General features: G+C 59.1%; 80 protein-coding genes and 7 tRNA genes. 36 read left to right on the top strand and 51 right to left on the bottom strand.

Going from position 1 to position 106,601, the window contains the following annotated elements; translation table 11 throughout:
* Positions 1-519: 519 nt before the first annotated feature.
* From AAAX59_RS01775 to AAAX59_RS01785, 3 genes are read right to left on the bottom strand one after another with little or no spacing between them, the layout of a single operon-like run.
* Positions 520-1,233: a DUF6580 family putative transport protein gene (locus AAAX59_RS01775; RefSeq protein ID WP_349070253.1), complete on the bottom strand. Its 714-nt coding sequence runs from the start codon at positions 1,231-1,233 to the stop codon at positions 520-522.
* 4 nt (positions 1,234-1,237) lie between these two features.
* Positions 1,238-2,881: an ATP-binding cassette domain-containing protein gene (locus AAAX59_RS01780; protein ID WP_349070255.1), complete on the bottom strand. Its 1,644-nt coding sequence runs from the start codon at positions 2,879-2,881 to the stop codon at positions 1,238-1,240.
* The gene (locus AAAX59_RS01785; RefSeq protein WP_349070256.1) at positions 2,881-3,768 is read right to left on the bottom strand and encodes an energy-coupling factor transporter transmembrane component T; all 888 of its coding nucleotides are present in this window, start codon (positions 3,766-3,768) and stop codon (positions 2,881-2,883) included. The genes AAAX59_RS01780 and AAAX59_RS01785 overlap by 1 nt, the downstream gene beginning before the upstream one ends.
* A 198-nt stretch (positions 3,769-3,966) precedes the next feature.
* Here AAAX59_RS01785 and glmU point away from each other — a divergent pair, with 198 nt between their 5' ends.
* The 6 genes from glmU (at position 3,967) to gltA (ending at position 11,731) form a co-directional block, all read left to right on the top strand.
* On the top strand, positions 3,967-5,379 hold the full coding sequence (glmU, locus tag AAAX59_RS01790; RefSeq protein WP_349070257.1) for a bifunctional UDP-N-acetylglucosamine diphosphorylase/glucosamine-1-phosphate N-acetyltransferase GlmU: 1,413 nt from the start codon (positions 3,967-3,969) through the stop codon (positions 5,377-5,379).
* Between the two features lie 190 nt (positions 5,380-5,569).
* Positions 5,570-6,556, top strand: coding sequence for a ribose-phosphate pyrophosphokinase (locus AAAX59_RS01795; protein ID WP_089573682.1), 987 nt, complete (start codon positions 5,570-5,572; stop codon positions 6,554-6,556).
* 451 nt (positions 6,557-7,007) lie between these two features.
* Positions 7,008-8,135 (top strand): hypothetical protein, encoded by a 1,128-nt coding sequence (locus AAAX59_RS01800; RefSeq protein ID WP_349070258.1) that lies wholly within the window; start codon positions 7,008-7,010, stop codon positions 8,133-8,135.
* A gap of 351 nt (positions 8,136-8,486) precedes the next feature.
* A complete protein-coding gene (gene pth, locus AAAX59_RS01805; protein ID WP_187364989.1) occupies positions 8,487-9,116 on the top strand; it encodes an aminoacyl-tRNA hydrolase in 630 nt (209 codons plus the stop codon).
* 375 nt (positions 9,117-9,491) lie between these two features.
* A complete protein-coding gene (locus AAAX59_RS01810) occupies positions 9,492-10,331 on the top strand; it encodes a sulfide/dihydroorotate dehydrogenase-like FAD/NAD-binding protein (protein WP_006235793.1) in 840 nt (279 codons plus the stop codon).
* Complete coding sequence (gene gltA / locus AAAX59_RS01815) at positions 10,322-11,731, top strand: NADPH-dependent glutamate synthase (protein WP_022094914.1); 1,410 nt, start codon at positions 10,322-10,324, stop codon at positions 11,729-11,731. Before AAAX59_RS01810 ends, gltA begins: the two co-directional genes overlap by 10 nt.
* Before the next feature lie 401 nt (positions 11,732-12,132).
* On the opposite strand, the gene AAAX59_RS01820 is transcribed toward gltA, so the two are convergent.
* The gene (locus tag AAAX59_RS01820) at positions 12,133-18,708 is read right to left on the bottom strand and encodes a leucine-rich repeat protein (RefSeq protein WP_349070259.1); all 6,576 of its coding nucleotides are present in this window, start codon (positions 18,706-18,708) and stop codon (positions 12,133-12,135) included.
* Between the two features lie 427 nt (positions 18,709-19,135).
* A complete protein-coding gene (locus AAAX59_RS01825; RefSeq protein WP_349070260.1) occupies positions 19,136-21,127 on the bottom strand; it encodes an LPXTG cell wall anchor domain-containing protein in 1,992 nt (663 codons plus the stop codon).
* Between the two features lie 186 nt (positions 21,128-21,313).
* Between AAAX59_RS01825 and AAAX59_RS01830 the strand changes: the two genes are divergently transcribed.
* Complete coding sequence (locus tag AAAX59_RS01830; protein WP_215673699.1) at positions 21,314-22,717, top strand: LuxR C-terminal-related transcriptional regulator; 1,404 nt, start codon at positions 21,314-21,316, stop codon at positions 22,715-22,717.
* 50 nt (positions 22,718-22,767) lie between these two features.
* Here the strand turns inward: AAAX59_RS01830 and AAAX59_RS01835 are convergent, their stop codons facing one another.
* The 11 genes from AAAX59_RS01835 to AAAX59_RS01885 all read right to left on the bottom strand — a co-directional run bounded on the left by AAAX59_RS01835 (position 22,768) and on the right by AAAX59_RS01885 (position 32,971).
* On the bottom strand, positions 22,768-23,391 hold the full coding sequence (locus AAAX59_RS01835) for a cytidylate kinase-like family protein (protein WP_349070261.1): 624 nt from the start codon (positions 23,389-23,391) through the stop codon (positions 22,768-22,770).
* A 171-nt stretch (positions 23,392-23,562) separates the two neighbouring features.
* The gene (locus AAAX59_RS01840) at positions 23,563-24,201 is read right to left on the bottom strand and encodes an amino acid ABC transporter permease (protein WP_055285379.1); all 639 of its coding nucleotides are present in this window, start codon (positions 24,199-24,201) and stop codon (positions 23,563-23,565) included.
* Between the two features lie 3 nt (positions 24,202-24,204).
* Positions 24,205-24,951: an amino acid ABC transporter permease gene (locus tag AAAX59_RS01845; RefSeq protein WP_035136546.1), complete on the bottom strand. Its 747-nt coding sequence runs from the start codon at positions 24,949-24,951 to the stop codon at positions 24,205-24,207.
* Positions 24,952-24,976: 25 nt separating this feature from the next.
* Positions 24,977-25,852, bottom strand: a complete 876-nt coding sequence (locus AAAX59_RS01850; RefSeq protein WP_349070263.1) for a transporter substrate-binding domain-containing protein — start codon at positions 25,850-25,852, stop codon at positions 24,977-24,979.
* Between the two features lie 8 nt (positions 25,853-25,860).
* Positions 25,861-26,592, bottom strand: coding sequence for an amino acid ABC transporter ATP-binding protein (locus tag AAAX59_RS01855; RefSeq protein WP_022094215.1), 732 nt, complete (start codon positions 26,590-26,592; stop codon positions 25,861-25,863).
* Between the two features lie 250 nt (positions 26,593-26,842).
* Positions 26,843-27,286, bottom strand: coding sequence for a GatB/YqeY domain-containing protein (locus AAAX59_RS01860; protein WP_006235801.1), 444 nt, complete (start codon positions 27,284-27,286; stop codon positions 26,843-26,845).
* Between the two features lie 54 nt (positions 27,287-27,340).
* Positions 27,341-28,561: a peptidylprolyl isomerase gene (locus AAAX59_RS01865; protein WP_349070265.1), complete on the bottom strand. Its 1,221-nt coding sequence runs from the start codon at positions 28,559-28,561 to the stop codon at positions 27,341-27,343.
* A gap of 170 nt (positions 28,562-28,731) precedes the next feature.
* Entirely contained in the window at positions 28,732-29,196 is a 465-nt protein-coding gene (locus AAAX59_RS01870) for a PTS sugar transporter subunit IIA (RefSeq protein WP_195444024.1), read from the bottom strand.
* Positions 29,197-29,348: 152 nt separating this feature from the next.
* Complete coding sequence (gene purN / locus AAAX59_RS01875; protein WP_055285383.1) at positions 29,349-30,050, bottom strand: phosphoribosylglycinamide formyltransferase; 702 nt, start codon at positions 30,048-30,050, stop codon at positions 29,349-29,351.
* On the bottom strand, positions 30,040-31,143 hold the full coding sequence (purM, locus tag AAAX59_RS01880) for a phosphoribosylformylglycinamidine cyclo-ligase (protein ID WP_227790612.1): 1,104 nt from the start codon (positions 31,141-31,143) through the stop codon (positions 30,040-30,042). The genes purN and purM overlap by 11 nt, the downstream gene beginning before the upstream one ends.
* Positions 31,144-31,300: 157 nt before the next feature.
* Entirely contained in the window at positions 31,301-32,971 is a 1,671-nt protein-coding gene (locus tag AAAX59_RS01885) for an amidophosphoribosyltransferase (protein ID WP_349070266.1), read from the bottom strand.
* Positions 32,972-33,267: 296 nt separating this feature from the next.
* Between AAAX59_RS01885 and AAAX59_RS01890 the strand changes: the two genes are divergently transcribed.
* Positions 33,268-34,497: a putative ABC transporter permease gene (locus tag AAAX59_RS01890; protein ID WP_349070268.1), complete on the top strand. Its 1,230-nt coding sequence runs from the start codon at positions 33,268-33,270 to the stop codon at positions 34,495-34,497.
* Positions 34,498-34,603: 106 nt separating this feature from the next.
* Here the strand turns inward: AAAX59_RS01890 and AAAX59_RS01895 are convergent, their stop codons facing one another.
* From AAAX59_RS01895 to rpsF, 15 genes are all read right to left on the bottom strand, one after another.
* Positions 34,604-35,023 carry a molybdenum cofactor biosynthesis protein MoaE gene (locus AAAX59_RS01895; protein ID WP_349070270.1) on the bottom strand — a complete coding sequence of 140 codons (420 nt, stop codon included), beginning with the start codon at positions 35,021-35,023 and terminating at the stop codon, positions 34,604-34,606.
* A 50-nt stretch (positions 35,024-35,073) separates the two neighbouring features.
* Positions 35,074-36,078 carry a class B sortase gene (locus AAAX59_RS01900; protein WP_349070271.1) on the bottom strand — a complete coding sequence of 335 codons (1,005 nt, stop codon included), beginning with the start codon at positions 36,076-36,078 and terminating at the stop codon, positions 35,074-35,076.
* A gap of 35 nt (positions 36,079-36,113) precedes the next feature.
* Entirely contained in the window at positions 36,114-36,578 is a 465-nt protein-coding gene (gene purE / locus AAAX59_RS01905; RefSeq protein ID WP_006235810.1) for a 5-(carboxyamino)imidazole ribonucleotide mutase, read from the bottom strand.
* A gap of 422 nt (positions 36,579-37,000) precedes the next feature.
* A complete protein-coding gene (gene carB / locus AAAX59_RS01910; RefSeq protein ID WP_349070273.1) occupies positions 37,001-40,315 on the bottom strand; it encodes a carbamoyl-phosphate synthase large subunit in 3,315 nt (1,104 codons plus the stop codon).
* Between the two features lies 1 nt (position 40,316).
* A complete protein-coding gene (gene carA / locus AAAX59_RS01915; RefSeq protein WP_089572589.1) occupies positions 40,317-41,756 on the bottom strand; it encodes a glutamine-hydrolyzing carbamoyl-phosphate synthase small subunit in 1,440 nt (479 codons plus the stop codon).
* A gap of 206 nt (positions 41,757-41,962) precedes the next feature.
* On the bottom strand, positions 41,963-42,928 hold the full coding sequence (locus AAAX59_RS01920; protein WP_055251358.1) for a hypothetical protein: 966 nt from the start codon (positions 42,926-42,928) through the stop codon (positions 41,963-41,965).
* Positions 42,929-42,947: 19 nt separating this feature from the next.
* The gene (locus tag AAAX59_RS01925) at positions 42,948-44,720 is read right to left on the bottom strand and encodes an ABC transporter ATP-binding protein (RefSeq protein ID WP_349070275.1); all 1,773 of its coding nucleotides are present in this window, start codon (positions 44,718-44,720) and stop codon (positions 42,948-42,950) included.
* Between the two features lie 247 nt (positions 44,721-44,967).
* A complete protein-coding gene (locus AAAX59_RS01930) occupies positions 44,968-45,663 on the bottom strand; it encodes an NUDIX hydrolase (protein WP_349070277.1) in 696 nt (231 codons plus the stop codon).
* Positions 45,664-45,684: 21 nt separating this feature from the next.
* A complete protein-coding gene (gene purD, locus AAAX59_RS01935; protein WP_349070278.1) occupies positions 45,685-46,989 on the bottom strand; it encodes a phosphoribosylamine--glycine ligase in 1,305 nt (434 codons plus the stop codon).
* A gap of 118 nt (positions 46,990-47,107) precedes the next feature.
* Positions 47,108-48,394: an adenylosuccinate synthase gene (locus AAAX59_RS01940; protein WP_349070280.1), complete on the bottom strand. Its 1,287-nt coding sequence runs from the start codon at positions 48,392-48,394 to the stop codon at positions 47,108-47,110.
* Positions 48,395-48,487: 93 nt separating this feature from the next.
* Entirely contained in the window at positions 48,488-49,885 is a 1,398-nt protein-coding gene (gene dnaB, locus AAAX59_RS01945; protein WP_271744362.1) for a replicative DNA helicase, read from the bottom strand.
* Positions 49,886-50,103: 218 nt separating this feature from the next.
* Complete coding sequence (gene rplI, locus AAAX59_RS01950; RefSeq protein ID WP_022094073.1) at positions 50,104-50,643, bottom strand: 50S ribosomal protein L9; 540 nt, start codon at positions 50,641-50,643, stop codon at positions 50,104-50,106.
* A gap of 15 nt (positions 50,644-50,658) precedes the next feature.
* Positions 50,659-50,925 carry a 30S ribosomal protein S18 gene (gene rpsR, locus AAAX59_RS01955; protein WP_006235829.1) on the bottom strand — a complete coding sequence of 89 codons (267 nt, stop codon included), beginning with the start codon at positions 50,923-50,925 and terminating at the stop codon, positions 50,659-50,661.
* Positions 50,926-50,997: 72 nt separating this feature from the next.
* On the bottom strand, positions 50,998-51,450 hold the full coding sequence (ssb, locus tag AAAX59_RS01960; protein ID WP_006235830.1) for a single-stranded DNA-binding protein: 453 nt from the start codon (positions 51,448-51,450) through the stop codon (positions 50,998-51,000).
* A 48-nt stretch (positions 51,451-51,498) separates the two neighbouring features.
* Positions 51,499-51,792, bottom strand: coding sequence for a 30S ribosomal protein S6 (rpsF, locus tag AAAX59_RS01965; protein ID WP_006235831.1), 294 nt, complete (start codon positions 51,790-51,792; stop codon positions 51,499-51,501).
* Positions 51,793-52,296: 504 nt separating this feature from the next.
* Here rpsF and AAAX59_RS01970 point away from each other — a divergent pair.
* From AAAX59_RS01970 to AAAX59_RS01985, 4 genes are all read left to right on the top strand, one after another.
* Positions 52,297-52,387 (top strand) — tRNA-Ser (locus AAAX59_RS01970).
* A 48-nt stretch (positions 52,388-52,435) separates the two neighbouring features.
* Positions 52,436-52,526: transfer RNA gene (locus AAAX59_RS01975), tRNA-Ser, on the top strand.
* A 369-nt stretch (positions 52,527-52,895) separates the two neighbouring features.
* Positions 52,896-53,585: a TRIC cation channel family protein gene (locus AAAX59_RS01980; RefSeq protein ID WP_349070281.1), complete on the top strand. Its 690-nt coding sequence runs from the start codon at positions 52,896-52,898 to the stop codon at positions 53,583-53,585.
* A 106-nt stretch (positions 53,586-53,691) separates the two neighbouring features.
* On the top strand, positions 53,692-54,837 hold the full coding sequence (locus AAAX59_RS01985; protein ID WP_349070283.1) for a hypothetical protein: 1,146 nt from the start codon (positions 53,692-53,694) through the stop codon (positions 54,835-54,837).
* A gap of 192 nt (positions 54,838-55,029) precedes the next feature.
* Here the strand turns inward: AAAX59_RS01985 and AAAX59_RS01990 are convergent, their stop codons facing one another.
* The 16 genes from AAAX59_RS01990 to AAAX59_RS02065 all read right to left on the bottom strand — a co-directional run bounded on the left by AAAX59_RS01990 (position 55,030) and on the right by AAAX59_RS02065 (position 76,126).
* The gene (locus AAAX59_RS01990; protein ID WP_349070285.1) at positions 55,030-56,718 is read right to left on the bottom strand and encodes a SpaA isopeptide-forming pilin-related protein; all 1,689 of its coding nucleotides are present in this window, start codon (positions 56,716-56,718) and stop codon (positions 55,030-55,032) included.
* Entirely contained in the window at positions 56,672-60,412 is a 3,741-nt protein-coding gene (locus AAAX59_RS01995) for an FctA domain-containing protein (protein ID WP_349070287.1), read from the bottom strand. Before AAAX59_RS01995 ends, AAAX59_RS01990 begins: the two co-directional genes overlap by 47 nt.
* A gap of 422 nt (positions 60,413-60,834) precedes the next feature.
* Positions 60,835-62,673, bottom strand: coding sequence for a translational GTPase TypA (gene typA / locus AAAX59_RS02000; protein ID WP_349070288.1), 1,839 nt, complete (start codon positions 62,671-62,673; stop codon positions 60,835-60,837).
* Positions 62,674-62,790: 117 nt separating this feature from the next.
* A complete protein-coding gene (locus tag AAAX59_RS02005) occupies positions 62,791-63,240 on the bottom strand; it encodes a hypothetical protein (protein WP_035136509.1) in 450 nt (149 codons plus the stop codon).
* 30 nt (positions 63,241-63,270) lie between these two features.
* On the bottom strand, positions 63,271-63,642 hold the full coding sequence (locus AAAX59_RS02010) for a hypothetical protein (protein WP_349070289.1): 372 nt from the start codon (positions 63,640-63,642) through the stop codon (positions 63,271-63,273).
* A gap of 18 nt (positions 63,643-63,660) precedes the next feature.
* Positions 63,661-64,161 carry a bifunctional nuclease family protein gene (locus AAAX59_RS02015; RefSeq protein ID WP_271740446.1) on the bottom strand — a complete coding sequence of 167 codons (501 nt, stop codon included), beginning with the start codon at positions 64,159-64,161 and terminating at the stop codon, positions 63,661-63,663.
* 159 nt (positions 64,162-64,320) lie between these two features.
* Positions 64,321-64,397 (bottom strand) — tRNA-Ile (locus AAAX59_RS02020).
* A 4-nt stretch (positions 64,398-64,401) separates the two neighbouring features.
* Positions 64,402-64,477, bottom strand: a tRNA-Ala gene (locus tag AAAX59_RS02025).
* A gap of 67 nt (positions 64,478-64,544) precedes the next feature.
* Positions 64,545-64,621, bottom strand: a tRNA-Ile gene (locus AAAX59_RS02030).
* A gap of 300 nt (positions 64,622-64,921) precedes the next feature.
* On the bottom strand, positions 64,922-67,630 hold the full coding sequence (gyrA, locus tag AAAX59_RS02035; RefSeq protein WP_349070333.1) for a DNA gyrase subunit A: 2,709 nt from the start codon (positions 67,628-67,630) through the stop codon (positions 64,922-64,924).
* 186 nt (positions 67,631-67,816) lie between these two features.
* Positions 67,817-69,847, bottom strand: a complete 2,031-nt coding sequence (gene gyrB, locus AAAX59_RS02040) for a DNA topoisomerase (ATP-hydrolyzing) subunit B (protein ID WP_349070290.1) — start codon at positions 69,845-69,847, stop codon at positions 67,817-67,819.
* Between the two features lie 105 nt (positions 69,848-69,952).
* The gene (locus AAAX59_RS02045; protein WP_349070291.1) at positions 69,953-70,516 is read right to left on the bottom strand and encodes a DciA family protein; all 564 of its coding nucleotides are present in this window, start codon (positions 70,514-70,516) and stop codon (positions 69,953-69,955) included.
* Positions 70,503-71,609 carry a DNA replication and repair protein RecF gene (recF, locus tag AAAX59_RS02050; protein ID WP_349070292.1) on the bottom strand — a complete coding sequence of 369 codons (1,107 nt, stop codon included), beginning with the start codon at positions 71,607-71,609 and terminating at the stop codon, positions 70,503-70,505. The genes AAAX59_RS02045 and recF overlap by 14 nt, the downstream gene beginning before the upstream one ends.
* A gap of 10 nt (positions 71,610-71,619) precedes the next feature.
* Entirely contained in the window at positions 71,620-72,723 is a 1,104-nt protein-coding gene (gene dnaN / locus AAAX59_RS02055; RefSeq protein ID WP_022094338.1) for a DNA polymerase III subunit beta, read from the bottom strand.
* Positions 72,724-72,961: 238 nt separating this feature from the next.
* Positions 72,962-74,686, bottom strand: coding sequence for a DnaA/Hda family protein (locus tag AAAX59_RS02060; protein ID WP_349070293.1), 1,725 nt, complete (start codon positions 74,684-74,686; stop codon positions 72,962-72,964).
* Between the two features lie 15 nt (positions 74,687-74,701).
* Positions 74,702-76,126 carry an ATP-binding protein gene (locus AAAX59_RS02065; RefSeq protein WP_349070295.1) on the bottom strand — a complete coding sequence of 475 codons (1,425 nt, stop codon included), beginning with the start codon at positions 76,124-76,126 and terminating at the stop codon, positions 74,702-74,704.
* A 273-nt stretch (positions 76,127-76,399) separates the two neighbouring features.
* Here AAAX59_RS02065 and rpmH point away from each other — a divergent pair, with 273 nt between their 5' ends.
* From rpmH to AAAX59_RS02110, 9 genes are all read left to right on the top strand, one after another.
* Positions 76,400-76,534: a 50S ribosomal protein L34 gene (gene rpmH / locus AAAX59_RS02070; protein WP_019127408.1), complete on the top strand. Its 135-nt coding sequence runs from the start codon at positions 76,400-76,402 to the stop codon at positions 76,532-76,534.
* A gap of 20 nt (positions 76,535-76,554) precedes the next feature.
* Positions 76,555-76,893: a ribonuclease P protein component gene (gene rnpA, locus AAAX59_RS02075; protein ID WP_006236191.1), complete on the top strand. Its 339-nt coding sequence runs from the start codon at positions 76,555-76,557 to the stop codon at positions 76,891-76,893.
* A complete protein-coding gene (gene yidD, locus AAAX59_RS02080) occupies positions 76,890-77,114 on the top strand; it encodes a membrane protein insertion efficiency factor YidD (protein ID WP_082222962.1) in 225 nt (74 codons plus the stop codon). The genes rnpA and yidD overlap by 4 nt, the downstream gene beginning before the upstream one ends.
* 29 nt (positions 77,115-77,143) lie before the next feature.
* Positions 77,144-77,914 (top strand): YidC/Oxa1 family membrane protein insertase, encoded by a 771-nt coding sequence (locus AAAX59_RS02085; RefSeq protein WP_349070296.1) that lies wholly within the window; start codon positions 77,144-77,146, stop codon positions 77,912-77,914.
* A gap of 44 nt (positions 77,915-77,958) precedes the next feature.
* Positions 77,959-78,528, top strand: a complete 570-nt coding sequence (locus tag AAAX59_RS02090; RefSeq protein ID WP_349070298.1) for a R3H domain-containing nucleic acid-binding protein — start codon at positions 77,959-77,961, stop codon at positions 78,526-78,528.
* Positions 78,529-78,624: 96 nt separating this feature from the next.
* Positions 78,625-79,362 (top strand): 16S rRNA (guanine(527)-N(7))-methyltransferase RsmG, encoded by a 738-nt coding sequence (rsmG, locus tag AAAX59_RS02095; protein ID WP_349070299.1) that lies wholly within the window; start codon positions 78,625-78,627, stop codon positions 79,360-79,362.
* 134 nt (positions 79,363-79,496) lie between these two features.
* A complete protein-coding gene (locus AAAX59_RS02100; RefSeq protein WP_022093800.1) occupies positions 79,497-80,297 on the top strand; it encodes a ParA family protein in 801 nt (266 codons plus the stop codon).
* Positions 80,290-81,195: a ParB/RepB/Spo0J family partition protein gene (locus tag AAAX59_RS02105; protein WP_349070301.1), complete on the top strand. Its 906-nt coding sequence runs from the start codon at positions 80,290-80,292 to the stop codon at positions 81,193-81,195. Before AAAX59_RS02100 ends, AAAX59_RS02105 begins: the two co-directional genes overlap by 8 nt.
* The gene (locus AAAX59_RS02110; RefSeq protein WP_349070304.1) at positions 81,185-81,439 is read left to right on the top strand and encodes a hypothetical protein; all 255 of its coding nucleotides are present in this window, start codon (positions 81,185-81,187) and stop codon (positions 81,437-81,439) included. The genes AAAX59_RS02105 and AAAX59_RS02110 overlap by 11 nt, the downstream gene beginning before the upstream one ends.
* Positions 81,440-81,637: 198 nt before the next feature.
* Here the strand turns inward: AAAX59_RS02110 and rlmN are convergent, their stop codons facing one another.
* On the bottom strand, positions 81,638-82,690 hold the full coding sequence (gene rlmN / locus AAAX59_RS02115; RefSeq protein WP_349070306.1) for a 23S rRNA (adenine(2503)-C(2))-methyltransferase RlmN: 1,053 nt from the start codon (positions 82,688-82,690) through the stop codon (positions 81,638-81,640).
* Positions 82,691-82,775: 85 nt separating this feature from the next.
* Between rlmN and AAAX59_RS02120 the strand changes: the two genes are divergently transcribed.
* Both AAAX59_RS02120 and AAAX59_RS02125 read left to right on the top strand, forming a co-directional pair.
* Complete coding sequence (locus AAAX59_RS02120; protein ID WP_349070307.1) at positions 82,776-83,741, top strand: D-alanine--D-alanine ligase; 966 nt, start codon at positions 82,776-82,778, stop codon at positions 83,739-83,741.
* Positions 83,735-86,629 (top strand): helicase C-terminal domain-containing protein, encoded by a 2,895-nt coding sequence (locus AAAX59_RS02125; RefSeq protein WP_349070308.1) that lies wholly within the window; start codon positions 83,735-83,737, stop codon positions 86,627-86,629. The genes AAAX59_RS02120 and AAAX59_RS02125 overlap by 7 nt, the downstream gene beginning before the upstream one ends.
* Here AAAX59_RS02125 and AAAX59_RS02130 read toward each other — a convergent pair.
* Positions 86,626-87,543, bottom strand: a complete 918-nt coding sequence (locus tag AAAX59_RS02130; protein ID WP_349070311.1) for a WYL domain-containing protein — start codon at positions 87,541-87,543, stop codon at positions 86,626-86,628. The genes AAAX59_RS02125 and AAAX59_RS02130 overlap by 4 nt on opposite strands.
* On the bottom strand, positions 87,530-88,552 hold the full coding sequence (locus tag AAAX59_RS02135) for a WYL domain-containing protein (protein ID WP_349070313.1): 1,023 nt from the start codon (positions 88,550-88,552) through the stop codon (positions 87,530-87,532). Before AAAX59_RS02135 ends, AAAX59_RS02130 begins: the two co-directional genes overlap by 14 nt.
* 198 nt (positions 88,553-88,750) lie before the next feature.
* Between AAAX59_RS02135 and AAAX59_RS02140 the strand changes: the two genes are divergently transcribed.
* Both AAAX59_RS02140 and AAAX59_RS02145 read left to right on the top strand, forming a co-directional pair.
* Entirely contained in the window at positions 88,751-91,942 is a 3,192-nt protein-coding gene (locus AAAX59_RS02140) for a hypothetical protein (RefSeq protein WP_349070315.1), read from the top strand.
* A gap of 21 nt (positions 91,943-91,963) precedes the next feature.
* On the top strand, positions 91,964-92,182 hold the full coding sequence (locus tag AAAX59_RS02145; RefSeq protein ID WP_022094153.1) for a hypothetical protein: 219 nt from the start codon (positions 91,964-91,966) through the stop codon (positions 92,180-92,182).
* Between the two features lie 66 nt (positions 92,183-92,248).
* Here AAAX59_RS02145 and AAAX59_RS02150 read toward each other — a convergent pair whose 3' ends face one another.
* On the bottom strand, positions 92,249-95,680 hold the full coding sequence (locus tag AAAX59_RS02150) for a SpaA isopeptide-forming pilin-related protein (protein WP_349070318.1): 3,432 nt from the start codon (positions 95,678-95,680) through the stop codon (positions 92,249-92,251).
* Positions 95,681-95,977: 297 nt separating this feature from the next.
* Here AAAX59_RS02150 and AAAX59_RS02155 point away from each other — a divergent pair.
* The 11 genes from AAAX59_RS02155 to AAAX59_RS02205 all read left to right on the top strand — a co-directional run bounded on the left by AAAX59_RS02155 (position 95,978) and on the right by AAAX59_RS02205 (position 105,867).
* Positions 95,978-96,052 (top strand) — tRNA-Gly (locus tag AAAX59_RS02155).
* Positions 96,053-96,475: 423 nt separating this feature from the next.
* On the top strand, positions 96,476-97,822 hold the full coding sequence (gene purB / locus AAAX59_RS02160; RefSeq protein WP_349070319.1) for an adenylosuccinate lyase: 1,347 nt from the start codon (positions 96,476-96,478) through the stop codon (positions 97,820-97,822).
* A gap of 128 nt (positions 97,823-97,950) precedes the next feature.
* Complete coding sequence (locus AAAX59_RS02165; protein WP_349070322.1) at positions 97,951-98,214, top strand: TIGR03905 family TSCPD domain-containing protein; 264 nt, start codon at positions 97,951-97,953, stop codon at positions 98,212-98,214.
* Complete coding sequence (locus AAAX59_RS02170) at positions 98,214-99,425, top strand: hypothetical protein (protein ID WP_349070324.1); 1,212 nt, start codon at positions 98,214-98,216, stop codon at positions 99,423-99,425. Before AAAX59_RS02165 ends, AAAX59_RS02170 begins: the two co-directional genes overlap by 1 nt.
* A gap of 153 nt (positions 99,426-99,578) precedes the next feature.
* Positions 99,579-100,301 (top strand): response regulator transcription factor, encoded by a 723-nt coding sequence (locus tag AAAX59_RS02175; RefSeq protein WP_006236208.1) that lies wholly within the window; start codon positions 99,579-99,581, stop codon positions 100,299-100,301.
* An 11-nt stretch (positions 100,302-100,312) separates the two neighbouring features.
* Positions 100,313-101,878 carry an ATP-binding protein gene (locus tag AAAX59_RS02180; RefSeq protein ID WP_349070327.1) on the top strand — a complete coding sequence of 522 codons (1,566 nt, stop codon included), beginning with the start codon at positions 100,313-100,315 and terminating at the stop codon, positions 101,876-101,878.
* A gap of 118 nt (positions 101,879-101,996) precedes the next feature.
* The gene (locus AAAX59_RS02185; RefSeq protein WP_035136481.1) at positions 101,997-102,875 is read left to right on the top strand and encodes a phosphoribosylaminoimidazolesuccinocarboxamide synthase; all 879 of its coding nucleotides are present in this window, start codon (positions 101,997-101,999) and stop codon (positions 102,873-102,875) included.
* The gene (locus tag AAAX59_RS02190) at positions 102,876-103,451 is read left to right on the top strand and encodes a hypothetical protein (protein WP_349070330.1); all 576 of its coding nucleotides are present in this window, start codon (positions 102,876-102,878) and stop codon (positions 103,449-103,451) included.
* Positions 103,452-103,540: 89 nt separating this feature from the next.
* The gene (locus AAAX59_RS02195) at positions 103,541-104,821 is read left to right on the top strand and encodes an aminopeptidase (RefSeq protein WP_238022919.1); all 1,281 of its coding nucleotides are present in this window, start codon (positions 103,541-103,543) and stop codon (positions 104,819-104,821) included.
* 28 nt (positions 104,822-104,849) lie between these two features.
* Positions 104,850-104,925, top strand: a tRNA-Lys gene (locus tag AAAX59_RS02200).
* A 144-nt stretch (positions 104,926-105,069) separates the two neighbouring features.
* Positions 105,070-105,867 (top strand): TraX family protein, encoded by a 798-nt coding sequence (locus AAAX59_RS02205; protein WP_148331780.1) that lies wholly within the window; start codon positions 105,070-105,072, stop codon positions 105,865-105,867.
* Positions 105,868-106,601 lie beyond the last annotated feature (734 nt).

Here is a 106,601-nt window from a genome sequence, read left to right on the forward strand (position 1 = left end):
CGAAGAGGCGTCAGCAGGTCAGTGGGTCATCGTCCCGGCATTCAGCATCAGGGTAGCGCTGCGACGCGGAAATCGCGCGCCGTTGCCGCGCCCCGCAGTGCCCGCTTCCCCCGAGAACAATTATCAGTGCAGGTAAAAAGCCTGCGGTTTTTCATAAAACGCGGTTGCGTTTGGGGGTGTCGAGCCAAACGTAGTAGATAGGCCGATTTCGTGGCGGGCGGATTCAGCTGATTCCCCGGGGACGTCTGGGGGCGGGAAGAAATACGGATCAATTTGGCTCTCTGAGGGCCACGTTGCCCGTCATATAAGCCGGCCATTCCAAAACTATGCCGGTTTACGGGGCTGAATCGCGAACCCCCAACCATACGCAATTTCGAAATAACAAAACCGCAGGTAAACGGCTTGTTCTATTTCGGAAAAAGCCGGTATGGTCTGCCTGCGCCAATCTAGCCCCGTAAACCGGCATAGTTTTAAAATGGCACTTTGGCAGTATTGATTCCTGCGTCGGCGCAACCAGCCTTACAGCCCGTATTTCACGACGACTCGGTTGATGCGGCGACACCAGGGCTTGTACAGGGCGGCCAAGAACACGCAGGTCGCGAGGCCGTGTGTGATATCGAACGGCACTGCCGTGGCAAGACGCGCCACGGCACCCGCCCAAGTAAGCGGCTGTACAAATCCAATGATGTCATACGCGTTAATCACGACACCATAGAGCAAGCCCGACGCAAAGCCGTAGGTCAGCAGCGCCGGCATACGCACGGTGCCATCGGCGCGATCAAAAGCGCCGGCATGCGCCAGCGCACCGCCAACGTATCCCACGAGCCCCCAGGCATACATCTGCCACGGCGTCCACATGCCCTGCCCAAAAAAGAAATTGCTGGTCAGCGCCGCCAGCGCGCCAACCATAAAACCATTGCGGCGACCAAGCGTCGCCCCCGCGATAATGGCGATAGCGCTCACCGGTTTAAAGTCGGGAATGGGCCCAAACAGGATGCGCCCCGCCGCCGCCAGCGCCGCTAGCACCAGCGTGGGCATAATCTGGCGCAGGCCTGGACGCGATGCCTCATAGCCCGCAAAGAACAGCGCAAGCACCAACGCCACCACAACCAGCATGGCCAACGCTGCCTGCTCAACACCCGCCAGCAACGCGGCAGCCATCACCGCCGGCACCGCCAACAACAGCGGGATCTCCAGTTTTGCAAGCAGGCGCAAGCCGCGATAATCCGCCATTCCATCACGCCCTATAGAACACGTTGTCGGCAAAGAAGTCGGCCGGCGGCTCCATGCAGGCAATCTCGCCGTCAAACATCATGGCGACGTCGTCGGCTACCTGCTCGGCAAAGTCCAAATCGTGCGTAGCCATGATGACGGTGCCGCCAGCCTTCGCATGGTCACGCAGGGCGCGGGCGATAATGCGGCGGCTGAACAGGTCTAGACCCTTGGTGGGCTCATCGAGCAATAGCAGTTCGGGGCCGATTAGCAGCAGTTTTGCCAATGCAAGCAGTTGACGCTGCCCGCCCGAGAGATCGTACGGATGGCGTCCATCCAGACCCGACAACCCCAAGCTCGCCGCGCGCTCCCGCGCCAAGTTCTCGTCATATCCGCAGGTCGAGGCCCATTCCATCAGCTCATCGCGAACCGTCTCGGCAACCAGCAATGCTTTGGGATTCTGAGACAGCAGCGCCGCCGAGGCCGCTCCGCGCACCATGCGGCCGCGCTGCAGCTTGGCGGTCTTCGCCAGCACCGAAAGCATTGTCGACTTGCCGCAGCCGTTACCGCCAACAACCGCATGCACCGCACCGGCCGAAAACGCCACGTCGAGCCCACGCAGCGCCCAACCGCCCGCGCGATTGTAGCGAAACCAGCCTTCCGACAGGGTGGTAGCCGACCCGCCGTGCATTTTTTGGAGTATTCTGCTTCCATCCGTGCGCGGAAAGGCTTCCGAGCCGTTCTCGAGCGACGTTTGCGCCACAAAATTGGACGATTTGTCCAATTCCGAACTTTTTTTCGCGCTCGATACGTCCCCGGGCGGCTCCAGAGAGCCCAAATTGTCCTCACGCCTGCTGAATACTCCGTTTTTTGCACATCGGATGGCACCCCACCCCAACATGTCGTCGGAAAACAGCGATTCTCGGCGTCCCAAAGAAGCCATATCCGCCACCTCGCGCACGCGGCCGCCCTCAATCCGGTACGCGCACGTCGCATACTCGAGCATCGGGCGCGGCTGGTGCGTCGCCACAACAACCGTACAGCCCAGCTCGCGGTTCACGCGAAACAGCGCATGCAGAAAATTTTTCTCGGCAACAGGATCCAGCTGAGACGTGGGCTCGTCGAGCAGCAGCACGCGAGGGCGCAGCGCCAAAACGGCCGCTAACGACAGCAGCTGCTTGCGTCCGCCCGAAAGCGTATCGGTATCGCGGTGGAGCCAATCCTCCATTCCAAAGAAATAGCTGGTCTCAGCTACGCGACGGCGCATTTCGTCGCGCGACATGCCCAGGTTTTCCAAGCCAAACGACATCTCGTGCCACACGCTTTCGCATACGATCTGGTTCTCGGGGTCTTGAAACACATAGCCCACGCGCTCCGCAGACGCCCGAACGTCCATGTCGGCAACGTTCTCGCCCAGCACGCGCAACTCGCCAGTGCATTCGCCCGTCGGCGCGATCTCGGGTTTGAGCAGCGAGAGCAGCGTCGACTTACCCGCCCCGGTACCACCAACAAGCAGTGCAAATGCTCCTTGGGGAACGCGCCAATCGAGTGCCTCGAGCACCGGTGCGCCAGCCCCGGGATAGGCAAAACGCAGACCCTGCGCTTCAATCGCCGGCGCATCCGAGCCGCACACCGTGCCCGCCATCTTGCTCCCGTCCAACCGAGCCATCAGCCAAACCTCTTCTCGTCAATCGCGTGCAGTGCGCAGGGCAGCGCCATCCAGACCGCGTACACAACATAACCCGGCCACGGCGCCGGCACCGAAAGCTGCGGGTAAAACGAATACTGCGTCGTCGCAATCCACGCCACCACCACCGCAGTAGCGCCAAACATCGCAAGCCCAACCAGCGCGGCAACGTCGCCGCGCCCCAGCCGATACCGCGCGTACGTCGTGCGGCGCGCCGCGGCGCCCCACCCGCGAGAGCGCATGGCGTCCGCGCGCTCAAGCGAATCTTCCATGCCCCAGCCCATCAGCACACTCGAGGCCCGCAAGCGCGAGCGCACGGGGTCGGCCGGAGCGCGCCCCGGAACGTCGATCGCATCCTGTACCGCCAGGACCGTGCGGCCGCGGCGCAAAAACTGCGGGATAAGCCGCATGCACATCGAGATCATGAGCGCGAGCACCGGCGCGGCGTTGCCCAGCAGCGCGAGCACCTTGTCGTATTCGAGCATCGACGCCGCAGCCTCAAACCACAGCACGCTCGCCACAAACAGCCCACCCATACACAGGCCGTATACCATGCTCTCCAAATACACCACGCGCATGCCAATATGGAAAAGTTCGGTCGAGCCCGATGCACTAAACAGCGGGTTGACCAGCGCAATGATCAAAATCACCGGCAGCTGCCAGCGAAGCGAGCCCAACGTGCGGGCAGCCCCGCGGGTCGCAAAGCCGTATGCCAACCCGCCCGCGAGCGACAGCGCGATCAGCACCGGTTGCATCGAGAACATGGTGAGCCCCAGCGTCAGCGCCATGTAGAGCGCAGGCACCGCCGGGTGCGACATCGAGAATGCCGCGACGGGCTCGGCGCCCAAGCCCTCTCGCATGTTGTCCATAGGCATCCCCGCTCTCCCGCCAAATCACCGACGCCGAAGCGCTGCCGGCACCGCTCGTAACCAGCGCAACCGCCGCGCCGGAACCACAAACCCAGCCGCCGCGGCCCAAACGTTACGCGCTCATCATATGCCTGCGGTATCATATTGCGCCGTGTATCGTTTCCAAACACACGTCTCTATAACGTAACAGGAGATCACATGGACGCAACCGCAATTATCCTCGCTGCCGGCGAGGGCACCCGCATGAAGTCGAACCACTGCAAGGTTTCGCACAAGATCCTGGGTAAGCCCATGGTTCAGTGGATCGTCGACGCCACTATCAAGGCCGGCTGCAGCCGCGTCGTGGTCGTCATTGGCAGCCATGCCGACGAGATGCGTGCCCTTATCGGCGGCGCCTACGCCAGCAGCGCCACCAAGGTCGAGTGCGTCGAGCAGACCGAGCGCCTGGGCACCGGTCACGCCGTAAAGGTTGCGCTCGAAGCCTGCGGCATCACGCAAGGCCCCGTCGTCGTGCTCAACGGCGACCTGCCGCTCATCACCGCCGACACCGTCGCCAAGTTCGCGCAGACCGTCGCCACCGGCGAGCTCGCCTGCACCGTTATGACCATGACCCCGCGCGATCCCTTTGGCTACGGCCGCATCAAGCTGGGCGCCGACGGCCAGATCGAGCGCATCATCGAGCAGAAGGACTGCACGCCCGAGCAGGCCGACACGCTGCTGGAGTGCAACGCCGGCTGCTACGCCTTCGACGGTGCGCAGCTCGCTGCCCACATTGACGAGATCGGCAACGACAACGCGCAGTCCGAGTACTACCTGCCCGACATGCTCGAGATCCTTAAACGCCACGGTCAGGCGGTCTCCATCTTCCACTGCGATGACTACCGCGACGGCCTGGGCGTCAACAGCCGCATCCAGCTTGCGCAGCTCACCGCCATCGCGCGCGACCGTATCAACGAGCATTGGATGGCCGAAGGCGTCACCTTCATCGACCCCACACAGGCTTGGATCGGCCCCGACGCCGTCATCGGCCGCGACACTATCGTGTGGCCGCAGACGCATCTGATCGGTCACGTCACCGTGGGCGAAGAGTGCCAGCTCGGCCCCAACAGCCGCCTCACCGACACCACCGTCGGCAGCGGCTGCGTCATCGACGAGACCATCGCCATCGAGGCCGCCATCGAGAACGGCGTCGACTGCGGCCCGCGCGCCTACCTGCGCCCGGGCACCCACATGCTCGACGGCTCCAAGGCCGGCACGCACGTGGAGATCAAGAAGTCCACGATCGGCGAGGGCTCCAAGGTGCCGCACCTGTCCTACATCGGCGACACCACCATGGGCTCTGGCGTCAACGTGGGCGCTGGCTCCATCACCTGCAACTACGACGGCGTCCACAAGCACAAGACCGTCATCGGCAAGGATGCCTTCATCGGTTCCGACACCATGATGGTCGCGCCCGCCCAGATTGGCGACGGTGCACTCGTGGCCGCCGGCTCCGTCATCACCGAGCCGGTCCCGGCCGACGCACTCGGTCTGGGCCGCGCCCGTCAGGTAAATATTGAGGGCTGGGCCGCCGATTATCGCCGCCGTCTGCACGAGGACGACGAGGCATAACGTTTCACCAAGCACAAAAGGAGCTGTTCCATGGGGACGGCTCCTTTTTCTATCGTGACCTGCGCGACCGGATGAGTGGTCGGTTCGTGTCCGTTGACGGTAAAGACGTTATCAAGACCCGATTAACCCCGCCGCGCGGTTACAATGCAACAAGGCATCTATATGGCATTCGATATAAAGGAGAAGGGTAATGCCGATTAATGATCCCGAGAAGTCGGAGAATATGCGCAAGTCCATCCGCGTGTATTCCGGTTCCTCCAACCGTCCCCTCGCTCAGAAGATCGCTGAGTACCTTGGGGTCGAGCTTTCGGGCCTTACGCTAAAGCAGTTCGCCAACGGTGAGATTTACGCCCGCTACGACGAGACCGTCCGCGGCGCCGACGTCTTCCTGATTCAGTCCGTGGCCGGCGGCAACGTCAACGACATGCTCATGGAGCTGCTCATCGCCACCGACGCTGCCAAGCGCGCATCCGCCCGCTCCATCACCGCCGTCATCACCCACTACGGCTATGCCCGCCAGGACCGCAAGGCCGGCCCGCGTGAGCCCATCACCGCCCGCCTCGTCGCCAACCTACTCGAGCGCGCCGGCGTCAACCGCATCATTACCCTCGACCTGCACCAGGGTCAGATCCAGGGCTTCTTTGATATCCCGGTTAACCACCTGTCCGCGCTGCCGCTGTTTGGCCAGTACTACAACGACATGCACTTCGACACCGACAACCTGGTTGTCGTCTCCCCCGATGTGGGCCGCGCCAAGGCCGCCAAGAAGCTGTCCGACATGCTCGGCTGCGACCTGGCCATCGCCCACAAGGGCCGTCCGCGCCACAACGCCGCCGAGGTCATGGGCATCATCGGTGACATCAAGGGCAAGACCTGCATCATCAACGACGACATGATCGACACCGCTGGCACCCTGTGCGCCAACGTCAAGGAGCTCAAGGCTATGGGCGCTGGCGACATCTACGTCTGCGCCACCCACGGCATCTTCTCCGGTCCGGCCATCGAGCGTCTGAACGACGCCCCCATCGTCGAGTGCGTCGTCACCGATGCCATTCCCGTCGAGGTCGGCGGCAAGATTAAGACCATCTCGGTCGCCGAGGAGTTCGCTCAGGCCATCTCCGCCGTTTACCACGAGGAGCCCGTCTCCACGCTCGTCGGCGGCGACTTCGCGCTGTAGTCCAACGCGCATCGCATCATCTTTGATGCTTTTAAAGGGTCGGAAGCTCGCTTCCGGCCCTTTTTCTATCCCTCGCCAACCTTCCCTGGACAATTGGTTCAGATACGTATTTTTTAAAGCCCCAAAGGGCCGTTCGGAGCCTTCTGAGCTCCCCGGCGGATGCCATGCCGCCCAAAGCTCATCGTTTTCGAGTACAACCGCCGCATATTTACCCTCAAATCACCCTCGAAGGCCCTTAGAAACGCCTCGAATGCCCGTCGCCTTATACGTATCTGAACTAACTGTCCAGTAGCTATCGTCAACCTTCGCGGCAGAGCTCAATTTCCTGCAATCCCCTCAACCGATTCCACCGATTTCATAACACCCAGCCGTTCATGGCGCACAGCGCCCCGCTGAGCGAAAAGAACGGTATGGCGGTCGCATTCTGCCGCCAACTTAGTACGTTATAGCTATGACGACCGTGATTTCACATTTCTCCGCCCTCCGCGCAATTCGTCGCGCACGACGGGCGTACTCTGCCCTACCCTGGGACTCCGTTGATAGTGAACAGCAAGCACAGGCCTTGGCTAGCTGCATTCCCAATAATGACGCGATAGACTTTGGCGCACTTTCGATACTCGACGCCTGGAATGAAGATAATTCCGAACTACTCGATCTTCTCGTTTCAAACGAAGACAACAGACGCCCCGACAAGCGACTTCTTCAGCATATTCTCTCCGCTCCGCTTCCTGAAGGTGCAATTATGCACGTCGAGGCCGACATCTACGCAACGTCTCCTGCCATGACAGCCATGCTTTGTTCTAAAAATGAATCGGTCGCCAAAACCTTGATGCTCCTTATGGAGCTGCTCGGAACCTACTCCCTTCCGCCCGAGGCAACCTACCCCATCGCCTATGACGACATCTGGCCCAAGGGCGATAGCTGCGCAGCGACGGGCGATCTTGATTGCCTTGGCGGCCAGTCGGCAGCCAAACAGCAGAACGAAACCCGCTACGAACAGGCGCACTACAAATGCGAGCCCGCCACGACCATCGAAGATCTCGAGGCGGTCGCGCGCTTCGCCAAAAGTAGCTCATACACCTCGTTTCGCACGGCAGTCAAGCTTGCCCGACCCGGATCTGCATCCCCAGCCGAATCCCTAATGTTAGCCGTTCTCGGAGCGCCCATGCGCTTTGGCGGATTCGGATGTTGCAGCCTGCCCATGGGAGGCCTGCTACTCAACTATCGAATCGACTTCGACACTCTTGCGGTTAACATGTCCTCCGGCATCCCTTACGCCATCTGCGACCTATATTGCCCGGCTGCCGGAGTCGACAACGAATACAACGGAATTGGGCATGAGCTTCAAAACGCTCGCATCCACGATGGCAATCGAAATAATGGCCTCAAGGCAATGGGCATCCACGTCCTGGTTATCAATCGCGACCAAATGAAAGACCTTGTTGCACTCGAAGCCTTCGCCCAAACGATGCATCGACTCGCAGGAGTCCGATTCCGATATCGCATCAAGGGCTATCGCAAGCGTCAGGCCGCTTGGCTCAACGCTCTGCGGGCCGGAATCGGCCTTGCGCCGGTCTAAACGGCGAATCACCCGTGCGCCGTCGAACAGGGCTGGACAGTTAGTTCAAATACGTATAAATAGACACATTGAATTAGGCTGTTTTGCAGCTATCTCTATACCATTCGCCCTATTTGAAAGCGGGGTAGACTTCAAAACAGCGTCATATGGACTAACTAAAGTTCCAAAACAACGTATCGGCATTGAATTGAGCAATTCGAGTCCTCAGAACTTATACGTATCTGAACTAACTGTCCACCTCGGATTTTGACGGCCGTCCAAACGCCCCCAAACAACCTCAATTGCCCTCCATTTGACAGCGGCAACAGGGTCGCTCACCATAGCAGGCGACAAATCAACGAAAGGATGAACATGGCAGCTGCACAGCCGCTTAAGATTCGCATGGTTGCCGGACTTGGCAACCCTGGCGAGGAATATGCCGAGACCCGCCACAACGCCGGCTTTAAGGCGATTGACGAGCTGGCCCGTCAGGCCGGCGTCACGTACTGGAAAAACCAGGCCGGCGCCGAGGTCGCGCTCATCAACATCAACGATCCCGAGGAAGAGGGCGGTAAGCGCCAGATTGTACTGGTCAAGCCGCAGTCGTACATGAACACCTCGGGCGGACCCATCTCCAAGCTCTGCCGCGAGTACAAAATCAAGGCCGAGGAGCTGCTCGTCATCCACGATGAGCTCGACATTCCCGCCGGTGACGTGCGCGTCAAGGTGGGCGGAGGCCATGCCGGTCACAACGGCCTGCGCTCCATCATCGACAAGATGGGCAGCCGCGACTTTAGCCGTATCCGCACCGGCATCGGCAACCCTCCCGGCAAGATGGCCGTGGCAGACTATGTGCTCAAACAGCTGCGTGCCCGCGAGGCCGATGACTTCCAGGACACCTGCGCCCGCGCCGCCGACGCCGCCGGCCTGGCCATCGTGCACGGCGTGATCTATGCCCGCGACCACGTCAACGGCGCCGCCTCCGCCAACGGCAAGCACTAAAACCTACCGTTTAGGGACAGGTTTATTTTGGCAGGTTTTATCTGCGGAAACTCCACGGTGGCCGCATCGCAATAAACCCCGCACTGCCATACACGCATAACACCCCAAAAGGGGGCCGGCCTCATCACAACCCGAGGCCGGCCCCCTTTGTCGTTTTGCCTGATAAAACCGACCAAAATCAACCTGTCCCTATTTGGTAGGTCGATGTGGATAAGCCCTTTTCCCAACCGCCGAAGACACACGTAAACAGCATGTCCATGAGGGTATAATTTGCACCGTATGTCTGCACAACGCCTGTGCGCGTACGGTTTTACTCGGGCTACCGTCCATTTCCGTGGAGGCACGGTTCGGCGGCCCTAACAAGAGAGGGGTTCTATGTATAAGATCCTGGAGAAGACGCAGTTCTCGGAGAAGGTGTTCAAGTTCCGCATCGAGGCGCCCGCGATCGCCAAGCATGCGCACGCTGGACAGTTCCTCATGGTTCGCGCCAACGAGACGGGCGAGCGCGTCCCGTTTACCCTAGCTGGTTGGAACGGTGACGAGGGCTGGGTCGAGTTCATCTTCATGGTGATCGGCAAGACCACCGAGATGCTTTCCACCTACGAGGCCGGCGAGTCGCTGCGCGACGTCGTGGGCCCGCTGGGCGTTCCCACCGAGATGGCCGAGGGCCCCTGCGCCGTCATTGGCGGCGGCGTCGGCCTGGCAATTGCCTTCCCGGTCGCCAAACACCTGGTCGAGACCGGTCACGAGGTTCACGCCATCATGGGCGCCCGCACCAAGGACCTCCTGCTCATGGAGGACCAGTTCCGCGAGCTCCTCGACGAGGACCACATCCACATCACCACCGACGACGGTTCCTACGGCGAGCAGGGCGTTGTCACCGCTCCGCTGGAGCGTCTGCTGCAGGACAAGGCCGTGAGCCAGGTCTTCTGCGTCGGCCCCGTTCCGATGATGAAGTTCTCGACCCTCACCGCCCAGAAGTACGACACCCCCATCACCGCGTCCCTCAACCCCATCATGGTTGACGGCACCGGCATGTGCGGCTGCTGCCGCGTCGAGGTGGGCGGCGTGACCAAGTTCGCTTGCGTCGACGGCCCCGACTTCGATGCCACCCTGGTCGACTGGGATGACCTTCGTGCCCGCCAGGCCGCTTACCGTTCCGAAGAGGGCGAGTCCCTCAAGGCCTATGAGGAAAAGAGCTGCGCATGCCACTAGTTAACGGTCGTTTCGTTGCCGATATGAAGTCGCCCCGCACCCCCGATAACGAGGAGCCGGCTGCCGAGCGCGCCTGCGACTTCCGCCCCGTCGACAAGGGCTTCACCGAAGAGATGGCGCTGGCCGAGGCCGAGCGCTGCCTCAACTGCAAGAAGCCGTTCTGTGTTGAGGGCTGCCCCGTCAACATCAACATTCCCCGCTTTATCGAGCAGATCCGCGCGAAGGACTTCGGCGGCGCTCTCGATACCATTCGCGAGGACTCCATGCTTCCCGCCATCTGCGGCCGCGTCTGCCCGCAGGAGAACCAGTGCGAGGGCAAGTGCATCCGTGGTAAGAAGTCCGAGCCCGTGGCCATCGGCCAGCTCGAGCGCTTCCTGGGTGACCGCCCCGAGCTCGCCTCCACGCCCAAGATGGCCCCCAAGAACGGCAAGAAGGTCGCCGTCGTCGGCTCCGGCCCGTCCGGCATCACCTGCGCCGGCGAGCTCGCCCGCAACGGCTTTGACGTTACCGTCTTCGAGGCCTTCTTCACCGGCGGCGGCGTGCTGGTCTACGGCATCCCCGAGTTCCGTCTGCCCAAGGCTGTCGTCAAGCGCGAGATTGACGGCCTGGAGGACATGGGCGTCAAGTTTGAGTACAACTCCGTCGTTGGCAACATGGCCACGGCCGAGGAGCTGTTCGAGCAGGGCTTCGACGCCATCTACGTGGCGACCGGCGCTGGCCTGCCCAAGTTCCTCAACGTCCCCGGCGAGAACCTGCCCAACGTCTTCTTCGCGAACGAGTACCTCACCCGCGTGAACCTGATGAAGGCTAACAAGTTCCCCGAGTACGATACCCCCACCAAGCACGGCAAGAACGTCGTCGTCTTTGGTGGCGGCAACGTGGCTATGGACGCCGTCCGCACCGCCAAGCGTCTGGGCGCCGAGCACGCCATCATCGCCTACCGTCGTACCGAGGACGAAATGCCCTGTCGTCGCGCCGAGCTGCACCATGCCAAGGCCGAGGGCGTCGAGGTTCTGCCGCTCGTCTCCCCGCTCGAGTTTGTCGCCGGCGAGGACGGCTCCGTGTGCGCCGTCAAGGTCCAGAAGATGGAGCTCGGCGAGCCCGACGAGTCCGGCCGTCGTCGCCCGGTGCCCATCGAGGGCGCCATCGAGGAGATTCCTTGCGACGTCGCGATCTCGGCTATCGGTACCAACGCCAACCCCTTCGCAAAGAAGATCGGCGGCAAGATGGAGCTCAACAAGTGGGGCTACATCGTTGCCGATGAGGAGACTGGCCAGACCACCGATCCCCGCATCTGGGCCGGCGGCGACATCGTCACCGGTGCCGCTACGGTCATTCTGGCGATGGGCGCCGGCAAGAAGGCCGCTGCCTCCATCACCAAGAGCCTGTTGGGCGAGTAATCACCTACAGCACTAGCCACCAAACGGCAAAGTCCCCGTCGAGCACACGCCCGGCGGGGACTTTTTTCTATGCCGGCCGACTACCACAAAGGGGACAGGCACCTTTGTGGTGGTTGGGGACTGGTCGGCAAACCAATTCCGGCGTTTGTCTCAATCTGTAACAGTTAGACCCTGTTGAGCCTTGTAGTTGTTACAGATCAAGATATTGTGCGAACATCCACCTGTTCATCTCAATCTGTAACAGTTAGAGGTCAAATTCCCCGCCTGGTGTTACAGATCGAGACATTAGATTGGCGGCCATTCGGTTCATCTCAATCTGTAACATCTAGAGCCGTTTTGGGCAGTTTGGTGTTACAGATCGAGATTTTACTGAGGCCGAGAACGAGAGCCGTCACCCAGCTCTAATGCTTGCGGCGCTTGGTCGCGGCGATGCCGGCTGCGGCAACGGTTGCACCGGCGATGCCCAGGGCAGCGACCGTCATCGCGGCGGAGTCACCCGTGCCGGCAAGCTCCGTGCCACCGGACTTCTTGCCGTTCTTGCCCTTACCCTTGGACTTGTTCGTCGTCACCGTGGTCGTCGTCGAAGTCGAACTGCCCGCAGGGACCCCGGCGCCACCAGAGCCATCCGTACCGCCACCCTGCTCGCCGCCGTCAGGCGTCGGCTCAGGCTCCGGCTCATCGGTCACCGTAATCGTAATGTTCAGACGCTCGGAATACTCGCTGTACGACATGCCAGGGCGCTGTGCCGCAATGCGCACATACATGTTGCTATCGAGCGCAATAGGCTCGGTGTACTTTACGCGGCCTTCGTCACGGCAGGGGCAGGTGTCGTTGGTGGTGTACCAAATCGTCGTGCCATCCTCGGCAGAAAGCTCCAGCTTCGTGCCCTTGGGCACCGTAATGTAGTTCTCCTTGGGCGACCATGCACCAAACGTCGTCGCACCAATCGTCGCCACCGGTCGCGCCGGTCGCACTGCCTCGGCAGACACGCGAACGTCGACCTGCTTGGACAGCGCCGTGCCGTCCACCGCCGCCGTCAACGTCGTCAAACCGGGCAGAGCACCATGCAGCACAAACGTCGCCGCGCCGTCCTCGCCCGTCACGGCCTGGTTGGCATCGACAGAGCAGATAGCCGAGGACTCCAGCCCAACACTAACCTTGGCGCCCGCAAACGGCTTGCCCGCCTTATCGGTCACGTGCGCCACCAGCTCAAAGTCACTGCCCTCAAGCATGGTCACGGCCTGCTCCACGTTGAGCTTGAGTTTGTCGGCACGAACGCCCACGACAAGCTCGCCGCTTGCCCAGCGCGCCATGGCCGTGCCGGCGTAGTTGCGAGCACCGTCGAGCTCAAACGACACCGTCGAGCCCACCTCACACGCATCGGCATAGCGAATACGCAGCACGCGCGACAGCGGCTTGCCATTGGGATCGTCCTGCTTATCGAGCCACGTATACGTCACGTCGCCCAAGCCCTGCGCGCACAATGCGGCCAGGGTATCGTCACTCGCATCCATATACTGCGCAAACTCAACCTCGACGCAATCGGTATAGGCATGGGCCGAAGCCACCTCGGGCGCCGCCGTCGACGCCAAGCCAATGTTCACCTCAGTCTGAATCGGCGGCACGCGCAGCCAGGCCGAACGCGCCTCCTCATACCCGTCCTTGGTCACGCGCACCTGATACCAGCCGGTCGGCGTATTCCAGTTGTACGCACCGTCCGCACCCGTTGCAAGCGGATTGTCCTGCTCATACTCCTCGGCATCCCAACGCACTGCATTGGTACCGGCCGCATCGTCGGCGCTCCACAGCTCAACCGTCGCGCCTTCAACCGTATTGGACAGCAGGCCCTCGTACACCACGCCCGCAGGGTCGGGTGCAGCCTTGGCAGCCACATTGCGATAACGCGCCTCGAAGATCGACTGCATCTTCTCGTCCGAGATCAAGCCGTCCTTGTTGGCCTTGTAGACCTCGGTATCAGTCAGCTCGCCCCAGTTGACCGTAATACGATTCTGGCACGCGCGCTCCACCTGCTCGCAGGCAACATCGTAGGCGCATTCGGCATTGGTCAGCTTAATCGCGCACTCCGAACCTACGCTGGTCGAAGCCGCGTCATAGGCAGCGCCCACCACGGTACCCGCCGAACCGGCCGTCAGCACGCCGGCGATTGTCATAATGGAGCCCACCGCCACATCGGTGCTGTCGTGGCAGAGCTGGCGATGCAGCAGATCCTCAAACGCACGCGCCTTCTCCATGGCGTCGCGCAGCGCGTAAATGCACTTCCAGTCGTCCTCGGTCTTCTCGGGCTTGGCAAGCAGGCGCGTATGCTGAAGCTCATAGCCCTCGCGCTCGCCCTTCACCTTCTGCATACGGACGTTCACGTTCTCCCAGTTCTTGCTGGCATCGTTCACGCCGTAAATGCCGGTAAAGATGCCGATGCCCTGGGTCGCCGCGGGAAACGCCTGGCCGGCCGCCTTCCACGCATCGGTCTTAAAGACCTGTCCGAACATCTCGCACTCGATCTTATAGCTCTTGAGCGAACGAATCGTGCGGATGAGCTTCATATGGGCGCTCACGTCGCCGTTACGCTTCCAAGCCATAAGCCAGCCGCGAATCGTAGAGTTATTGAGGCTATGGACCACATTCCAGTTATCGTACAGATTGTCCAGAATGTCACACTGCATGGCGATCGAGTTAAACAGAAGCGCCTGGTTCTTGTTGTTATTGGAGTTCTCGATAAACTCCGACTCGATATAGGCCGTCTGCTCGCCATCGGGCGCGGCGACCTTAAAGCCCTTGACGGTATCGTCGTCAGCCGCCTTGTAGCTCAGTGAGCTGCCGAGCGCCTGGCCCAAATCGTTAAACCCGCTCGTCGACTGGCCGTTGTACTCGCTGGCCTTAATGCCCGCACACTTGTTGAGCGCCGCAGCGGTTGCGTCATTCCAGCTTCCATATTGGTTGAGCTGGCCGATACCCATCGACTGGCCCACCAGATCCTCGGCCTGCTGGGCAATAAACTCCGCTCGCGATGCATGGTCGACGAGCTTCTTGATGGCGGCCGCATCCGCAGCGTTCGCGCCCTGGGCCGCCGCGAGTTCCTGATACCAATCCTCGCTGGTGCCGTAAGCATCCTCAAAGATCATCTTGTCCACATTGACGCCATAGCTGTCGCCCTGCTGGGTCAGCAGCGCCGACGACCCGCCGACCGCGGCCTTGAGCTCAGCCGCAAACTGCGCGGCCTCGTCGTTGCCAGTACCATCACCCTCGCCGTCGCTGGCGGCAGGGGCGCGACGAGCCTTACGGGCAGCTCCACCTTGGGCTTCGTCCTCTTTACCGTCCTTGTCCTCCTCGGCAAACGCATCGGCGACCATCTGGTCAATCGCGTCGTTAAAGGCCTCGTCGACATCATTAAACGAGTTATCCATCATATACTCGTGCCACTGCTGCACGGCATTCGAGAACTCCTGCTGGCGCTCCTCGGCCGCGGCGGAATGCTTTTTGGCCGAAGCGTTGGCGTCAAAACTCAGCATGGTCATAAGCTGAGCATTGGAGATGCGGTAGGTCTGCGGCATAAAGATTTGCTCAAAGTTGCCGCAGTTCACATAGGTCGAGTCATTCGCCTTGTTAAACTCATTAAGCAGCTTAAGGTAACCCTCGTCCACATACTCCGCCGCATAGCGCACGCGGGTGCCCTCGCGCGACTTTTGAGTCAGAGGAATCGTCACCGTCTTGCCATCCACGCAGTCCACGTACAGGTCGAGCGTGTCGGCGGCCTCTTCGTTTCCCACCTCGAGCGTAATATCGAACGTCCAGTAGGCGTTCTTCTTTTGCGGCAGATGGTGGAAGGTCCACAGGCTCTTACCCGTGTCCTTGCCGTCCTTGACCAGGTTTTGCGTACCGCCACGATACGTCACATCAAAGTTCCAGACCGAAGCACCCGGAACATAGCGCACATAGTTGCGAGCCGTCACCTCTGCGGCAGCGGCGGCGACATCGGTCGAGCCCACGCGCGCTTCGAGCGTCACACGCTCGGCGGCAAGCGTATCCTGCGGCAGTTCGTATTCAATCTTGGCACGGCCGAGTTTATTGGTCTTGCCGGTGTACTTTGCAGCCGACGAGCCCGTCCCCACGGTGAGCTGCACGCTCTTGCCCGGCGCTGCATACACGTAGGCCACATTGCCCAGCAGGCTGTGAACGTCGGTGTTGTCGACCTCGATGCGCGATCCGCTAACCTCGAGTGTGGTGCTTCCCAGCGGCAATGTCACCTCGCCCAGCGTAATAAGCGGCGAGACGGCATAGATGCCCGCGGCCTTAGGCTTAAAGCGCACAAACACATCGGCGCCCGCACTCTTCTTCATATCGAGAACGAGGTTGTCGCCCTCCCAAGTTGTGGCAGCCCACATGGCATCGGAGCTGGCGCCGGCTTCGCGAGCGCCTGCGGACACATCCTCGACGGCATCCTTGGCCAGAGGAATCTCAATCTTGGCAGCCTGGCTGTCCTTGAGCTCGTAATGAATGCGCAGCTCGGTCTCCGCGCCAACGACCGCGGACGAATCAGCGATAACCGAGCCCGCCGTCAGCCCGCGCTCGGCACGATACGTCTCCACGTCAAACGTGGGGACGTCGAGCGTCACGTCGAGCTGTTTGCCGTCCTCAATCTTCACCTGCTTTTGCGCGATATGCTTACCCACGGTCAGCCCTAGGCGGCTAAACGTGGAATAGCTCGTCGCTTGGATGTCGTAGCTCGTCTTGTTAAAGGCGACGATGGTGTACGAACCGGCCTTAAGGCGCGGCGTCTCGGCCTTCATGATAGGCGTGGTGCCATCGTCTTCGTAACCCATCAAATAGGTGACGCCGTCGGCGACTAGCTTGCCGTCGGACGTACGGAACACCAGCACGCGGTTGGCGCCCTGGTAGTCGCCCTTGGTCGTGACCGTCGCCGTGCCCCAGGGTTTCAAGTCGATATCGACCTTGCCGGCCGAAGGCTTCACCGTCGCCGTCGCCCCACCCAGCTTGAGGCTGTCTTTGGGCTCGAGCGTTATCTCCAGATCCTGGTCTGCATCGGCAATGGCCTGCGACACCACGAGCGCTGTACCCTGGATACGGAAGTCGTTTTCCTTGTCACCCTTGGCAGGCTTAAGCGTCTTGCCGCCGCTCTTCACCGTCAGATCGATGTTATCGAGACTATCGAGCTCAATGCGTTCGGTCTTATCCTGGCCCACAATCGGTTCAAGAAAGCCCACGTTGAGCTCAATCGCGCGCGAAGCCGGAATCTTGGTAAAGTCCTCCGCCTTAATGTCTCCGATATTCCATGTGCCCGTCATCTGGTCGCCCGGGCGCGCCAGCACCATGTCATAGTAACCGCTGAGCGAAATGCGCAGGGTGGCTGCCGTCTTGGAGAGGGCGTCCGCTGTAAAGCTGCCGTCATCGCCAACCGCCAGCGGCGTGGACTGCCCCGCCTGCACGAGCACGGCCGCCGCGCCCTGGGGAAGTTTGCCCGTGATCTGGGCCGCCTCGCCCATCCACTCAAACGTGTAGGCAGGCTTCGAGGAATCGACGGAGTCCTTGCGATCGGCCACGGCATCGGCAAGCTTTTTGACCATCGAGGGGTTGCCAGCCGAATCGGTCGCATAGGCATAGATGGTCTGGCCTTCACTAAAGGGAATCGCATACGTTACGCCATCGATTGTCACGCGCTCATTATAGTCGCCCGGATAGCCCGCCTCACCAAACTGAAGATCGGGGTTCATCACGCGCAGGGCAACGGCATTATGGTTCGTCTCGTTTCCGTATCTCGTGTTCTCAAAAGCTCCCCACTCTATCATTTCCACGCTTTTGGGTAGCACAATCTCTTTGCCGGCAATCGCAGGATCAAGAGAGGCGAACGCGAGCGCCCCGATAGATTTGACACCATCGCCGATCGTCACCGACGACACATGCGAGCACCCATCAAAGGCATAGTGCCCGATCCGCTCCACCGTGCCCGGCACATTGATCTGCGTAAAGGTGAGCACTGTTGTGTCCGAGACATAGAACTGTGGCACGCCGCAATAGGCGAATGCAAGATAGTCGATAGTTTTGACCGAAGGCGGCAGCGTTGCCACCACCTTGTCGTCAAGTTGTTCACATTCCTTAAAGGCCTGCTCGGGAATCGTGGTAAAGGCCGCGTTGTTGGGCCAGGTTACCGTTTGGAGCGTCTTGCTTTTGTAGAATGCATAGCTCTTGAGCTCCTCGACCGAATCGGGCAGTGCGATCTCTTTGATGCTGCTGCCGCCCAAGCCTCCAACCGAGCGGACATGCGAATTAGGGGCGAAGGTGATCGATGTGAGCGCAGCGCTTCCCATACCCGTAAGGCTTACGACATTTTTGTCGTCGATGGTCGAGGGCACCTCCAACGTGGTAATGCCCGCGTCGCCATACTCGATAGAAATTTCGTTGGTGAGGCTATCAATCGAGAAGTAGTACTGCGCGGGAGTCTGCTCGCCGGCCACGTAGCCATCATCGTATTCGCCTTTTACGCCCGTGGCGCCCTTCGAGGTTGCCCAGAGTTCAAGTTCCTCGTTCCAGGTTGCCTCGGCACCGGAAGCCTCCTCTTGCTTCTGCTGCTCGGCGAGTTCCTTGCCCTCGACAAGATCGGTGGCGAGCGTACCCGCAGGTGTGCTCTCGGTCTGCCCGGCGCCCGTCAGGCCTGCCGCCAATGCACTCTCGGAGTCCGGGGGCGTAAGGACGTCATCGGCGGCGGGCACTGTGGGGTCGGCAACGCCGGCATCGGGCGCGGCGTCGGCGGCATCGGGCGCGGGGTCGGCGGCGTCGGCGGCATCGGCATCGTCTACTTGTTCGACATCCGTCTGCACAAAGGTGCTATCGGTGGTGAGGGTCTCGGCAAACGCGCCCGCGGGCAACGAACCCGTCACCATGGTGAGGGTCACCGCGGCAACGGTCAGGCGGCGGCAAAGCGCTCGAACAGTGGTCCACCTCATGGTCGTTCCTTTCCTGAAACCAAAAGTCATCCAGCGTAATCGTCGTCCAAAAACAAAGCGAACGGTAGGTTCATATATACGAACCTACCGTTCTACCTGCGCAAACCGCCACAAAGGGGACAGGCACCTTTGTGGCGGTTTGGGGTCTGGTCGGCGAACCGATTCCGATGTTTGTCTCGATCTGTAACAGTTAGGCCCTGTTGAGCCTTGTAGTTGTTACAGATCGAGATATTGCTCCAGCCGCCCCCGCTTTGTCTCAATCTGTAACAGTTAGAGACCAAATTCCCCGCTACGTGTTACAGATCGAGACGTTAGGTTGGCGGCCATTCGGTTCATCTCAATCTGTAACATCTAGAGCCGTTTTGACTGGCTTGGTGTTACAGATTGAGATTTTGCTAAAGCCGAGGATGGGCGCCGCCGCCAAAACCTAACGCTTGCGGCGCTTGGTTGCGGCGATGCCGGCAGCGGCAACGGTTGCGCCAGCGATACCTAGGGCGGTGACCGTCATTACGGTGGTATCTCCCGTGGTAGCCAGGACAGCATCGCCCTTCTTGGTCGGCGCGGCTTTCTCAACCGTCTTGGTCGTGGCGGTTGTCGTGGCCGGCTTAGCCGCGGGTTTGGTCTCGGGTTTCGTCTCAGGCTTGGTTTCGGGCTTGACCTCGGGCTGCGGCGTCGGATTGGGATCCGGCGTAGGCTGCGGATCGGGAGTCGGCGTGGCTTCAGGCGTAAAGGTCAAATCGGTGTTGAGCCACAGAGTGAAGATACAGCCGCTCTCGGGATCAACTACACTCGCTTCGCCCATCTGGTAGCCGCACTCCTGGCCGTTGATCACCAGCTTGGTGTTGGGCGTAAAGTAGAATCCGCGCGCGGGCTTGAGGTAGATACCGTAGCGATAGGTCACGCCAGGCTTAAAGGCGTCGATGTGGTTCGTGATGTTCTGATCCCAGAACTCCTGAGAGTTCACTTCGCTGCCGTCGCTACCCGTCCAGTACTCACACTGAGGAAGGAAGTTGGAGCCCGTCGGAACATTCGCCGTAAAGACCGGCTTATCGCCTGCCTTGAAGGTGGTCGTGGCGCCGTTGATCTCGATAACGTCGATGGCCCGCCATTCGTCGATCGGCTGCTCGCACAGCATATTGTCAGCGTTTGGCGCGAAGACGCCGTTGACGGTCTTGATGTGGTGCGTCCAATGGCCGTTGACGTACATCATGCAGTCATTGCCCACGGTATTGTCGCCCTTGAGCCTCAGCTCGACGGAATACATGTAGAACTTGCCCTCTTCGAAGTGTTCGATCCTCCTCGCGCCCGTCGGATACTTGGCGGGGTCGGAATACCAGAAGGCAACGGGCGTGAGCTCCGCGGGGTCGCTGCCATCCATCTCCTCCCAGCACTCGTAGGCGATCTCGTACTTGTCGGCGTCAGCAGCGGGAATCGTCGCGGTCGCGCGGGGCGCCTCGCCGGGCGCGTAGTTGGTCTTCACGTCGTTGACGTTCAGGTTATGGAGGGCTTCGTTTTCTGACGCAACGAGCGTAATTTCGCTATTGATGGCGTAGCGGAGGTAATAATCGTACCTGGTTTCGTTGAGGATAGTCGAGCTGCCTTCATAGTCAGTTCCGGTATACTCCAGTGCCGAGCCAATATAGAGAGCCTCATTGCGCGTGAGTCGATACGAGCCGCCTGCCGCGCCACCCGTAAAGGTCAGCGTCAGCCTCATGTGATTGCCAACGGGTTCGAAGCGAGCCGTCACGTCGGACATGGACGCATCCTGAACTTCGACCAGAGTGCCCGAAGCGGCATCGGCCCTGTAGTACTTAACCTCGACAACTTCGCTCGCAAGCGCTTCTGGAATGCCACCCTCAACATCGGGAAAATCATGGGTATACGACTGGCCCTTTTCGAGCGTGATGTTGTCCGAAAGCTCGCAGTTCGTATGATGATCGACCACGGTCGTATTGACCCTAACGCCGCCCCCGCCTGTCACATCGGTCACGCCACAGGGCATGATGGCGTTGCTCGCCGGCATGGCGGCGTTGTCGTCGCCAGAAGCGTTTTGCCCAGCGAGCGCAGCACCGCTAGGCTCATTGGCGGCAGCGGCTGGGATTGTCTGCTGAGGCTCAACGGTGGCTTGCGCCGCCGGAGCAGCATCGGTTGCAGGCGCGGTCGAAGCAGCTGGCGCGGTCGTTGCAGCCGTATCCTCCGCAACCGTCGGCGTCACCGGAGCCGCGGCAACCTCATCCGTCCCAGCGGCGGGATCGGCGCATTCCGTCGCCAGCGCCACGCTCGGCAGCAGCAACTGACCGACCATAAGCGCACACGCGCCGGCGCAAGCTATTTTGGCACCCACACAACGCCAGGTACCGTGAACCAGCGAGCAGGTGGACTCACGTTGAGCTTGCTTGTCAAAGTGGCTTACGTTCATAACGGCCTCCTTGGTCGTAGGGACATACCACCAAGATGTGCCAAATGACTCCATATGCCTAGGTTCGTAGATGTGAACCTAGGCCTCTACCTGCGGTTTAATTCAATATGATTTCGCCATCGCCACACTCGTCCCGGGAACGCTACAATCGAGGACACGATTATTCGTCCACCCAAAGGACCGTCCTTGAACCTGAGCAGGCCTAAAATCAACGCGCTTCTGGCACTCGCGCTCTTCACCTTCGCCTTCCTTGCCGCCGAGTTTCGTTTCGACGTCAACGTCGGGCTGCTCGCCGGTGCCGAACGCGTTGTAATCGCACAGGGCTTTATTCTGGGTGCGAGCGTGCTCGGCTTTATCGGATATGCACCACTGCTCGGTCTCGCCCAACGCAAAGGCCAGCCCCAGGCAGTTGTCAGCGCCGCCGTTCCCATCGCCATCCTGGGATTGACCCAGATCCAGTCCCCCACGGGTTCGCTTGCCCTCGAGATTCTGGGCTGCCTCGCATTCCTCGGACTCGGCCTGCTGGGCGCCGCTGCGCACCACGCCTTTTCACTGGCGTTTCAAGACGATCCCAAGCTCGCCACCGGTGCGGGAGCAGCCTATGCCGCGGGCATCCTGATGCAGTTCGCCGTCAACCTGCTCAATTGCGGCGGTATCGCAGAGCTCATCGTCCTTGGCGCAGCGACTATCGCCATATCCGCCCTCAGCGTCGTTCCCCAAAAAGCTGCCGAGAGCTCCAGCCCCGCCATCAATCCCTTTGCTGAGTCCTCTCATGCCCTCGCCAAGCAGGCATGCTGGAGCATCGCGCTCGTCATGATTCTTGCCTGTCTGTTCTCCACCCTCGACAACGTGGTCACACTCTCCAACGCCCACGGCACCATTGCCGTGCAGACTTGGCCGCGCCTCTTTTTGGCGGCAAGCGGCCTTGCCGCCGGTCTTATCTTTGACCTTGCCGAGCGCCGCTACATGGGACTTGTCATGCTCGGCATCGCCGTGCTCTCGACCATTTCCATCCTGGCCGTGGAGGCCGGCGCCGATCCCAACCTAGGCCTTGTCGTCTTTTACCTGAGCTCGGGCTTTTTCGTCACGTTCTTTACCGCCACCTTTACACAGCTGGCACCGCACATGCATGCGCCCGCCCTTTGGGCTGGCATGGGCCGCGCCGCCAACAATGTATGCGCTTTCACCACATCGGGCATCTCGCTTGCTCTCGTGACCTCGGATAACGTTGCCCTCATTATGATCGGTGCGCTCGTTTTGCTCGTCGCCGCCTGCGCGGCGTTTGTAGCCGCGGGCCTGTTCCGCCTGCCCCAAACCGAGCGGGAGCGCGAGCGCGAGCAGCTGGCAGAAGAAGCACTCGCCGCCCCCACCATCGAGGAGCAACGCCAGGCCTTCATCGCCAACCACGCTCTCACCCCGCGCGAAGTCGACGTGCTCATAGCCGTGACCCAGGATGAACGCCCACTCAAGCAGGTTGCCGAGGAACTCGGTATCTCGATGCGCATGGTACAGCGCCACCTGAGCTCCATCTACCAAAAGACCGACACGCAGACGCGCGCCGGTCTCACCAAGGCCTTCCCCTCGGCCTAAAACAAAAACCACCACAAAGGTGCTGTCCCCTTCGTAGTGGTTTTGGTCGGTTAGCCTTCGAACTGCGCTACTTTGTAGCGGTAGGCTGCGGCAATAACGTCTTTGCAACCCTCGCGGCCCAGCTTGGCGCGGTTGACGACGATGTCCTTGCCACTCGTCATCTTCCACTTGCCGGCGCTGTAGCGCTTGTAAAAAGCCTCACGCGCCTTCTGCTGCTGCTTGACCAGCTTGGCGCCCTTCTTTTTGTTAAGGCCACGCTTCTTGCGCACGATCTCGACGCGGTCCTCAAAGGGTGCGGTCACCAACACGGCAATGTGGTTGGGGTTGTTGCGAAGCAGGTAATCGGACAGGCGGCCTTCGATAATGCAGCTCTCGGTCTCACCCAGATCCAGAATCACCTGGCTCATCTTTTGGAACAACTTGTCCGAGTACGAACGCGCGTCGTAGCGGTCGGGCAGGAACGCCATGTTCTCCACGGCCAGGCGCTCATCGTAGGCGGCCATCTTGTCGAGCGACTCACCCGCGCGCAGCGACGCACGTACCAGCAGCTCGTTATCGTACAGCGGAATCCCCAACTCGTCGGCAAGCATGCGACCAATCTCGTGGCCCTCGGCGCCAAAGTCGCGCGCGATGGTAATGACCACAGGATTCTTCTTATTCTCCAGATCGCTCATCGCGATTCCTTTCTAGCAAATGAGAAATAGGCGATTCCTGATTCCCATTTTGTCACTTACGACCGTCCTGGTTTCCCAAGTGCGGCAGATTGCCCCGAAAGAGGAGCGCCGCGTACTAAATGTACGCAAGCGACGATTGAGGGGCAAGGTGCCGTGCTTGGGGAAGCAGGACTATGCGGCCACAATACGACGTTGATATGCCCTCACCAGCAGCGAGATACCAAAGTTGAGCACAAAGTACATCGCAAACACCAAGCCGTAGAGCATAAGAACCTGCGACAGGTCGATCGCGTGGGCCATCACGACGTTTGCCGTGTACATGAGCTCGGCCACGTTAATGCCCGAAAGATACGAGCTGTCCTTGATGACGGTCGTGCACTGGCTAAACAGCGCCGGAATGATCGTCTTAAACGTCTGCGGCAGAATGATGTAGCGCATGGTGGCAAAGAAGCCAAAGCCCTGGCTCTGCGCTGCCTCAAACTGGCCGCGCGGAATCGAGTTGAGGCCTCCGCGCACAATCTCGGCCATAACGGCGCTGGTAAACAGCGTAAAGGCGATGGTCGAAATCACAATGTCCAAACCCTGCACCGTAAAGTAGATAAACAGGATCCACAGCAGATTTGGCGTGCAACGGAACAGCTCGATATAGGCGCTCACCAAAATACGGAACGGGCGGGGCGCGTAGCTTTTAACGAGCGCCAGCACCGTGCCAAAGATGAGCGAGAAAAAGATCGACAGCGCCGAGATCTCGATCGTCTTAACAAAGCCGCCCCAAATGTAGAGCAGGTTGGTCGCGTTGAAGATTTCCATGCGCTAGGCCTCCTCTACGTTGTCGAGCCCCAGCTCGGCCAGGCTCACGCCGCGCGGACGCTCCTTGGAGCGGCGCTCGAGCCACTGCACCAGCATGGCGAGCGGAAAGCAGATGATGAAGTACATAAGGCAGCAGACGATGTATCCCTGCAGGTAACCGTACAGACTCACAAAGTTGTCGGAACGGTACATAAGGTCGCCGCCGGCCACAAGTGCCAGCACCGACGTGTTCTTGACCAGGTTGAGCGCCTGGTTACACAGCGGCGGCAGAATGATTTTGAACGTCTGGGGCAGCACGATGTACCAGTATGCCTGCGCACGGGTGAAGCCCTGGCTCTGGGCCGCCTCCATCTGACCGCGCGGAACCGCCTCGATACCAGTGCGGATGACCTCCGAAATGTAGGCCGCGTGATACAGACCCACGCCCAAGAAGCCCAGCACGAACGGCGCGATACGCACCGGCTGATCGGCACCGGTTATGGCCTGCAAAAACTGCGGACCGGCCATGTACATAAAGAGCACCTGTACGGGCAACGGGGTGTTCTGGTAAAACTCCACATACACGCGGCTTATGGCGCGCAGCACGCGCGAACGAGTGGTAGAGAACACGCCCAGCAGCGTGCCCAGCACCAGCGATAGCAGCAGGCCGGCAACGACCACCTGCAGCGTCACGCCAAAGCCCTCCCAGAAGGGCCCCATGTTTTGAAATGTCGTCGACCAGCGGTCGGCGTCAAACAATCCTTCGAGCATTTGATTCCTTCCTTGGACGATGCGCCTATACAAGACCCCAGGTCTTGACCTCTTGGTCGAGCCAGCCATCGGCCAGGCGATCGCAAACCACCTGATCGACCACAGCCGAAAGGTCGCAGCCCTTCTTGGTCGCCACGCCGTAGCCCTGCTCGCCAAACTTGACCTCGGGCTGCAACAGCTCAACGGTCTCGTTCATGTAACCGGCCAGCGTGGAGCGGTCCATGGCAAAGACGTCGATATTGCCGGCGTCGAGCGAACTCTTGATGATGGGATAGCCGCTAAAGGCCCTAAACTCGGGCTTGCAGCTAAAGCCGTTGTCCTTAATCATCTGCTCGATCAGACCCTGCGTGGTGGCGCCCTGGCTCACGCCGATGACCTTGCCGTCCAGGTCCTCAATCGAGGTAAAGCCCGAACGCTTCTTGACCATGAGTCCCACGTAGTCGGTGCGGTACGGCGTCGAAAAATCCCAGCTCTTCTTGCGCTCGTCGGTGATGGTGTAGGTCGCCGCGACCACGTCGAGTTGGCCGTTATCGATCAGCGGGCCGCGCGTCTTGGGTGTCACATCGGTAAATTCGACAAGCTCCTGGGCACGGGCCTCCTTGTAGCTCACGCCAAAGACGGCAGCGGCGATCTGGTAGCACAAATCGACTTCCATGCCCTCAAAGCGACCCTTGGCGGTGTCGTAATAGCCATAGCCGGGAACGTCTTTCTTAACGCCGGCATTCAGATGGCCACGCGACTTGATGGCCGCAAGCTTGGACCCCTTGTCGGAGCCCTCGCCGCTGGTGGAGTTGCCGCAACCGGCAAGCGCGGTCCCCGTCAGCGCAAGCATGCCGGCACCCGCCAGCTGCAAAAAGTGACGGCGCGACACGGCCGCCCTCGTCATATCCGTCATGTCCATCACCGCGCCTAGTGCAGAATCTTGGACAGGAACTCGCGGCAGCGCGGGTTCTCGGGGTTATCGAAGAAGTGCTCGGGCGTGCCCTCCTCCAGGATACGGCCGTCCTCCATAAAGATGACGCGGTCGGCCACCTGGCGCGCAAAGCCCATCTCGTGCGTCACGCAGATCATGGTGATGTCCTCCTGCGCGAGCTCAATCATAACGTCCAGGACTTCCTGGACCATCTCGGGGTCGAGCGCCGAGGTCGGTTCGTCAAACAGGATGATAGGCTGCTTGGTGCACAGGGCACGGGCGATGGCGATGCGCTGTTGCTGACCACCCGAGAGATTCTGCGGATACTCGCCGGCCTTATGCGCCATGCCGACGCGCTTGAGCGCGGCAATGGCGATCTCGGTCGCCTCCTCCTTGCTCTTCTTTTGCAGTTTGATGGGCGCGAGCGTCAGGTTGCCCAGCACCGTCATGTTGGGATACAGGTTGAACTGCTGAAACACCATGGAGCTGTACTTGCGAGCCATCTCCAGGTGATTCTTCTTGGTGAGCGGCGTACCGTCGATGACGACCTCGCCCGACGTGGGTTCCTCCAGATAATCGACGCAACGGATGAGCGTCGACTTACCCGAGCCGGAAGGCCCGATCATTACGAGCTTCTCGCCGCGCTTGACGGTGAGATTGATATCTTTGAGCACATGCAGGTCGCCAAAGTACTTGTTGAGATGCTTGATCTCGATCATGTCTGCCATGAATGTCCCTTCCCTGCGCTTACACGAATTGCACTATTGTACGGAAAGAACCACGTTTCCGCAGCCCACACTACATTCCCGTAAAGAACCCGCAACCTTCCACCTAGTCATTGGGGACAGACTTAAATGAGTACCTGCTCATTGGGCACTCATTTAAGCCTGTCCCCAATGAGTGCCCAGCCCAGCAAAAAGGGGCGCGACCATGACGGCCACGCCCCCCCCTAAACATCAACTATGTACCGCTCGGCCCCTACGCGAGTTTGGCTCCGACGATCTTTGCCGCGGCCGGCTTATCGAAGTTGCCACCGGTGGCCTTGCCGAGTGCGCCCATAACCTGGCCCATCTGCTTCTTGGACGTGGCGCCCAGCTCGGCGATAACCTGCTCGATCAGGGCCTCGAGCTCCTCGCCCGAAACCTGCGCGGGCAGCAGGCTCTCCAGAATCTTGACCTGCTCGGTCAGGTTGTCGGTACGCTCCTGGTCGGTGCCGGCCTTGATGGACATCTCCAGCGTCTCGCTCGTCTGCTTGATCAGACGCTTGATCATGCTGTTGACGTCTTCCTCGGTCACATCGCGGCGCTCATTGACCTCGATATTCTTCACCTCGGCCTTAACCTGGCGAATGATGGACAGGCGAACCTTGTCCTTGGCCTTCATGGCCGCAATCATTTCCTTCTGCAGCTCTTCGTTGGTCATCTGCAAATCCTCCTCAATAGTGTGGGCGGCACTCGCGCGAGCACCGCCCCATGATTACTCAGTCGTCGACGAATCGTCGGTCGAACTCTTGGTGACACCCTTCAGACTCACGTTATAGGGTACGTCTTTGGGCATGGGGTTGACGGTGATGTCGGCATCCTTCTTGTACTGCTCCAGCCACTCGCTGTACGCGGTGCTGGCCGCTTGCGTCTTCACCACGTTGGAGACGTACTTTTTGATGTCCTTGGGCACCTGGTTGATGTCATCAACCTGATTATCGACATGGAAGTAGTCGGTGCACTTGATGATGTGGTAGCCATAGGTCGACTCGACGACTTCGCTCACGTCGCCCTTGTTGAGTCCCTCGAGCGCCGTCTGGTAGCTGTCGACAAAGGTGGTGAGCTTATCCCAGCCCACATCGCCCTTCTTCTCCTTGGAACCGGTGTCCTCGGAGTACTGCTCAACGGCGTCCTCAAAGCTCAGCTCACCGGAGTTGATCTTGTCCAGGCACTCCTGCGCCTTGGCCTTGGCGGCAGCCTTGTCCTCGTCGGAAGCGTCGGAATCAACCTTGATCAGGATGTTCGACGAGCGGCGGGCGTCGTTGTAGCTGGACAGATTTTCGTTGATGTAATCGACAATCTCGCTGTCCTTGGGCTTGCTCGTGGGCGCGACGGCATCCTTGAGTTTCTGTTGCGCCAGACTCTCCTTGAGCGAGTCCTTGTAGGTGTCCTCGGTATAGCCGTAGGTCTTGAGGGTCTTCTTAAAGGCCTTGGCTCCGCCCGCGCTCTTGCACGCGTCCTTCCAAGCCTTCTCGACCTCCTCGTCCGACACCGTCACGCCGTTCTCCTTCTGTGCCTGTTGAAGCAGAATCTGCTGCGTGTAGGAGTCGATGAGTTGCTTGCGGTACTTCTTGGGCGTGAGGTCGTTGTCAACCAGATACTGCGCCCAATCCTCATCCTTGGTGTAGCCGCAGGACGTGCGCATGCTCATGATCTGCTTGGTCACGGTGTCCTCGGTAAGGTTGGTGCCGTTGATAGTGGCAGCAACACCGCCGGTCAGCTTGTAGCCCGAGGTGTCCTCAGCCTGCGACATAAGGCCGGAGCACGCCATCGCCGAGACGGAAAGCAGCATCGCCAGCACGCCGATGACCACCAGAACGATCTTGACGGTCTTAGACACGTACGTCTTGCGCTGCTTCTTGCGAGAGCTGGAGGCAGCGCGGGCCTGCTGCTCGGGCGTCGGCGCGGCCTCGGAGTTCTTTTTCTTATTTGCCATAGTTGGCCTTTCGCATAACGAATCGAACAAACGCCATTGTGTCACAACGCAGCCCCCGCGGCACGCTTGGTGCATTGGGGACAGATTAATCTGCACCATTTTGGTGCAAAGGGGACAGCTCTGGCAGCCGGCAGTTAGGGACAGTCCCCAAGTGCCGACTCAGCCCCACCTTAGAAGTGGCGGCGGATGGCGTCGACCATGCCCTGGGGCGTGGTCTGGCCGAGCACGTCGGCTGCGGCATCGGCGCCCATAAAGATGTTCATGAGTGCCTGCAGGGCCTCGACCTGGCCGCCCGGCTCGGCGATGCCAAGATTGATGACGATCTGCGCCGGCACCGGAGCGCCCATGCCAGCCATAGCGTTAAATGTCACGGGCGCGGCGGGCTTCACCACCGCGATATAGGGCTTGGCCACAAACCCCGGATCGGTATGCGGAATGGCAATGTTTGCCGCCGGCATAGCGAGACCCGTGGGATAGGCATCCTCGCGCGTGCGGACGGCATCGAGCCAACCGGATGCAATGTAGCCATGTGGTGCAAGCTCGCCCTCAAGCCGCGCGAACACCTCATCCGGCGTCGCACACTCCCAATCAAAAAACACCAACTCAGGCGTAAACAGCGCTTCGTTATCCGCCATGCGCTCACCTCTCTCACCTAGTCATCGGAGGCGTTCTTGAATGACTAGTCGTTAAAGACCGTCCCCGATGACTACCCAAAACAAAAGGTGGCCACGCGCGCCTTGGCGCCAATGACCACCCTGACTACTCGGCTAAATTGTACTGTGCACCGCTAGCCGCGGGGCGCATCAATTGCGACCTTGCCGCTCTCCAGCACGTGGACACGGCCGTCGGCGAGCATCTGAACAACCTCGGGATACAGCACGTGCTCAATCGCATGGATGTGCTCCTCGAGCGTGTCGACATCCCAGCCCTCCTCAACAGCCAGCGCGCGCTGGGCGATGATGGGGCCGTTGTCGTAGATCTCGTTGGCAAAATGCACGGTCACGCCAGTCACCTTGACACCGCGCGCAAAGGCATCGTCGATCGCATGCGCACCGGTAAAGCTCGGCAGCAGCGCCGGATGCAAGTTGACCACGCGGTTGGGAAACGCCGCCAGCAGCGGCGTGTGCACCATGCGCATGTAGCCGGCCATGACCACATACTCGCAGCCGCGCTCGAGAAGCTCGTGCGCGATGATCTCGTCGGCGGCAATAGGGTCGGCATAGACATCCTTGGACAGCGTGAGCGTCTGGATGCCCGCGCGCTCAGCGCGCTGCAAACCCTTAGCCGAAGGACGGCTCGACACCACAAGCTCAATCGAAGCGTTGAGCTTGCCGGCGGCGATCAGATCGATCAACGCCTGCAGGTTGGTACCCGAACCGCTGATGAGCACACCGATCTTGAGCGGCTCGGCCGTATCGGTGCCGGTCGGACGGGTGTAGGGCACAAAGCCCAGGCCCTCGGCAGCAGCCATCTGCTCGTTAGCGCTCATCGGAGTACACGACCTTACCGGAACCCTCGACGCACTCGCCCACGCGGAACGGCTTCTCGCCCAGCGCGACCAGGGCCTCGGTAACCGCGGCCTCGTCCTCGGGGGCGACGATCAGGCACAGGCCAACGCCCATGTTGAAGGTCTTGCACGCCTCGTTGGGCGCAAGCTCGGCCTGGCACGACACATAGGTGATGACGGGCGGAACGTCCCAACCCATCTCGGCACCGTTGCGGGTGACCACGGCGTCGACGTCGTCGGCGAGCGCGCGGTTGAGGTTCTCGGTAATACCGCCGCCAGTGATGTGGGCGATAGCGTGCACGTTGGCGCCGCCGCGCAGCAACTCAAGAATCGGCTTGACATAGATGCGCGTGGGGGCCAACAGGGCGTCTGCCAGCGATGCGCCGCCGAGCTCCTCGAGCGGACGGCTCAGCTCCTCGGCCTTAGCGGCGGCCTCGGGCGTGCCCGGCTTAATACCGTCGACGCCGATGACCTTACGCACGAGCGAGTAGCCGTTGGAGTGCACGCCGGTGGAAGGCAGGCCCAGAATCACGTCGCCGGGGCGGACGTTCGCGGGGTCGAGCATCTTGGGACGGTCGACGACGCCCACGGTAAAGCCGGCAAGGTCGTAGTCGGCCGGAGCCATGACGCCGGGGTGCTCGGCCATCTCACCGCCCACGAGCGCGCAGCCCGCGAGCTTGCAGCCGTCGGCCACACCCTTGATGATCTTTGCCATGTGCTCGGCCTCAATGTGGCCGATGGCAACGTAGTCCAGGAAGAACAGCGGCTCGGCGCCCGAAGCCAAAATGTCGTTGACGCACATGGCGACCAGGTCCTGGCCCACCGTCTCGTGACGATCCATGATCTGGGCGAGCACAAGTTTGGTGCCCACGCCGTCGGTACCGCTGATCAGAATCGGGTCCTCCATATCCTTAAGCGCGGCGGCCGAGAATAAGCCACCAAAGCCACCGATACCGCCGATGACCTCGGGACGATTGGTGTCCTTAACCATTTGCTTAATAGCGTCGACGGCGCGGCCGCCCTCGGCGGTATCGACGCCGGCATCCTCATACGTCACATGCTTGCTGTCGCTCATCTGAGCCTTCCTCTCCCACTACCGTGGCGCCGCCCGGGCGCCAAACGGTGCTCATAGTTGCGTTCATTTCGGCGCGCGCCATAACAGCACGCGCCGTCATATCAACAAAACAGCAGGTAAAACCTACCAAAATGAACCTGTTCCTACATGGCAGGTTTTAGGCCTCGCCGTGCTTCTCTTCCCAGCTGCGGTCGTCGTATTTCTCGACCACGGCGTCGTCGTCAAAATGCAGCGGCTTATCCAGGTTTCGGGGCTTAAAGCCCTCCATAAACTTGTCGCGGCCAAAGCTCTCGGGAATCGCCACGGGGTAGCGGCCGGTAAAGCACGCATCGCAGTAGCCGCCCTTGGGCATGACCTTCAGCAGGCCCTCGACCGAAAGGAAGACCAGCGAATCGGCGCCGATATACTCGCAAATCTCGTCGACCGTCTTGTTGGCGCTGATAAGCTGCGACTGCACGTCGGTATCGATACCGTAGAAACACGGCCAGATGACCTCGGGCGAGTTGATGCGGATATGAATCTCCTTGGCGCCAGCGTTGCGCAGCATCTTGACGAGCTGCACCATGGTGGTGCCGCGCACGATGGAGTCGTCGATGACGACCAGGCGCTTGCCCTCGATGTTGTCGCGCAGCGGGTTGAGTTTCATGCGCACGCCCATGGCGCGCAGCTCCTGCGTAGGCTCGATAAACGTACGGCCCACATAGCGGTTCTTGATGAGGCCCTCGCCAAAGGGAATGCCACTCTCGTGCGAATAGCCCTCCGCGGGCGGCAGGCCGGAGTCGGGCACGCCGATGACCAGGTCGGCCTCGACGGGCTCCTCATGTGCCAGCTGACGACCCATGTCATAACGGCAGGCGTAGACGCTCGTGCCGTTCATGATGGAATCGGGGCGAGCAAAGTAGACCTGCTCAAAAATGCAGTTAGCAGGCTCTTCGGCGGCAGGCACGCCCTGCTCGGACACAAGGCCCTCGGCGCTGATGCGCAAAATCTCACCGGGACGGACGTCGCGGACGTACTCGGCGCCCACGATATCGAGCGCGCAGGTCTCGGAGGCAACGACCCAGCCGCCGGCGCGCGTGACATGGGTGGTGGCGTCGACCGTCGCGGCGCCGTCCTGCGACGGCAGCTGCGAAACGGATGCAGCATCGGCCTGGTCCAGGCCCTCATCCACCAGCTTGCCCAGCACGAGCGGGCGAATGCCGTGCGGATCGCGGAATGCGTAGAGCGCCTGCTCGTTGATGAGCGTCATGGCGTAGCCGCCGCGCACGAGCTCCATGGTCTTGCGAATGCCCTCGCGCAGATGGCCAGTACGCTGAGTAAAGTAGCCGATGAGTTTGGTCGCGACCTCGGAATCCGAGTTGGAGAGGAACGGTACGCCCAGCTCGATCAGCTGGCGACGCAGCTCGTCGGTGTTGACGAGGGTGCCGTTGTGCGCGAGCGCGATAATGACGCTATTGATGGTAGAGAGGTGCGGCTGAGAGGCTTCCCAGCTCTTGGCGCCGGCGGTGCCGTAGCGCACATGACCCACGGCCAGCTGACCGGAGAGCGTCGACAAGTCGGCATTGGAGAACACGCGGTCGAGCAGGCCCAGATCCTTGCGGACCATAACCGTACCGCCGTCACCAACGGCGATTCCCGCCGATTCTTGGCCGCGATGCTGCAGTGCACGCAGGCCAAAGTACGTCAGTCGAGCCACGTCGCGATCGGGCGCCCAGACACCAAAAACGCCGCATTCCTCATGCAGCTGGTCAGAGTCCGGATCATACGTCGACATGGCGTTCACCTGTCCCGCGGCACGCTCGGCCGCGCGGATGGTTTCTTGAGACATGGCATCCCCTCAGAGCCTCGTATTTTGGCGTTACCCGCCTTATTATACGCACGGCGCGACGCGCTCCCCCGCGCATGAGCAGCGCTTTTTAAAAGCCCACCGAGCTTATTATCCGTTTTGCGACCAAACATTTTATTGGGTAGTCCACTCTCAGGGGCAACGGCCTCGAAGACTTCCCGTGCGCCGTGTCTCGCCCGCGCTAGGGGCTACATTGTTGCAATTGGGACGTTCGTCCTGTCTTTTAGCTGGTCGTCGGCGTATCCTTGTAGGCTACTACAAGACGAGAAAGGTAGCGTATGGATCGAAATCAACTCGACCCCAGTGTCCCCAGCACCACGGAGGCCAAGAAGATCCCCCTTATCATCAAGGTCTACGCAGTCCTGTGCACCCTATCTGGCGTGGGCACGCTCCCGTCAGTCGCCGTCTTTATGTGGCAGGTCATCACCGCACTCATTAACGGCAACGTCGCCGCTAAGCTCGGTGATAACACCCTGGTCGCGGTTGGCCTTATCGTCGCCGGCGTTATGCTCTCGGCGGCAAGCGCGATCATCTTGATCGTCTTTGGCCTGGACCTCATCAAGGACCAGCGGCGCAATGCCGCCCGCCTGTCTTACGTCCTCATCGCATTTACCGTCGTGGAGCTTTTAGTTGACGTGATGCTCCAGGGCATCGGACCCTTCCTGCTGCGCCCCGCCGTCCAGCTTGTCATCCTCATTGCGCTGTCGGCCACCGTCGACCCCACGCTACGCCAGGAGCGCGAACTGCAGCGCCGTCTGCAAGAGATGCTCGACCGCGATGCCGCCGCCGAGGGGATGCTCGGCCGCGACGAAACCGGCGAGGGCTACATCAAGCTCAACTACTTCAACCTGTTCTGGGTATTCTTCGTCTGCAGCGTGTTAGGTCTCATTCTCGAGGAAGTCTGGCATATGGTCGTCGTCGATCCCGGCGTCTATCAGGACCGTGCCGGTATGCTATTTGGCCCCTTTAGCCCCATCTACGGATTTGGCGCGGTGCTCATGACCATGGCGCTCAACCGCTTCTATAAAAAGAATCCTCTGATCATTTTCCTGGTAAGTGCCCTGATCGGCGGCGCTTTCGAGGTGTTTGTAGGCTGGTTTATGCAGACCTCATTTGGCGTGGTGTCGTGGAGCTATTCACACATTAGGCTATTCGGCATGCCCGATCCCATCGCGGTATTAACCGGGGGACGCACATGCACGCCGTTTGCCTGCATGTGGGGCCTGGGTGGCCTCATCTGGATCAAGGTCTTGCTGCCGCGCCTGCTTAAGCTCATCAATATGATTCCATGGAAACGCCGCTACTCTGCTACCGTCATCCTGACCGCCGTCATGTTGATCGACGGCGTCATGACGTTGCAATCGCTCGACTATTGGTATCAGCGCGTCAACGGAACCGTTCGAAATATTCCCGTCGCACAGTTCTATGACAAGCATTTCGATAACGAATATATGGAGAACCGTTTTCAGAGTATGACCATGAGCCCCAAGGACGCCACACGCGTGTAGCAAACGCCAGAGCAAAATAGCTCCAACACATCAAAGCCCGCTGGCAGATCTACATGAACTGCCGGCGGGCTTTCGCTATAGACAGACTCGGATTGCCGACGAGGCCTTACGCCTCGCGCTCGACCTCGCTCACGCACTCGTTCTTGATGGTGCCGACGAGCGACTGCAGCGCATCGACCACATGCGGGCGAATGTCTCCGCCAATGAGCACGAGCATGATGTCGTCGCCCACGGTAAGCTCGCCGCTCGCCAGCCACATGCGCACATAGCCGATACCCGGCATCGTGCGCGTCGCCTCGATAGCGGCCTGCACCTTTTCGGCATCGAAGCCAAACACCATGCCGCCCACCTTGTGGCCTGGCGCCACGCCATCGGTCTCGACTCCGCGCACTTCGGCCTTGGGCGTCGCGCGCACCACGCCGTTGTGTGTCAGGTACATCCCACAATCAGCCGCCGAAACATCGGCCTTGGCTTCGCGCAGCCAAGCATCAACCGAAGGCATCGATTTGCCGTTCTCAAGCATCATTTCTCCTTTTGATTTCCAGGGTAGTCTTTTTGGGACGGGGCCCGGACACTTTATTCCTCGACCGGCGTGAGCACCATGACGGCGCGCGTATTGCTAAATGACAGCGAACGGCAGGTCACAAGCGTTACGACCTTGGTTGCCGAAGCGGCACGATCGGTGGCATCGCTCGCCACGGCAGAGGCACCGTCGAGCATCTCGGACAGATAATTCTTCAGTCCGTCATCGCCCTCAAAGTTGGGCGTGCGCGCCTTGGCATACGTGTCCTCGACCACCTTGGTCGCCAGCGGGCGCAGCTTATACGTCGCGTCACGTGTGATGTAGTACACGTAGTCCATGCTGTCGAACGTCGCTTGATCGGTCGTATCCGAAATCACGTTGAACATCGAACCGTCGTTCATGTGATGACCGTAAATCGTGGTCTGCTGATCCACCATGCCCGGCGCGGTGTCGTCGCTATCCAGGAAGATGGCACCCGACGCATTGGCGGTGCCGTCGAACAGCGTGTTGAGGTACTTGGAGTTGTTGTTGGTCTGCACCACGGGGTAGTTGATGTTGGTGCCGGGCGCGTAAATCCAACCCACAACCTCGGGATTTGTCTGGGCAAGCGCATTGAAGTCGATAATTGGCACGCCACTGGCGTCCTTGTCGCTCACATATTGCTTTTCGATTTTTTGATACGACTCGCTCGCCTGCTTGTAGCCAATCTGCGCGTTGATAAAGATAGCGGCCGCAGCAACGATCAGGCCAATACCGATGATGATGAGCAGAATGGGAATAATGGAGCGGCGCTTCTTACGCGGCGGCTCGGTGTAGCTGGACGGCGCGCCGCTCGGTTGCCTCGTCGTCCGGGCCTGCTTCTTTGCCGCGCCATATGACGAGGGGCGATACGCCGCCGGCGCGTCCTGGCGTCGGTGCGTCGCCGGCGTCACAGGACGCGCCGCTCGCGGCTGCTGAGGAGAGGATGTCCGACCCTGCTGTGCCGCATGGGCAGCACCCGGCTTCGACGGATCGGGAATCTGAGAAGCCTTGAATCGTTTTCCCTGATAGTCGGACATGGCTCTCCTTATACTGCGGTGAAACGGCGGAACGCCTAGGCGTCGGCCATCTCCTGCTTCATCTTCTCGATAACCTTGCGGTACTCGGGGTCGCAAGCGCCCAGAATCTGCGTGGCGTAGATGGCGGCGTTCTTGGCGCCGTTGATGGCAACGCAGGCCACGGGCACGCCCGAAGGCATCTGCACCATCGACAGCAGCGAATCCATGCCGCCCAGGTCACTCGTCTTCATAGGCACGCCGATGACCGGCAGCGGCGTAAAGGCAGCCACGACACCACCCAGGTGAGCGGCCTTGCCGGCGGCGGCGATAATCACTTTGATACCGCGATCGGCGGCAGTCGAGGCCCACTCGTGGACCTTCGCCGGCGTGCGGTGTGCGCTCGCAATGACGAGCTCATAGGGCACACCAAGCGCCTCGAGCTCGGCGGTGCAGCCTTCCATAACGCCCAGATCGGACTTGGAACCCATGATGATCCCGACGACCGGCTTTTGATCTGCCATAAACAAAGACCTCCTGTTGAGAGCGGCGACGCGGCGGATCCGCGACCCTTAACTACTGAGAGTAGTATAGCTGCTCCCGTCCCTGCGGTCTTTGTGGCGGCGGCTGAGCCTTTCCCTCGGGAACTGGGCTTCGCGAAGTTTCCCGAGGGAAAGGCTCAGCCGCCGCCCTGCGACCTACCGGGGATTGCCATGACGTACGTTGGCTGAAATATTAACGTGGGCTCTGTCGTTCATTCGAACGACAGAGCCCACGTTCATTTTCTATTCAGCCCTAGTCATCGCGCAAAGCCCCTTCGGCAGCACACGGTGCAACCAAGTCACCGCAGGCCGGGGCGGGAGGCGGTCCTTTCTCTCGGAAAACTTCGCGAAGCCCAGTTTCCGAGAGAAAGTGTCCGCCTCCCGCCCCGGCCGGACAGGTCACACTACACCGTGTGCAGCGGCAGGTCCTGCAGGGCGATGACGTCCATGCCCATGTCGTTGGCGCTGCCGTGACCCTGCTGGTCCTCGCGCACGGCCTCGATGGCACTCACGTACGTGTTGGCCGCAGACATCGCCGTCACGCAGGTCACGCCACGACGGACGGCCTCGGTGCGTAGCAGGTAGCCATCGCCACGCGAGCCCGGGCCGTACGGCGTATTGATGATTACCGCAATCTTGCCATCGGCGATGAGGTCACCAATGTTGGGACGCTCGCCGTCGTGCGGGCCGCTAATCTTTTCCACGACCTCGCACGTCACGTTGCCTCCACGCAGCACGCGCGCCGTGCCCTCGGTGGAGCAGATATCAAAGCCCAGGTAGCGCAGGATACGGGCGACCGAAAGGATATGACGCTTGTCGCGGTCGCACACGCTAATGAACACCTTACCGGCGCTCGGGTCGGGCAGCTTGTAGTCAATCGCCAGCTGCGTCTTGGCGTATGCCTCGGGATAGCTCTTAGCGATACCCATGACCTCGCCCGTCGACTTCATCTCGGGCCCCAGGATAACGTCAGCGCCCGGGAAACGACCCCAGGGCATAACGGCTTCCTTCATGCAGAACCAGTCCAGCTGGCGCTCGTCGCTCGGCAGGCCCAGGCTCGCGATGGAATCGCCCGCCATGATACGCGCCGCGCACTTGGCCAGCGGCACGCCGGTGGCCTTGGAGATGAACGGCACGGTACGGCTAGCACGCGGGTTGGCCTCGATCACGTAAACGGTCTCGCCCTTGATGGCATACTGCACGTTGACCAGACCGCGGACTCCCAGCGCCATCGCGATGCGACGGGTGGTCTCGCGAAGCTTCGCCTGCAGGCTCTCGCTAAAGCTGAACGGCGGGATGCAGGTCGCAGAGTCGCCGGAGTGAATACCGGCTTCCTCGATATGCTCCAGGATGCCGCCGATGTATACCTCTTCGCCATCGCACAGAGCGTCGACATCGGACTCGATTGCGCCCTCCAGGAAGCGGTCCAGGTACACCGGGTAGTCGGGGCTAATGCGCGCAGCCTCGGCCATGTAATCGCGCAGATGCTCGGCATCGTAGGCGATCATCATGCCGCGGCCGCCCAGCACGTAGCTCGGACGCACCAGCAGCGGGTAGCCGATGTGCGCGGCCACGGCCTCGGCCTCCTCAAACGAGGTGGCCTGACCCGCCGGCGGGTACATAATGCCCAGCTTGTCGAGCAGGGCGGCAAAGCGCTCGCGGTCCTCGGCAAAATCGATGGCGTCGGGCTTGGTACCCATGATGTTCACGCCGCTCTCCTCGAGCATGCGCGCCAGCTTAAGCGGGGTCTGGCCGCCGAGCGTCACCACGACGCCGTCGGGACGCTCAACGTCAATGACGTCCATGACGTCCTCGTAGGTGAGCGGCTCAAAGTACAGGCGGTCGGACGTGTCGTAGTCGGTCGAGACGGTCTCGGGATTGCAGTTGACCATGATGGTCTCAAAGCCACGAGCCGCCAGCGCGTAGCTCGCGTGCACGCAGCAGTAATCGAACTCGATACCCTGGCCAATGCGGTTGGGTCCGGCGCCCAGGATCATCGCCTTGGGCTTGTCCGCCGGCGTGGTCTCGTCGGGAGCCACGCACTTCTTGGCATCCGGGCTCGTGCGGTAGATGTTCTCGTACGTCTTGTAGTGGTACTCCGTGGCGCTCGAGAACTCGGCCGCGCAGGTATCGACCGTCTTCATGCTGGGAACCACGCCCAGACCCTTGCGATAGGCGCGCACAAAGCGCTCGTCCGAGCCGGTCAGCGCGGCAATCTCGGCGTCGCTCGTGCCGTACTGCTTGAGCAGGCGCATCGCGTCGGCGTCGATATCCTCCACGCGCAGGCCGCGGATGCTCTCCTGGACCTGCACCATGTCGTTGATACGGTTGAGGTACCACGGATCGATACCGCAGATGGCATGGATGTGGGCGATGTCCCAGCCACGGCGCAGGGCCTCGACCACAAAGAAGATGCGGTGCTCGGTCGGGGTTGCCACGGCCTGAGCGAGCTCATCGTCGCTCAGCTTGTCGGCACCCTCCTTGCCACCGGCGCAGATGCCCTGGTGACCGTCCTCCAGTGAGCGCATGGCCTTGCCGAAGGCCTCCTCAAAGGTGCGGCCGATCGCCATAATCTCGCCCACGGCCTTCATACGCGTGGTGAGCGTGGGGTCGGTACCCTTAAACTTCTCGAAGGCAAAGCGCGGCACCTTGACCACGCAGTAGTCGATCGTGGGCTCAAAGCAGGCGGGCGTTGCCTTGGTGATGTCGTTGACGATCTCGTCGAGCGTGTAGCCCACGGCCAGGCGAGCGGCGGCCTTGGCGATGGGGAAGCCCGTGGCCTTGGAGGCCAGTGCGGACGAACGGCTCACGCGCGGGTTCATCTCGATGACGATCAGGCGGCCGGTCTGGGGGTTCACGGCAAACTGCACGTTGGAGCCGCCGGTCTCGACGCCGATCTTCTCCAAGATGGCGAGCGAGGCGACACGCATGCGCTGGTACTCAAGGTCGGAGAGGGTCTGCGCTGGCGCCACGGTGATGGAGTCGCCGGTGTGCACGCCCATGGGGTCGAGGTTCTCGATGGAGCACACGATGATGCCGTTGCCGGCGTGGTCGCGCATGACCTCCATCTCATACTCTTTCCAACCCTCGATGGACTCCTCGACCAGCACCTCATGGGCAGGCGAGAGCTCAAGGCCCTGGCTCACGATGGAGACGAGCTCCTCGTGGGTATGCGCGATGCCGCCGCCGGCGCCACCGAGGGTAAAGCTCGGGCGCAGTACGCAGGGATATCCCACGCGCTCGGCGATAGCCTCGGCGTCGGCCACGCTGTAGGCATAGCCCGAGCGCGCGACCTCCAGGCCGATCTCGGCCATGGCCTCGTTAAAGAGTTTGCGGTCCTCGCCGCGCTCGATAGCGGCCAGGTCGCAGCCGATCATCTCGACGCCGTACTTGTCGAGCGTGCCGTCCTTTGCCAGCTCGACGGCGGCGTTCAGACCGGTCTGGCCGCCCAGCGTGGGCAGCAGCGCGTCCGGACGCTCCTTTTTGATCACACGCTCGATAAACTCGGCGGTGATAGGCTCAACATAGGTGCGGTCGGCCAAGCCCGGGTCGGTCATGATGGTCGCCGGATTGGAGTTGACCAAGATGACCTCAAAGCCATCCTCCTTGAGCACCTTGCAGGCCTGGGCGCCGGAGTAGTCGAACTCGCAGGCCTGACCGATAACGATGGGGCCCGAACCAATAACGAGGATGCGCTTGATGTCAGTACGTTTAGGCATGTTAGTTCTCCTCGGTCGCAGCGTTCTCGGACTCGGCGAAATTCCAGCCGGCGAGGCGGTCCTTCGCGGTGTCGATGTCCAGGTAGTTCTCCTCGCCGTCCATGAGTCGCGTAAAGGCGGTAAAGAGATAGTGGGCATCGGTGGGGCCGGGCGAAGCCTCGGGGTGGTACTGGACCGAGAAACACGGGGCGTCGAGCAGCTGGATGCCCTCGGCGGTGCCGTCGTTGAGGTTCACATGTGTCAGGCGAATGCGACCAAAGCGCTCGTTCATCACGACCGGCGCGACGCCGCGACGCACCCAGGCGCGCAGGTCGCCATCGGCCGCATGCTCGGTTTCGCCGCCGGAAAGCTCCGGAATCAGTTTGCCCAGACTGGGGAACAGCAGGCCAAAGCCGTGGTTTTGCGCGGTGATCTCCACGCGACGGCTCACCAGATTCATAACCGGCTGGTTACCGCCACGGTGACCGAATTTAAGCTTTTCCATTTGGGCGCCGCAGGCCAAGCTGATCATCTGGTGACCCAGGCAAATACCAAAGACCGGCACCTTGCCGATCAGCTGCTGCACCTGCTCGTAGGTCTCCACCACGGCATCGGGGTCGCCGGGGCCGTTGGACAAAAAGACGCCATCAGGATTCATGTCGAGCACCTGCTGGGCGGGCGTATCCCACGGCACGACGGTGAGGTCGCAGCCGGCACGGACCAGGCCCTCCAGAATACCGCGCTTCACACCGCAGTCGTAGGCGACCACTTTGTGACGGGCAGGAGCGGCAGCCGCAAGCGCAAAGCCATGCGTGGCAGGCAGGTCGGCGGCCACAAACTCGTGAGGCGCGGGACAGCTCACGGTCTTGACCAGGTTCTCGCCCACCAGCGTGGGCGCTGCGTCCAGACGCTCGGCGAGCTCGTCGACGTCGAAGATCTCTGTCGAGATAATGCCCATCTTGGAACCATTGTCGCGCAGATGGCGCACCAGAGCGCGGGTGTCGACACCCTCGATAGCGACGATGCCGTGAGCGCGCAGGTACTCCGGCACGCTGACGGCCGAGCGCCAGTTAGAAGGCGTGGCGCACATGTCGCGAACGATCATGCCGCGCATAGCCGGAGCGCTCGCAGGGCGCACGGCGTCGCCGGGGAAGGCCGACTGGACATCGGTCTCGTCGATACCGTAGTTGCCGATCTGCGGATAGGTCATGGTTACAATTTGGCCGGCATAACTCGGGTCGGTCATGACCTCAAAGTAGCCCTCGAGCGAGGTGTTGAAGCAGACTTCGCCGGTCGCGGTGCCCTCGGCGCCGCATGCACGTCCATAAAAAATGGTCCCATCCTCAAGATACAGGATACAGGGACCGCAGGTGCCCTTGCTGGTTTTGGCCAGCATACGCTGGCAAAGCTCGCTGGGCGCGAAGGTGCGGGCGGCAGCGCCCGCGGTATGGTTGTTCGCCATAATTCTCCTTCCCGGTCTCACAGGACCGGCTTAAAGGTGTGTAGTTAGGCCTCGCGGTATTGTAACCGCAAGCATGCCTCATGGCGTTAATTTCATCGAAATGTTTACGAAATGATAATTATGACTTTCTATGCATAATGATTTTTCTGGGACGGGGATTAAAAATCATCCCGCGGGGCTTGTGGCTCACACGGGATGATGGCGTCTTATTTTTTCTTGTCCTGTTCCAGCAGATCGGACGGTGAACGATCGGGCTTGCCGCCGCGGAAAATCTCGCGGCCATGCAGACGATGCTCCAGGTCACGTTCGGCCTTTTCCTCGTCAATCTTGGTCTGGCTCACCACCGGGTCCTCGATCAGCGACGAAACCGAGTTCACCTGTTTTTGAATGCGCTCGGCAATGGTGTCGTCCATGCTTACGATGCGCATCTTCCAGTCGATACTCGTGGCGTTGGATGAGCTCTTGGTCCACACAAACGTCAAAATGGCGCTCTGATGACCCCGCGCGGGGAACATGCCAAAAAAGGAATCGTGCTGAATGTTGCTATCCTCGTCGATATAGGCGTGAACGTTATACACCACGCGGTCAATCTTGTCGTTGAGCAGGGCGTTGGTCGCAAGCGCCGCGGCCTGGATCTGCCCGTTGGACAGCAGCTCGAGCTCATTGGCAGACGACGTGTCCAACACCGTCACCTCAACCGTGCCCGTGCGCTCATCGGCCTCGTCGACAGAAAAATCAAGCGGGAACTGCGTAAAGCCGTTGCCCCATTCGAGTCCACCCTTGAGCGCGGTCGAGACGGTATCCACCGAAACGCTCTCGGACAGGTTGGCGGTATTCAGACGGCGCATCACGCCGTAGCCGATCTGCATGCCCACGATCAGCACCAGAATACCGATGACCACGGCCATCGCGGTCTTCGTAATGGTATGGCTCACCTGCGAGCCCGAAGGATCGTCCTCGGACAGCGGGTCGATATGTTTTGCCTGGCTCGCGCGGTCCTCGCTGCGCAGCTGCGCTAGCGCCGCTTTGTCACCGCGCTTGGCCGCAGCCTCCTTCTCACGCATGCGCTCGGTTCGCTTTTTGGCAAGCGTGGGATCCAAGACACCGGATGCATCGATTTCGGAGAATAACTCCGTCACTTCTTCCGGAGTCAAAGGGTTCTTGTCAGCCATAAACTTCCTGTCATATCAATCAGTCGAGCTCGTGCGCACGCGCACCTTCGAACTGCATTCGATAGTAACGGGCATAGGTGCCGCCACGGGCGAGAAGCTCCTCGTGCGTGCCACGCTCCACAACGCGACCATGCTCAACGGTCGCAATCTCATCGGCATGCTTAATGGTCGAAAGACGATGGGCGATGATAATCGTGGTGCGGCCGCGTGCCAGCTCTTCGAGTGACTCCTGCACCGCCTCCTCGCTCTCGTTATCCAAAGCACTCGTCGCCTCGTCCAAAATCAGGATCTTGGGGTTCTTGAGAAACACACGCGCAATGGCAACGCGCTGCTTTTGGCCGCCCGAAAGACGGCTGCCGCGCTCGCCCACGACCGTGTCATAGCCCTGTGGAAGCGATTCGATAAAGGTATCGATATTGGCGCGGCGGGCAGCCTCGGCAATTTCTTCCGCCGTAGCGCCCGGCTTGCCGTAGGCGATGTTCTCGCCGATTGTTCCGTCAAACAGGTAGACATCCTGCTGCACCAGGCCGATGGCGCGGCGCAGGCTCTGCTGCGTCACATCGCGCACGTCCTGACCGTCGATGCTAATGGATCCGGCAGCCACGTCATAAAAGCGCGGCAGCAGCGAACAGGTCGTGGACTTGCCACCGCCCGAAGGGCCAACCAAAGCGATGGTCTGCCCGGGCTTGATGGACAGGTTCATATGGTCGATAACGGGACGCTCTTCGGCATCACCCTCGCCCAGCTCAACATCCTCGTAGTTAAAGCACACGTCGTGATAATCCACGGCGCCGGCAGTCACCTGCAGATCCGTGGCGCCCGGCTTGTCCTGGATATCCGGCGCGGTCGAGAGCACCTCGTCCATACGCTTAAAGCCAGCGATGGCCTTCTGATACATTTCGGCCGAATTGACGAGTGTCTCGAGCGGCGTGCAGAACAGCGAAATGTAGAGCGCGAAGGTTGCCATATCGACCGCCTGCAGCTGACCCTGGGCAACGAGCCAACCACCCAGCAGCACCACGATCACGTACAGCACGCCCGAGAGCAGGCCATACGTCGCAGTATAGACGCCCATGGCGTGATACATGTTTTCCTTGGACGAAAGGTAGCGATTGTTGGAGGCGCGGAACTTAGAGCGCTCGGTCTCCTCATTGGCAAAGCTCTTGACCACGCGCATGCCCGCCAGCGAATCCTGCAGCTGCGCATTGATGCCGCTGATTTTTTTGCGATTGTCGCTAAAGACCTCGCGCATGCGCATGTTCTGCCAAAACATGATGACCGCAAACGCTGCTGTCACCACAGCCATGGCAAGCGCCAGCACCGGGGCGATGGTAAAGAGGATCACAAACGAGCCGATAATCTCGATGCCGCAGATGATGATCCACTCGGGCACGTGGTGCGCCGCCTCGCAGATATCGAACAGGTCGTTGACCACGCGGCTCATCATGTCGCCCGAGCTGTTACGGTCGAAGTACGCAAAGCTAAAGCGCTCATACTGGTCGAACAGGTCCTCGCGCATCTTGGACTCCATGCGCGCACCCATCACGTGACCCCAATAGCTCACAAAATAGCGGCAGGCGCAGCGGACGGCATACATCAGCACCAAGCCCACCGCAATCATGCCGAGCGCCTGCATAATGACAGCCTGACCCTGAGTAAAGAGCCCACCGGTCAAATTGCGCAGAATAATAGGAAACGCAAGGTCAATGGCAGCAAGCACCAGAGCGCAAACAGTATCGGCAACAAAAAGCCCCATCTGGGGCTCGTAATACGAGAGAAACCTTTTAAACATGCAATCCTCGAAGAGAAATAAATAGCGTGAGAAATCCGGTTGAACCGGTCAGGCTGAAAACAAAGCGTCCCAACAAGCATAACGCCGATGTTCTGGCAGCGTCAGCGAAAACGTCCCTAAGCGAGCAAGGTGCCTTGAAAGAGGAGCGACGCGTACTTCGGTACGCGAGCGACGATTGAAAGGCAGATTGCCGCTTAGGGGCGTTTGCAGCGTCGACTCGTTACGCGGTTTGGTAAAACCGCGTAACCTAGAGCTCGGCCCCGCCCAAGCGGTGCGCGATGCTATCGCAGGCCAAGGCGCCCACGACGGTCTTGGCGTCTTCGATCTTGCCGTCGAGCACGGCGTCGATCAGCTCGTGCAGCGGCACCAGGTCCACGTTGACAAACTCGTCATCATCGGGGTTGGGCGCGTCGAACTCGAGCTTGGTGGCCAGGTAGATATGAATGATCTCGTCGCAGAAGCCGCAGGTCGTGACAATCGACGTCAAAAAGCGAATGCGACCGGCCCTAAAGCCCGTCTCCTCGTGCAGCTCACGCTTGGCGCAATCAAGCGGATCCTCGCCCGGGTCGAGCTTGCCGGCGGGAATCTCGACTGTTACGCGGTCGATGGCGGTGCGGTACTGACGCACCAGCACAATCTTGCCGCTCTCGGTCAGCGCCACAACGGCCGCCGCACCCGGATGGCGAATGATGTCGCGGGCGCTGCGGTGGCCGTTGGGCAGCTCCACCTCAAGACGGTGGACGTCGAGGATCTTGCCCTTCCAGGCGCACTCCTCCGAAAGAATCTTCTCGTGCAGCTCGGCATCGTGCGGGTCGTCGTCGCCCAGCACCAGCGCCGGCTCGTCAGCGACCTCGCCACCAGGTTCGCCCTCGGCGTGCCCATACATGCGGCTGTCCTCCTCGACAATCTGCGCGTCCACGAGCTCTTCGTTCTTCTCGTCCATCCGTCTCATTCCTCTCGGACTTTAGGCATCCCAGGCGTCGCGGCCGCGCAGCGCGCGCAGGCCGATGTCGTGACGCAGAATCTTACCCTCAAAATCAATCTTCTCGCAGGCCTCGTAGGCAAGGTTGCGAGCGTTCTCGAACGTGTCGCCCAGAGCGGTCACGGCAAGCACGCGGCCACCATTGGTCACGAGCTGGCCGTCCACCACGGCAGTGCCCGCGTGGTACACGGTCACGTTCTCCATGGCCTCGGCATCGGCGATACCGGTGATGACCTTGCCCTTCTCGTAGCTGCCGGGATAGCCCGCGCTCGTCAGGACAACGGCCACGGCCCACTCGTCACGCCAGCCGAGCTCAATCTGATCGAGCTCGCAGTTGGCGCAGGCGAGCATGACCTCAACCAGGTCGTTCTTAAGGCGCGGCAGCACGACCTGCGTCTCGGGATCGCCAAAGCGGGCATTGAACTCCAGCACCTTGGGGCCGGCGGGCGTAAGCATAAAGCCGCCGTACAGGCAGCCGCGGTAGTCGATACCCTCGGCAGCGAGCTCGGCCACGGTCTGCTCCATGACCGCCACCATGGTGGCGTGCTCCTCGTCGGTCACGATGGGCACCGGGCTATAGACGCCCATGCCACCGGTGTTGGGGCCCTTGTCGCCCTCGAGCGCGCGCTTGTGGTCCTGCGAGGTGGCCATGGGACGCACGGTCTTGCCGTCGGTAAAGGCCAGCAGCGAGCACTCGGGGCCAGTCAGCATCTCCTCGATAACCACGGTGTTGCCGGCATCGCCAAAGGTGCCGCCAAAGCACTCGCGCACGGCCTCCTCGGCCTGCTCAAGTTCGGTCGCCACGATAACGCCCTTGCCCGCGGCAAGGCCGTCGGCCTTCACGACCAGCGGGGCGCCCTGCTCGCGCACGTAGGCGAGAGCCGAAGCCTCGTCGGTAAACGAGCCGTAGGCTGCCGTCGGGATACCGGCGCGCTCCATGAGCTGCTTGGAGAACAGCTTGGAACCCTCCATCTGGGCGCCCTCGGCACCCGGGCCAAAGCAGGGAATACCCGCCGCGCGCACGGCGTCGGCCACGCCCGCCACGAGCGGAGCCTCGGGGCCAATTACCACGAGTCCGCATCCGTGACTCTGCGCAAACGCCGCCACGGCCGCAGGATCACAGTCGTCAAGAACAACGTTCTCGCCGCAGCTCGCGGTGCCGCCGTTGCCCGGCGCGATGTAGAGCTTGCCGGCGCGCGGTGATGCTGCGAGCTTAGCTGCCAAAGCATGCTCACGGCCGCCGCTGCCCAACAACAGGATGTCGATGGTTTGAGTGTCCGCCTTCAAGGGTGCCTCCTCTATGGATGAATGGCCCGCTCCGCGCGGGCCCTTTGCAAGCAAATATACCCCTCGGCCGCCCGTCCGGGCTGCAAAGGGGTATATCGCAATAACCAAATAGTCCCGATTACTTCCAGAATCGGTTGATGATCTGCTCGCGACCGGCGCCAACGCCAATGAACGTCACGCGGGTGTGTGCCAGATCCTCGATAAACGCCACGTAGTCCTGAGCCTCCTGCGGCAACTCGTCAAAGCTGCGGCAACCGGTAATGTCGCACTTCCAGCCGGGAAGCTCCTCGTAGATGGGCTTGGCATGCTCAAAGCGCACCTGATGCTCGGGCACGCTGGTGTAGCGCTCGCCATCGACGTCGTAGGCCACGCACACCTTGATGGTGTCGAAAGCCGAAAGCACGTCGAGCTTGGTCAGGGCGATATCGGTGAGGCCGTTGACGCGCGAGGCGTAGTTGGCGATGGGGCCGTCGAACCAGCCGCAGCGACGACGGCGGCCGGTGGTCACGCCGTACTCATAGCCCTCCTCGGTCAGCGTGTGACCGGCCTCGGACTCATAGGAAAGCTCGGTGGGCATGGGGCCCGAACCGACGCGGGTGATATAGGCCTTCATGACGCCCAGCACGCGGTCGACGTTCTTCATGCCCACGCCGGAGCCGGTAATGGCGCCGCCGGCGGTGCAGTTGGAAGACGTCACGTACGGATAGGTGCCGTGGTCGATGTCGAGCAGCGTCGCCTGGGCACCCTCAAACAGCAGGTCCTTGCCCTCATCGATCATGTTGTTGAGCAGCAGGCTCGTCTCGGTGATGTAGGAACGCAGGCGCTCGGCCATGGGCAGGTACTCGTCGCAAATCTGGTCCACGGTGTAGGTGGGCAGGTTGTAGATGAGCTCGAGCTCGGGGTTCACGCGGGCGAGAGCGGTCTCCAGCTTGTCGCGGAACAGCGCCTCGTCCAGCATGTCCTGCATGCGCAGGCCAATGCGGGCCATCTTGTCCTGATAGCACGGACCGATGCCGCGCTTGGTGGTACCGATGTTCTTCTTGCCGAGCTTCTGCTCAAAGGCGCCATCCAGATCGATGTGGTACGGCATGATGACATGCGCATTGCCGCTAATCTTGAGGTTCTTGGTAGTGATGCCGTCGGCCTCGAACATGTCGATCTCCTCAAGGACAACCTTGGGGTTGACGACGCAGCCGTTACCGATCACCGACACGTGGTCGGAATACATGATGCCGGAGGGCACCTGGTGCAGGCCGTACTTCTTGCCGTTGACGACGATGGTGTGGCCGGCGTTGTTGCCGCCCGAGTAGCGCACGACGGCGTCGAAGTCGCCGGCGACCAGGTCGCAAATCTTACCCTTGCCCTCATCGCCCCACTGGGCACCGACCAAAACGGTTGACGGCATGTTTACTCCTTACATTCATGGACTGTCTACGCGCCACGCCGGCACGCAGAAGCACAAAACATTCCCAGTATACCCGTGCAACGGGCGTCTGTCCTACTCCTCGGCATGTGCCCCATCAAGCTCATAGAACTTGGTGGATGCCGGCAGGAACATCAGGTCGACGTCGCCGATCGGGCCCGAACGGTTCTTGGCCACGACGATACGCGTAACGCCCTCGTCGGGTCGATCGTCGCGCGAGGCTTCGGCCTCGTCGGCGGAGCGGTCCAAGAACATAACGATATCGGCGTCCTGCTCGATGGAGCCCGATTCACGAAGGTCGGAAAGCTGCGGGCGCTTGCCGGTACGGGATTCGACCTGACGCGAGAGCTGCGACAGCGCGATGAGCGGGATCTTGAGCTCCTTGGCCATGATCTTCAGACCACGCGACATCTCGGAGACCTCGACGGTACGGCTCTCGGAGCGGCGTCCCGGCGGAGGACTCACCAGCTGCAGGTAGTCCAGGATGATGATAGCTTTCTCCTTGTTGTGGAGCATACGGCGGCTCTTGGCGCGAATCTCGGTCACCGTGGTGCCGGGCGTATCGTCAATCAGAATATCGAGCTTGGACAAGGTCTGCGTGGCCTCGTTGATATTGGCCCATTGCTCGGGGCTAATGCGGCCCATGCGGAAGTCACTGATCGAGATCATGGCGTAGGCGCAAATCAGACGCTGGGCAATTTCCTTGCCCGACATCTCCAGTGAGAAGAAGCCGACGGTATAACCAGCGGCGGCAGCGTTAAGTGCCAGGTTCAAAGCGAACGACGTCTTACCCACAGCAGGGCGGGCGCCGATGATGATGAGCTGACCCTCGCGAAAACCCATGAGCATGCGGTCGAGCGACGGGAAGCCCGTGGGCACACCTGCGGCCTGCCCGCCAGCCTGACACACTTCCTCGGCCTCGTTATAGGCCTCGACCATAAACTCGGTCAGCGTCTTGTAGCTCGACTTGACCTCGCGCGCCGTGACCTTGAGCAGTTTGCTCTCGGCTAGCTCCACGACCTCTTTGGTGTCGGTGGGGGCGTTATATGCCAGCGCGTTGATCTCGTTGGTGGCGCCGATCAGCTCACGCAGCATCGAATCGCGACGAACGATGGCGGCATGGTGCTGCCAGTTGACGAGCGACAGGGTCTGACCCATCAACTCCAAAATGTAGGCCTCGCCGCCCACGGCATCAAGCTTGTTGATGCTTCGCAGGTAATCGATCAGCGAGATGGAGTCGATGGGAATGCGGCTGTTGTACATATCGACCATCGCGGTATAGATGGTCTTATGAATGGGCCGGTAGAAGTCATCGGGCTGCAGCTCGACCTGCGCCTCTTCGACCACCTCGGGCGATAGCAGCATAGCGGCCAGTACATTGGCCTCTGCATCTTGGTTTTGGGGAAGACCCAACTTTGAGCCGCGGTCCTCAACCGTCAGCCCGGCCTCCCTATCGTCATATGCCATGAGCATCCTCATTCATATCGCTTGCGAGCATCCATAGTATCAGCCACGGTCCCAAAACGCGCCGCGCGCCGCCAATCATCACCGAACCAAACGGATGAACGGTCCTGTATATAGGACTTCGACGCAACGTTCACCATGACACTCACTCAGCGCAAAAAACAAAAGGGCGCCCTGGTTTCCCAGAGCGCCCTTCTTAGAACAAGATTGTTGCGTTGCAGCAAATGCTACTCGGCAGCAGCCTCAGTCTCGACCTCGGCGGTCTCGGCCTCGGCGACCTCAGCGGCCTCCTCGACCTCAGCCTCGGCAGCGAGCTCCTCGGCGGTAACGCCGACGAGAACGACAACCTCGGCCTTGATCTCGCGGTACAGCGAGATGGCAACGGTGTGGGCACCGGCAACCTTGATGGGCTTACCGAGTTCGACGCGCTTGCGGTCGATGTCCATACCGAGCTGAGCCTTGATGGCGTCAGCGATCATAGCGGCGGTAACGGAGCCAAAGAGGATGCCCTCGTCGCCGACCTTGACGTCAACGGTGACCGTCTTGCCCTCGAAGGCAGCCTTGGTCTCGTTGGCGGTAGCCAGACGGACGGCCTCGCGCTTGGCGATGTTGTTGCGACGCTCGTCAAGCTGCTTGAGGTTGCCCTTGGTGGCGGCAACAGCGAGCTTCTTGGGGAACAGGAAGTTCTCAGCGTAACCCTGAGCGACCTCTACGACGTCACCCTCGCCGCCCTTGCCCTTGATCTCATCGAGAAGAATAACCTTCATGATGCGTCTCCCTTCTTAGCCGCGGTCGCGGTTGCCACGAGAGGAAACCACGGGGACGGTGTACGGCAGGAGAGCCATCTCGCGGGCGCGCTTGATGGCGTTGGCGATGTCATGCTGATGCTGCGTGCAAGCGCCAGTGACGCGACGGGGCTTGATCTTGCCACGGTCGGTCATGTACTTACGGAGAAGCTGAGTGTCCTTATAGTCGATGAACTCAGTGTTCTCCTTGCAGAACTGGCAGTACTTACGACGCGGCTGACGTGCAGAAAAATCATTAGCCATGTCAAAATACCTTTCATTTGGCAACTTCGGCGAACCGAAGCCGCCTCTCACTCAAAAATAGGTGAACAACCCTTAGAACGGGATGTCCTCATCGTAGACGTCGACCGCGGGCGGCGTAGCCACCGGTGCGGCAGGACGTGCTGCGGGCGCGGGAGCTGCGGGGGCGTAACCGCCCTGATCGTAGCCACCCTGGCCACCACGGGAGCTCATAAACTCGATCTCATCGACGATGACCTCAAGCTTGCTCCGGCGCTGGCCGTCGCGCTCCCAAGAGCTGTAGCGCAGCTTGCCCTCGATCGCGACCTTGTTTCCCTTTGCCAGGAAACGGCTCACGGCCTCGGCGCGGGTGCCGAACATGGTGCAGTCGACAAAGTTGGGATAGTCCTCCCACTCGCCAGTCTGCGCGTTGCGGCGACGATCGTTCACAGCGACGCCAAAGGACAGAACCTGGGTTCCGCCGGCGGTGGCGCGCAGCTCGGGATCGCGGGTGAGGTTACCGGTGATGTTCACTCGATTGATGCTCATAACTCACTACTTCCTCTTGGGGCACAAGCCCAGTCCAAAACGACAGTCTTACTCCTGGTCGTCGCGACGGACGATCATGTGGCGGACCACAGCGTCGGTGATGCGCAGGACGCGATCAAGCTCGGCGATCTGGGTAGGATCTGCGTGGAAGTTGATGAGGGTGTAGTCACCATCGGTGAGGTCGTTGATCTCGTAGGCGAGCTTGCGCTTGCCCCACTCGTCAACGGAGTCGACCTTGCCAGCGCCCTCAGCGATCGTGGTATCGATACGCTTCATAACAGCGAGACGAGTCTCGGGGTCGAGCGACGGGTCAACAAAGAACAGCAGTTCATAAGCCTTCATATTGTCACCTCCTCTGGGCAAATGTGGCTTCAGGTCGTGAAGGTGCGCCTGAAGCAGGAAAAGACTTGGTAATAATATCTTTCAACCTCCTAGGCTGCAAGAATTTGCAGCTACAACCTCATGACCTCCACATATGCCCATGCTCGCACCACGTTTCATGCGCATTCCAACCAAATGCCGACCAAGAGCTTGACGGATTTGTGGACAAGATACGATGCCGCGGGGACAAGCTGAGGCAAGCCGCAGGTCAACGGACACAAAGCTGTGGTCGCAAAATGCATACCAGTGGTCCACAGCACCACCCAAAGATTTTTAAATTCATTGCCAAGTCGCTTATGAATACCCCTTTTGAACAATTGAGTTGATCAACCACGCTGGTCGGAAGCCGTTTTTTGGCATCTCAAACCCCACTGCAACGCCAAGCGCGGCCGAGCGTTTTAAAAAATGCCAACTTTTCTGTTTGCACTTTGCGATTCCTCGTGTATACTGACTTTCGCATTTAACGGAGAGTTGTCCGAGTGGCCGAAGGAGCACGATTGGAAATCGTGTAGGCGTCAAAAGCGTCTCCAGGGTTCAAATCCCTGACTCTCCGCCAGTTAATTCCAAAGCAGGCCTTCGAGCCTGCTTTGTTTTTACCCCACGCGGAGGGGTGGCAGAGTGGTTGAATGCGGCGGTCTCGAAAACCGTTTGGCCTGTATAAGGTCACGAGGGTTCGAATCCCTCCTCCTCCGCCATTTTGGTTGAGAAAGCTCCCAACAACGGGAGCTTTTTTGTTTTGAGTCCCTTACAAACAAATACGGCGAAGGAGGAGGGATTCGAACCCGCCAGGGCGCGGAGCGTAAAGAAAACGCGCCCGTGGCGCGTTTTTAGCGCAGCGCGGTCGGCGCAAGCCGACCGGATAAATTTTGAGCGGAGCTCAAAATTTGGACATCCCTCCTATTCGACCACGCCCCCATCGCGTTCAGCATCAACCCGGATCCCCAAACATGGAACCTATGACCGTACCCAGTCCCGACCGTTTACCGAGCAATAGGGTCGCCACGCCCGCCAACCATGTACTATGTACGGGCATTGTCTAAACCCACAATCCAAAGGACCCCATCTTGCCCGTCGTCGCCGCTATGACCATTACCTCGCATGCATCGGATGCCATGGTCGCTATTCCGTTTTGGCTCGAGATGTTCGCTGTTGTCGCTGCATCGATCTCGGGTGTGCTGGTTGCGCGCGAGCACAAACTCGACCTGGTGGGCGCGGTCGCGCTCGCGGTGGTCTGCGGTCTGGGCGGCGGTCTCTTGCGCGATATGACGCTGCAGGTGGGCAACGTCTACATCCTCAACCAACCGATGGCGCTCCCACTTTCCATTGCCACGGCAGCCATCATCTATATTTTCCCGGCAATCGTCGACAAACCCGAAAAACTCATTCCCCTGCTCGACATCGTCTCGGTCGGCATCTACGCCGCCACTGGAGCAGACAAGGCGCTAGTCTACGGCTTTGCACCGGCGGTGTGCATCATGATGGGCTTTTTTACCGCGGTGGGCGGCGGCATGTTGCGCGACGGCTTTATGGGCGTGGTTCCGGGCATTTTCCAACGTACTAACTTTTATGCCATCGCCGCCATCGCCGGATCGACAAGCTATGTGTGTCTCGTTATGAGTGGCTTGGTCAGCAATGTCGTCGCGTTGGTCGTATGCGTTGTCGTGACCATGGGTCTGCGCTGGCTCTCACTGCGCTTTGACATCAAAAGCCCCACTGAGGAAGACATCGCACGCTTTTTGCACCGTAAAAAGTAGATTGCGCGGCCTCATCCTTCGAAATGCAACCGAGAGGCTCTTTTAGAGCGCCCGCACGTTGGGTACCCTGTTAGGTGCATGTCGAGCATCTGACGAAGGATTCACTATGCCCTGCAATCAATTCCCGTCGACCCAGCGCCGTAAAGCGTGGGGCCGCATCACCATCCTGTTCGCGCTCATCGCGCTGGCGATCACCGTGCTTCCCACGGCGTCGTTCGCTGGCACGGACACCGCAGGCAACGTACTTGCGACCGACAATGACGCCAATCCGTCCGGCGTCGAAGGTGACCTGTACTGGGCAGGTCAGGCCCTCAACTTGGACGATACGCCCATCGACCGCGATATCATCGCCGCGGGCGATACTCTCTCGATCCGCGACTGCACGGTGGGCGGTGCCGTCCGTCTGGCGGCACGCACCATCGACATTGCCAAGACCACGGTTGATGGCAGCGTCACGGTCGTTGGTCAGCATGTCGTGCTCAATTCCGACAGCACCTCCAACTGTTTCTATGCGATAGGCGAGACAGTTGCCCTGCGAGGCTCCACCAAGTCGGCAGCACTTGCGGGCGACACGGTGACCATCGATGGCACCGTCGATGGCGATGTTGAGGTTTGGGCCGACAAGCTCATCTTGGGCAAGAACGCCCGCATCACCGGCACGGTGAACGCGCACGTCTCCGAGGACCCCGAGCGTGCCGCGGGAGCCGAGGTCGGTGCCCTCAAGATCGACCGCACCGAGAACGAAGATACTTCCACCGTTAACGATGTCATCGGCGGTATCGTCGCCGCGGCACTCTCGACCTGCTTTGTCGCTCTGCTGCTCGAGCTCGTCTTTCCGCGCGCGACCGCCAGCGCCGCCGGCATGCTCCACCAGCGCCCCATGCCCCTGTGGGTGAGCGGTCTTCTGGGCACGATTGCTATCGTCCCCGCCGTCCTACTGCTGATTATCTCTATCGCCGGTCTGTCGCTTGCCGGAGCCCTCTTGTGCGGCGTTATCGGCATCGCGTTGGTGTCGAGTGCCTTTGCGGGGTGCGCGCTCGCCCGCATGGTCGGACACAACCAAAACCGCTACGCCATGGCAGCCGTGGGCGGCGTAATCGCAGGCGCCCTCACGGGGCTTCCCCTCGTAGGTGACTTCATCAGCGGCGTAGCCTTTGTCTTTATGCTCGGCTACGTTATCCAGATCATCTGGCGCAACGCCCACCTCAAGCCGCAGCAGCCGGCTAACATGCCAGGACTCCCCACCGCTTAGCCACCAACCACCACAAAGGTGCCAGGTTACTTTGCACCAACAAACGAAGCGGGGCACTCGGTCATGTCGACCGGGTGCCCCGCTTTTCTTGGAGGGTTCTCTAGTAACTTTTTCAAAACCAATGATCATCAGGTCGGTAGGCCTGTGCGTCACTCGCTACGGAGGCAGTACGCCATTGAGCAAGAAGGGCAATTATTTTTCACGGCGACCTCCTCCCCGCTTGATGACGAGCGCGACAACAATAGCCGCCACTCCGATGGCAGCCAAAACCGCCACCAGTACCAACGTTCTATCTCCCGTCGAGGGCATAAAGCCTCGACCTGCTTCTTTGCTTGGGGTGTTGAGCACCGACAGCTCAATCGAACCCGTCCTGGCATCGGCGGTATCAACCCGCAGAGGGTTTTCGACCGATACGGTCACCTTGGGCTTCGCGGTCGCCACTTGTTTAACGTCTAGACTCTCAGCCGTAACCGTCACCGTACGCTTGCCCTCAAAGGCGGTGTAGCCCTTGGGTGCCGCGATTTCCTCGACGGTATAGACACCCGCGTCCACACCGCTCAATTCCACATGGCCATCCGCGTCCGTGGTGATGCACGCGTCGGCATCCGTCGACCACGATCCGTCAGTCGTTAGGATGCGACCGCGGTCGTCGATGATGCGCAGTTTGGCACCCGCGAGCGGCTTATCGTCCGAGCTTGAGCGCTTGATCAGACTGAGTCCCCAGGTGTAGGCGCACGCGTCGTCGCTCGGCGTGCGGGTGAAGCCGGCGTCGCCGGACTGGTCGGCAAAGGGAGAGCGCGGGTAGCGCAGGTAGACCTCGTTGGGGTTGCCCTTCGCGATGCCGTGGTTGCACGCGCTGTTGAGCGGCGCATTGTACACGGCGACCACGCGGGCGCCCGCGGTGAAGGCGTCGGCCCCGCCGAGCGCGGCGATGAGGTCGCCGGTGCGCACGGTGAAGGTTCCGTCCGCCGCTACCTTGGTGGCGCACTGGGCCGTGATGTCGGTCCAGCCCTTCGCGGGCTCGGTGCCGACGCGGCCATCCTTACCGGCCGAAACGGCGTCGAAGCCGCCGTCCGCGCCCGCCGCCACGTAAACATGTATGCTCGCAGTCACCTTGGAGGGGTCGAGCCCCGCGCCCATGGTGTCGACGAACCGCACCGTATAGGTGCCGTAGGCGGCAAGGCCCGCCGGGACCGTGGCAGAGAGGCGCCAGTACAGGTCGTCGGCGACCGTGGCGTCGGCGGCCTTCTGCCAGGCAGCGGTGCCGTCCTCCAGCACATGCTTGGCGACCTTGGGGGTCGCGGCCTTGGGCTTGACGGTGACGGCGTTGCCGCCCACCAGGGTCATGATCGGCGCGGTGCCGGCCTCGCCCTGGGCGATGGCGTCGTCGTCGGCGACGATGAGCCAGTAGCCGCTGGGCAGCTCGGCCGCCATACCCGCGTTGAGGGGAACAGAAGCGGCACCTGCATTGCAAATCGCACAGGCGAGCCTTGCCGCCAGAGCGGTCGACATATGTCCGTCGGCATTCAGCCACTCGGCAGCCTCTTGCGCCGTCGATGCCGAGCTATCAAACCCCGCATCATAAAGAACGGGAAGGACAGCCTGACGAGCTGCATCGCTCGCCCACGCCAAGTCCGTCGCAACCTTTTGATCGGAGCCGGCTTTATCGGTAACAGTTGCCGAAAAGAGCTGGTATGCATCGTATTGCGTCGCGACGTCGCCGCCAATCGTGATGGCTCCGGCATCGGCAGCACGGGCCGTCTCGGGCGACGCTGCAAAAGCGAGGATAGTCGTCATGGCCACCATCATGACGGTCAACAAGCGGCGGTGCAGTTTACTCACGGCGACCATCTCGATCAAGACCACGGTGGCGACGAGCATGCATCCACGTCGCGGCAAAACACAACAGCGAAGCGCCGGCAAGATATGTCATAGTCAAGCCAGCCCCGCCCGCCTCAGGTAGCGTAGTCGAGTACTTGTTGGTAAAGGTCGGCGGATTCTGAGAGCCATCGTTATAGGTAACTAGGGCGTCGAGCTGGTCCGTGCCATTAGTTACCTTAACCGTGACGTTGTACACGGTCCTGTCATAGGTGATGTGATCTTTAACATGGTCGACGGCGCCCTCGGGCTCGACCTCGGAGATGGTGTAGGTATAGGTTCCCTCCTTGTTGTACTTGACGTCAAAGGAGACATTTCCCTTGTCATTATTGGTCACCGCCTGGAGCACTTTGCCCTCGGCGTCCTTGAGCGCGAACGAGAACTGACCTTCCCTGAAGGTTCCGCCTTTAAGGACTTTATTTGCTTTTATCGTCGCCTTGCCTTCAAGGGGCGCGTCATACACCCAAATCTCTGCATCTGACGTTATCTCCGTATTGGCATCAAGCAGAGATTTCGCCCTGTTCATGGCTTGCTCGTATTGCTCGTCGGGCGCGTTGCCCTTGAGCAGAATCCATGTTGGTTGGGCGGCGCGATATCCAGGAGGCGCCGTCGTCTCCTCGAGGCAGTAAAGCCTGCAGGAAGCCATGGCGTCCGAACTCGTTCCCGAACTCGTTCCAAAAGTCACACTTCCGTCAGAACCAGTCTTTTTGGTAGAAAACTCCGTCTTTGCGCCATCAACGCCGGCACTGTCCTGCGCCTTATCCATGTCAATCGCATAGAGTGTGAACGTAGCGTCAGCCAACGGCGCGGTAACGTCCTTTTCATCCACTTTGTGGACCACAATGCCGTGCCCCGTTCCGCCTCCCGATGCGCCGGCATCTATGTCATATTCACGTTCGTGTTTCACATACCCGCCTGCAACACCTTCAAGCTGTGCCTCGTTGGAAAGGGAAACTGTACCAGACTCACCGGACAGAACTTCATATTCGACTTTCAGGTATTTCTCATCGGGAAGCCTCAACGTCAATCGCTGCTGCTTTCCAGCACCCTCGCCAATCGAGTCAAGAGCCGCCCCGTGTTTTTCTTTTGTCAGCACACGCCAATCGCCGTCATCGCTCTCAGATACGCTAAGCGACGAGGGGATAAACGTGCACTTAGAATCCATCACATCGAACAGATCGAGGTAGTCGGTTCCGACCTTTAAGTCTAGTGCCGATTCATTAACGAAAATCGTGTAGTGAATTCGTTTGCTATTACTTACCGACGTACCGGTCTTTGACAATACGTCGTTCTTGATCTGTACGGTATCAGAGCCCGCCTTAAATACTTTATCACCCGAGCTCGCACTCGCCGAGTTCGTAAGCTCGCCGAGGTTCTTTGACGTGTCGACCACTGACCTCTTGACAGCAGTTGCATACGTCAGCTTCACATAGCCTGTATTGTTACCCAGCTTTTCCGTTGGAATCGAAAACGTAACCTCTCGACGATCAACGGCAGGCGTCAACAAGACACCCGAAGCCTCGGTTTTTTCTCTCTCATGTTCCCATTCGTGGCCGGGCACCGCCGCCCCGTAGGGATTTGAATACAAAGAATATTTTGCCGAGCCGGGAATATAACTCATTCCCTTAGGAAGCTCATCTTTGACAACGACATCCTTGCCATTGAGCCTGCCTGCGCCATAATACTCACCGGCAGGCGTCTTAGCTCGATTGGCATAGACAGTCCAGTCGACAATCCACGCACCTTTGTCGTTCGAGCCATCCACTGATTTCCAGTCAAACGTCTCATCCCACCGTGCTTGCGAGCCGTCTTCATTTATTTTTACACTCTTCTCAACCGAAGGCTCCGTTTCGTCTTCAACGTAGTAAAAAACGAAATCAGAATAGCCGCTAAACCCGTCGACAGAGGCGAAGTTGGAGTACCAACCAGGAAGTGCGTCGGTCACCGTTTTATACGTAATAACCACTTCAGGGGACTTATCCAGCGCTTCTTTGACTTTATCCGTAATGATTATTCGGATATTGCAGTTATGCTTGTTGCTGCCTTGTGACGGATCTGCGCCTCCCTCAAACTTCCAATCGGTGTTTTGGTCCAATTCGGTGTCCCCGATGACAACTACATGCGATTTACCGTCAGTAGTATCCGGCCCCATAGTCTGCTTCCAAGCCGCCAGCATGGTATCTTTGATAAGAACAGATGTTGGGTTTTTCGCATTTACGTAATCACGGAGCTCTACGCGTAATTGCCAAGTTACTTTTCCGGTCCGAGATGCCCCATCCGGATTAAGCAGTGTTTTACTAATGGTCTTGCCCGTCCAAGGACGGATGTAGTATGCGGTGCTTTCACCAGAGGGCAGACCGGAGTCTTCTTTTTTCACACTTGCCGTGTTACTAACTTTTTCGTAGGAATTCTTATCTTTCAGCTTAGTTTGATAGACGATGCAATAGGTCGCATACCGGTCGGCCTCGTTTGGATTAAACGTATAGTTAAATGAATCCCCCGAATCGCTCAGCGTTCCCCCATCAATCTTTTGTTTTTCATCGGCGGTCTCTCCCTTGTAGACCGTGTAGCTGCCAATATAATCTTGCTTGTCATCGAGCTTGTCAGTAAAGGTGTAGCCAGACATATCGGCCTTGAGAGATCCCTTGTTGAGCACAACCTTCCAAGTGATGACAGATGATGTTCCGGAGCCAGCCTCTTTTTGGATCATGTCGTATTGAAACGGTTCCGACGCCCCCTTAATCGTAGGAGATTGTTGGGGATTTGCTTTTCCCCAGGTTGCTTGCACACTATTCCTACCTTGCGTGGGCGTGCCATTAGAAAGAGACAAGTTCTTGCTAACTGTCGTTTCGTAGGTAACGGTATGGTCGCCCTGAGAAAGGTTACCTAGCGACAACGTTGCAGTTCGCTCTTCGATGCTCACGGACGGACCAAGAGGATTTCCATCGAGTTTGAAGCTGCTTTGGTCAAAGTCCAGGTAGTCGCCGAGTGTATCGACCAGCTTTACATCCGTTGCATGCGACCTAACACTTAGGTTAATAGTCCAAGTTATCTTGGCAATTCCAGTACTGCTATCTTGTGAAAAGACACCTGATTTGGTTCCCCCAACCGCGCCATCTCGGATCTCAATCGGCACAGCTTCGCCAGCGCCTGGAAATGTCAGTTCGACTTTTGTGCCGTCATCTACATCTTTGCCTTTAAGCACAAACTCAAAATAGACCCGCACGTAGAGCGAAGAGGGATGACCGCTGAGATAACTGGCATCGTAATTAAAAACGACCTTGTTATCTTTTATGCACCAAGTTCCCATCCTTTGCGCATTCTCGGTATCGTCCGTCCTTAAGACACCGCCCGCGTTGTCCTTCACAGCAACCGAGTCGGGAAAGGTATAAATCGCCTCAAGCCTTTCAGATGTTGGCCCACAATTCTCATGAAAACGAGCTTCCATAAAACCGTAAATTGTATCGGCTGTCGTAATCGAGGGTGAGCCCTCTTTACCGAGAGGCTGCTGACGATCCTTATCGGCATACAGCCCGACCGTAACGTCCGCCGTATTCTCATCAATCGCAATCGGCGTTGGCGTCGTTGCATCCTCGGCGCGCACGGGGGATGCGCCGTGAAAAACTGCGGCGGTGAGGCTAATCAAAATGAAGATCAGGGCCGCCATACCAAGCGACCGCGAGCGGTGTGCGTCCATAGTTGTCCCTTAATTCCTACAACACAGTGTGGAATACGGCGAATCGTCGGATCGAACACAAGCCCCAACATCTACGAGAACCTACCTAGCACATTGCAAGAACCCATTGGGGACAACTTCTAAGACGGTTCGTCTATGCCACAATGCATAAAATACAATATAGATAACAGTCATGTAAACCGCTGGTAAAGAGGTCTTTTAATGTAATACCAGTTGATATTTATCTGTTAACGGTTTTGTATCAAAGCGGTTATATCCTGTGGAATTATGTATATGTTTAAACAACTTTACTTTGGCTGGAAAGCCGCTCGGGGGATAACCTCCTCCACCGTGGTGCAAAGTAACCTGTCCCCTTGCACCAAAAAGGGCGCCGACCATTGCGGTCGACGCCCTTTCTTATTGGCGGTTATAAGCCCCAGCGCTTATTTGTTGACCTGGCCGGCGCGGACGGCAGCCTTCTTGCGGTCGGTGGCGTTGAGCAGACGCTTGCGCAGGCGGATGTTCTTGGGAGTGATCTCGACCAGCTCGTCGTCGGCGATATACTCCAGCGCCTCCTCCAGCGAGAAGGTGCGGGGCGGCACCAGCTGCACGGAGATATCGGAGGTCGAGGAACGCTGGTTGCCCAGGTTCTTGGTACGGGCGATGTTGACGACCATGTCGCCAGCCTTGCTGCGCTCGCCCACGATCATGCCCTCATAGCACTCGGTGCCCGGCTCAACAAACAGCTGACCGCGCTCCTGCAGCGTACCCAGAGCGTAGGCAACGGCCTTCTCGGTGGTCATGGAGATCATGGCGCCGTTCTGACGGTTACCGATCTCTCCGGCATAAGGACCATACTCCAGGAAGGTGTGGTAGAACACGCCCTCGCCGTGGGTGACGTTCATGATGCGGTTCTTAAGGCCCATGATGCCGCGCGTCGGGATCTTGAACTCGAGGTGCGTCACGATGCCCGAGGTGTCCATGCTCGTCATGATGCCGCCGGAGGTACCGAAGACCTCAACGACCTTGCCCGAGTACTCGTCTGGGCACTCGACGACGGCCTGCTCAACAGGCTCCATCTTGTTGCCGTTCTCGTCCTTCTTAAACAGAACGCGGGGACGGCCGACCTGGAACTCAAAGCCCTCGCGGCGCATGGACTCCATCAGGACGGACAGGTGCAGGATGCCGCGGCCCGAGACCTCGACGCCGCTCTTGTCCTCGAGCTCCTCGATCTTCATGGTCACGTTGTTCTCGGCCTCGTTGAACAGGCGCTCCTTGAGCTGACGGGCACCCACGATGTCGCCGTCGCGGCCGACGAGCGGGGAGGTCGAAGCCTCAAAGACGATGGACAGGGTCGGCGGGTCGATCTCGATGGGCTCGAGCTCGACGGGGCTCTCGGGATCGGTGTAGACATCGCCGATATCGGTGCGGTCGATGCCCACGACGGCAGCGATGTCGCCGGCGCCGACTTCCTGGCACTCAGTGCGGCCCAGGTAGTCGAAGGTAAAGAGCTGCTTGACGGTAGCGGTGGCGCTGGAGCCGTCGTTCTTGACAACCAGGATCTGGTCGCCCTGGTGGATGGTGCCGGAGTACACGCGGCCGATGCCGATGCGCCCGACAAAGTTGGAGTGGTCGATGGTCACGCACTGCATGGCCAGCGGGGCGTTCTCGTCAACCTCGGGCGCGGGCATGTCGTCGATGATCATATCGAGCAGCGGATACATGTCCATGTTGCCGTCGTTGGGATCAAGACGGGCAAAGCCATTCATGGCGCTGGCGTAGACCACGTGCTCCATGGCGAACTCAAGCTGGTCGTCGGTGGCGCCCAGGTCGGCCATAAGGTCGAGGCAGTCGTTGTAGGCCTTCTCGGGGTTAGCACCCGGACGGTCGATCTTGTTGATGACGATCATGATCTTGAGGCCGGTGTCGATAGCGTGACGCAGCACGAAGCGGGTCTGGGGCATGGGGCCCTCAAAGGCGTCGACCAGCAGCAGGGCGCCGTCGGCCATACGCAGTACGCGCTCGACCTCGCCGCCAAAGTCGGCGTGGCCCGGAGTGTCGATGACGTTGATCTTAACGTCCTTGTACTCGATAGAGATGTTCTTGGCGAGAATCGTAATGCCGCGCTCGCGCTCCTGGTCGTTGGAATCCAGGACGCGGTCCTCGACCTGCTGGTTGGCACGGAAGGCGTCCGTGGCACGCAGGAGCTTGTCGACCATCGTCGTCTTGCCGTGGTCGACGTGAGCGATGATGGCGATGTTCCTCAGATTGTCTACGCGCATGTAGTTCCCCTATCTTCTATCTATATACAAACGGCACGCGTATGCGACCCGCCCAGCAACACAACGCTCGGCGGGAATATTGAGCCTTTTACCGAAAACTCGTTTATTTTAGCGATTTTAGATAAGAGGGGTTTCCTCACCTGCAGGTTCAGGGTCGCTCCACATAAAACCATCGCCGGCGCCCACACCCTCGTACAGTACGTATGCCGAAAAACCGCTCTCGAGCGTCGTCTCGAAAAAGCTCACGAGCAAGGCGTCGTGGTAGCCGCCGTCAATCTCGACGCAGCCGGTATAGCCGATGGCATAGCGGGCGATACGGCCCAGGCCCTCGTCCTTAAGACCCATCTTGTGCTCGGAGATAAAGTTGGTGGCCGCCTCCAGGCATGCCTCTTCGCCGTCCTCGTCGAGCGCCGCCAGATATCGGTTGGAAGCGGCGTCCTCAATTGCCACGACCACGCCGGGGTTTTCGCCGGCGGCAAGGTCGTCCAAGAACGCGCCGATCAGATCGCACACCATGGCGTCGAGCTCGGCGGAGACGTTACCGGCGTCCTGCATATCCTGTGCCATCTTTAGACCTTCCCATCGAGTCTGGCGTCATTACAGTTCTTGTGCCTCGGCGGCGATCTTAGCGGCAGCGTCGCGGGTGCGCATCATATCCATCGCGCGCTTGTCGAGCACCTTGATCTGACTGGTCAGCATGACCGCATCGACCACGCCCCAGATCACCAGGCCCGTAGAGATCGAAAACCCAAGCGCACCAACTGTACCACGAAGGCGCGAGCAGATTGCCGCGACAAGGGCGGAGACGACAACCATCTTGATAAACGAGCCGCGGCGTTCGCGAAGCGTGCGGGCCTGCGTCACATAGGCAATGCGAGCCGCCTCAGAAGCCTCCGAGCGCATCTGGGCCTCGCGCGCAATGGCCGCTGCCTCAGCCGACATACCGCCGGTCATCAGCGAACGCTCCACATCCTGGCCGCCCCGCATTTAGAAGTCATCGGGGGAGAGCGTATGGACGAACTCGTCGAACTTCTCGAACTCTTGCTCGTCGTCAACTTCCTCGGCATGGGCAGAAACGGTGCCCAGGCGATTCATGATGTCGTCCTCCACAAACATGGGGGCATTGCTGCGCACGGCAAGGGCAATGGCATCACTGGGACGGGCATCGATCTTGCGCTCGTCACCATCGGCCAGTACGACGATCGTCGCGTAGAACACCGGCGGCTCGGCGCGAACGATCTCGATGCGCTCGAGCTTGGCGCCCAGGGCGCCAACAGTATCGAGCAACAGGTCATGGGTAATCGGGCGCTCGGCGCGGCCGCTATCGATGCCACGGCTAATGGCAGCAGCCTCAAACGAACCAGTCTGAATGGAAAGAGAACGCAGTGGCGCGGGCGAGTCCGATTTGCTGCAGCGCTCGCGAAGCACGATAAGCGATGGCACGGGACCGGCGGCCATGACGATAGTCTCTATGTCGACACGAACCATGGAACACCTCCGGTACGTAGCGGTTAACACGCGGCAGCTCCACCGCATTGAATAGCTATACTACCCAATCTTTCGCACAGCACACAAAACCAAAATGAGATTTATCGCAGACAAGAAAAAAGCCCCGAGGCAATGCCCCAGGGCTCTTCACAGTTTTGATGGTGGACCTGACAAGATTCGAACTTGTGACCTCCCGGTTATCAGCCGGACGCTCTAACCAACTGAGCTACAGGTCCATCATGGTGGAGGTTAGGGGGATCGAACCCCTGACCTCAGGCTTGCAAAGCCCGCGCTCTCCCAGCTGAGCTAAACCCCCACGGAGACAGTAATAAACACCCCAGCGGCGACTCGGCTCTCGCTGGGGTGTTTATTGCGAAAGAAAGTGGTGGACCTGACAAGATTCGAACTTGTGACCTCCCGGTTATCAGCCGGACGCTCTAACCAACTGAGCTACAGGTCCATCGCGCAAGGGATATATTAGACGAGTCGTTACGCGCGCGTCAACAACTTTTTTGAAAATCTTTGAAGGGTGTTCGTCCCGGCTGCCCGGCGGCATGCGAAGTCGCCTGCTCGGACAGTTCTGCTCGCACGGAGAGCACATTAAGCGCTCTCCGGCTCGTGCGGAACTCGCGATCGACTTCGCATGCCGCCGGGCAGCCGGGGCCGACGTGGGGTTCAAAGATTTTCAAAAAAGCGGCCGGCGCGCAGTGCGCCGACCGCCGATATATGGGGTCTGATAATTTTTACCAGCTAGGGTCTCTTATTCGTCTAGGAGATCTTCTGGCATGTCGTTGCCGTCGCCTAGATCGACAGGGGTTTCTTCGGGGGCAGAGCCGTTTTCTGTGGCTTCGCCTTCGGGCTTCTCTTTGGCGGCCGTCATGCGGGCTACGGCGCAGATGCGGTCATTGTCGTCGACGGTCATCATCTTGACGCCCTGGGTGGCGCGGCCAGTCTGGCTGATCTCGTCGGTCTTGACGCGAATGACCGTCGCGCCCTCCGTCACGATGAACAGCTCGTGCTGCGGGCCCACCGTCTTCATGGCCGCGAGGTTACCCTTACGCTCGGTCATCTGGATAGTGTAGACGCCCTGACCGCCACGATTCTGTTCCGGGTAGTCCGCGACCGGCGTACGCTTGCCGTAGCCGCGCTCGGTGATGACGAACAGATCGCCGTTGCCGTTAGTGACTTCCATGCCCAGAACGCTCACGCCGTCCTTCATACCGATACCGCGAACGCCGCTGGTATCGCGGCCGGTGGCGCGCACCTGCTCCTCGGAGAACATGATCGCCTTGCCCGCGGTGGTGGCCAGGATAATCTTGTCGCCCTCGCGCACGCGGCGCACGTTCAGCAGTGCGTCGTCGTCACGCAGATTGATAGCGATCAGGCCATCACGGCGGCTACGATCGTAAGCGCTCATCACGGTCTTCTTGACCATGCCGCTCTTGGTGGCAAACATTAGGTACTCGTCGGCAGGGAACTCGCGGCAGCTGATGACGCTCGCGATCTTCTCGCCCTCCTCGAAGGGCAGCAGGTTGACAATCGCGGTGCCGCGGGCCTGACGCGTACCCACCGGCAGCTCGTGTACCTTCAGGCGATAGACCTTGCCCTTGCTCGAGAAGAACAGCACGTACTCGTGCGTGGACGCAATAAACATCTCGTCGATAACGTCATCCTCTTTGAGGTTGACGCCCGACACGCCCTTGCCACCGCGCTTCTGGGCACGGTAGGCAGCCACCGGGATACGCTTAACGTAGCCGGTGTGGGTGATGGTCACGACCATATCCTCGTCGGCGATGAGGTCCTCGACATCCAGGTCCTTCTCAACCTGGCTGATCTCGGTGCGGCGCTTGTCGCCAAACTTCTTGGAGATCTCGCGCATCTCTTCCTTGATGACGCCCAGGATTTTCTCCTCATGCGCCAGCAGGTCCTCGTAGTAGGCGATGGCGCGGCGCAGGCCGTCCAACTCTTCCTGAATCTTGTCGCGCTCCAGGCCGGTCAGGCGGCGCAACTTCATCTCGAGGATGGCCGTGGTCTGCTCGGGCGTAAAGCCAAAGCGCTCGATCAAGCGACTGCTGGCCTCGGAGTCGGTCTGCGAGGAGCGGATGATGCTAATGACCTCGTCGATATGGTCGAGAGCCATCAAGTAGCCCTCAAGGATATGCGCGCGGGCCTGGGCCTTCTTAAGGTCGAAGCGGGTGCGGCGGGTGACTACGTCGACCTGGTGGTCGATGTAGTGCTGCAGCATCTCGCGCAGGCTCAGGCATTTGGGAACGCCGTTGACGAGTGCCAGGTTGTTGGCGCCAAAGGTCGTCTGCAGCGAGGTGTACTTATACAGATTGTTGAGCACGACCTGCGGAATGACGCCCTTCTTGAGCTCGATGACCAGACGGATGCCCTTCTGGTTGGACTCATCGCGCATATCAGAGATGCCCTCGATGCGCTTATCGTTGACGAGCTGGGCGATCTTCTCCTGCAGTGTGCCCTTGTTGACCATGTAGGGAATCTCGGTAAAGACCAGGCGGCTGCGGCCGGTCTTGGTGGACTCCACATGTGCCTTGGCACGCACGGTAATGGAGCCGCGACCGGTCTCGTAGCTCTGCTTAATGCCAGCGCTGCCCATGATGATGGCGCCAGTGGGGAAGTCCGGACCGGGCATGATCTGCATGAGCTCGTCGACGGTGGCGTCGGGGTTGTCGATCAGGTAGCAGGTGGCCTCGATCGCCTCGGTGAGGTTATGCGGGGCGATGTTGGTGGCCATGCCGACGGCGATACCCTGGCTGCCGTTGACCAGCAGGTTGGGGAAGCGCGCAGGCAGTGCCACGGGCTCGGCGAGCGATTCGTCGTAGTTGGGCTGCCAGTCGACGGTATCCTTCTGCAAGTCACGTAGCAGTTCCATGGCGGGCTTTGCCAGGCGGCTCTCGGTGTAACGCATGGCCGCAGCGCCGTCGCCGTCGATGTTGCCGAAGTTGCCGTGACCGTCGATGAGCGGCGTGCGCATGGAGAACCACTGTGCCAGGCGGACCATGGCCTCATAGACCGCGGAGTCGCCGTGCGGGTGGTACTTACCGATAACTTCGCCGACCGTCCAAGCTGACTTCTTGTGCGGGCGGTTGGGGTAGATGCCGCTCTCGTTCATCGCATACAGGATGCGACGGTGCACCGGCTTTAAGCCGTCGCGCACGTCCGGCAGGGCGCGCGCCGTGATAACCGACATCGAATACTCGATGAACGACTGCTTCATCTCGCGGCCAAACTCCGAAATCTGGAGCTGACCGCCGTTGATATCCTCACCGGCCGAGGCGCCACGGTCGACTTCGCCAAAGCTCTCCTCGAGCTCGGCGTCGTCTTCTTCCTCATCATCATCGGCATCGGGGTTATAGGCGTCCGGGTCGCCGTCCTCGCCCTGCTCAGCACGGGCAAGCAGGCGCTTCAGATCATCGGGCATACCGGCATCGCCGGCCTCGTCCATACCCTCGTTATTGTTGATATCGTCTGCCACGTTACCTCCTCATGGTTTGCGTGGTCCATTAATCATCCTGCCACGGAGACGGCTTTTCCAGGTGCCGCAGATTCGCTCGAAAGAGGAGGGAAGCGTACTTGGGTACGCGACCGACGATTGAGGGCGAAGGTGCGGTGGCTGGGAAAGCCGAACAGGTTAGGCGTCTAAGAAGCGCGCGTCGTGCGCGTGTTTTTCAATGTACTCGCGGCGATAGCCGACCTCGGAACCCATCAGCTCGCGCACGGCGCGATCCGCCACCACGGCGTCCTCGATCGACACACGCTGCAGGATGCGGGTCTTGGGGTCCATCGTCGTCGAGGCAAGCTGCTTGGGGTCCATCTCGCCCAGGCCCTTGTAGCGCTGGACGGTATAGCCCTTGCGCTTTTTGGTGATCTTGCCGTCCTTGGCCTTGCCGTCCTCGTCGTTATCGTCGGGGTTCAGGCCCAGACTCTGGATGGTGTCGCGCAGGATCTCGTCTTCGGGCTGGCGGCCGTTGGGATACACGTAGTGGATCTTGTTGCGCACCTTAATGCCAAAGATGGGCGGGCAGGCAACATAAACGTAACCGGCATCGATCAGCGGACGCATGTACTTGTAGAAGAACGTCAGCAGCAGGATGCGGATATGCGCACCGTCGACGTCTGCATCGGTCATGATGATGATCTTGTGGTAGCGCGCCTTGGTGATATCGAAGTCGCCGCCGTCGCCGGCACTCGTCGTGACGCCGCAACCGATCGCGGTAATCAGCGACTGGATGGTGTCACTCGAGAACGCGCGATGGTCACCAACGCGTTCGACGTTCAAAATCTTGCCGCGCAGGGGCAGAATCGCCTGGATGTCTCGGCGACGGCCGTCCTTGGCCGAACCGCCTGCCGAGTCGCCCTCTACGATGAAGAGCTCGGTCAGCTCGGCATCGCGCACCGAGCAGTCGGCGAGCTTACCAGGCAGGGACGCCGTCTCGAGCAGGCTCTTGCGGCGGGTCGCCTCGCGCGCCTTGCGGGCGGCGTTGCGCGCCTTGCAGGCCTGTTGCGCCTTCTTGACGATCTCGCGGGCGGGCTTGGGATGCTCCTCCAAGTAATCGGTCAGTCCATCGGTCACGATCTTGAGCGTGAGCGCACGCATGTAGGAGCTGCCGAGCTTGGCCTTGGTCTGGCCCTCAAACTGCGGATCGGGCAGCTTGACCGAGATAACGGCCGAAAGGCCCTCGCGCACATCGTCGCCGGTCAGGTTGGTGTCTTTTTCCTTGAGCAGGTTCTGCTTGCGCGCGTAATCGTTGATCACGCGGGTGAGCGCGGTGCGGAAGCCCTCAAGGTGCATGCCGCCCTCGGGGGTGTAGATGTCGTTGGCAAACGACATGACGTTCTCGCCGTAACCGCTATTCCACTGCAGGGAAACCTCGACCTCGCCCATCTTGGCCACAGGTGCGTCCGGGTCCGATTTGCCCTCGATGTAGATGGGCTCCTTAAAGGCCTCGGGGACGTCCTTGCCCTCGTTGAGGAACTTGACGAAGTCGATGATGCCGCCCTCGTAGCAAAACTCCTCCACGTGGGGAGTCGCCTCGCGCTCGTCGGTCAGCACGATCTTGAGGTTCTTATTGAGGAACGCCGTCTCCTGCAGACGGTTGTGCAGTGTATCGAAATCGTAAATGCAGGTCTCGAAGATCTCGTCGTCGGGCCAGAAGGTGACGGTGGTGCCCGTCGAATCCGAGGTGCCCACGACCTCCATCTTCTTGACGGTCTTGCCGCGCGAGAACTCCATCTCGTAGGTGTTGCCTTCGCGACGAACCTGAACGACCACGCGCTTGGACAGTGCGTTGACGACGGAGATGCCCACGCCGTGCAGGCCGCCCGAAACCTTATAGGCCGAGTTATCGAACTTACCGCCGGCGTGCAAGATCGTCATGACGACCTCGAGCGTCGGGATCTTTTTAACAGGGTGCTCGTCGACGGGGATACCGCGCCCGTTGTCGACGACCGTGATGGAGTTGTCGGCGTGGACCGTCACCTGGATCTCGGTGCAGAAACCGGCCATGGCCTCGTCGACGGAGTTGTCAACGATCTCCCACACCAGGTGATGCAGACCGCTGGCGCTCGTCGAGCCGATATACATGCCCGGGCGCTTACGAACAGCCTCGAGACCTTCGAGAATCTTAATCTCGCCGCCATCGTAATCGTTTTCGTTTGCCACACGTCCTCCTTCAGTCAAGAAAATGTGTACAGCCTTACTAGTTTATCGTAAAAAAATACACTCGGGAACGAGGGTATTTGGCTCTACAAGGCCACCAGATGCGATTTAAGGCTCTTTTTTGCTTTGCACGCCCTTGGCCCACTCGGCACTGGCTCTCATGGCGTTCTCGAGGGCCTCGCGCAGTTTTTGGTCCTCGATGGGTGCCACTTGGCGCTCGATCTCGGTGCGCTCGGCCTCACTTAGGTCGGCGTGCGGGGCCGGCGGGCGCTCGGTCGTCGCCGGGCGCAGGCGCTCCTTGGCGGCGGGTGGCGTGTGACCGGGCGCGGTGGTTTTGAACACCAGGCCGTCCACATGCGCACCGGCGCGCTCCATACGCGCGCGGATGATCTCGCGCAACAGCGTCATTTCCTGCGTCCACGAGGGCGAGTCGAGATATACCAGCAGCTCATCGGACTCGGGCAGGTAGCGCAAACCCGTCACATGCCGCCCCTCGCGCGTGCCCGAGCACACCGCATTCCACGCGCGATAGACCGCACGAGATTCCTCTGCAGTCTCCATCTGCGCGCGGCGCTCAGGTGTCGCGGCCGCCAGGATGCGCTGGCGCTCTGCGTTCAAAAACCCACTAAAGGTGACCGTTTCGCTCTCGCGCTCGTAATTAGCACATCTCACCCATGCTCACCACCTTGGCTCGATCAAGCAGATCATCGGTAAAGTACCCCAGGTTGGTCGTGGTTATGACCGTCTGGATATCATCGCCGATCAGCCGCAGGAAAGCACCGCGGCGTTCGCCGTCGAGTTCGCTCATCACGTCGTCCAAAAGCAGCAATGGGGCGGTGCCCAGGACATCGCGAGCCACGGCCACCTCCGCCACCTTCCAGGCCAGAACCAACGTTCGCTGCTGACCTTGGCTGGCAAACGAGCGGGCGGAACGACCCGCCACGGTAAACTCAATCTCATCGCGATGCGGTCCCACCAACGTCACGCCGCGGCGAATTTCCTCGTCGGCGTGCTCATCAAGGGCAGCCAGCATGCGCTCGTACGCCCAGCCCTTCAGCTCTTCGCGATCATCGACCTGGGGCAAATCCCCCAGCGTGGACGTATAGGTCACGTTGGCAGCCTCACCGGATGCCACTTGCCCGTAGGCAGTGTGCATATGGCCCGCCAGCCGGTCGAGCAGAGCCAACCGGTGCACGAGCAGGGCCGAGCCCGCGCGGGCAATCGAATCGTTCCACGCGCCGAGCATCTCGCGGCAGCACCAGGTCTCCTTGAGCAAGGCGTTACGCTGGGTCACGCAGCGCCCATAGGTGCTCGCAAGATCGGCATAGCGTGCGCTCAGTTGCATGCCAAAGTCATCGAGGGCGGCGCGGCGCACACTGGCGCCTCGCTTAACCATGTCCAGATGGTCGGGGCAAAACAGCACGCTCGGCAGAACCCCGCGCACACCGGCGGCAGAGCATCTCTTGCTGTTGCGGCTAAACGAGCGCTTACCGTCCTCCGCGCTCAATCCCATATCAAGCACGCGGCCGTCGCCCTCGAGCCTCAGCTCGACCTTGCACGAGCCCACGCCGTCATGGACGAGCTCGGCTGCGGTCGGATGCCTAAACGAGGCGCCGCTCGTCAGCAGCTGCAGCGCCTCTATGAGATTGGTCTTTCCCGCCGCGTTGGGTCCCGCAAGTATCGTCACGCCCTCGTCCAGGGCAAGGCGATAGCTATCGAAGCTGCGGTAGTGCGCGACGGAAAGATCGCGGGCGAACATGGTCATAGGGCAGTTGCTAGATGCGGACCGGCATGACCAGGTACAGGTAGTTGATCTTGTCGTAGGACTTGAAGATGCCCGCCTGCGAGTAGCTCTTGAGCTCCAGCGTGATCTCCTTCTCCTTGGACAGGGCATTGAGGCACCCGAAGATGTAGTGGTAGTTGAAGGCGATGGTGCCCGACTCGCCCTCGGCCTCGACATCGATCGTCTCCTGCGCAAGGTCCTGGTCATTGGAAATGGAGGACAGGCCCATCTGCCCGTTCTCGACATCGATCTCGAACTTGACGGCGGGGTTGGCGCTCGCGATAACGGCCACGCGCTTGAGGGCGGCGTTAAAGGCGGCGACGTCGATCTTGACGCTCGTCACGCACGAATCGGGGATGAGCTGCTTGTAGTTGGGGTACACGCCCTCGATGCGGCGCGACACGTAGGTGGTGTTGCCGGCCTCGAAGACGACCTGGGTGTCGGTAGCCCCGATCATGATGGTCGCCTGGCTGGCCATGATGTTCAGCGCGTCGTTAAAGGCGTCGGCCGGAACGTTGAGCTCAAAGGAACCCTCGAGGGTCGAGGTCTCGACCTGCGTATCGCACACGGCCAAGCGGAAGGAATCGGTCGCCACCAGGCGCACGGTGTTGTTCTCGACCTTCATGTGCACGCCGCCTAGAATGGGGCGGGCCTTGTCGGTCGAGGTGACGCGCCACACGCGGCCGACCATTTCGGACAAGATATCGGTCGGCAGCTCCACGGCACTCTCGATGGCATAGGCCGGAAACTCGGGGAAGTCATTGGCATCGAGCGTGTTCAGGCGGAAAGAGCTCTTCTCGCAACCAATCAGCACCTGGCGCTCGGACAGCTCAAAGGTGACCGGAGCATCGGGGAGGGTCTTGGTGATGTTGGAGAGCATCTTGCAGGGAATAACCATCTCGCCCTCTTCTTCGACATGCGCCGCGATGCGGTGACGAATCGAGATGGTGTAGTTAGAGGTCTGGAATTCCAAGATGCCGTCTTGGGCCTTAACGAGCACGCCCGACAGGATGGGAAGGGTGGATGCCGAAGCGACACCCTTCATAACGACGCCGATGGCTTGTGTAAGCGAGCTCTGGCTGACGGTGAACTTCATCTTTTAATACCTTTCTATAGATATAAATATCTTAATAATAGTAATAGCACTGACGAAACTGTTGATTACTCCCAAAGACGCAGGTCAGACCCAGAAAGAGAATCGACAGCAACCTGTGTGCAACGGGGGTGGTTTTCCACGTTCAAAACCTGCGCAAAACTTTTCATCACCGCGGGTTGGGTTTTAGACACCTTATGCCCGTGGTTTCGACAAGTTTTCAACAGGTGTCTCTATTTCCCTACGAGCGCAGTGTAATTTTATCGCGCAAGGACTTGAGGTCTTCGGTGACGGTGCGGTCTTCCTGGATCATCTTCTGGACCTTTTTGTAGCTCGTGCTGACGGTCGAGTGGTTGCGGTTGCCAAATTCGGCGCCCACCGCCGTGGTCGTCATCTCGCACATCTCGATGGCCAGGTAGATAGCGATATGGCGCGCTTTGGCGATATTGGCGTTGCGACGCGGGCCGATGAGCTCCTCGTGCGTCACGCCGTACTGCTCTTCAATGACGGACTGAACCGTTTGCACGTTGATCTTTTTGGCCGATGTGTCGAAGTACTGGCTGGCGATGGCGTCGATATCGTCAAAGGTGAGCTCCCCGCCCTCGCGCTCGCGGTCGCCCGCCTCGCCGGCGCAGCGCTCGCAAAAGCTCTCGAGTTCGCGGATGTTGGTGCCCGAGACCTCGGCCATGTGTTTAAAGTGCTCGTCGGTCAGGTGTCCGCCGTCGCCTCCATAGGCCGCCAGCAGCGAGTCGTCGCCTGCCTCGGGAGCGGCGACGATGGTGTTCTCGTAATAGCGCTGCAAGATCTTGTATTTCATCTCGTAGCTGGGCTCTGCGACCAGGCAGAGCATGCCGGCGTTGAAGCGGCTGGTCAGACGCTCGTCCATGCTCAGGTCCTTGGGGGCACGGTCTGCCGCGATGACGACCTTCTTGTTGTTGCGGATGAACTCGTCCATGAGCTGGAAAAAGTAGTCCACGCTCGCGCGCTTGCCGATGATGTTTTGGATATCATCGATGATGAGCACGTCCACGCCGTGGTACGCCTGCATGATGGGAGCGGTGCTCTTCTTTTGGCGGTCGAACTCGGTCATCAGGTCGTCCAGATATGCCTGGGAGTTGGCATACTTGACCTTGATCTCGGGCGACTTCTCGGCGAGCTCGTTTTTGATGGCAAGTAGCAGGTGCGTCTTGCCCAGGCCCGATTTGCCGTAGATGAACAGTGATGTGCACGTGCCGCGCTCGTCCGCGAGGGCGGCAAACTTGAGTGCCGAGCGATAGGCATGGCTGTTCTCGGGGCCGTAGACAAAGTTCTCAAAGGTAAATTTTGAGTTTGCGCCGAGCGGGGCTCCATCCGTATTCTGCTCGGCCGGCACGGTCGGTGCTGGCATGGGTGAAGCGGGGGTCGCAGCTTGCGTGGATTTAGTCGGCGCTCCGCCCTTCATCTGGTTCATCATGCGACGAAAATCATCGGCCGACAGCGTGTTCTTGATTGCAATGCCCGAATCCGCGCCCGCCGCTGCGTCGTGAGCGATGGGCATGTGCGTGACGGGTGCGTTCGTTGACGTCGCCGCCGCGGCCGGCAACGGTGCCATGGTTTCACGGGAAACATCGCTGTGCTGGTGCTCGATTGTCGGCACGTTGCCTGCGGAGGCCGGCACCGCCGGGGAAGCAGCGGGAGCCGTGGTCGGCGCCGTCGCGGCAGCGGATTCCGTCGCGGCGCCTTGCGGTGCCACGATGTCGAGCGCAATCGGTGCAAAGGCGATTTCTTCCAGATAGGCCTCAATAGTCGGCTGATGCTTTTTGAGCTGCGCGATGGCAAAACGCGAGGGGGCCTCGATCGTGAGCGTATCTTCGGTCAGGCTTATGGCGCGCGATTGCCCCAGCATGTTGATGAGGCGTGCATCTTGGCCGTCGCGCTGGCAAAAGGCGATGGCATCCCCCAGGATGATGCTTGCTTCCTCGTCCACTGTCTCTCCCGTTCTTTAGCTCTGAGCTCGCACGCGAGCGGCGCCGAGTTCGGTCAGATGGTATTTCTGGCCATGCTTGATGACCAAGCCGGCCTGCGCCAAGTCATTGAGCGTGCGTGACCAAGTGGGGGCCGAGTTTCCAAACGCCCTCGCCAGATCGGTTGCACCGCACGCTTGATTTTGCGCCAGATAGCCCAGCGCGGCGTTGCCGCGATCGCTTACGAACACGTCCGGTTGTGGCTGTGCATACTGATTTGCTGCATTAGGATACATCATTTGAGCTGCTGGTTGTTGAGAACTCTGCATCGGCGGCATTTGCTGTTGAAAACTTTGAGGCCACTGTTGGTAAGGCTGCGGAGGCATCTGCTGGGCCCAAGGGTTGTACTGCTGCTGCGGCATCTGCTGGTACGGCTGCTGATATCCCTGTTGGTGCTGCTGCGGGAACTGCTGGCCATACCCCAGTGGCGGCATCTGCTGATATGGATATCCCTGTTGGTACGGCTGATAGCCCATTTGCTGGCCACCCGGTGCCCCCGCCGCCTGCTGCATTGCTGCTGCATCCTGATCCGCCAGCGGCATGGCCTCTGGCATGTTTGGCGGCATCGACATCGATGCCGCTTGGGGTCCTTGTGTAGGAAGCATTCCGGGCTGCTGCATCTGTCCCACGGGGGGCTGCATCTGCTGCGTTGCCATGGGCTGCTGCGCAAAAGCTCCCGGCAGGGGATATGTGGGCTGCTCCGTCTCGGGCCGCACGGCAGCACCGCGTCCGCCGGCACGCTCGATTTCCTGCACGCGTTTAGGGTTCAGGCTTACCGTAACCACGGTGCCGTTGCCCATGTTGTCCTCGATGGATACGGCACCGCCGGCGTTTTCCAAATACTCCTGCACCATGGGAAACCCTGCTCCGGTTCCACGGATATAGCGCTTCATCTTGCTGTTTGCGCTGGTAACGCCAAAGTCGAAAGCGCGCTCCTTGTCGTCGATGCCGGGTCCTTGATCAGCAAAGCGGATGGTGTCTCCGCCGTCCAGAATCGAGATGATGGGCTCGGCAAAGTGTGCGTGGATATAGTTTTCGACAATCTCGCGGATGACCATGAGCGAGATATGGCCACCTTGTTCTTTCATGCACTGGTAGACGGTGTTGGTCGTCTCTTCCAAATACGTGCGGACATCTTGCGGATCAATGACGATCACACGCGGTGTCGACAGCATGTCGTCATAGACGGCGATGCGTGCGGCGTACATGGCTTTTGGCGCCTGCGCGGTCGTCTGCTCGCCTTCCGCACGCTCTTCGCGCACGCCGGTGATGTGCTCGTTGTCGGGTGCCGGGTCTCCGGAATCGACCATGGTGTAAAAGTCGTCAGACATGCCGCTCGCAATCTTCCAAAAGGTTTCGAACAAATAGTAGCTCACTGTGCAATGTTTCTCATCTTTCGACAACTTTTCAAAACCTGTCGAAAACTTTGGAAAACAGACGAAAAGTTCTCAACATTGCCAACATGACCTGTTGAAAACTCGATGAAATATCGTGAAAAGTTGCCATGAGGCGCAAATTTCGGTTGTGCTTATGGGGGAACCGTGTGAACTGCGCAACCTTTTACCTTTGATTTCTTGACATTTGAACATTGATTTCCCTACAATCTTCAAGCTCACGTGTCTATATCTGCGTCCGCGTCCCCGCGGACACTCGAAATGCAGCAGGAGGAACTTAAGATGAAGCGTACGTATCAGCCTAATAAGCGTAAGCGTGCCAAGACCCATGGCTTCCGTGCCCGTATGGCCACTAAGGGTGGTCGTGCCGTGCTCGCCCGTCGTCGCGCCAAGGGCCGCAAGCGTCTCACTGTCTAGCAGCGATACACACATCTCGCATGAAGACTATTAAGTCTCGGCAAGATTTCGAGCATGTGTTCAGTCAGGGGCGTCGTTTCAATCACCCTCTGATTCGAATGACCATATGTGAATCGGTTGGCGAAGGCGACTCCGGAAGGGTCGCCTTCGTTGGTGCTAAGCGACTCGGTTGTGCCGTCGTGCGCAACCGATCTAAGCGTGTGATGCGCGAGGCCGCCCGCAGCTGCGGATTTCCCGTTGCGGGTTATGACATCATCTTGTTTGCAACTCCCAAGACGAGGGTTTCCTCGCCGCAGGAGATGGACAAGGCGTTGCGTTCGCTTATGAAGCGCGCCGGCGTTGCCGGGGAGGAGCGATGAGCAATCACGTTTTGCGACGTGTTGCCATCGCTCCTATTCGCATATATCAACAGGTTATTTCGCCCTTATTGCCTGACGCCTGCATTTATTACCCAACGTGCTCGCAATACGCCATCCAGGCGATTGAGAAGCACGGTGTTTTGAGAGGCTGCTGGCTTGCCGTGAGGCGCATCGCTCGCTGCAATCCCCTGCACGTCGGCGGTTATGACCCTGTGCCCTAGCGGGCACTCGCTATCGGAGGAAAACTTACATGTGGGATTGGATCGTTAACATCCTTTTCGAGCTGCTCAAGCTCATCCAGACCTTTGCGGTCGACTGGGGCCTGTCCATCATCATCCTGGTGGTCATCATCCGTCTGCTGCTGACGCCGCTCATGCTCAAGTCGACCAAGTCGACTGCTCGCATGCAGGTGCTGCAGCCCAAGATGCTCGAGATCCAGGAGCGCTATGCCGACGATCCCCAGCGTCAGGCCGAGGAGATGCAGAAGTTCTACAGCGAGAACAAGTTCAACCCCATGGCTGGTTGTCTGCCGCTGTTGATCCAGATGCCTATCCTGTGTGCCCTGTTTACGCTGCTGCGTAACCTGCCGCAGTACTTTAACGAGGGCACGTTCTCGTTCTTCAACATCCTGCCCGACCTGACCACCACGCCGAGCGCTTCCTTTGCCGATGGCTTTATGGTTGCACTGCCAGCGCTGGTTTGCCTGATCCTGTTCGCCGTCCTGACCCTGATTCCGCAGCTCTACATGTCGCGCAACCAGACCGGCCAGCAGGCTCAGAGCATGCGTATGATGGCCGTTGTCATGACGGTCATGATGCTTTGGATGGGCTGGAGCCTTCCCGTTGGTGTTCTGCTGTACTACGACGTCTCGTCTGCTTGGCAGGTTATCCAGCAGATTTTTGTGACGCAGAAGGTCATCGACAAGGCGAAGGCCGATGAGGAGGAGCGTCTTAAGAACGCTCCGCTGCAGGTTGAGGTCACTCGTCGCGAGAAGAAGCCGCGCCCGCACAAGAAGAAGTAGTGGGATATCAATCTTATTTAGGTACCTAACTTTTGGAGTACGTTATGTCTGAAGAGATCATCGAGGATATGCTTGAGGAGGTTGCCCCGCAGGTCGCGGGCGATTATCCCGAGATTGCACAGCGCTACAAGGCTGGTGAAGAGCTGACCGATGAGGAGCTCGACACCATTGCCGATGTTGCGATTTCCATCCTGCGTTCCATCCTTTCGCACTTCGATGCCGCCAACTCTCCTATCGATGAGTATGAGGGTGACGAGGGTGAGCTGATTTTGGATGTAACGGCTCCTGATCTTGCTGTTCTCATTGGCCGTCATGGTCGCACCCTTGATGCCCTTCAGGTTATGTTCTCTTTGCTGGTGAGCCGCAAGCTTTGCTTTAGGTATCCGGTTGTAGTGGACGTCGAGGGATACAAGAGCCGCCGTCAGGACAAGGTTGCCTCCATGGCTCAGTCTGCTGCCGAGCGTGCCATCCGCACTCATAAGAGTGTTTCGCTTCCGCCCATGAATGCCTACGAGCGCCGACTGGTTCACATTGCACTTCGTGGCAATGATGCCGTCGATACTCATTCTGAGGGTTCTGACCCTGATCGCCATGTGGTGATTGTTGCTCGATAATCTACTCGAGCTTATGCTAAGGGGACGTGGTTTCCACGTCCCCTTTTTTTGTCAAAAGTTCTCGATACACTGATTTTTGTCAGAAAGGAGCTTTCGTTGTTAGTACTTACCGATCAGCAGGCTGACGAGATGTTTAGTCGTCTAACTTCCTATTGCAAAGAGTATTCCTTGAGCGTAACTGATGTTGAGCTTAGGAGATGTATTCATCATTTGGACTTGGTTCTGGAAACAAATAAGACAACCAATCTCACCCGTATTCTTAACGTAGAAGATGCTGCCGTACTTCATATCCTCGACTCACTTGTTTTGGTCCCCTATATCAATAAGGCTCCTGAGGGAGCTTTACTCGATATGGGTACAGGTGCGGGCTTCCCTGGTATTCCGGTAACCATATCCACGCATCGTAAAGCTATTTATATTGACTCTGTTGGCAAGAAGGTTGATGCTGTCAATTCTTTCGTTCATGCTCTTGGACTGAAACATGCTCATGCGGTTCATGATCGTCTTGAAGAATATGCTCGAAGCCATAAGAAGCAGTTCTCCGTTGTAACCGCCCGCGCCCTGGCCCCTCTACCGATTCTTGTTGAGTATGCGGCTCCGTTCCTCAAGGATGGAGGGCTATTTGTTATAACCAAGGGCAATCCTTCGGATGAGGAGCTTGCTTCCGGCATGTCAGCAGCTAAGATTTGCGGCTTCACTTTGCTTCTGAATGACGCAATTGATTTGCCTGAAGGCTTGGGCCACAGGGAGTTCATTGTTCTTAAGAAGATTCATCCAGCATCCCTTTCATTGCCTCGTGCAAATGGCGTGGCAAAGAAGAATCCGCTTGCCTAGATGTTTCACGTGAAACATAATGGATATTAACAACTTGCAGTGTTTCACGTGAAACATGGCGGTTGATATCGATTCGGAATGTTTCACGTGAAACATCCTCCGTTTGACAGCTTTAATACACACCAGGAGGGACCGTGGGATTTCGCGACGTTAAGCGTTCTAAGAGCGCAAAAGACACGCGTATCATTGCAATCATCAATCAAAAAGGCGGCGTCGGTAAGTCAACGACGGCTGTAAACCTTGCAGCAGCACTGGGTGAGCAGGGTCGTAAGACATTGATTGTCGATTTTGATCCGCAGGGAAACAGCACCAGTGGATTCGGAATTGAAAAAGAAGACCTTGATCACTGCATCTATGATGCATTGTTGAACGATGTGCCTGCAGAATCGCTTGTTCTTGATACAAATTGCAAAAAGGTATTCGTAATTCCGGCTACAATTCAGCTTGCAGGCGCCGAAATTGAGCTCGTAAGCGCAATTGCTCGTGAAACCCGTCTCAAAGATTTGCTTGAGCCGATTCAGGACGAGTTCGATTTTATTTTCATTGACTGTCCTCCTTCGCTCGGCCTGCTTACTATCAACGCCTTGACCGCAGCAGACAGCGTTTTGATTCCGATCCAGTGCGAGTATTACGCACTCGAGGGCGTTACGAAGCTGCTTGAGTCAATGAAAATGGTCAAATCACGTTTGAACAAGGGCTTAGACACCTATGGTGTGCTTATGACCATGTATGACTCGCGTACCTCTCTATCGAATCAGGTTGTTGAGGAGGTTCAATCGTACTTTGGTGATAAGGCATTTAAGACGCTGATCCCCCGTACGGTTAAAATTTCCGAAGCTCCGTCTTTTGGAGAACCGGTAATTACCTATGCACCTCAAAATAAGGGTGCAAAAGCGTATATGAACCTTGCAAAAGAGGTGATCAAGCGTGCCTAGTGTAAAGAAACGTGGCGGATTGGGACGTGGACTCAATGCTTTGGTCTCTGAGGCCGAGTATGAGACCGGTGGTTCGGCTGCAGCGGGTTCAAATGCATCATCTGAAACAAAACTACCTATTGAGGATATTGTTCCCAACCCTAACCAGCCGCGAATTCACTTTAACGAAACTGAACTTCGCGAGTTGAGCGAGTCAATCCAAGAACATGGCGTTTTGCAGCCACTTTTGGTTCGCAAACATGGAAACGGCTATGAGATCATCGCTGGTGAGCGTCGTTACCAGGCGTCAAAGCTTGCTGGTCTTGAGGAACTGCCTGTCATCATTAAAGAAGTTAATGATGAAGAGATGTTGGCTCTCGCTCTTATCGAAAATCTTCAGCGTTCTGACCTGAATCCTGTCGAAGAGGCTAAGGGCTATCGACAGCTCATCGATGCCAGCGGTATGACGCAGGAGGCATTGTCGAAGGCAGTAAGCAAGTCACGCTCTGCAATTACAAACTCGCTGCGCCTTCTCGATCTTCCTGAAGTTGTTCAGCAGATGATTTTTGAGGGCAAACTTACTGCTGGTCATGCACGTGCGATTCTTGCGGTTCCCTATGAGGATGCTCGAATTCGACTTGCAGAGAAAGTTGTTGCAGAGGGTCTTTCCGTAAGAGCGACAGAAAATCTTGCTCCGTTGTTTTCTGCCGGAGAGACACCTAAGACGCCGAGGCCTGCAACGCCTCAGTCTTTTAAAAAGGCTGCCCGTGTGCTCCGTCAGGTATTTAATACCAACGTGCGTGTGAAGAGCTCGCGTGGAAAGAATAAGATTGAGATTGAGTTTAAAGACGAGGAAGAGCTCTCTCGTATTCTTGGCGAAATGATTCAGTTTGATCAAGGAGGCCAAGATGAGGAATAAGATTTTAACAACGATTGCATTGGCGACGACTGTCGCGGCTGGTGCCTTTGCAGGTTATAAGATTGCGACAGACGATGAACTTCGAGGTCGTTTGCTTCGTGGCGCGCAAGATATCGTCGATACTTCCAAAAAGAAAATGGATGTTATGACGGAAGATGTTGCCATGCGTACTGCTCAGGTAACGAAGAATCCCAAGATTAATCAAGGTTGGGTTAGCAACCAATGGGAAAATGTAGGCTATTAGGTACCTAACAATTACTCAGCATATTTTGAGGGGTCCTTGTCTGATTCACGAGACAAGGACCCCTTATTTTGGCCGTAAAACATGGGACAGTTAGCAGCTGATTCAAAATTAGGTCAATAAATGAAACGACCCCGCTTGCATATTCTGCAACCGGGGTCGTTCGATGTTTCACATGAAACGTTTTGGGGTGCGACTCCCCTATGCGTTTTTCTGAACCTTGAAGCGCTGCTTCAGCTGTCCGCAAGCAGCGTCAATATCGTTACCACGGGAGTTACGAATCGTGGTCTCGATGCCACGGGACTCAAGACGACGCTGAAGATCCTCAACCTTATGAATCGGCGACGGCTTGAGCGGGCTACCCTCGATGTCGTTAAGCTGAATGAGGTTAACGTGGCACAGCGTTCCCTCGCAGAAGTCGCAGAGCGCCTGCATTTCGGGATTCGTATCGTTGACGCCTTCGATCATGGCATACTCATAGGTAGGGCGGCGGCCAGTCTTCTCGGTGTAGAGCTGAAGCGCCTCGTGAAGGCGAAGCAGCGTGTACTTCTTAACACCGGGCATGAGCTTGTTGCGCGTCGACTGGATGGCGGAATGCAGGGAAACGGCAAGCGTGAACTGCTCGGGGATATCGGCAAATTTGCGAATACCGGGAATAACGCCGCTGGTAGAGACGGTGAGGTGACGAGCGCCGATACCGATGCCATCGGGGTCGTTGAGGATTCGCAGAGCCTTGAGAACCTCGTCGTAGTTGGCAAACGGCTCGCCCTGGCCCATGAAGACGACGCTCGTGGCACGCTCGCCAAAGTCGTTGGATACATGAAGTACCTGGTCGACGATCTCTTGAGCGGTCAGAGAGCGCTTGAGGCCGTTGAGACCGGTAGCGCAAAAGGCACAGCCCATGCCGCAGCCTGCCTGGGTGGAAACGCAGACGGAAAGCTTGTTACGACGGGGCATGCCGACAGTCTCGACGGAAACGCCGTCGTGGTACTCGAGCAGATACTTGCGCGAGCCATCTTTGGAAACCTGCTTAGTGAGTTCAGTGGGCGTGTCAAAGGCAAAAGCCTCTTTAAGCTGCTCGCGGAAAGCCTTGGGAAGGTTGGTCATATCGTCAAACGAACAAACGTTCTTCTCGAAGACCCATTCGATAAGCTGCTTCGCGCGGAAGGCGGGCTGGCCAAGTTCGACCACGAGCTCGCGAATATCGTTTTGGCTCAAGTCGCGAATGTCCTGAGATTTAGTCCTGGGATTCATGGAAGCCTTTCGATTTTGGGGAAACGTAGAGGGTATCGCTACAATATGGTATCAGCTGCAGAAATTATAGAGGAGGAGTCTGCCCATGCCGGGTAAAAGCCTAGAGAACATGCATGTAGCGGTCTTGGCGGGCGGTCATTCCGCTGAGCGCGAGATCTCGCTCAATTCGGGAAAGAACGTTGTAGTGGCACTGAAGGAAGCCGGCTACACCTCGGTGGAGCTGCTCGATACGGCCGCTGATGACTTTATGGTAACCATGGCAACCGGCGGCTTTGACGTGGCGTTTATCGCCATGCACGGTGCCGACGGCGAGGATGGTGCTATGCAGGGCGCCATGGAGACCCTGGGTATCCCCTACACGGCCTCGGGCGTGCTTGCCAGCGCCTGCGGTGCCGACAAGGAGGTCTCTAAGCTCCTGTACGCCAAGGCGGGCATTCCCATTGCCCCCGGCCTTGCGCTCGAGGTGGGCGATGAAGTCGATATCGATCATATCGTCGAGGTTTGTGGCGAGCGCTGCTTTGTGAAGCCGGCCGTCAACGGTTCCAGCTATGGCATTTCCCTGGCCCATGAGCCCTCCGAGCTGCCCGCGGCAATCGCCAAGGCGTTTAAGTACGGCGACAAAGTGCTGGTCGAGAAGTGCATCGAGGGTACCGAGATCACCGTCGGCGTATACGGTGAAGATGACGTGCGCGCTCTGCCGATTGTCGAGATTCGCAAGCCCGAGGACTGTGAGTTCTACGATCTGGACGTGAAGTATGTCGACCCTACGGACATCCATCGTATTCCGGCGCGGATTTCACCCGAGAATTACGCTCGCGCTCAGGAGCTTGCCTGTGCTGCTCACAAGGCCCTCGGTTGCCTAGGTATCTCGCGCAGCGACTTTATTGTGAGTGAGGACGGCCCCGTTATCCTCGAGACCAATACCATTCCCGGCATGACCGATACGTCGCTGTATCCGGATGAGATCCGCCACACCGACGACATGACGTTCCCGCAGGTCTGTGACAGCCTGATCCGTATGGGCCTTCGTCGAGCGGGCATTGCATGCTAATCGAGGACGCGGTTTCGTCAGGAACGCCGCAGTTTGTCATCGACTCCTATGCCACGCTTGCCGAACGCGCCAAAACGCAGTCCTTCGGCCTTATCGAGGAAGATGTGATTGTCCTCGATACCGAGACCACAGGTCTTTCGGTGCAGGACAACGAGCTGATCGAGATCTCGGCGGCCCGTCTTTCGGGCCGCGAGATCGTCGACCGCTTCGATACCTTCGTGCATCCCAAGCAGCTAATTCCCGCCGAGATTACCGAGCTCACGAGCATTACAAATGCCGATGTGGCAGATGCCCCGTCGGCCGTTGAGGCCGTCGCCGCTCTCGCCGATTTTGTCGGTGGTTGCCCGGTGATCGCACATAACGCCACGTTCGATCGCTCGTTTATCGAGTCGGTCAAAGGCGGCGTCAACGTGAGCGATATTTGGATCGATTCGCTGGCGCTGTCGCGCATCGCGCTTCCGCGCCTGGCCTCGCACAAGCTGTCTTTTATGGCCGATCTGTTTGGCTGTGACTCGGTATCACACCGTGCCAATGCCGACGTCGACGCCCTGTGTGGCGTATGGCGTGTGTTGCTCGTGGCGCTCACCGACTTGCCCCAGGGCCTCATGGCGCGCCTAGCCGACATGCATCCGGAAGTGCCTTGGTCCTATCGTCCTATCTTCTCATTCTTGGCAGGGCAGAACCCTGGTTCTATCTTCTCTCTCAGCGCCGCTCGTGCTGACGTTCTCAAGGCCGATCGCGCCGACGATCGGGTGGATGCCGATGAATTGCCGGTGCTCAAGATGCCGAGTCGCGAAGAAATCGAGGCAGACTATGCGCCGGGTGGCCTGGTCAATCGCATGTATCCCACTTACGAGCCGCGTGATGAGCAGATCGCGATGGCGCTCGAGGTCCGCGATGCGCTGGTCACGGGCACTCATCGTGTAATTGAGGCGGGCACAGGCGTCGGCAAATCGATGGCTTATCTGGTGCCTTTTGCCGAGGCAGCGCGCCGTAACAACATCACGGTTGGTATTGCGACCAAATCGAACAATCTTGCCGACCAGCTCATGTACCATGAGCTACCAAAACTTGCCGAGCAACTGGACGGTGGCCTGTCATTTTGCGCTCTCAAGGGATATGACCACTATCCGTGTCTGCGCAAGCTTGAGCGCATGAGCCGCAGCCAGGTCGAGATTACCACCAAGCGCGATCCGGCGGACACGCTCACGGCGGTCGCGGTCATTATGGCGTACGTCTGTCAATCAGCCGATGGCGACCTCGACTCGCTCGGCATTCGGTGGCGCAGCGTCAACCGCCCCGACTTTACGACGGCCTCGCGCGAGTGTGCTCGTCGCCTCTGCCCGTTTTTCCCTGATAAATGTTTGGTCCACGGCGCTCGCCGTCGTGCGGCGCATGCCGACGTGGTGGTCACCAACCATTCCCTGCTGTTCCGCAATGTCGCGGCCGAGGGCAGGATTTTACCTCCGATTCGTCATTGGGTAATCGACGAGGCCCATTCCATCGAGCGCGAGGCGCGCCGTCAGTGGGCGCGCGTGGTGTCGGCGGACGAATCACGCGTTCTGTTTGAGCGCCTGGGTGGCTCGAGCACCGGTGCGCTAAGCCAGGTTTCCCGTGATTTGGCAGCCTCCGAGGGCTCTACGCTCTATCTGGGCCTTACTGCCAAGGCGACGTCGACGGTTGCGCGCGCGAGCATGGCAATCGCCGACGTGTTCGATGGCGTTCGCGAGCTCGGCCGCCGTGCCCGTGGGGGTTATGACAATGCCAATCTATGGATTGGCCCCGAGCTGCGCGAATCTGACGACTGGCATGATTTCTTACAGTCGGCCTACGCTGCCATCGATGCATTGGAACAAGCTGACAAGAGCGTCGACGCGCTGGTGCAAGCCGTCGCCGCCGACAAGCCCGAGGTTGTTGTCGACCTGGGCGATATCTCGCGCCGCCTGCACGAGCTGGTCGAGAACCTCAAACTCATCATCGACGGCACCGATGAACACTACGTGTATTCGCTGCAGGTCAATCGCAGGTTGCGTGCCGGCGGAGAGTCAATGACCGCAGAGCGCATCGACATTGGCGAGGCCTTGGCAACCGAGTGGCTGCCCGAGGTTCACACGGCTATCTTTGCCTCGGCGACCATGACGGTGTCCAAAAGCTTTGAACACTTTAACCACGCAGTCGGCCTCGATCGCATTGGTGCTTCAACATCCTCATCGTTGCATTTGGACTCGAGCTACGACTTCGATTCGAACATGGCTGTAGTCGTTGCGGGCGATATCCCCGATCCGCGCGATCGTGAGAGCTATCTTACGGCGCTCGAACGCGTTCTGGTCGACGCCCACCTTGCCATGGGCGGATCGGTGCTCACGCTGTTCACCAATCGGCGCGACATGGAAGACCTGTACGCCCGCGTTGAGCCCAAGATGGCCCGTGCGCGTCTGGAGCTCAACTGCCAGCAGCGCAACTCATCTCCTCGTCGCCTGCGCGACCGGTTTATCAACGAGCCGACCTCGTCGCTTTTTGCGCTTAAGGCCTTCTGGGAGGGATTCGACGCCAGCGGCGAGACGCTGCGCTGCGTCATCATTCCCAAGCTGCCGTTCTCGAGCCCCACGGACCCGCTCTCGTGCGAGCGTAACCTGCGCGAAGACCGCGCTTGGGCGCGCTATTCGCTGCCCGAGGCGGTGCTCGAGGTCAAGCAGGCGGCCGGCCGCCTTATCCGCTCGTCGACCGATTGCGGCGTGCTGATTCTGGCCGACCCGCGCCTGGTGACGAAGGGCTACGGAAAGAAGTTCTTAACGTCGCTGCCCACGAGCTCCTACCAGCGCATCGAATCGGCGCAGATCGGGCACTATCTGCAACTGTGGCGCGCACGCCACGAGCGGCGGCGCTAAAGCGGACAGACGAGGGTTTTTGCCATATCGCACAGGCGCTTTGACAGGGCGGGGTCATCCAAGATGCGGATGGCTCCACCCGCTGCGATTACCTGGCTCAGTAGCCAACGCTCGGAGCCGTAATGCACGGTTACCGTTGCCGTGTCTGCCCCGCTGTGCTCGATTAGGGTAATGCCGGCCCAGTCCAGATGCTCCGCCATATCGAATGGCATCAAGAGCTTTGCGCTACGCTGTGTCCGGGCAAGGGAATCGCGGAGGGATGCAACGTCCGGTGCGTGAGGCACGACGGAGTCTTCCGTCAAGGCGAGTCCCTCGATTTTATCCATGCGATAGGTGCGCTGCTCATCGATCGCGATGTCCCAGGCAATTAGGTATGTTTGGTCGCCGTTTGTCGTAATGCGCAAGGGGTCGACCAGACGCTCGCGTGGCCGTGCATCGTCCATCGAGCGATACGAGATGCGGCAGCGAACGCCGTCCTGAATGGCGCAGCTCAGCTGCTGCCAGTGCGACCCGTGGTTGACGGTGTCAAAGACGCGCTGGTTATAGCCGAGCTCTTCGGGTAGAAGGGCATGTCGAATCCGAGCTGCCGTCTGTGGCTCGATCCCCAACGATTCAAGTTCATGGTTGAGCACGGCGCCCTCGGCGGCACTCAGGCGCAGCGGTAGCACACGCCCGGTATCACCGGTGAGGACCACACGCTCGCCGCGGCATTCGCAGATGATGCGCGCGCCCGATTCTCGGTCCGCGAGCGTCGAGACGATCTCGAGAATCTCGTCGAGCGACACTCCTGTGATGTCAAAGCGACTGCAAATCTCGGTTCGTGTCATGCCGCTCTCGCCGGCGGCGTAGAGGGCCTCCATGATGTCGATGGCGCGTGAGAGCCTCTGCTCGCTGGTGAGTTTACGCACGGGCATGCTCGTGCACCGTCCTTTCAATGAGGTGGTTCCACGCCTGTTTGAGCGATTTAGGGGCCACGGGCCTCATGCCGTCCATGGCGTGGACCATGCAAAATGAGGCGGCGGCTTCAAGATCGCGCACGTCAACGGTCCAGGTCCATCCCGCATCGGTGTGCGCGAGCTCACCTCGCCCGCGCGTGAGGCCGTTGATCATATCGATCTGCGTCTGAGGGGCGAACGAGAACGTGGCTGCAACGGGCGGTCGGTCGGCAAAATCGAATTCAAAGAACAGGTAATCGCTGAGGTTGAAGTCCGCAGGGATGGCGTAGGCCTTTGAGGGACGCCAAGCGCGAACGATACGGTCGCAGCGGAATGTCCTGATGTCGTCGGTGACGTTGTCGAGGCCGCAGAAATACGCCACGCCCTCGCGCTCGAACATGCCGTAGACGCGGACGGTGCGCTCTTTCTGCTCGCCGTGTCCGTTCTGATATAAAAATCGCAGTGCACATCGCTCGGCAAAGGCGCTCCAAACCGCATCGACGGTGGGAGAGCGGCTGATCGGCGCCTCGTCTACCGTCGTCCTGCCGGTGAGATAGGCAATCTTGGAGCGAATATCGGCAAGCGGTGCGGCAAAAGCGGATGAGCCGGCCGCTAGTGTCTGGTCGATGGCGTTGAGCAGGATATCGGCGTCGTCTGCGGTGATGAGGCCGCCTGCCGCAAACGTGTGCTCGCGGTCGATTGTCCATGAGCTTTCCTCGGTCTCCTGCGCGCCGGTGGGGCGAACCTCCTTGATTGAGATGCCGCGTTCGAGCAGTTTGTCACGATCGCGTCGAAACTTGCGCTTATCCGAGTCGATATTGCCCGAGCCATATCCCAGGTCAGAATCCAAGACGATCTGCTCGGTCGTCAGCGGTTCGGGGGAGCTATTGAGCACAAAGAAAAGATTGAGGATGCGCTGAGCCGTTTTATCGAAACTGGGCTCCGAATTTCCCTTTTTAATTGTCGCGGTCGCGTCGCTTGCCGTCATAGAGTCCTCGCATGAGAAGGTAGTTTGCTGCCACGATTTTAGTCCGATATGGAGATTAGGCTATATCCTTGTCCGCTCGGGGCGTTAAGATGGCCCGAATTCGGTCGTTTGCGCTCGCTCGGGGTATACTTTCGACTATATACGGTTCTAATGTGCATGCATTGGGCCTATTTGTCGGATTATGGATGTGGAGCGCACATGGCGAACACCCAGAACTATATTAACCACCTGCTGCAGAACACCGGCATTACGCCGGCATGCAGCGAAGAAGAGCGCTTGGCTGCCGAGGATATCGCTCAGATCTTCCGCAACCACGGCTTTGATCCCGAGGTTCAGGAGTTCAATGCCCCGGCGCCCAGTAGATTGGCATTTGCCGTTACCGGTATTCTTGCGTTTGCCGGCGCCCTGCTGATGGGCATCGGCGGCGGTATCGGCTTGGTCGGCACCTTGCTGGCTATTGTCGGCGCCGTTCTTTACGTGCTCGAGCGCACGGGCCACCCCGTGGTTTCGCGTCTGGGCAAGACGGGCGTGAGCCAAAATGTCATCGCCTACCACAAGGCCTCGGGCCCGCTCGCGTCCCCGCGCAACCGTCCGGTGGTCGTTGTCGCACACTACGACTCTCCCCGTGCTGAGCTGCTCGCCCGCGAGCCTTATGCTTCATATCGTGCGCTCATCGCCAAGCTGTTGCCCGTTGCCACGGTTGCCCCCGCTGCCGTTGCCATCCTGCGTATCCTGCCGCTCCCCGGCGCGCTCAAGGTTCTGCTGTGGATTGTCGCGATCCTCGCTTCCCTCGTTGCACTTGCCAACGCGGCAAACATCATCTCTAACCGCCATATTCTTCCCTATACGTCCGGCGCGGTGTGCAACAAGTCTTCTGTCGCCGCTATGCTCGGCGTTATGGACAACGTTGCTCCCTTCCAGGGCGAAAACGAGTTTCCCGACGATGTTCCGTTCGATACCTATTTTGGGGAGCAAAAGCGTCGTGCCGAGGAAATGGCGCGTGCAGCGGCGGAGTATGCCGCGGCCCAGCAGCAAAACGACTACGGCAACACCATCGAGTACGAAGAGCCTACCTACGCCGAGGACGAGTTCGGTCAGCCGATTGCTCCCGACACTCAGACCGAGCCCGAACAGGGTGAGGCTTTCGACGAGCAGATCGAAGGCTTTGAGGGTGCGTCTGCCGACGAGACGCTGATTGGCGCCATCGTGCCCGAGGATCAGAATCAGGCTGTCCAGGCCGAAGAGTTCAATGACGAGGTTTCCGCTGCCGAGCCGGTGGAGGAGCCTGTCGCGGCCGAGCCCGAGCCCAAGCTCTATCGCAATGCCGCCGGCAACATCCGCTTTGGTTCGGATGCCATCCGTGCGCTCGGAATGCTTCCCGAGTCCTGCACGCTCGATTACGAGGAGGGCGAGGAGCCGACGTTTGAGCCCGAGCCTGCCCCCGTCGTGACGGCGCCTGCGCCCGTTGCCACCGTGGATGATGAGTCTGCCGCGGTTACCGCTGCCGAGCCCGAGGCGGTGTCTGCGATCGATCCCGCGGCAGGACTGGACATTTTGGCTCCCGCCGCGCCGGCGCAAGACGTTGCGGACGAGTCTGACGACGATTACGTTGAACAGCCGAGGCGCGTGTCTTACGAGAGCGATACTGATTTCTCGGCCGAGATTCCCGCGGCAACGCCCCATGCCGACATTGCATCCGCGTTCTCGTCGATTGGCGCCAGCGCTTCCAACTTCTTTAAGGGTGCGCTTGCAAAGGGCAAGAAATTTGTCGACGATTTCGAGGAGAAGCGCGCTGCCGCACGCGAGGCTGCCGAGCAGGAGGCTATCGCTCAGCAGCAGGCAGCCGAGGCGGCACGTGAGCACGCGGCGCAAGAGTTCGAGCAGAACGAGGCTATGCAGTCTGCGCCCGTCGACGCCGCCGAAGCTACAACGTCCTTTGAGTCCCAGCAACCGGCGTCCGCGGATGTTGTTGAGGCGACGACGTCTTTCGAGGCTCAGCAGCACGTCGATAGCACCATGTCGTTTGATGCCGCGCAGTTCGATTCCACGATAACGTTTGAAAAGCAAGGCACCGCGATTGCCGAGCCCCTTCCTGCTTCCGATGAGCAGGACGACGCGGCAGACGATGACGAGCCCATTGATGCTACCGAAATTCAGGATGCTGCCGAGGACGAGTCCGTCGAGGCCAACTCTGACGAAGAGCAATACGCGGCAGCCGATCAAGGTGATTCGGCCGAGGTCGAGCAGGAGGAAGCGCCTGCGGTTTCCGAGACTTCCGAGACGGATGAGTCGAGGCCTTACTCCACGCAGATTTTCACCATGCCGACCCCGAGTGGTTCCGGTGCCACGGTTGCCAATGTCGCTCCCACCCAGGACGAAACGGTCGATTCCCTTATGGCCCAGATTTCCTCCCAAGCATCGCCGCGTCCGCAGATGAATGTTCCCGATCCGGCGTCGGCACCGTCGCCTGCACCTTCCTCGTCTCCTCTGGCTTCGGTCCCCGATCCGTCGCTGCCGTCTATGAAGCAGGCAAACGTTGCGTCTCGCACGTCGCTGTTCGACCTTCCCGATCCCTCTGCCCAGGTCAACGATCCCTTTGCTACCGCCCGGGGTCCCGAACCCACATCGGCACCCGTTGCGCCTCCTAGGCCCGTTGCGTCGGGCGCGCAGCCGATCGAGACCATTTCGGCTCCCGCCCCGGCGGCACCCAAGTCTCGTAAGCGCGGCCTGGGTGGCCTGTTCGGTCGTAAAAAGAAAAACGAGCAGGACAGCATGAGCGACTGGCTGGGCGTCGAAGACGATTACGATGCCAAAAAGTCCGGTCGCGGTATCGGTTCGTGGGATAACTTCGAGGACGATAGCGATGGCTGGAAGGGTGGCGCTACGTCTTCCGATGGCGCTTCTTCCGAAGATATGCTCTCGGCTGTCGCCTCTATGGGCGATGATGAGCTGCTCGGTCACGATATCTGGTTTGTGGCAACGGGCGCCTCGGATTGTGATGGCGCCGGCATGAAGGCCTTCTTGGCTTCGCATCGCGATAGGCTCCGCGGCGTATTCTTTATCAATCTTGAATCCGTCGGCGCCGGTAGGCTTTCGGTAGTGACGGCCGAGGGCGAACAGCAGCTGCTCAAGGGCGATCGCCGCATCATGAACCTGGTCAGCAAGGTGTGCAAGTCGTTCCATGTCGATTGTGGCGCGCTCGAGATGCCCTATGCCAAGACCGATGCCTATGCCGCGCTCGAGGCGAGCCGCCGAGCCCTTACCATCGCCGGCGTGGACGGCACGCGTCTGGCTTGCGCTCGTACCGAGGACGACCTGCCCCACAATGTCAACCCGACGAACATTGCCACGGTATCCGAGGTCGTGACCGAGGTTATCCGCCGTTCGTAGACGGAGCTCTAAGGAGTCAACGTGTTTTCGTATATTAAGCGCCATTGGCCTGTCTACGTGATTTTGACCTTGATTGCCATTGCGTTAGGATTTGGGGCTGCCTACATCGTGGGTGCGAAGGGCTCGACCCCCGCCTCCGCAATCAGCGAAGAGGTGGAGCAAGAACAGAGCACGGGTGCCGATGGGATTCCTGAGTCCGAGCAGGCAATCGTTGATGGCGGATCTTCGTCTGCAGAGTAGATACGGCAATTTACATGATTGAAAGCGGGCGAGCCGGGGGACTGTCTCGCCCGCTTTTTCATCGCGCTAGCGCTTCTTTGGGATCGACCTAAGGCGAGCGAACCATAGGGCTGCGGCACCCGAGGTCAGGAGCGCGGTGATGCAAGCGGCGATGGGAGCTGATCCTGTTGCCGGTAGATCCTGCGGTAGGGTACAGCGTTGAATGACACAGTCCTCGTCATGCGACTCAAGTTTATCGCCGCCGCCGTTACGGCAAAGATCGACGCGCGCGCTGTTGGTGAGTGCGGTTTGGGGCGTATAAGCCGACGTTGCCTGCATGTGCACGACTGCGCCCCGAGCGTCTGTGCCAAGGATTGCTTTGGCATCGTCAAGGTCGTCGTGCTCATCTTTGAGATCATCACGGGTCCAAGAATCTGCATCGCTTCGAGTCGTAAAGTCGGCGGCTACCGCACCGTATTCAATGCGAATGTCCGTTACGACGGTATTGGGTGCAAGGTCGAGTTCTTTCGCCTCGAGTGTGGTGGATTCCGTGGTCGAGACATCCGCCTTCCAGAGGTGCCAGCCGTCGTAATCGACGAGGCGGCAATCCTCACCCAGGCTCTCTTTTACTTCGTCGGACTCAAGCCAAGGGTTTTCGTGCCCATCGTCAAGTGTCGCGTTTGCCGGCTCATCGACGTCTGTCGAGTCTAACGGCGTCGTGCGATACCACACGTTGCACAGACCGTTGAGGTCGCCGATGGCGACGGGGGTTTCGATTGAGACGAATCTCGCCGTATCGTCGTCGGCACACTCAAGATCATCGGTAATCGTGAACTCATCAACCCAGGTAGTTGAATCGTTTCGAGCGTCGATGGTATAGGAGAAAAGCCCATCCGTATTGGTTTGCATTGCGGCACGGTTTTTACCATCGCCGTTAGCCAACAGGCCCTTCCCGATAGGTTGGACAAGTTCCTGACGCTTGTCGACCTGTCCTTTGATCTCGATGGGCGCATCCTTCATCGCGACGGATTGGACTTCTCCCGTATCCTTTATTTCAAACGTTATCTCATCGGCAAGGTCATAGGTCCGCGGAGACATCATTTCGCGCAACGAGTAGGTGCCGGGTGCAAGATGTTCGACGCGGTGCGGCTTGTCGGATGAGGTCCAGGAGTCTATTTCGGTTTTATCGGGACCATATAAGGTGAGCTGTGCGCCTTCCACTTCCTGCTCGCCGCTTGCATCGACCTTGGAGATATCAACCTTGGTGTAATCGTCGGATACGTTAAGCCGTGCTTCTACAACGGGTGTTTTCTGGTCGGCATAAGTAAGGTCGACAATATGGGTTGTCTGATCGAGCAAGAAGCCTGCCGGCGCTTGAGTCTCGACAACCTCGTAGCGTGCGGTGCCAGATCCCAGCGGGAGGTTGTCCGCGCGTGCTTCTCCAGTTTCATCCGACGTGACGGTCGCGACGGTCTCACCGTCGAGTGCGGCAATGCTACCGTCGGGGCGCACGATATCACCCGAGGCACGGATCTCAAAGACGGCGCCCGCGAGGCTGCTGCCGTCTACGGCATCGGTTTTAACGATCCTGATGTTTCCGGTCGCGGCGTGGTCATAATACGAGGCGATTGCAACGGGCGTTAGGTTCATGTCGGCGGGTATGTTTACCTCGATCTCTTCGCCGACAAGATAGGGCTTTTTGGCCGAGGTTTCGCGTACATAATAGGTGCCCGGCACGAGCGATTCGGGCAGTGTGACGGTGCCGGTCGCGTCAGTCGTAAAAGTGTCCATTACGTTATGTGCTGGATACCAGCAAGTTTGTGAGACAGGTTCGTGATTGCTGTCGAGTAGTTGGAAGGTGAATCCGGCTAGGGGAACAGAAGCGCCTGTTTGTGCATCGCGTTTTACAATCTGGAGATGCGTCGACAGCGCGTGGTTGTCCACAATATATTGAAGCTCGGCCCCGTCGGAAATCTGATTGGCCCCGACGGTCCATTCCCCTGCACGTTTAAAACCCTCGGGGACGGTTTCCGGAACCTCGCGAATCGTGTAGCCGGCACGGTCGTATGGGACGGCTCCGTGGACACCGGCGGGTCGCTTGCCTGTGCCGAACCATGCTTCGGGCTGGTCTTTGGTGGAGGCAAAGCCATAGATGTTTGTGGTCAGTGTGCCAACAACCTGCTGAGAGCTGTTGCTGACAACCTCAAAGACAACACCACCCGCCGGCTGCTCCAGGCCGGATTGGTCGCTATTGTCGTAATCCTTGAATTTGGAAATCTCAAGGTCAAACGCAATGGGGATATCGGAAATGCGAGATTCGATCTCGACCACGCCTGAATCGCCGAGCTGGTCGGCTCCAACGGTATAGGTCCAGCTGTCGTTGGATGGCAGGTAGCCCTCGGGGGCTTTTGATTCGTAGATGGTAAAGGTTCCTAAGGGGACATCGGCGAGGGTGGCCCGACCGCTTTCGTCGGTCGTGAGGATTTGCGCCCATCCAGGGGTTGATTGCGACACACACGTGAACTCTGCTCCTGCGAGTGAAGATCCCACCTGGGGGCCGGCATTCGTCGCGGCATCGAGTTTTACGATATGCAGGTTGATGGTGCCGGGCTGTTCATCAATGGCGACCCGCCCGCCGTCATTCCCCGTGGTAAAGGCAATACGATCGTGGCGGGGGACATAGCCGGCTGGCGCCTTCGTTTCAACTAGGTAGTATGCTGTGTTGTGTAGGAGTGTTGCCTGTGCTCGACCGTTGCCGTCCATCTGGATGGTACCAACACGCGCGCCGCTGGCGCTCTCAAAAACATCGAATGTTGCCCCGGTAAACTGATAGGTATTGTTTCCGCTGGTAATAACGGTGTTCGCAGACTGCTTTTGGAAGGAAACAGAGACCGCCGGCAGTACATAGAGCATGTCTTGACGTTTGCTGCCGCCCGATACGGCTCCTAGATAGCGCCGCGCGCGGTGCGGAGCGGCTTTGATGCTTCCTGATTTTGCGCTGTCGTGGAGCCACCGCGCAGCCGCCACGACTTCATTGTCGGCGGTAAAATGTCCACTCTTGGTTTTGCCCTGAGCGGTCGTGTAAGAGTAGGTGCCGTCGACATGGGTAGTGCCGTTGAGCATCCATACGGCAAGCTGGGTGGCGGCGCGGGCACGATCGGGTGAAAGATGATAACCGCCAAACGACGTGGTGGTGGGATATCCGTGACAAACGATTGCCGCGAACTCGTCGTCGAGCCACACCCAGCCTTGATCAAAGTTGAGCCATGGGCCGCCCGGTTTGGTGGGGCCGGGGCGCTCCTGGTTCATGCAGTAGGCAATCGAGGTGTCTTGAGCTTCATACTTGCCGATGAAGAAGGGTCCACAATCATCGCTAATAGTGCGGAAGCCGAGCTGGTCGTAGCCATCGACGGCAAATGCGGCTCCCGGTGCCAGGCAGCCCAAAAGCAGGAAGAGGAGCAGGAGCAGCGGACCTGTTGCGATTGCGCTGTGGACAGAGTGCGTGGGTGCGTTGGACATGGCTGCTCCTTATCCCTCGTGCGCCGCACGGGGAGGCCGCGGCGCTTGGGATGAGGCTACCGCCATGGTTCATGCGGGTAAGTACCAGAAGCTGACCAAAAGCTTGCCCAATTCCTGACAAATTGAGCTCAAATACAACAATCAAGCAAAAGCGCAGGTAGAAGACAAGGGGAACAGGAAGTCAAAGGTCCCCGTCTCCACAATTGACGCGATTTTCAAACGAATCTCCACAGCTAAAACAAGCATCGCCACCCTTGTATCGAACAAGACAACCGCGTTATACTAGCCAACACACAAGCGGGCATCGCCAAGTGGTAAGGCATCAGCTTCCCAAGCTGACACTCGCGGGTTCGAGTCCCGTTGCCCGCTCCAGTAAAAAGCGCAAGCACGGCAGCGTTACGTTGCCGTGCTTTTTACTACCAAGCGCCGGGACTCGAACCTGCCAGGGTGCGAGCGTTAAGCAAACGCGAAGCGTTTGTAGCGAGCAGGCGAAGGCGCCGACAGGCGCCTGAAGCCGGTGCGGATTTGCGAAGCAAATGCGCAGACGTCCCGTTGCCCGCTCCACCGAGCATGGCGGATTTCGAGAATGGCAGATTCAACCGGCTTTACCCTTTCGCTTTCCCGAACCCGGATCCGCCGACCGCAGGTGCGGATTTGCGAAGCAAATACGCGGATGTCCCGTTGCCCGCTCCAATTCCAAAATGTTAGGTTAATGCCTGCTGCCCATACTTGCACCTGCGCACGGTACAATGGTTGGGTTACGACCAACGTGCCAATAACCAAAAAGGAGCCGCTATGATCGATCGCTATACCCGCCCGGAGATGGGACACATCTTCTCCCTCGAGAACAAGTACGCCATTTGGCAGGAGATCGAGGTCTTGGCCTGCGAGGCCCAGGCGGAGCTCGGCAAGATCGGTATTTCCAAAGACGAGGCCCAGTGGATCCGCGACCATGCCAACTTTGAGAAGGCGAAGGTCGATGAGATCGAGGAAGTCACGCGCCACGACGTCATTGCCTTCCTGACCAACATGAAGGAATACATCGATGCCGATGTTCCCGAGGGCGACCCCAAGCCCAGCCGCTGGGTTCACTATGGCATGACCAGCTCCGATCTGGGCGACACGGCCCTGTGCTACCAGCTCACCCAGGCCTGCGACCTGATCATCGAGGACGTCAAAAAACTCGGCGAGATCTGCAAGCGTCGTGCCTTCGAGGAGCGCAACACGCTCTGCGCCGGCCGTACTCATGGCATCCATGCCGAGCCGATGACCTTTGGCATGAAGTTTGGCTCTTGGGCCTGGGAGCTCAAGCGCGATCTGGACCGTCTTGAGGATGCCCGTAAGAACGTTGCCTTCGGTGCTATCTCGGGCGCTGTCGGCACGTACAGCTCCATCGACCCGTTTGTCGAGGAGTACGTCTGCGAGCACCTCGGCCTTGTCCATGACCCGCTGTCAACGCAGGTCATCAGCCGCGATCACCACGCCTACCTCGCCGGCGTCCTCGCAACGACGGCCGCCACGTGCGAGCGCATCGCCACGGAGGTCCGCAACCTCCAGAAGACCGACACCCTCGAGGCTGAGGAGCCGTTCCGTAAGGGTCAAAAGGGCAGCTCCGCCATGCCGCACAAGCGCAACCCCATCACCATGGAGAAGGTCTGCGGCCTGTCGCGCGTCGTGAAGGCCAACGCGCAGGTTGCCTTCGACAACGTCGCCCTGTGGCACGAGCGTGACATTTCGCACTCCTCTGCCGAGCGCGTCGCCCAGGCCGATAGCTTCATCGCGCTCGATCACATGTTCCAGTGCCTCATTCGCGTTATTGACGGCCTGCAGCTGTACCCTGCCCGCATGATGGCCAACCTCAATAAGACCCGCGGCCTCATCTTCTCCTCCAAGGTGCTGCTCGCCCTCGTCGACACGGGCATCACCCGCGAGGACGCGTACGCAATTGTGCAGGAGAACGCCATGGCAACTTGGCACGAGGTACAGGATTGTGTCTCCGGCCCCACCTTTAAGGAACGTCTCGAGGCCGATCCGCGCTGCACCGTCAGCCAGGAGAAGCTCGACGAGATCTTTGATCCGTGGGACTTCCTCACCCGTATCGACACGGTCTTCGATCGTCTGGAGCAGCTGAGCTTCGAGTAGGTTCGGGCATAACGTTAGCTTTTTAGGGCGCTTTGCTGGTAATGTGTGTTGCCGGCGAAGCGCCTCGTTGCATTTAGGGAAAGACGGGGATAATAGTCGTCTCGAATAACATTCTGAGAGGGGATCGCATGATTTCGTTTGATTACAAGCCTCAGGGCGTGTGTGCTCGCAATATTCACCTTGACCTTTCCGATGACGGCAGCAAGGTGCTGGGTGTTGAGTTTACCGGTGGCTGCGATGGTAACCTCAAGGCCATCTCCAGGCTGGTCGAGGGTGCTCCTGCCGATCGGGTAATCGAGGTTCTCGCCGGTAATACCTGTGGTATGAAAAAGACCTCCTGCGCCGACCAGCTTACGCGCGCCATCGAGGCCGCTCGCGCCGAGATCGCCTAATGGGTATCGCCGATCACATCAAGAACGGAATATCGCGTCGCGGCTTTGTACTCGGTGGGGCTGCCGCGGGCGCTGCCACGGTGCTTGCCGGATGCTCGAAAAAAACTGGTACCAGCGATGATGCTGCCGGTGAGCCACAGGTTATCAAGGACGATTCCAAGATCATCTCGATTACGGATGAGTACGAGGCAGTCGACATCGATCTTGAGCCGGCGGCGTCGTGGACGCTGCCTCTGGGTACGCTGCTGTACTACTGCGACGGCGATTACGCCGCGGCGATGATGGCACCCGCATCGGCACTGCACGCCAACACACTCGGTGTGCTCAACCTGGGCGATGGCTCGCTTACCACATTAATCGAGGATCCTATCGAGGGCACGGGATATGCATTCTACGATGTCCGTGCCGGCGATGGCGTATTCGCGTGGGTTGAGATGAACTTTGCCAATTCATCGTGGAAGCTCTACGCTCAAAATCTGTCGGGCGCTTCGCTCTCTGGCGATGTGGTTGAGCTCGATCGAGGTGGCAAGGACTATGATCCGCCCCTGTTCACGGCGTTCGGGTCATCGGTCATCTGGTATAAAATGCCTTCGGCAGGCGGCAATAAAACGAGTAGTGATTCGTTTTGCTATCGTCGCTCGCTTGATGAATCTAAGGCCGAGACAATTTGGAAATCGACGGGCCGCTTTGCATCGGCCCCGCGCGCGAGCGACGGCATTTTGACCATCTCGCCGCGTGTCCGCAACGACGAGGGCGTCTACTACGGCATAACGGCAATCGATCTGACCGACGGCAACAACACCAAGCGTGCCCAGTTGGTCCTCCCTTCGTCAGTTTCGCCTTTCGAGGCCGTATATATGGGCGATACCTTCGTGTTTTCTATCGAGGCGGCCTATAGTGGCGTGGGCAGCCTGGGCAATATGGGCACGTATATCGGTAATGAGGGAGGACCGTACCTCTTCCTGTCACGCGAGCCGCTCGCATGTGCGGCTGGCAAGAAGAATAAATACCTTGTTAAGGTACAGGCGTCGCATTTCCTGATCGACACCTCTGCCAAGACCTATGGCTCGCTGCTGTCGCCCGACCGCGCTTTGGAGTATGGCGATTATCCAGCTACGGCGGGAAAATCGGACTCATTCCTTACGTACGCCACGGTGCGCAACAGCCAGGGTATACCAGAGACGGTCACTGCACGCCTATTCTCTCTTTAAGCTTAGAGGGGTTAAAAAGGCGCCAACAGGGGAATAAACGCGTTGTAATTGTGAGTACCGCCCGCCGAGCTGCCGCGGCATAGCGGCATCTGGCGGGCTCAGGTGCGTTAAAATGGGCTTGTTCTTAGCTAATTGAGACAGGGGGGCCGTGTTATGGCTTCAGATGCAAAAAAGATTCTGCTGGTCGAGGATGAGAAGGCAATCCGTGACGCCGTCGCTGCCTATCTCGAGCGCGAAGGCTACTGGGTTGTGGGCGTCGGCGACGGCCAGTCCGCGATCGAGGAGTTCGAGAAGCATCAGTTCGACCTGGTCGTGCTCGACCTTATGCTCCCCAAGATTCCCGGCGAGCGCGTTTGCCGCACCATTCGCGATACCTCGGATGTCCCCATCATTATGCTGACGGCTAAGGGCGAGATCGAGGACCGTATTATCGGTCTTGAGCTCGGCGCCGACGACTATCTGATTAAGCCGTTCTCGCCGCGCGAGCTCGTCGCCCGCGTTCGCGCTCTGTTCCGCCGTGCCCATCAGGCCGACGAGCCCGCCGTCGAGGTGCTCGACTTCGGCGATCTGGTCATCGATATCTCGGGCCACAAGATCTTGGTCGAGGGCAAGGAAGTCGATCTGACGGCTTCCGAGTTCAAGCTGCTCACCACGCTTGCCCGCCATCCCGGCCGTGTGTATAACCGCATGGAGCTGGTCGAGAAAGTGCTCGGGTATGACTTTGAGGGCTATGAGCGCACCATCGATAGCCACGTGAAGAATCTTCGCGCCAAGCTGGGCGATGATCCCAAGAAGCCCAAGTGGCTCTACACCGTCCATGGTGTCGGCTATCGCTTCGAGGCTCCGGCCAAGACCGATAAGTCGGACGAGAAATAGGGAAATCACATATGACACCTGCGCGCTTTGAAATCGGACAAAAGCACAAGCAGGAGAGCGAGGCGGGTTCCAAGGCTAGTTGGAACACGCCTCGTTCCGATTCACGGCCAACGATGAGCTATCCCTCGCGCATGGCACTTGCTTTTGCTCTGACATCGCTCATGACGGTATTGGTGCTGGTGGGCGTTGTCTCTGTTGTGTGGGGCACGGTCTTTTCGGATTACACACGCTCCAATATCGTCGAAATCGCAAATTCCGCTGCCGAGAAGTTGGCGACCTCATATGAGGAAAACGGCTCTTGGACCGCGGGAGAACTGCGCACGGTCGCAACGTCGAGTTTGGTTTCCGACGATCTGGGCATGCAGGTCGTCAATAAAAAGGGCATGATCGTTTATGACGATTCCTGGCCCTCGGCAAGCGCCACCGCCGATGTACGCGAAAACCAGGCTACGACCGACGACACGAGCGGCAAGAGGGCATCGCATAGCCCGGTCTCGTCTGCTCCAACCGACTCCGATAGCGTTGCTAACGTCGAGATTGTAACGTCTTCCGGCGAGCATGTCGGACAGGTAAAGCTGTGGGCCATCGGCTCCGACGCTCTGCTCACCAAGGCGGACTCTGCGTTTAGGGAGAAGACCTTTAACGCCATGGCCCTCGCCGCGGTTGTTGCAATCTGCATTTCGGTCGTTATCGGATCGCTCGTGTCGCGCATGCTCACCAAACCGATTCATCGCATCACCAGTACCGCAAAGCAAATCCGTGACGGCGACCTGTCGGCTCGCACGGGGCTGCGCGGTGATGACGAGATCGATCAGCTGGGTGAGACCTTCGATGAGATGGCCACCTCGCTCGAGAAGGATATGAAACACGAGAAGCGCCTGACCTCAGACGTTGCACACGAGCTTCGCACGCCGCTTATGGCCATGCTCGCAACGGTCGAGGCCATGCAGGATGGCGTGTATCCCACCGACGATGAGCATTTGGAGACCGTTGCTTCCGAGACGCGTCGCCTGGCTCGTCTGGTGCAGCAGATGCTCGACCTATCGCGTATGGAAAACAGCACGGCTCCGCTCAATCTAGAACCGGTGGACATGGTTCCGTTCGTGCGATCGATTGTGAACGGCCAGGAGCGTCTGTTTGCCGACCGTGACCTTCGTCTTCGCTTTGCAGATGAAACCCAAGGGCACGACGATGTCGTCGAGGCCGATCCCGACATGATCACGCAATGTGTTATCAACCTCATGAGCAACGCCATGCGCTACACCCCCGAGGGCGGTTGGGTCGTGGTGTCGGTGCTCAGTGACCGCAGGCACGTCAGCATTGCCGTTTCTGATACCGGCATCGGTATTGCCAAGGACGATCTGTCGCGCATTTTCGGGCGGTTTTGGCGCGCCGATGCCAGCCGCGCCCGCGAAGCTGGCGGCCTGGGCGTCGGCCTCGCCGTGACCAAGCAGATCGTCGAGCGTCACCATGGCTACATATCCGTGGAGTCGGAGCTTGGAAAGGGTACGACTTTTACAATTCATCTGCCCCGCGAGCACACGGCGGACGCGGCATCTACTACAATGGAGCACTAGCTTTTCGCTATTCGGTGAAGGAGGGGCCGCGTCCCTGCCGCTCCGAGTTTGCGAAAACATGCGGGAAAGAACCCGCATTTCTGTCGTATTTAGGTAAGGAGTGACTCACGTGACAACGATGGAGCGTCGTCCGGATTCCCGTGGCAAGGTTCGTGATATTTACGATGCCGGTGAAAACCTGCTGATGGTCGCCACCGACCGCATTTCTGCGTTCGACTTCATTCTTCCCGACGAGATTCCGTTTAAGGGAGAGGTGCTCAATCGCATCTCGGCATTCTGGTTCGATAAGTTTGCCGACATCGTTCCCAACCATCTCGTTTCCATCGACCCGGCGGATTTCCCCGAGGAGTTTGCTGAGTATCGTGACTACCTCGCTGGCCGCGCCATGCTGGTTAAGAAGGCCCAGACGATTCCTATCGAGTGCATCGTCCGCGGCTATCTGACCGGTTCGGGCAAGAAGACCTACGACGAGAACGGCACCGTCTGCGGCATCCAGCTGCCTGAGGGCCTGACCGAGGCTTCCAAGCTTCCCGAGCCGTTGTTCACGCCGTCCACGAAGGCCGAGATCGGTGACCACGACGAGAACATCTCGTTCGAGCGTTGCTGCGAGATCGTGGGCGAGGACATCGCCACGCAGATTCGTGACCTTTCCCTCAAGATCTACAAGGCCGCTGCCGAGTACGCCGCGACCCGTGGCATCATCATTGCCGACACCAAGTTCGAGTTTGGTGTCATCGATGGCAAGGTCACGCTGATCGACGAGTGCCTCACGCCCGACTCCAGCCGTTTCTGGCCTGCTGCCAGCTACGAGGAGGGCAAGATCCAGCCTAGCTACGACAAGCAATTCGTCCGCAATTGGCTCAAGGCCAACTGGGATATGACGGGGGAGACCCCGCACCTGCCCGCCGAGGTCATCGATGGCACGTCCGAGCGCTATCGCGAGGCCTTCCAGATCATCACGGGCTCCCAGTTCACAAGCATGAAGGAGAACGCATAAGTGAGTACCCGTAGCGCCACGAACAAGCGCACGCAATCCCACGAAGTTACCGGGGTTGCGCGCAAGTCTGCCGCATCTGCTAAGCCCGCCCGCCAAGCAGCGAGCTCCGTTCGCGTCGTGCCGGCTTCGTCTAAGGCACGCCGCAAAGAGCTCGAGAAGGGCGAGAACCTCGAGGGCCTCTCTAAAGAGGAGAAGCGCGCCCGCAAGGCTAAGCAGCGCGCCAAGGAGGACCGCATCTATACGGTGTCGAATATCCTCCTCAAGCAGGACGAGGACTACACCAAGCGCCGTCGCATCTGGTGGATTGTGCTCGCCATTGGCATGGTGCTCGTCGTGGCAATTTGGCCCTCGCTGTACTTCGCTCCCGCTGGCATGGTGTCCAGCCCTGTCCAGATGGTCGGCATCGTTTTGTCCTATGTCATCATCCTAGGTGACTTTATCTACGACTTCGCTCGTATTCGTCCCTTGCGCAACATGTACCGCGCGCAGGCCGAGGGCATGTCCGAGAACAAGCTCAACGCTCTTATCGAGCGCGCAGCTGCCGAGGAGGACAAGAAGGACTCCAAGAAGAAGTAGCGTTTGCATACATACTTATCGCTAAGATATAAGGCGCGTCGTTTTTGCGGCGCGCCTTTTTACTGTTCTATAGATAGATGGAGTGGCACATGATTCGAGCTGCCCTGACGGTCGAAGAGGCCCTGGAGGGTATGAAGTCCCTGGAGCCCAAGATTAAAAACTATGCGCGCCTGGTTGTCCGCAAGGGCGTAAACGTTAAGCCCGGCCAGGAAGTCGTCGTTCAGTCTCCGGTTGAGTGCGCGCCGTTTGCGCGCGTGGTGGTCGCGGAGGCCTATGCTGCCGGCGCCGGCCACGTGACGGTCATCTGGGCCGATGATGCCGTGACGAGGCTCACGTACGAGCATGTCGAGAAAAGCTATTTTGAGCAGACGCCCGAGTGGAAGCGCCTGCAGCTGGATTCCCTGGCCCAGGACGGTGCCTGCTTTATCTTTATCGAGGGTGCGGACCCCGCCGCCCTTAAGGGCATCGATCCCGCTAAGCCCGCTGCAGCTTCTAAGGCAAAGAACACGCAGTGCAAAGTTTTCCGCCGTGGACTGGATTACAACATCAATCCGTGGTGCATCGCCGGCGCTCCGGTCGTGGCTTGGGCGCGCGAGGTGTTCCCGGGAGACGCCGATGAGGTTGCAATCTATAAGCTGTGGAATGCGATTCTGCACACCGCTCGCGCCGATGGCCAGGACCCAGAGAGCGACTGGGAACTCCATGACGCCGCATTCGAAAAGAACCTGCGTTTCCTGAACGACAATCGTTTCGACCGCCTGCATTACACCGCGGCAAATGGAACCGATCTGACGATTGGCATGACGAAGGGTCACGAGTGGGCCGGCGGCAAGGGCAAGACGCCCGATGGGCACCCCTTCTTCCCCAACATTCCCACCGAGGAAGTCTTCACCTCGCCCGATCGCATGCGCGCCGACGGTATCGTGTACTCGGCCATGCCGCTCATCCACCACGGCAATAAAGTCGACGATTTTTGGATTAAGTTCGAGGGCGGCCGCGTGGTGGGCTACGACGCCCGCGTGGGCAAGGCAACGCTCGCAAGTATCATCGATACTGACGAGGGCGCTGCTCACCTGGGAGAGGTCGCGCTCATTTCCAAGAACACGCCGATCCGCGAAAGTGGTGTTCTGTTCTACGATACGCTCTATGACGAGAACGCTAGCTGCCATCTCGCGCTAGGTGTCGGTTTCCCCGAATGTATCGAGGGTGGGTATGACATGTCCAAGGAGGAGCTCCTGGAGCATGGTGTTAACGTCTCGAGCACGCACGTTGATTTTATGATCGGCACGGACGACATCGATATTACGGGCATTACGCCTGATGGACGTGAAGTTGTGATTTTCCAGAACGGCCAATGGAGTTGGGAATAGTCCCAGACCGTGGTACAATGCCACCCGCGGGCCGTTAGCTCAGCTGGCAGAGCAGGGGACTTTTAATCCCAAGGTCCAGGGTTCGAACCCCTGACGGCCCACCATAGAAAAGAAAGCGATCGACTCCGGTTGGTCGCTTTTTTGTTGCCGCGACACGGGTTCGAACCCGTCGGGGCGCGGAGCGCCGCAGCGGCCGCCTGCGGAGCAGGCTGAACCCCCGACGGCCCACCCAACGAAAGGAAAGCAAAATGAAAACAGATAGATACGGAATTAGCGGCAGCACATTAAAGATAATAGCGGCCATTTCGATGGTTCTCGATCATGTAAGCAGGATCGTCCTGACCAATGGAATCATGACTCACGCATCGTACAATCAGATATCAGACGAGCAGTGGGCGATTCTAAGCGAGGCTTCGGATGTGCTTCATGTTCTTGGCAGAATTGCATTTCCCTTATTTTGCTTTTTGATAGTTGAGGGATTTTTGCATACTCATGACATAAAGAAGTACCTGCGAAATATGCTTGTCTTCGCAATCATTGCGGAGCCCATATACGATTTCGTTCAAACCGGGCAGCTATTTGACCTTCGGCAACAGAATGTTATGTATGAGCTCCTGCTTTCCTTGGTCTTTTTGATTATTCTGGAAAAGATACAAAGTCTTTCAAAATGGAAGAGGCACATTGCAGAAATTGCTCTGATTGTTTTGACAGCACTGGCAGCTGAATACACTAAGCTGGATGGCGGTGCGTATGGCATTCTGCTTGTGGCTGCATTCTATTTATTCCACGACAGCAAAGCTAAGATGTTCTTTGCTGCAGTATGTGCAGTGCTCCTTTCGTCATGCCATATAATTGGCGGCGGATTTGAGTTCACTACAGCTAATATTTTTAATCCTGATGTTGCTGCCGCGATAATTTCGTTGTTGCTTATCAATCTTTATAATGGCAAGCGAGGGCTGAAGCTGAAATATTTCTTCTACATTTTCTATCCGGCACATCTTGCTCTGCTTTATGGTGTCTCGCTTATTGTTTTGAACTGTCTTTAAAAACTCTCAAACAAGTCTCTGAAAGCAGAAACAAATTGACCCTAAGACTGCTTGTGAATTTCCGGAAGACCTGAGAGATGCGAGGATAGACAACGAGGGCTGCAGAAAGATGCTTCTCAGTTCTCTGGCGGATCGCATGAATCTGTATGAGGATCACTTCCACACACTCATTGATAACAGTGATAAACACGGCAGATCCTCAAAACATGAGACTGCGAAGGTCGAAAGATGCTTCGAAAGCATGAATGGCAGCGAGAAAACGAGTTCGGAAGCACCCTCTGGATGCTCCAGCATAGAATAGAAAGCGGTCAACTTCGGTTGGCTGTCTTTTTTTGTCGCCCTTTCATGGGTTCGAACCCGTATCTATCTATATATAAGAACGCTTGGCGAACAAAACCTGCCTTTTACCGACGGGAAACAAATAGCTGATGCTTTTGGAGTAAAGTGGCGCTCCAGAGATGACCGATGCCTTAACACCTATAAACCAGCTGGTCATCGCCAATATCAGAAGCCAATGCTTCAGTTATAACCTCAGGGACGCGACTGAGGGACATATTCATTTGTGAACAAAATATGGAGTGCCAGATTCCCGCCCCCGGGGGCCCTCCGGTCTGGCAATATATCTCCTTGCCGCGCGGCCCGGTGGAACCGGATCAGCCGCGGGGCGTGCACCTTGAGAACCGGATACTGCGAGGATGGACACTCACTTCAGTGTCGCATCCGGGCAGACATCG

It is taken from the genome of Collinsella sp. CLA-ER-H2 (assembly GCF_040092405.1).
Classification (GTDB): domain Bacteria; phylum Actinomycetota; class Coriobacteriia; order Coriobacteriales; family Coriobacteriaceae; genus Collinsella.

Coding starts and splice junctions, on each gene's coding strand:
- AAAX59_RS01775 (WP_349070253.1), bottom strand. CDS start 1,233: ATGGCGGATTATCGCGGCTTGCGCCTGCTTGCAAAACTGGAGATCCCG.
- AAAX59_RS01780 (WP_349070255.1), bottom strand. CDS start 2,881: ATGGCTCGGTTGGACGGGAGCAAGATGGCGGGCACGGTGTGCGGCTCG.
- AAAX59_RS01785 (WP_349070256.1), bottom strand. CDS start 3,768: ATGGACAACATGCGAGAGGGCTTGGGCGCCGAGCCCGTCGCGGCATTC.
- glmU (WP_349070257.1), top strand. CDS start 3,967: ATGGACGCAACCGCAATTATCCTCGCTGCCGGCGAGGGCACCCGCATG.
- AAAX59_RS01795 (WP_089573682.1), top strand. CDS start 5,570: ATGCCGATTAATGATCCCGAGAAGTCGGAGAATATGCGCAAGTCCATC.
- AAAX59_RS01800 (WP_349070258.1), top strand. CDS start 7,008: ATGACGACCGTGATTTCACATTTCTCCGCCCTCCGCGCAATTCGTCGC.
- pth (WP_187364989.1), top strand. CDS start 8,487: ATGGCAGCTGCACAGCCGCTTAAGATTCGCATGGTTGCCGGACTTGGC.
- AAAX59_RS01810 (WP_006235793.1), top strand. CDS start 9,492: ATGTATAAGATCCTGGAGAAGACGCAGTTCTCGGAGAAGGTGTTCAAG.
- gltA (WP_022094914.1), top strand. CDS start 10,322: ATGCCACTAGTTAACGGTCGTTTCGTTGCCGATATGAAGTCGCCCCGC.
- AAAX59_RS01820 (WP_349070259.1), bottom strand. CDS start 18,708: ATGAGGTGGACCACTGTTCGAGCGCTTTGCCGCCGCCTGACCGTTGCC.
- AAAX59_RS01825 (WP_349070260.1), bottom strand. CDS start 21,127: ATGAACGTAAGCCACTTTGACAAGCAAGCTCAACGTGAGTCCACCTGC.
- AAAX59_RS01835 (WP_349070261.1), bottom strand. CDS start 23,391: ATGAGCGATCTGGAGAATAAGAAGAATCCTGTGGTCATTACCATCGCG.
- AAAX59_RS01840 (WP_055285379.1), bottom strand. CDS start 24,201: ATGGAAATCTTCAACGCGACCAACCTGCTCTACATTTGGGGCGGCTTT.
- AAAX59_RS01845 (WP_035136546.1), bottom strand. CDS start 24,951: ATGCTCGAAGGATTGTTTGACGCCGACCGCTGGTCGACGACATTTCAA.
- AAAX59_RS01850 (WP_349070263.1), bottom strand. CDS start 25,852: ATGGACATGACGGATATGACGAGGGCGGCCGTGTCGCGCCGTCACTTT.
- AAAX59_RS01855 (WP_022094215.1), bottom strand. CDS start 26,592: ATGGCAGACATGATCGAGATCAAGCATCTCAACAAGTACTTTGGCGAC.
- AAAX59_RS01860 (WP_006235801.1), bottom strand. CDS start 27,286: ATGACCAACGAAGAGCTGCAGAAGGAAATGATTGCGGCCATGAAGGCC.
- AAAX59_RS01865 (WP_349070265.1), bottom strand. CDS start 28,561: ATGGCAAATAAGAAAAAGAACTCCGAGGCCGCGCCGACGCCCGAGCAG.
- AAAX59_RS01870 (WP_195444024.1), bottom strand. CDS start 29,196: ATGGCGGATAACGAAGCGCTGTTTACGCCTGAGTTGGTGTTTTTTGAT.
- purN (WP_055285383.1), bottom strand. CDS start 30,050: ATGAGCGCTAACGAGCAGATGGCTGCTGCCGAGGGCCTGGGCTTTGTG.
- purM (WP_227790612.1), bottom strand. CDS start 31,143: ATGAGCGACAGCAAGCATGTGACGTATGAGGATGCCGGCGTCGATACC.
- AAAX59_RS01885 (WP_349070266.1), bottom strand. CDS start 32,971: ATGTCTCAAGAAACCATCCGCGCGGCCGAGCGTGCCGCGGGACAGGTG.
- AAAX59_RS01890 (WP_349070268.1), top strand. CDS start 33,268: ATGGATCGAAATCAACTCGACCCCAGTGTCCCCAGCACCACGGAGGCC.
- AAAX59_RS01895 (WP_349070270.1), bottom strand. CDS start 35,023: ATGATGCTTGAGAACGGCAAATCGATGCCTTCGGTTGATGCTTGGCTG.
- AAAX59_RS01900 (WP_349070271.1), bottom strand. CDS start 36,078: ATGTCCGACTATCAGGGAAAACGATTCAAGGCTTCTCAGATTCCCGAT.
- purE (WP_006235810.1), bottom strand. CDS start 36,578: ATGGCAGATCAAAAGCCGGTCGTCGGGATCATCATGGGTTCCAAGTCC.
- carB (WP_349070273.1), bottom strand. CDS start 40,315: ATGCCTAAACGTACTGACATCAAGCGCATCCTCGTTATTGGTTCGGGC.
- carA (WP_089572589.1), bottom strand. CDS start 41,756: ATGGCGAACAACCATACCGCGGGCGCTGCCGCCCGCACCTTCGCGCCC.
- AAAX59_RS01920 (WP_055251358.1), bottom strand. CDS start 42,928: ATGGCTGACAAGAACCCTTTGACTCCGGAAGAAGTGACGGAGTTATTC.
- AAAX59_RS01925 (WP_349070275.1), bottom strand. CDS start 44,720: ATGTTTAAAAGGTTTCTCTCGTATTACGAGCCCCAGATGGGGCTTTTT.
- AAAX59_RS01930 (WP_349070277.1), bottom strand. CDS start 45,663: ATGGACGAGAAGAACGAAGAGCTCGTGGACGCGCAGATTGTCGAGGAG.
- AAAX59_RS01940 (WP_349070280.1), bottom strand. CDS start 48,394: ATGCCGTCAACCGTTTTGGTCGGTGCCCAGTGGGGCGATGAGGGCAAG.
- dnaB (WP_271744362.1), bottom strand. CDS start 49,885: ATGCTCATGGCATATGACGATAGGGAGGCCGGGCTGACGGTTGAGGAC.
- rplI (WP_022094073.1), bottom strand. CDS start 50,643: ATGAAGGTTATTCTTCTCGATGAGATCAAGGGCAAGGGCGGCGAGGGT.
- rpsR (WP_006235829.1), bottom strand. CDS start 50,925: ATGGCTAATGATTTTTCTGCACGTCAGCCGCGTCGTAAGTACTGCCAG.
- ssb (WP_006235830.1), bottom strand. CDS start 51,450: ATGAGCATCAATCGAGTGAACATCACCGGTAACCTCACCCGCGATCCC.
- rpsF (WP_006235831.1), bottom strand. CDS start 51,792: ATGAAGGCTTATGAACTGCTGTTCTTTGTTGACCCGTCGCTCGACCCC.
- AAAX59_RS01985 (WP_349070283.1), top strand. CDS start 53,692: ATGCCCTGCAATCAATTCCCGTCGACCCAGCGCCGTAAAGCGTGGGGC.
- AAAX59_RS01990 (WP_349070285.1), bottom strand. CDS start 56,718: ATGCTCGTCGCCACCGTGGTCTTGATCGAGATGGTCGCCGTGAGTAAA.
- AAAX59_RS01995 (WP_349070287.1), bottom strand. CDS start 60,412: ATGGACGCACACCGCTCGCGGTCGCTTGGTATGGCGGCCCTGATCTTC.
- typA (WP_349070288.1), bottom strand. CDS start 62,673: ATGCGCGTAGACAATCTGAGGAACATCGCCATCATCGCTCACGTCGAC.
- AAAX59_RS02005 (WP_035136509.1), bottom strand. CDS start 63,240: ATGGCACAGGATATGCAGGACGCCGGTAACGTCTCCGCCGAGCTCGAC.
- AAAX59_RS02015 (WP_271740446.1), bottom strand. CDS start 64,161: ATGGTTCGTGTCGACATAGAGACTATCGTCATGGCCGCCGGTCCCGTG.
- gyrA (WP_349070333.1), bottom strand. CDS start 67,630: ATGGACGAGGCCGGCGATGCCGGTATGCCCGATGATCTGAAGCGCCTG.
- recF (WP_349070292.1), bottom strand. CDS start 71,609: ATGACCATGTTCGCCCGCGATCTTTCCGTCGCGCACTACCGCAGCTTC.
- dnaN (WP_022094338.1), bottom strand. CDS start 72,723: ATGAAGTTCACCGTCAGCCAGAGCTCGCTTACACAAGCCATCGGCGTC.
- rpmH (WP_019127408.1), top strand. CDS start 76,400: ATGAAGCGTACGTATCAGCCTAATAAGCGTAAGCGTGCCAAGACCCAT.
- rnpA (WP_006236191.1), top strand. CDS start 76,555: ATGAAGACTATTAAGTCTCGGCAAGATTTCGAGCATGTGTTCAGTCAG.
- yidD (WP_082222962.1), top strand. CDS start 76,890: ATGAGCAATCACGTTTTGCGACGTGTTGCCATCGCTCCTATTCGCATA.
- AAAX59_RS02085 (WP_349070296.1), top strand. CDS start 77,144: ATGTGGGATTGGATCGTTAACATCCTTTTCGAGCTGCTCAAGCTCATC.
- AAAX59_RS02090 (WP_349070298.1), top strand. CDS start 77,959: ATGTCTGAAGAGATCATCGAGGATATGCTTGAGGAGGTTGCCCCGCAG.
- AAAX59_RS02110 (WP_349070304.1), top strand. CDS start 81,185: ATGAGGAATAAGATTTTAACAACGATTGCATTGGCGACGACTGTCGCG.
- rlmN (WP_349070306.1), bottom strand. CDS start 82,690: ATGAATCCCAGGACTAAATCTCAGGACATTCGCGACTTGAGCCAAAAC.
- AAAX59_RS02120 (WP_349070307.1), top strand. CDS start 82,776: ATGCCGGGTAAAAGCCTAGAGAACATGCATGTAGCGGTCTTGGCGGGC.
- AAAX59_RS02125 (WP_349070308.1), top strand. CDS start 83,735: ATGCTAATCGAGGACGCGGTTTCGTCAGGAACGCCGCAGTTTGTCATC.
- AAAX59_RS02130 (WP_349070311.1), bottom strand. CDS start 87,543: ATGCCCGTGCGTAAACTCACCAGCGAGCAGAGGCTCTCACGCGCCATC.
- AAAX59_RS02135 (WP_349070313.1), bottom strand. CDS start 88,552: ATGACGGCAAGCGACGCGACCGCGACAATTAAAAAGGGAAATTCGGAG.
- AAAX59_RS02140 (WP_349070315.1), top strand. CDS start 88,751: ATGGCGAACACCCAGAACTATATTAACCACCTGCTGCAGAACACCGGC.
- AAAX59_RS02150 (WP_349070318.1), bottom strand. CDS start 95,680: ATGTCCAACGCACCCACGCACTCTGTCCACAGCGCAATCGCAACAGGT.
- purB (WP_349070319.1), top strand. CDS start 96,476: ATGATCGATCGCTATACCCGCCCGGAGATGGGACACATCTTCTCCCTC.
- AAAX59_RS02165 (WP_349070322.1), top strand. CDS start 97,951: ATGATTTCGTTTGATTACAAGCCTCAGGGCGTGTGTGCTCGCAATATT.
- AAAX59_RS02170 (WP_349070324.1), top strand. CDS start 98,214: ATGGGTATCGCCGATCACATCAAGAACGGAATATCGCGTCGCGGCTTT.
- AAAX59_RS02175 (WP_006236208.1), top strand. CDS start 99,579: ATGGCTTCAGATGCAAAAAAGATTCTGCTGGTCGAGGATGAGAAGGCA.
- AAAX59_RS02180 (WP_349070327.1), top strand. CDS start 100,313: ATGACACCTGCGCGCTTTGAAATCGGACAAAAGCACAAGCAGGAGAGC.
- AAAX59_RS02185 (WP_035136481.1), top strand. CDS start 101,997: ATGGAGCGTCGTCCGGATTCCCGTGGCAAGGTTCGTGATATTTACGAT.
- AAAX59_RS02195 (WP_238022919.1), top strand. CDS start 103,541: ATGATTCGAGCTGCCCTGACGGTCGAAGAGGCCCTGGAGGGTATGAAG.
- AAAX59_RS02205 (WP_148331780.1), top strand. CDS start 105,070: ATGAAAACAGATAGATACGGAATTAGCGGCAGCACATTAAAGATAATA.